Origin of the sequence: Microbacterium sp. HA-8 (assembly GCF_046111165.1) — a bacterium.
Classification (GTDB): domain Bacteria; phylum Actinomycetota; class Actinomycetes; order Actinomycetales; family Microbacteriaceae; genus Microbacterium.
In genome coordinates, this window is sequence record NZ_CP162025.1 from 1,769,950 (window position 1) to 1,882,604 (window position 112,655).

Here is a 112,655-nt window from a genome sequence, read left to right on the forward strand (position 1 = left end):
CGGCGACCGGGACGGGCGCGTTCTTCACCATCCATTCCAGGGCGCCGTGCACGTGCACGTAGGCGTTGTTGCGGATCGTGCGCAGCATCGTCCACCCCGCGACCGGGTCGGTGCCGGTCAGGGTGCGCAGGAACTCGCCTTTGAGGGAGTGGCCGCAGTGCGCGACGGTGTCCAGCTCCAGGAACCCCGGGACGGTCAGCGGGGCGTCCATGCTGGTGCGCGTCGGGATCGAAGAGCGCAGGATGTGGGACGGCTTCGTGCCCGAGACCGCGACCGGGAGGCGGCGTCCTTGTGCGGTTTCAGGTACCGGTCGATCGTCGCGGCGCTCATCGATCGCAACTCGTCCAGCACCTCCGGTGTGACCCGCTGCTCGACCTTGCCGAGCTCACGGAAGCGGACGAGGCGTTCGAGGGTGTCGTCCATGATCGCCGCGAAGTACTTTCCCGACGGCTGCCCGGACAGCCGCCAGACTTCTTGCAGCACCACGAGCGCATCGTAGGAGTACTTCCGCTCACGCGGCTTACGCTGCTGATCGCGCGCGGCACCTTTGCGTGCGTTCGCGGCACGGATCGCGCGGCGCGCGTGATCACGCGTCCAGCCTGTCGCGTGCACAAGCTCGTCCAGCAGCCGGCCCTTCTCTTCCTTGCCTGCTTTCGCATACTCGCGGGCGAACTTCTTCGTGATCTCACGGCGCGCCGCCATCGACAACTCCCTGCTCATCACCCCAGGGAACTACGCGGACATTCCTACGTGAGGCACGCGCAGCCCTTCCCGGACCTTTTAGCTGAGTCTCGTCGAGGCCTAGCCTAGTTACCAGCGCCACAGCTAGACTTGGGACGCATTCTTCAGACACCCCCGGGGGGACCGATGCCACTCTCCGAACAGGAGCAGCGCCTTCTCGATGAGATGGAGCGCCATCTTCTGCGCAACGACGCCGATGTCGTCAGCTCAGACCGCGAAGGCCGCTCGATCAACTATCGCAACGTCACGATCGGCGCGATCCTCGTGCTCGCGGGGATCGGCGGTCTTGTCGCCGGTGTCGCCACGCAGCTCATCGTCGTCGGAATCGTCGGCTTCGCCGCGATGCTGGGCGGCGTGATCCTGGCCGCGACGCCGACCAAGGCTGATCCCTCGCGGATGACCGGTGCGTCGCGAGTGAACCCGCCGCGTCGGGCCAGTGCCGCGTCGTCGTCGAGCTTCATGGATCGAATGAACGACCGGTGGGACCGCCGGCAGGACGGCCACTAGCCGCCGCCCTCCACTTCCCTCCGCTTTCAGGGGTCGACCTTCGGGTCGGCCCCTTTTTTCTGCCCGTTTGCGGGGCGGGCCCCCGCCCCGCCCCCCCCGCCGGCCCGTCCGCCCCGCCGCCCCGCGCCCGCCGCCGGCCCGCCCCGCGCCCGCCCGCCTCGCCGCGCCGAGCCCACATTTTTGCAGCGAGCCACCACGCGTCGGATGTTGGCTCGCTGCAGAAATGTGGGTTCGCCGTGCGAGGGGACGTGTGGGACCGGCGCGGGCGGCGGCCGGGCCGGCCCCGCGCCGGGCGGGGCCGCGGCACCGGGCCCGTGCGTCGCCTACCGCTCCACATCCCTCCACCGCGCGAAAGCCCGGAATATCGGGGGAGAAGCACGCGAGCGCACCGAATCCGAGCGCGCCGATCACGTCTTGCCTCACGTCAAGATGTCCGGGAGTGAGTGATGCTTGCCTCACGTGAAATGTCCGCGTAGCTCAGGCGGCGGGGCGGGTGCCCTGGGTGCGGGCGGCGGCGAGTTCGATGAGTTGTTGCTGGATCTGGTTGATCCGTCGGGTGATCCGTGCCGGGTTCAGCTTCGCATGCTCGCGCTCCAGTCGGGCGCGGGTCTTCTCGTCGAGCACACCGGCGTCGAGCAACCGCTGGTAGGGGGTACGTGGCTTGTCGTAGACGCGCTTCTTCCGGCCGGCTGCGGTGTGGGTCCAGTCGATCGCTTTCACGCAGGGCAGCAGATGGTTCTTGCGGGCCATCACGAAATCCCAGAGCTCGTTGAGCAGGGTCATCTCCGCCTCGGTCTCGTAGCGGTAGCGGAACGCGTGTTTGCGGACCCAGTCGCCGTTGCGTTGCTCGACGTGCGCGTTGTCGTTGTGCTTGTAGGGACGCCCCCGGGTGACGGGGATCTCCTTCTTGTCCGCCCAGGCGATCACGCCCCAGTTCATGAACTCGGATCCGTTGTCGAAGTCGAGCCCGGCGACCGGGACGGGCGCGTTCTTCACCATCCATTCCAGGGCGCCGTGCACGTGCACGTAGGCGTTGTTGCGGATCGTGCGCAGCATCGTCCACCCCGCGACCGGGTCGGTGCCGGTCAGGGTGCGCAGGAACTCGCCTTTGAGGGAGTGGCCGCAGTGCGCGACGGTGTCCAGCTCCAGGAACCCCGGGACGGTCAGCGGGGCGTCCATGCTGGTGCGCGTCGGGATCGAAGAGCGCAGGATGTGGGACGGCTTCGTGCCCGAGACCGCGACCGGGTAGGCGGCGTCCTTGTGCGGTTTCAGGTACCGGTCGATCGTCGCGGCGCTCATCGATCGCAACTCGTCCAGCACCTCCGGTGTGACCCGCTGCTCGACCTTGCCGAGCTCACGGAAGCGGACGAGGCGTTCGAGGGTGTCGTCCATGATCGCCGCGAAGTACTTTCCCGACGGCTGCCCGGACAGCCGCCAGACTTCTTGCAGCACCACGAGCGCATCGTAGGAGTACTTCCGCTCACGCGGCTTACGCTGCTGATCGCGCGCGGCACCTTTGCGTGCGTTCGCGGCACGGATCGCGCGGCGCGCGTGATCACGCGTCCAGCCTGTCGCGTGCACAAGCTCGTCCAGCAGCCGGCCCTTCTCTTCCTTGCCTGCTTTCGCATACTCGCGGGCGAACTTCTTCGTGATCTCACGGCGCGCCGCCATCGACAACTCCCTGCTCATCACCCCAGGGAACTACGCGGACATTCCTACGTGAGGCACGCGCAGCCCTTCCCGGACCTTTTAGCTGAGTCTCGTCGGATCATAGACCGGTGGAGTGAAGTGGAGTAAAGTGGGGCACACCTGAGGTCGGCCGGACGAAAGGGGGGTGATCGCGGATGCTCCTGGGCACCTACACCCCCAAGCTCGACGACAAGGGGCGCGTGATCCTGCCGGCCAAGTTCCGCGAAGACCTCGCCGGCGGCATCGTGGTCACGCGCGGTCAGGAGCGCTGCCTCTACGTGTTCAGCACCGCCGAGTTCCAGCGCGTGACCGAGCGCATCCGCGAGGCACCGCTGAGCAACAAGCAGGCGCGCGACTTCATGCGCATGTTCCTCTCCGGCGCGAGTGACGAGATGCCGGATTCGCAGAACCGCATCACCGTGCCGCAGTCGCTGCGCGCCTACGCGGGCCTCACCAAAGAGCTCGTCGTCACCGGCGTCGGCGCCCACGCCGAGATCTGGAACGCCGACGCCTGGAACGCGTACGCCGAGGCGAACGAAGACAGCTACTCCGAGATGGAGCAGGAGGTGATCCCGGGCCTGTTCTGATCCCTCGCCCCTGGCCCTGATTCCCAGCCGCCACGCCCTGACACACTTCCCCGGTGCCAGGTCGGTGCGGATGGGGATCAGGACCCGGGGACCGGACCAGGAAACTCCGAGACCATGGACGCCAGAGACCTGCACACCCCGGTCATGCTCGAACGCTGCGTCGAGCTGCTCGCCCCCGCGCTCGAACGCCCCGACGCGGTACTCGTCGATGCCACGCTCGGCATGGGCGGCCACTCCGAGGCCTTCCTCGAGCGTTTCGAGCATCTGCACCTGATCGGGCTCGACCGCGACACCGACGCCCTTCGCCTCGCAGGCGCACGCCTCGCCCGCTTCGGTGAGCGCGTCACGCTGGTGCACACCGTCTACGACGGCATCGCGGATGCTGTCGCCCAGGCCGCGCCCGGGGGCGTCGACGCCGTGCTGTTCGATCTCGGCGTCTCGTCCCTGCAGCTGGATGAGGCTGAGCGCGGCTTCGCCTACGCGAAGGATGCGCCGCTGGACATGCGCATGGACCAGACGCACGGCACGACCGCCGCGGATGTGATCGCGACGTATCCCGAGGGCGGGCTGCGCCGCATCTTCGAACGGTACGGCGAGGAGAAGCTCGCCGGGAGGTACGCGCGGTTCATCGTCGAAGCCCGCACCCGCGCGCCGATCGAGCGGTCCGGGCAGCTCGTGGAGATCCTCGTCGCTGCGACGCCGGCCGCGGCGCAGCGGGCGGGCCATCCCGCCAAGCGTGTGTTCCAGGCGCTGCGCATCGAGGTCAACGCCGAGCTCAGCGTGCTCGAGCGCGCGATTCCCGCCGCGCTCGATGCCCTGCGCGTGGGCGGGCGGATCGTCGTGATGTCCTACCAGTCGCTCGAGGACCGCATCGTCAAGCGGGTGCTCGCGGACGCCGTCGCCTCGACCGCACCCGCAGGGCTTCCGGTCGAGCTTCCCGAGCACGCCCCCCGCTTCCGTCTCCTCGTCAAGGGCGCCGAGCTCGCGACCGACGAAGAGCGGGCCCTGAACCCCCGAGCCACCCCTGTTCGGCTGCGCGCCGCCGAGAGAGTGAGGGCCGCATGAGCCTCGCGTCCATCGCCCCCTCCCGCCCGCTCGGCCGGCCGGCCGGCCGAGAGAGCGCACCCGAGCGTCGCCTCCGGGCTCTCGAGAGCTCCGCGCGTCGCCGTCGTCCGCGCATGCTCTATGCGATCATCGCCGTGGGTGGGGCGCTGGCCATCGCGGCGGCGCAGATGGGACTGTCGATCGCCATGACGCAGGGTGTGTACCAGGAGCAGGCGCTGGATCGCCAGGTGCGCGACCTGACCTGGGAGAAGCAGTCGCTCACCGAACAGCTCGCCGGGCTCAGCTCGCCGCAGTACCTCGCCGCCAACGCCTCGGCACTGGGGATGGTCGTCAACGAGGCGCCCTCCTATCTCCGCCTCTCGGACGGCGCGGTGCTCGGCGCCGGCATCGCCGCGAGCGGCAGCTCCTCCGTCGACGCCATCGGGCGCGGCAGCGTGCCCAACGCGCTCGTCACCGACGCGCCGCTGGTCACCGCTCCCGACGCGACCATCCAGGGTGTTCCGCCCGCACCCGTCGAAACCGACGACGCGGCCACGGCCCCGGCATCCGAACCCCCTGCGCTCTCCGACGGACTGCCTTCGCCGGTGACCCGCTGACATGTCGACCCGCGCCACCCGGTCCCCGCGCCGTCGCACGGTCATCGCCCTCGCGGTGGTGCTCGCCGTGCTGGCGGCGTTCGTCGTGCGCCTGGTCGACATCCAGGTCGTCAATGCCGACGACCTGCGCGCCGATTCGCTCGGCGTGGGCCTGGGCGCCTCCAACACGCTCTACGGCGCCCGCGGAACCATCACCGACGAGACCGGTGCGCTGCTGGCCGGCAACGTGATGCGCTACGACGCCCAGGTCGACCCGCAGAACGTCATCGGACAGGTCTTCGACGACGGGCGCACCGTCGACGAGGTCTGGCCGCAGCAGGCGGCTCAGATCGCGGCCATCACGGGTCAGACGCCCGACGAGGTGCAGCAGATCGTCGCGGACGTGCTGGCCGAGAATCCCGATTCGCAGTGGGCGCAGATCAAGACGGGCCTGAGCACCGATCAGTTCCAGGCGCTGCGGGCGCTCGAGCTGCCCTTCCTCTACATGACCGAGCATCCCGCGCGCACCTACCCGGACGGTGCGGTCGCCGGCAACCTGATCGGATTCGTCGGGGCCGACGGCGATGCCCTCGCCGGGCTCGAGGTGGCGCAGGACGACTGCCTGTCGGCGACGAACGGCGAGGAGAGCTACGCCCGCGGCAAGGACGGCGTGATCATTCCCGGCACCCACGTCGAGGACCCTGCCGTCGACGGCGGAACCCTGGAGCTGACGATCAACCGCGATCTGCAGTGGTACCTGCAGCAGATGATCGCCGAAGAGGTGCAGAACCAGGAGGCCAACTACGGCACCGTCTTCGTCGTCGAGGTCGAGACCGGCAAGGTGCGCGCCGCCGCCGAGTACCCCTCGGTCGACCCCAACGATCCGACCGCGACGCCCGCCGAGAACCGCGGCAGCCGCATCTTCTCCTACACCTTCGAGCCCGGGTCGACCTTCAAGCCGGTGACGGCGGCGACGATCATCGAAGAGGGGGCGGCGACCCCGACCTCGCCGATCATCTCGGCGTCGGGACGCGAGACGTTCCCCAACGGGGTCACGATCAACGACATCTTCTCCCACGAGGCGTACCCCTACACGCTGACCGGCGCCCTCGTGGACTCCTCCAACGTCGCCCTGTCGAAGTTCGGCGAGCTCGTCTCCGACGACGTGCGCCACGACTATCTCGAGCGCTTCGGCGTGGGCTCGGGCACCGCCATCGGGTTCCCCGGCGAGGAGAACGGCCTGCTGCACGACACCCCGTGGGATGCCGCCTCGCACTACACGACGACGTTCGGCCAGTACTACACCGTCACGGTGCCCCAGGTCGCGAGCGTCTACCAGACGATCGCCAACGGAGGCCTGCAGATGCCGCTGAGTCTCGTCGAGTCGTGCACGTCGTCATCCGGCGAGGTGCTCACCCCCGAACTCCCCGAGCCGACCCGCGTGATCAGCGAGAGCACCGCCGACCAGGTCACGCTCATGCTGGAGAACGTCTTCCAGCAGGTGACCAACCACTCGGTGATCGAGGTCGACGGGTACCGGATGGCGTCGAAGTCCGGCACGGCGCAGAAGCCCGACGGGCAGGGCGGGTACAAGCAAGGTATCTTCTATACGACCCTCGCGGGCTTCGCTCCTGCGGATGATCCGGAGTACGTCGTGATCCTGACGCTCGACGAACCGAAGAAGAACCGGGCGTCCGCGGCCAACGCGCCGGGCTTCCAGAAGGCGATGACCCAGGTGCTGAAGACGTTCCGTGTGCTCCCCTCGGAGGGGGAGCCCGAGATCCTCCCGAAGTACCAGTGAGCGGGTCCACGCAGCGGCTGCGACCGCGCGTGCCGCCGAAGGAAGGACGCCGATGATCGCGCTGACGCTCGCCGAGATCGCCCGGGTGACGGGCGGTGAGCTGCAGGCCGCAGGCCCGCACACGCCCGAGACGATCGTGGACGGCACCGTCGACACCGATTCGCGGGGGATCACCCCCGGCGGCATCTTCGCCGCCAAGCCCGGCGCCGAGACCGACGGCCACCTCTTCGTCGACGCGGCGGTCGAGGGCGGGGCGGTCCTGGCGATCGTCGAGCGTCCGGTGGCGGCATCCATCTCGCAGGTGATCGTGCCGAGCGTCGTGGCGGCCCTGGCAGACCTCGCCCGCCACGTCGTCGCCCGCGTGCGCGATGCGGGCTCGCTCACCGTCGTCGGAGTCACGGGCTCCAACGGCAAGACGACGACCAAGAACATGCTCGCGCGCATCCTCGTCGACGAGGGTGAGACGGTGTGGCCGGTCGCCTCGTTCAACAACGAGGTCGGCGCGCCGCTGACCATGCTGCGGGTGACGCCCACGACGCGATATCTCGTGTGCGAGTTCGGTGCGAGCGCGCCCGGAGAGATCGCGCGCCTCGCGGGCCTGGTGACCCCCGACATCGGCATCGTGCTGATGGTGGGAATGGCCCACGCGGGCGGCTTCGGCGGCATCGAGGCCACGGTGGCGGCGAAGTCCGAGCTCGTCTCCGCGGTGCGGCCGGGCGGTACGGCCGTGCTCAACGCCGACGATCCGCGGGTTGCGGGTATGGCCGGGATCGCGCGAGATCGCGGGCTCGAGGTGGTCTGGTTCGGGCGCGGCGCGAGCGCGCAGGTGCGCGCCGACGACGTGCGGGTGGATGCCGCCGGCACATCGTGCACGGTGCACGCGATCGGGTCGAGCGCGCCGCTGCGCCTGCGGGTGCTCGGCGAGCATCACGTCATGAACGCGCTCGCGGCCATCGCCGCCGCCACCCGCATCGGCGTCACGCTCGCCGAGTGCGTCGCCCGCCTCGAGACGCTCGAGATCGCCGAGCGCTGGCGCATGCAGCCGCTCGGATCCGACAGCATCCGCATCATCAACGACGCGTACAACGCCAGCCCCGACTCGATGGCTGCGGCGCTGCGCACCCTCGCGCAGATCACCGAGCCCGGACAGCGCATGGTCGCCGTCCTCGGCGCGATGAGCGAGCTGGGGGAGTTCGCCGAGGATGAGCACGACCGGGTCGGCCTTCTGGCCGTGCGCCTCGGGGTGCAGCGCATCGTCATCGTCGGCGCCGACGCGCGGCGGATGTTCCTCGAGGCGATCGCACAGGGATCGTGGGACGGCGAGGCCGTGTTCTTCGCCGACGCCGACGCCGCCTACGACTACCTCGTCGGCGAACTCCGCGACGGCGACCGCGTGCTCGTGAAGTCGTCGAACGCGGCGGGGCTTCGGCACCTCGGCGATCGTCTGGGAGAATCGGTCTCGTGAGGTCTCTGCTGACGGCGGCCGCGATTTCGCTGGCCTTCACCCTCTTCCTCACCCCCGTCTTCATCCGGCTGTTCCGGACCTGGGGGTGGGGTCAGGTCATCCGCACCCCCGAGGCGATCGAGAATCCGAGCCACGGCGAGAAGCGCGGGACGCCCACGATGGGCGGCACGATCTTCATCGTCGGCACGATCGTCGGGTACCTCATCGGCGGGTACACCGGCAACAACCCGCCCACGATCTCGGGCTGGCTCGTGATCTGGATGATGGTCGGCTTCGGCGCGGTCGGGTTCATCGACGACTACATGAAGGTGAGGCGCCAGCGCAGTCTCGGCCTGACGGGGTGGCCCAAGGTGGTCGGCCAGATCATCGTCACCGTGCCTTTCGGCGTCGTCGCCCTGCACCCCGCGTTCGAGAACGTGTGGGGGCAGACCCCCGCGAGTGCCTACGTGTCGCTGTTCCGCGACCTGCCCGTGCTCTCGTTCATGGCCCTCGGCCCGATCCTCGGCTGGCTGCTCTACCTCGCCTGGCTCTCGCTGATCGGCGTGGCCTCCTCCAACAGCGTCAACGTCACCGACGGGCTCGACGGACTCGCGGCCGGCGCGGGTGTGTTCGTCGTCGGCGCGTACAGCCTCATCGCGTTCTGGCAGTTCAACCAGGTCTGCACCGGCGCGGGGCTCGCGCCCGCGCTCCAACCCGCGTGCTACGACACGCGAGACCCGTTCGACCTCGCGATCGTCTCCGCCGCGTTCGTCGGCGCCCTCGTCGGGTTCCTGTGGTGGAACGCGCCCAAAGCCAAGCTCTTCATGGGCGATGTCGGATCGATGGCGATCGGCGGCGTCGTGGCCGCGATGGCGATCCTCACCCGCACCGAGCTGCTGATGATCCTCGTCGCCGGCGTCTACGTCATCGCCTCGGGATCGGTGATCCTGCAGCGGCTGTACTTCAAGATCACGCGCGGCAAACGCCTGTTCCTGATGAGTCCGCTGCACCACCATCTCGAGATGCGGGGCTGGGCCGAGGTCACGATCGTCGTACGCATGTGGATCATCGCGGGGATGCTGGCGGTCACCGGCATCGGTCTCTTCTACGTCGAGTGGCTTACGCGCGCATGAGCGACAGCATCCATCGCCTCATCAGCTGGCACGCGGACTGGACGGGCCTGCGCGTCGCCGTGCTGGGGCTTGCCCAGACCGGCTTCTCGGTCGCCGACACGCTCACCGAGCTGGGCGCCGAGGTGCTCGTGGTGACCGAGCGTGCCGACGAGGAGTACGAGCGCCTGCTGCCGGTCATCGGCGCGCGGCTGCACACCGGGTCGCTCCACGAGGTTCCGGCCGCGCTCCGTGACTTCGCGCCCGAGGTGATCGTCGCCTCGCCGGGCTTCGCCCCGCACCACCCGCTCATCGCGTGGGCGCGGGAGTCGGGCATTCCGCTGTGGGGCGACATCGAGCTCGCCTGGCGCGTGCGCGACAAGGTCGTGCGGCCCGATGGCACGCCCGCCGAATGGCTGCTCGTCACGGGCACGAACGGCAAGACGACGACGACCCGCCTCGCGGCATCGATGCTCGTCGCGGGCGGCCTGCGCGCCGCGCCGTGCGGCAACATCGGTGTGCCGGTGCTCGACGCCGTGCGTGATCCCGCCGGATTCGACGCGCTCGTCGTGGAGCTCTCGAGCCACCAGCTCTGGTACCTCTCGCTCGCAGCAGCCGAGGGACAGCCGGTGCCGGCGGCCGCGGTGTGCCTCAATCTCGCCGACGACCACCTCGAATGGCACGGCTCGTTCGCCGCGTATCGCGACGCGAAGGCGGTGGTGTACCGCAACACCCGCATCGCGTGCGTGTACAACAAGGCCGACGTCGCTACCCGGGAGATGGTGGAGGATGCCGAGGTCGTCGAGGGCGCCCGCGCCATCGGCTTCGACCTCGGCGTGCCGGGACCGAGCGATCTCGGGGTCGTGGACGGCATCCTCGTCGACCGGGCGTTCCTCGACGAGCGGCGCACGAGCGCGCTCGAGCTGACAACGCTCGATGATCTGCACCGCCAGGATCTCGCGGCCCCCCACGTCGTCGCCAACATCCTCGCCGCCGCGGCCCTCGCCCGCGCGCTCGGGGTGCCCCCCGCCGGGGTGCGCGATGCGCTCACGACGTTCCGGCTCGACCCGCACCGCATCGAAGTGATCGCGCGGCACGCCGGCATCACGTGGGTCGATGACTCCAAGGCCACCAACCCGCACGCGGCGGCATCCTCGCTGGGGGCCTTCCCCGGGGCGATCTGGGTCATCGGTGGGCAGCTGAAAGGCGTCGACATCGCCCCCCTCGTCCAGCAGCGCGGACCCGCCGCGAAGGCCGCGATCGTCATCGGCGAGGTGCGCGGCGAGGTCGTCGCGGCATTCGGCCGACACGCGCCCGCGGTGCCGGTGATCGAGGTGGACGCCGGTGAGACTGAACACGTCATGAGGCGCGTCGTCGAACTGGCGGCGGGCATCGCGGCAGCGGGAGATGTGGTGCTGCTCGCTCCGGCCGCGGCGTCCTTCGATCAGTTCAGCGGCTACGCCGAACGGGGCACTCGGTTCGCCGAGGCCGTGCGGGAGCACATCATCCAGACCGGCACGACACCCGAGAACGGAACAGGGGGAGCGGATGGCGATCACGACGCCGACCAGGCCCCGTCCGGGAGCTGACGACGAGGGCGCGGGACGCGGGCTCTCCGCCCGGGTCTCGCTCGGCAAGGTCTTCGCGCCGGTGCCCAACGAGTTCCTCCTCATCGCCTCCACGGCCATCCTGCTCACGGGATTCGGCCTGGTCATGGTGCTCTCCGCGACGTCGGCGACGGCCACGGCGTCGGGGGAGAGCCCCTTCGATGCACTGCTGCGACAGGGCGTGTTCGCCGTGCTCGGCATCCCCCTGATGTTCGTCGCCTCGCGCTTTCCGATCCGGTTCTGGAAGAAGATCGCGTGGCCCCTGCTGGGCCTCGCCGTCGCGTTCCAGCTGCTCGTGTTCACCCCGCTCGGCATCGAGGTGTACGGAAACCGCAACTGGCTCGACCTCGGCGCCTTCACGGCGCAGCCGTCCGAGTTCCTCAAGCTCGCCCTCGCGCTGTGGCTGGGCTACGTGCTGTATCGCAAGCAGACCCTGCTCGGCCTCTGGCGGCACGTGTTCATCCCGCTCGTGCCGGTATCGATCGCGGTGATCGCGACGGTCATGGCCGGTCACGACCTCGGCACCGCGATGATCCTCGTGCTGATCGTGCTGGGCGGCCTGTTCTTCTCCGGCGTCAAGCTGCGCATCTTCATCCTGCCGCTCATCGCCGCCGCGGGGGTCGTGGCCTACCTCGCGGTGACGAGCCCCAACCGCATGAGCCGCATCCTGAGCTTCATGGACCCGGACTGCGACTACTTCAACGAGTGCTATCAGCCGCTGCACGGCGTGTACGGGCTGGCGGGTGGGGGCGTCTTCGGCCTGGGACTCGGCAATTCGCGCGAGAAGTACGACTGGCTGCCCGCGGCCGCGAACGACTACATCTTCGCGATCGTCGGCGAGGAGCTGGGGCTCATCGGCTGCATCGTCGTGCTGTTCCTGTTCACCCTGTTCGCGGTCGGCGCGTTCCATGTCATCCGCAAGACCGACGACCCGTTCGTGCGCATCGTCTCGGGCGCCATCACGGTGTGGATCGTCGGCCAGGCGCTGATCAACATCGGCGTCGTCCTGCGGGTGTTCCCCGTGCTCGGCGTGCCGCTGCCGTTCATGTCCCAGGGCGGCACCGCCCTGCTCTCCGTGCTGCTGGCGTGCGGTGTGCTCCTGTCCTTCGCGCGGTCGCTGCCCGTGCGGGCGCCGGTCGCGACACCGGGACGCGCGAGACGAGGACTTTCGCGCGACACGAGGACCGGCTGAGCGGTCCGCCCCTCGTGCGGCGCGATTGTCCTCGTCTCGGGTGGGCCCGGTAGCCTCTCGAGGTGACGACCTACCTCCTCGCCGGCGGCGGCACCGCCGGTCACGTCAATCCGCTCCTGGCCGTCGCCGACGGGCTGCGCCGCCGTGATCCCGACGCCGGGATCCTCGTGCTCGGCACGAAAGAGGGACTCGAGGCGCGCCTCGTGCCTCTGCGCGGCTACGAGCTGCTCACGATCGAGCGCCTGCCCTTTCCGCGCCGGCTCGACCGGGCGGCGGCATCCTTCCCCGCGCGTTTCCGCCGCGCGGTCGTGCACACCCGGCGCCTGCTCGTCGACCACGGCGTCGATGTCGTCGTCGGGTTCGGGGGCTATGCGGCAGCCCCCGCGTACGTCGCCGCCCGACGTACGCGGGTGCCCTTCGTCGTGCACGAGGCCAACGCCAAACCGGGCCTTGCGAACGTGCTCGGCGCACGCACCGCCGCGGGCGTGGGCGTCGCGTTCGCCGGCACGCCGCTGCGCGGCTCGCGGGTGGTCGGCATGCCCCTGCGCCCCGAGATCGTGGGGCTCGACCGTGCGGCCCTGCGAGCCGAGGCGGCCGCCCACTACGGGTTGGATGCTGCAGCCCCCACACTGCTCGTCTTCGGGGGCTCGCTCGGGGCGCTGCGGCTGAACGAGGCCTTCGCGGGATCGTATGCGGACGTCCTCGCCGCGGGGTACCAGCTGGTGCACATCACGGGGGATCGCTCGGACTGGAAAGATCCGGGCGCGCCGGGATACGTCGTGAAGTCCTACGAGGACCGGATGGACCTCGCCTTCGCGATCGCCGACGTCATCGTCTCGCGCGCGGGTGCGGCGACGGTGAGCGAGATCAGCGCCCTCGGCATCCCCGCCGTGTACGTGCCGTACGCGGTCGGCAACGGCGAGCAGCGTCTGAACGCGCGCTCAGCCGTGGCCGCCGGCGCGGCGATCCTCATCGACGACGGCGGATTCACCCCCGATCGCGTGCGTGCCGACGTCCTTCCGCTTCTGGGTGATGCCGACCGGCTCGAGGGCATGCGGCGGGCCGCAGCATCCGTCGGCACCCGTACCGGCACCGAGAACGTCATCGCCATGATCGACGAGGTCCTCGCCCGCTGACCCCGCGCGGCTGCGCCGGGGCGGGCACAGCTGCGGACCGGACCCGCGACACGCCGGGGGAGGGCGCCGGTCGGCGGCGTGTCGCGCGATGTCGTCCGCAGCTGTGCACCGGCGTGCGCCGATGGGCGGGCCCACGGCGCCCGGCGGGCGCGCCGGGACGGGCCCGGCCGCATGCCCGACCTACACTTGTCAGGTCATGATCAAGCCCGACCTGAGTCTTCCCATCCCCGAGCGCATCGAGGCCGCGCACTTCATCGGCATCGGCGGCTCCGGCATGTCGGGCCTCGCGCGCATGTTCCTCGCGCGCGGCATCCGCGTCTCCGGCTCTGACCGCGCCGACAGCCAGGCGCTGCGCGATCTCGCGGCCCTGGGTGCGCGCGTGCACGTCGGCCACGACGCCGCGAACCTCGGCGACGCCGACACAGTGATCCACACCGGCGCGATCTGGCCCGAGAATCCCGAGTTCGTCCTCGCGAAGGAGCGGGGGATGCCGGTGATCCATCGTTCGCAGGCGCTGCACTGGCTCATCGGCGGGCGCCGCCTCGTCTCGGTGGCGGGCGCGCACGGCAAGACCACCTCGACCGGCATGATCGTGACCGCGCTCCAGGCTGCGGGTGCCGATCCGAGCTTCGTCAACGGAGGAGTGATCGCCCAGCTCGGCGTCTCGAGCGGTGTGGGTGCCGATGAGCTCTTCGTCGTCGAGGCCGACGAGTCCGACGGCACGTTCCTGCTCTACGACACCTCGATCGCGCTCGTGACCAATGTGGACCCCGACCATCTCGACCACTACGGCACGAACGAGGCGGTCGAGGACGCGTTCGTGCGCTTCGCCGACGCCGCGCGCGAGGCCGTCGTGATCTCCTCCGACGATCCGGGTGCGCAGCGGGTGGCCGCACGGCTCTCCCACCCGCATGTCGTGACTTTCGGAGAGGCCGCCGACGCGGACGTGCGCGTCCTCGACATCACCACCCGGGGGGCGGTCGCCTTCACCGTTGCGCACCGGGGCGAGAGCGTGCGGGTGCAGCTCCAGGTGCCCGGCGCGCACAATGCGATCAACGCCGGAGGTGCCATCGCGGTGATGCTCTCTCTCGGGTACGCGCTCGAGTCGGCCGCGTCGTCGGTGGAGGGATTCACCGGCACCGTGCGGCGCTTCGAGCTGCACGGGGTGTCGCGGGGCGTCAGCGTGTTCGACGACTACGCCCACCACCCGACCGAGGTCGCTGCCGCGCTGTCCGCCGCGCGCACGGTCATCGGCGAGGGTCGGATCATCGCCGTGCATCAGCCGCACACCTACTCCCGCACGATGGCCATGCACCGCGAGTTCGCCGAGGTGCTCGAGAGCCATGCCGACCTCACCGTCGTGCTCGATGTGTACGGCGCGCGCGAGGATCCGGTGCCCGGCGTGACGGGCGAGCTCGTGAGCGCCGACTTCGCGGACGCGGACAAGGTGCACTTCGTCGCGGACTGGCAGCAGGCCGCCGACTACACCGCGGGCGTCGCCCGCGAGGGCGACTACGTCATCACGCTCGGCTGCGGCAACGTCTACCTGATCATTCCGCAGGTGCTCGAAGCACTCTCGCGCACCGCGCCGGTCGGCGCCGCGGGCTGACCCATGCGCCGGCCCGCCCCGCTGCCCGCGCGTGCACCCGACGACCGCGCCGCCACCGCCGACGTCGATGAGGCGTGGGAAGAGCAGGAACGGGATGCCGTCGCACCGGCGCCGCGCGACCCACCGGCGCCGCGCGACGCACCGGCGGCCGCGGGCGAGGCCGAGGCGGCGCACGATGAGCGCGCGGGCGGGCCGGAGGACCCGGCATCCCCCGTTCCCACTCGCTTGCGCGACGTGTGGCGTGCGGCCCGCGCCCGTCGCCGCGCGCTGCGTCGCGAGGTGCGGCGCTTCACGGTGCGATCGCGACGGCGGCGACTGCTGTGGACCGTGGGGGCGGCTGCGGTCGTGCTGCTCGTCGTCGGCAGCGTCGGTGCGGCCTACAGCCCCCTGTTCGCCGTGCAGCGGGTGACGGTCGTGGGTACCTCGACCCTGCCGGCCGCACAGGTCGAGGACGCCCTGTGGCAGCAGATCGGTACCCCGCTGCCGCTGATCGACGCGAGCGCGATCAAGGCGGCGCTCGTGGCGTTCCCGCTGGTGGAGTCCTACACGCTCGAGGCGCGTCCGCCGCACGAGCTCGTGGTGCGGATCGTCGAGCGCACGCCGATCGGCGTCATCGACACCGCGGCCGGGTGGACGCTCGTGGATGCGGCGGGTGTCGTCCTCGAGACGACCCCGACGGCGCCGGAGGGCCCCCCGGTGCTCGAGATCGACGGCGGGACGGATTCGGATGCGTTCGAATCGGCGGGTCTGGTGCTGCGGGCGCTGCCCGACGCGATCCGCGCGCAGGTGACACGCGTGTCGGCGTCGACTCGCGACGACGTCACGCTCACCCTCGGCGCCACGGGCACGCAGGTGGTATGGGGATCGGTCGACGGCACGCCGCAGAAGGCGCTCGTACTGGAGCGCGCGATGCAGACGCGGCCGCCGGAGACGGCCAGCCTCTACGACGTCTCGTCGCCCGCCGCGATCGTCATCCGCTGACCCGGCGCCGATCTGCGCGCGGATGGCGCGACACGCCCACGCGCTTGCGGGTCGTGGCGCGGGCGCGACCTACCTTGTGAATACGGAAATGCATACCGGGCATTTCTTTATACCTCTACTTGAGGTTGAAGGTTTAGACCAGGGTAAAACCAGGTTCGGGGACACGGAGGCCGGCATGAGCCAGAACCAGAACTACCTCGCCGTCATCAAGGTGGTCGGCGTGGGCGGCGGCGGCGTCAACGCCGTCAACCGCATGATCGAGCTCGGCCTGCGCGGGGTCGAGTTCATCGCGATCAACACCGATGCGCAGGCGCTGCTGATGAGCGACGCCGACGTCAAGCTCGACGTCGGCCGAGAGATCACGCGGGGTCTCGGCGCGGGCGCCGACCCCGAGGTGGGCCGACGCGCGGCGGAGGACCACGCCGAGGAGATCGAGGAGGCCCTGCGCGGCGCCGACATGGTCTTCGTCACGGCGGGCGAGGGCGGTGGCACCGGCACCGGCGGTGCACCCGTCGTCGCGAAGATCGCCAAGTCGATCGGCGCGCTGACGATCGGTGTGGTCACCAAGCCCTTCTCGTTCGAGGGTCGTCGACGCCAGACGCAGGCCGAGACCGGCGTCGGACGCCTCAAAGAAGAGGTCGACACCCTCATCGTGGTGCCGAACGACCGCCTGCTCGAGATCAGCGACCGCGGCATCTCGATGATCGAGGCGTTCGCGACGGCCGACCAGGTCCTGCTCGCCGGTGTTCAGGGCATCACCGACCTGATCACGACGCCCGGCCTGATCAACCTCGACTTCGCCGACGTCAAGTCGGTCATGCAGGGCGCGGGCTCGGCCCTCATGGGGATCGGGTCGGCCCGCGGCGCCGACCGGGCGATCAAGGCGGCCGAGCTGGCCGTCGAATCGCCTCTGCTCGAGGCCTCGATCGAGGGTGCGCACGGCGTGCTGCTGTCGATCCAGGGCGGATCGAACCTCGGCATCTTCGAGATCAACGACGCCGCGCAGCTGGTGAAGGAGGCCGCGCACCCCGAGGCCAACATCATCTTCGGCACGGTCATCGATGACACCCTCGGTGACGAGGTGCGTGTCACGGTCATCGCCGCGGGATTCGACGGCGGCGAGCCGACGCCCAAGATCGAGCCGGTCGTGGCGCAGCGTCAGGCGCCCGCCCTGCCCTCGATCGATGCGCCCGCCGCGGAGGCCACCCGGGCACCCGAGCCCAAGGCACCCGTGCGCGAGTCGGTCGCCGTCGGCTCGGCGAGCGGCCCGATCGTGCCCGAGTCGACCGGTTTCGAGTCGGCCTTCGGCGATGACGACCTCGACATCCCGGACTTCCTCAAGTAGTCCGAGACATACCCTGCGGACGGGCTCGGCGACACGCGCGCCGGGCCCGTCCGTGCGAGATTCCACCCCCGAGGAGCGCGACAGGTGACCACGCCTCCGCTCGCCGAGCGTCTGTCGGCGATCGATCTGCGCATCGCCGATGCGGCCCGCCGCGCCGGTCGAGACCCCGCCGCGATCACGCGCATCGTCGTGACCAAGTTCCATCCCGCCTCCCTCGTCCGCGAGCTGCACGGACTGGGCGTGCGCGATGTCGGCGAGAACAGGCAGCAGGAGCTCACCGCCAAACGTGCGGAACTCGACGGGCGCGAGTTTGCCGCCCTGCGCTGGCATTTCATCGGACAGGCGCAGACCAACAAGGCGCGGCCCATCCGGCAGGCGGCCGACGTGGTCCATTCCGTCGACCGGGCTCGCCTGGCCGACGCTCTGGATGCGGCGGAGGCCGAGGGGGAGCCGCCGCTGGACGTCCTGCTCCAGATCGGTCTGAGCGAGGCCGAGGGGCGCGGTGGAGTACCCGCGGCCGAGGCCGAGGCTCTCGCCGAGCACGTGAGGGGATGCCGCGGCCTGCGCCTGCGCGGCGTCATGGCCGTGGCGCCGCTCGACGAAGAGCCCGCACGCGCCTTCGAACGCCTGGCCGGCGTCGCCGAGAGCGTGCGCCGGATCGCCCCCGATGCCACCTGGATCTCAGCCGGAATGACCGGCGATTTCGAGGCGGCGATCGAGATGGGCGCGACACACCTGCGGATCGGTTCCGCAATCACCGGCATCCGCCCCACCCGCGGATAGCCTCGAATAAGACGAGCAACACGGAGGATGCGATGTCGAACCCGCTCAAGAAGACCATGGTGTACCTCGGCCTCGCCGACGAAGAAGACGTCGTCGACGAACCGCAGGCGCAGCCGCAGCGTCAGCGCGTGCAGCCGGTCGAGGCGACCGCGACGGTCACCCCGATCCGCAAGCCCGCTGCCGTGCGCCAGCCCGCCGTGGGCGGCCTCACCGAGATTCTCACGGTGCACCCCAAGCAGTACCGCGACGCCCAGGTGATCGCCGAGAACTTCCGCGAGGGCGTGCCGGTCATCATCAATCTGTCGCAGATGTCGGACGCCGATGCGCGTCGGCTCATCGACTTCGCCAGCGGACTCTCGCTGGGCCTGTTCGGACGCATCGAGCGGGTGACGAGCAAGGTCTTCCTGCTCTCTCCCGAGCACGTGGCGGTCTCGGGCGACGGCGCGATCGCGCACGCCGATCCGGAAGCCGCGCCCTTCTCGCAGCCGTAGTCTGTAAGAGTGCAACTGCTGGGCCTGATCGCGTCGATCCTCAACGCCCTCCTCCTCCTTTACGTCTTCGTCCTGCTCGCGCGGCTCGTACTCGAGTACATCCCCATGTTCAATCGCGAGTGGCGGCCGAAGGGCGCGGGGCTGGTGGCGGCCGAGGTCGTCTACACCGTCACCGATCCGCCGATCCGATTCTTCCGGCGACTCATTCCGCCGCTGAGGATCGGGCCGGTCGCGATCGATCTCGCTTTCACGATCACGATGATCCTGTGCTTCGTCCTGCTCGGGATCACGCGCTCGATCGCCGCGACGGCGTGATCCGGGCCGCGGCACCGGGCGGAGCCCCGGCGCCTCGCCTGGCGAAAACCCCTGGACTATGCTGATGTAGTTCGCGCCCCACCGGGCGCCCGATGGACCACGAGAGATGAAGAGGACGGATCCCATGGCTCTGACCCCCGATGACGTCGTCACGAAGCAGTTCCAGCACGTCCGCTTCAAAGAGGGCTTCGACCCCGAAGAAGTGGACGACTTCCTCGACGAGATCGTCGTCGAGTGGCGCAAGACGATCGCCGAGAACGAGGAGCTGAAGGCCAAGCTCGCCGCGTACGAGTCTGGTGAGAAGCCCGAGGCCGCGGCCCCGGCGCCCGTCGCCGAGGCTCCCGCCCCGGTCGAGGAGGCTCCGGCCCCCGCCGCCTCCGGCGGTGCTCCCGCCGCCACGAGCGCCGGCATCATCGAGCTGGCTCAGCGCCTGCACGACGAGCACGTCGCCGAGGGCATCTCGCAGCGCGACAAGCTCGTCTCCGAGGCTCAGGCCACCGCTTCGCGCATCGTCGCCGAGGCCGAGGCCAAGCAGCGTGAAGAGACGGCGCGCCTCGAGAAGGAGCGTCAGGTGCTCGAGGGCCGCATCACCGAGCTGCGCACGTTCGAGCGCGACTATCGGGCGCAGCTGCGCAGCTACATCGAGGGTCAGCTGCGCGATCTCGAGGCGAGCGGTTCGAACTCGGGTGCCACGCCCGTGTCGGCCATCGGTCTCTAGGCTTTGGCCTCCCGCAGCCCCGCACCCGAGCGGATCGCAGGGCGGCGACCTCCTCTGCATCGGTCGGCGGCCGGCGCCCTCATCGCGATCCTCGCGGTGGGGGTGCTGGCCGCCGATCAGTTGACCAAGCAGCTCGCCCTGGCGCACCTCGAGCCGGGCGAGCCCGTGCAGATCCTCGGCGACGTGCTGATCTTCGTGCTGGTGTTCAACCCCGGCGCGGCCTTCTCGCTCGGCGAGGAGGTCACCTGGATCTTCACCATCGCCCTCGCGGCCGTCGCCCTGGCGATCATCTGGCTCATGTTCACGCGCGTGCGTTCGCGCCTGTGGGCGCTGACGCTCGGTCTGCTGCTCGGCGGCGTTCTCGGTAATCTTGCGGACCGGCTCTTCCGTGATCCCGGATTTCCCGTGGGGCATGTCGTCGACTTCCTCTCGACACCCTGGATGATGCCCGCGATCTACAACATCGCCGACATCTTCATCGTGCTCGACATGATCGCGATCGCGCTGCTGGTCCTGCTCGGCATCCATATGGACGGCACCCGCGACCGACGCGCCTCCGACGGCGAGAGCGTGGATGCGGCGACCGGCACCGCCCCCGCGCCGGATTCCCGCGAGGTCTGAGAGTGCCCTCACGACGGCTGCCCGTACCGGACGGGCTCGACGGCGAGCGTATGGACGCCGCGCTCGCCAAGATGCTGGGATTCTCGCGGACCTTCGCGGCCGAGGTCGTCGCGAGCGGCGGCGTCACGCTCGATGGACGGGCGGTGGGCAAGTCCGACCGCGTCGGTGCCGGCTCGTGGCTCGACGTCGACTGGCAGGCCAAGGAGGAGCCGCGCATCGTTCCGGTCGCGGTGCCGGAGCTGGGCATCGTGTACGACGATGACGAGATCGTCGTCGTCGACAAACCGGCAGGCGTCGCCGCGCATCCCTCCGTGGGCTGGGAAGGACCGACGGTCCTGGGTGCCCTGGCCGCCGCCGGCTTCCGCATCGCGACGACCGGCGCGCCCGAGCGGCAGGGCGTCGTCCATCGCCTGGATGTCGGCACGAGCGGCCTGATGGCGGTCGCCAAGACCGAGGGCGCCTACACCGCGCTCAAGCGAGCCTTCAAGGAGCGCGAGGTCGAGAAGATCTATCACGCGGTCGTGCAGGGGCACCCCGACCCGCTCTCGGGGACGATCGATGCCCCCATCGGGCGGCACCCCACGCACTCCTGGAAGTTCGCGGTCACGCCCACGGGCAAGGATTCGGTCACCCACTACGAGACCATCGAGGCGTTCCCCGGCGCCTCCCTGCTCGAGATCCATCTCGAGACCGGGCGCACTCATCAGATCCGTGTGCATATGGCCGCGCACCGGCATCCCTGCGTCGGCGACCCCCTCTACGGGGCGGACCCGACGATCTCGACGCGTCTGGGGCTCACCCGCCAGTGGCTGCACGCGAAGGTGCTGGCCTTCGCGCATCCCGCCACGGGACAGTGGTCCGTGTTCGGGAGCGAGTACCCCGCCGATCTCGCCCGTGCGCTGGAGATTCTGCGGGGCGATTGACGCTCAGCCGGCCGTGTCGAAGACGGTCGGCGCGGGTGCGGCGGCGGCGAGGCGGATCGCGCGTCGTTTGCCCTCGGATGCTGTCGCCACAGCCTCGGTGACGGGCATCCATCGCAGGGCCGTCAGCTCGCCGTCCGCGGGCCAGGCCTCGCCCGACACCCACCGGCACGCGAACGCGATGTCGAGGTAGTCGACCTGGTCGCCGTTGACATGGGTGATCCGCGGCACCTGATGCACTGACAGCATCCGCTCGACCACGACCTCGACACCGGCCTCTTCGAGGGACTCGCGACGGGCGGTGTCGGCGGGCTCCTCGCCGGGATCGACGATGCCCGAGATCGGGGCCCAGGCTCCGGTGTCGCTGCGCCGACCCATCAGCACCTCGACGCCGTCCTCCGCGGCGCCGGCTGCCCGCAGGATGACGGCGGTGACACCCACCAGCGGGATCGGCGTGTGTCCGATGTGTCGACGCAGCTCGAGGACGAAGTCGGGAGTCGGCATGCGGCAACCCTAGCTTCGACGCGTGATCGGCCGACGCGAACCCCCGCGACCCGCGGGCACGATGTCGGCGGCCCCACGTAGTCTTTATCCGTGGCCGCCGACTCCTTCGTTCATCTGCATGTCCACAGCGAGTACTCGATGCTCGACGGCGCCGCGCGCATCGGCCCGCTCGTCCAGGAGGCGGCCCGTCAGGGCATGCCGGCGATCGCCGTCACCGACCACGGCAACACGTTCGGCGCGTTCGAGTTCTACAAGGCGGCCAAGGACGCGGGCATCAAGCCGATCGTCGGCATCGAGGCGTACGTCACGCCCGGCACGCACCGCAGCGACAAGGCCCGCGTGCGCTGGGGCGGCCCCGACCAGAGCGACGACGACGTGTCGGGCTCGGGCGCCTACACACACATGACCCTGCTGTCGCAGTCGACCGAGGGCATGCACAATCTCTTCCGGCTGTCCTCGCGCTCCAGCCTCGAGGGCTACTACTTCAAGCCGCGCATGGACCGCGAGCTGCTGCAGACCTACTCCAAGGGTCTGATCGCGACGACGGGTTGCCCGTCGGGCGAGGTGCAGACGCGCCTGCGCCTCGGCCAGTACGACGCGGCCCGCGCCGCCGCGGCCGAGTTCCAGGACCTGTTCGGCAAAGAGAACTACTTCGCCGAGATCATGGATCATGGGCTCAGCATCGAGCGCCGCGTGATGAGCGACCTGCTGCGCATCTCGAAAGACCTCAGCATCCCGCTGCTGGCCACGAACGATCTGCACTACACACATCAGCACGACTCGACCAGCCACGCCGCCCTGCTCTGCGTCCAGTCCGGCTCGACCCTCGACGATCCGAAGCGGTTCAAGTTCGACGGCGACGGCTACTACGTCAAGACGCCGGCCGAGATGCGTCAGATCTTCCGCGATCACCCCGAGGCCTGCGACAACACGCTGCTCGTCGCCGAGCGGTGCGAGGTCGAGTTCAACACGAGCGCCAACTTCATGCCGCGCTATCCGGTGCCGGACGGCGAGACCGAGCAGTCCTGGTTCGTCAAAGAGGTCGAGAAGGGGCTGCAGTACCGCTATCCCGGCGGCATCCCCGCCGAGGTGCGCGCACAGGCCGAGTACGAGACCGACGTCATCGTGCAGATGGGCTTTCCCGGATACTTCCTCGTCGTGGCGGACTTCATCAACTGGGCGAAGAACAACGGCATCCGCGTGGGCCCGGGGCGCGGCTCGGGCGCGGGCTCGATGGCGGCGTACGCGATGCGCATCACCGATCTCGACCCCCTTCAGCACGGCCTCATCTTCGAGCGCTTCCTCAACCCCGACCGCGTCTCGATGCCCGACTTCGACGTCGACTTCGACGACCGGCGCCGCGGCGAGGTCATCCAGTACGTCACCGAGAAGTACGGCGACGACCGTGTGGCGCAGATCGTCACCTACGGCACCATCAAGGCCAAGCAGGCGCTGAAGGACGCCAGCCGCGTGCTCGGATTCCCCTTCGGCATGGGTGAGAAGCTCACCAAGGCGATGCCGCCGGCCGTCATGGGCAAGGACATGCCGCTGGACGGCATGTTCAACCCCCAGCATCCCCGGTACAAGGAGGCGTCCGAGTTCCGCACGCTCATCGAGACCGACCCCGAGTCGAAGACGGTTTTCGATACGGCGATCGGGCTCGAGAACCTCAAGCGGCAGTGGGGTGTGCACGCCGCCGGCGTGATCATGTCGAGCGAGCCCCTGCTCGACATCATCCCGATCATGAAGCGCGAGCAGGACGGCCAGATCGTCACGCAGTTCGATTACCCCTCCTGCGAGGCGCTCGGACTCATCAAGATGGACTTCCTGGGGTTGCGAAACCTCACGATCATCGACGACGCCCTCGACAACATCAGGGCGAACCGCGGTGAGGACGTCGTCCTCGAAGACCTCACCCTCGACGATCCCGCGGCGTACGAACTGCTCACCCGCGGAGACACGCTCGGCGTCTTCCAGCTCGATGGCGGGCCCATGCGCAGCCTCCTGCGGCTGCTCAAGCCCGACAACTTCGAAGACATCTCGGCCGTCATCGCGCTCTACCGACCGGGGCCCATGGGTGCCAACTCGCACACCAACTACGCTCTGCGCAAGAACGGCCTGCAAGAGATCACGCCGATCCATCCCGAGCTCGAGGAGCCGCTCGCCGAGATCCTCAGCACCAGCTACGGCCTGATCATCTATCAGGAGCAGGTCATGGCGATCGCGCAGAAAGTCGCCGGCTTCAGCCTCGGACAGGCCGACATCCTGCGCCGCGCAATGGGCAAGAAGAAGAAGTCCGAGCTCGACAAGCAGTACGAGGGCTTCCAGGCGGGCATGCACGCGAACGGCTATTCGGATGCTGCCGTGCAGATGCTGTGGGACATCCTGCTGCCCTTCTCGGACTACGCCTTCAACAAGGCCCACTCCGCCGCCTACGGGCTCGTGTCGTATTGGACCGCGTACCTCAAGGCGCACTATCCCGCCGAGTACATGGCGGCTCTGCTGACGAGCGTGGGCGATTCCAAGGACAAGCTCGCGGTCTACCTCAACGAGTGCCGACGCATGGGGATCCGCGTGCTGCCGCCCGATGTCAGCGAGTCGATCCGCTACTTCGCGGCCGTCGAGGACGACATCCGCTTCGGACTCGGCGCGATCCGAAACGTCGGTGCGAACGTCGTCGACGCCATCGTCCAGGTGCGCGGCGAGGGCGGGTTCGACTCCTTCCACGGCTTCCTCGAGAAGGTGCCGATGCAGGTGGCCAACAAGCGCACGATCGAGTCGCTGATCAAGGCCGGCGCCTTCGACTCGACCGGGTCGACACGGCGCGCCCTGCTGGAGATCCACGAGAACGCGATCGATCAGGTCGTCGACGTCAAACGCAACGAGGCGAACGGGCAGTACGGCTTCGACTTCGACAGCCTCCTGGAGGAGTCCGAGAAGGCCGTGGCCAAGGTGCCCGACCGCCCCGAGTGGACCAAGAAGGACAAGCTCGCGTTCGAGCGCGAGATGCTCGGGCTCTACGTGTCCGATCATCCGCTCGCAGGGCTCGAGGTTCCGCTGGCCAAACACGCCTCCACGTCCATCCACGACCTGCTCTCCTCCGACGACCTCAACGACGGCGACCAGGTCACGGTCGCGGGGCTGCTCACGAGCGTCCAGCACCGCGTCGCCAAATCCAGCGGGAATCCCTACGGCATGATCACCGTCGAGGATTTCAACGGCGAGGTGACCGTGATGTTCATGGGCAAGACGTATCAGGAGTTCCAGCCGCTCCTGCAGCCCGATGCGATCCTCGCCGTGCGTGGTCGTGTCTCGCGCCGCGATGACGGCATGAACCTGCACGCGGTGTCCGCGATGGTGCCCGATCTGGGTTCGGTCGATGCATCGGGCGGACTCGACCTGATCGTTCCCGAGCGTCGTGCCACCGAAGCGGTCATCTCGGAGCTCGCCGACGTGCTCAGCCGCCACCGTGGTCCGTCCGAAGTGCGGCTGAAGCTGACGAAGGGCCAGGTCGCGAAGGTTTTCGAGGTGCCGTACCCGGTCACGGTCTCGGCTGATCTGTATGGCGAACTGAAGTCGCTGCTCGGGCCCGGCTGCCTCGGCTGAGGCTCCCGACGGCGGTAAGGTAGCAGGGCGCTCCGGCGCCGATCAGAAGGAGACGACTGTGACCGACGAGAAGCTGCACGAAGAGCCCGCCGACGGTGCGGAATCGCTCGACGAGACGGTGATCCGCGACTCGGAGAAGCGGCCGGACGACGACAGCCAGTACGGCGTCGGCGGATTCACTGTGCGCGAGCTCGCGATCCTCGGAGCCTGGGTGATCGCCTTCGTCGTGTCGTTCTTCTCCTACCTCGATCGGCCGTTCCAGTCCGTGTGGATGGCGGGAATCGACTGGGTGCTCACCATCGGCGTGCCCACGGTCGCGGTGTTCCTCATCGTCCTGCGCCGTTTCTCTCCCGACGGCATCCGCCGTGTCGGATCCCTCGGCATCGACCAGTTCGCGTCCGTCGCCTTCTCGGTGGCCACGGTCGTCTGGCTCACCTACATCTGGAACACCGTCGCGACGGTCGCCGACGGCGGCCCCTGGTACACCTCATGGGTCGTCTGGGTCGAGTTCTTCGCGATGCTGGCGCTGGTGTTCTTCACCGTCGCCGCGCCCTACATCGCCCCCTTCGACGAGGACTTCCGCGGTCGCCCCGAGGCGCCCGCGCACCGCAACGCCCGAGCCGTGCGCCGGGTGGTGGCCCGCCCGCGCCCCGAGCCGGTCGCGCCCGCCGAGCCCGAGACCGCGGCGTACGACGCCGCTCCGCACGAAGATCAGGGCTCCAACCCTTACGCCGCCACGGGGGCGTTCTCGATCAGCGGCGACGGCCGCGTCGAGCCCGCGGATCGGACCGACACCGGAGCGCAGCCCGACTTCGCCGACTCGGATCAGTGGGCGCCGACGCCCGCTTACGCGCGCAGCGGATACGACACCGGGGCGCAGCCGGTGGCCGAGCCGGAGCCCGCTCCCGCGCCCGCCGTCTCGCACCAGCCGTTCTGGGCTCTCGTGCCCGAGCCCCGCGACGTCGTCGACGAACGCACCGGTCAGCCGCTGTTCCGCATCGACGCCACGGCCTGGGCGCTCGTCGTCGTCGACCGCGGATCGAGCTTCCTCGTCCGGCACGAGGACGGCCGGGTCGGCGTGCTCTACGACGTCTCCGGCGTCACGCGCGGCTGACGCCCCGACGTATCCTGGAACGATGCGCACGATCGACCTCCGCGGCACGTCCGCGCGCGATGCCGCCGCCCTGGTTCCGCGGGCGACCGCGGCCCGCGAGAACGCCCTGCGCGTCGCCGGCGACATCGTCACGGACGTGCGCGAGCGCGGCGAGGCGGCGCTGCGCGAGCAGGCCGAGCGCTTCGACGGCGTGAGCGGTCACCCCCTCCGGGTGCCCCGTGCACAGATCGACGCGGCGGTCGCGGATCTCGATCCGGACGTGCGCGCGGCTCTCGAAGAGGCCATCGTGCGTGTCCGTCGCGCCTCCGCGGCGCAGGTCCCCCCGCCCTCGGTCACCGAGCTCGCTCCCGGCGCACGGGTCACCCAGCGCTGGCAGCCCGTCCGTCGCGCGGGGGTATATGTGCCCGGCGGCAAGGCCGTGTACCCCTCGAGCGTCGTCATGAACGTCGTGCCCGCCCAGGTCGCCGGTGTCGAGGGTGTCGCCCTCGCCTCGCCGCCGCAGCGACCGGACGGCGGCGTGCACCCCACGATCCTCGCCGCGGCGGGTCTGCTCGGCGTCGACGAGGTCTACGCGATCGGGGGAGCGGGGGCGATCGCCGCCCTCGCCTACGGGGTGCCCGAGATCGCCCTCGAAGCAGTGGATGTCGTCACCGGCCCGGGCAACAACTTCGTCGCGGCGGCCAAGCGGCATGTCGCGGGCGTCGTCGGCACGGACTCAGAGGCGGGGGCGACCGAGATTCTCGTCATCGCCGATGCCGACGCCGATCCGCGCCTGGTCGCCGCCGATCTCGTCAGTCAGGCCGAGCACGACGAACAGGCGGGTGCGGTGCTCGTCACCGATTCGCCCGACCTCGCCCGCGCCGTCGAGGTCACGGTAGGCGAGCTCGCCGCCCGGACCCGTCATGCCGACCGCGTGCGGCAGGCGCTCTCGGGCACGCAGTCCGCGATCGTGCTCGTCGACGACCTCGCGTCGGCGGCGGCGTTCAGCAACGCGTACGCTCCGGAGCACCTCGAGGTGCTCACCGCCGAACCGGAGGCGCTTCTGCCCGCCCTGACCAACGCGGGCGCCATCTTCGTCGGCGAGAACTCCCCGGTGAGCCTCGGCGACTACCTGGCGGGCAGCAACCACGTGCTGCCCACCGGCGGACAGGCGCGGTACGCGGCCGGCCTCGGGGCCCACACCTTCGTCCGGCCACAGCAGGTCATCTCCTACGACCGCGCCGCGCTGTCGGCGGTCGCCGACGCGATCGTCGCCCTCGCGGAGGCGGAGGCCCTGCCCGCCCACGGCGAGGCGGTGACCGCCCGGTTCACCGCGGCGCCCGCATCCGCCCGCCCGGTGGCTACGGCAGCATCCGCCGACTGACACCGACCCGCCGAGAGAGCCATGCACTGCCCGTTCTGCCGCCACGCCGATTCACGCGTCATCGACTCGCGCACGAGTGACGACGGTCTCTCGATCCGTCGCCGACGGCAGTGCCCCGAGTGCGGTGGACGTTTCTCCACGATCGAGACGGCGAGCCTCAACGTGATCAAGCGTTCGGGCGTCATCGAGCCGTTCAGCCGCGAGAAGGTCATGTCGGGAGTGCGCAAGGCCTGTCAGGGGCGGCCCGTCACCGAGGCCGATCTGGCGATGCTCGCGCAGAGCGTCGAGGAGGCCGTTCGTCAGACCGGGTCCTCCCAGATCGACGCCAACGACATAGGCCTGGCAATCCTCGGCCCGCTGCGCGAACTCGACGAGATCGCCTATCTGCGGTTCGCGAGCGTCTATCAGGCCTTCGAGACCCTCGACGACTTCGAGTCCGCGATCGGCGAGCTGCGCGCCGATCACGAGCGCCCGCGCCGACCGGCATCGGAGTGACGCGCCGGGGCCGGGGCGCCCCGACCCGGTAATCTGGGCGAGCCATGTATCGCGCCCTCTTCACGCACGTCCTCTCGCGTCTCGATCCCGAAACCGCCCACCATCTCGCGATGGGTGTGATCCGCGTCCTGGGCGAGCGGCCGTTCGCGTGGGCCGCGCGCGCCGTCACCAGGCCCGCACCCGGCACGGGTGTGCAGGCCCTCGGGCTCGACTTCCCGACGCCGTTCGGCGTCGCCGCCGGATTCGACAAGGACGCGGTCGGTGCGCTCGGCCTCGGGGCGCTCGGATTCGGGCACGTCGAGGTGGGGACCGTCACGGCGCTGCCGCAGCTCGGCAATCCGCGCCCCCGGCTGTTCCGGCTCATCCCCGATCGCGCCGTCGTCAACCGGATGGGTTTCAACAACCGGGGGGCGGATGCTGCGGCCCGCCGCCTGCGGCGCCTGCGGCGTCGCGGCGACCGGCCGATCATCGGCGTCAACATCGGCAAGAGCCGGGTGGCCGAGGTCGAGCAGGCGGCCGAGGACTACGTGCGCAGCGCGACGCTGCTCGCCCCGCTGGCGGATTACCTCGCCGTCAACGTCTCGTCGCCGAACACCCCCGGGCTGCGCACCCTTCAGGCGGTCGAGACCCTCGCTCCGCTGCTCACGGCGGTGAAGGTCGCGGCCGGATCGACGCCACTGCTTGTGAAGATCGCCCCCGACCTGCCGGATGAGGAGGTCGAGGCGATCGCGCGGCTGGCCGTGGACCTCGGGCTTGCGGGGATCATCGCGACGAACACGACGATCTCCCGCGGCGGCCTCCTGACCGATGCCGCGCTCGTCGAGGCGGCGGGAGTCGGGGGACTGTCCGGGGCGCCCCTGCGCGCACGGTCGCTGGCGGTCCTGCGCCTCATCCGCGGTGTTGTTCCGGCCGATTTCTGCGTGATCTCCGTCGGCGGTGTCGAGACGGCGACCGACGTGCGTGAGCGCCTCGCCGCGGGCGCGACGCTCGTCCAGGGGTACACGGCGTTCCTGTACCGGGGGCCGCTGTGGGCCCGTCAGATCAATCGGGGACTGGCGCTCGCCCGCTGATCAGCGCTCAGACGACCTTCGTGCCCCGACGCACCTGCGGCTTGGGCAGGCGCAGGAACCGCATCTGCATCGAGCGCATGGCGGCGTACCACCCCGTCCCTCGCTCGAGCTTGCTCTCGCCGAACTTGCGGCGCACGGCGCGCTTGGCGCGCACGGATGTGAGCACCATGTCGAGGATCACGAGCAGGATGAAGCCCCACAGGGCGACGAACGAGTAGAACTGCACGACGGGGATGTTGATGAAGGTGAGCAGGATCACCACGATCATCGCAGGCATGACGAACTCGGCAAGATGCCAGCCGCCGTCGACGTAGTCACGCACGAAGCGGCGCTGCGGGCCCTTGTCCCGCACGGGCAGGTACTTCTCATCTCCCTGTGCCATGCCGGCGCGCGCCTGCTCGCGTTTGGCCTGCAGCTCTGCGCGGGCGCGCTGTTTGGCCTCCTTCGTGTCGGGCACGAGCGGGCGACGTCGCACCGCCTCCTGCTCGGCACGGGTGGGCGTGGGGCGGCCTTTGCCCGATCCCGCCGGGCTGGCCTGCTCGTCGCTGGGCAGCGGTGCTGCGGGTGTCTTGGCCACGATGAGTCCTTGTGATGTCGGAGGGAGGGTCGTCTTAAGATTACCCGCATGACTTCTGCGGTGCCCCTGCCCTCCTCGAACATCCGCGCACTCGTCGAAGACGGCATCCCCACCGCCCTCGCCGACCTCGGCGCCCTCGTGCGCATTCCCGGCATCGCGTGGCCGGCCTTCGATCAGTCGCAGCTCGAGCGCAGCGCCGACGCGGTCGCCGCCCTTGCCGAGGGCACGGGCGTCTTCGATGAGGTGCGCGTGCTCCGTGCGGCGGTGCCCGGCACCGACGAACTCGGCCAGCCGGCGGTGCTCGCCACGCGCGCTGCCCGGCCGGGCAGGCCCACGGTGCTTCTCTACGCCCACCACGACGTGCAGCCGCCCGGCGCCGACGAGCTCTGGGATTCGCCGCCCTTCGAGCCGACGGTGCGCGGGGGCCGCCTGTACGGCCGCGGGGCCGCGGACGACAAGGCGGGGATCATGACGCACATCGCGGCGATCCGGGCGCTGCGCGCGGACGCCGACGCCGCGGGGGAGGACCTCGGTCTCGGGCTCGTCCTCTTCGTCGAGGGGGAGGAGGAGTACGGCTCACGCTCGTTCGCGCAGTTCCTCTCCGACAACCGCGACGCGCTGCGCGCCGACGCGATCGTCGTCGCCGACTCCGGCAACTGGGATTCCGACACTCCCGCGCTCACGGTGTCGCTGCGCGGCAACGCCCGCTTCACGCTGAGGGTGCGTACGTTGGCGCACGCCTCCCACTCCGGGATGTTCGGCGGCGCCGTCCCCGATGCCGTCACGGCTCTCGTGAAGCTGCTCGCGACGCTCTGGGACCACGAGGGCGCCGTGGCGGTGGAGGGGATGCGCTCACGCGACGCCGCGACGCCGCCCTACACCGAGCAGACCCTGCGCGAGGAGGCGGGCCTGCTGCCGGGTGTCTCGCCCATCGGCCGCGGAGAGATCCTCTCCCGCATCTGGAACCAGCCCTCGATCACCGTGACCGGCATCGACCACACCACGGTCGCCGCCGCCTCGAACACCCTCGCACCCGAGGTGTCCGTCGTGGTCAGCGCGCGCGTGGCGCCGGGTCAGCCCGCAGCAGAGGCTTTCGCGGCGCTCGAGGCGCACCTGCGTGCCCGCGCTCCCTTCGGGGCCGAGCTGACCTTCACGGATATCGACCTCGGCGACGGGTTCCTCGTCGACACCTCGGGATGGGCGGTGGGCGCGGTGCGCGCGGCCTTCGCCGAGGGGTACGGCGTCGACCCCGTCGATGTGGGCGTGGGGGGCAGCATCCCCTTCATCGCCGACCTGGTGCGCGAGTTCCCCGACGCGCAGATCCTCGTGACGGGGGTCGAGGATCCGCACTCCCGCGCGCACAGTCCCAACGAGTCGTTGCACCTCGACACGTTCCGGCACGCCATCCTCAGCGAGGCGCTGCTGCTTCGGGCCGCGAACGACCGTGAAGCGCAGGCGCCGTCGGCGTGACGCGCGGGTAGACTCTCGGCAAGGAGGACTGCCATGACCGACACCACGATCATTCCCACCGAGGCTCCCGCCCACGGCGTCAAGCTCACGACGGAGGCCGCGACCAAGGTCAAGAGCCTGCTCGCGCAGGAGGGACGTGACGATCTTCGTCTCCGCGTCGCCGTCCAGCCCGGCGGCTGCTCGGGCCTGATCTACCAGCTCTACTTCGACGAGCGCCAGCTCGACGGCGACGAGACGGTCGACTTCGACGGCGTCGAGGTCATCGTCGACAACATGAGCGTGCCGTATCTCGACGGCGCGTCGATCGACTTCAAGGACACGATCTCGGAGCAGGGGTTCACCATCGACAACCCCAATGCCGCCGGCAGCTGCGCCTGCGGCGACAGCTTCCACTGAGCCCTTCAGAGCGCTCAGCAGACGCCCAGTCCGACGCGTGTCGGGCTGGGCGTCTGGCCTGAGTCGGGTGTGAATTGCCCTAGACTGACGAGAGTCACAACCGCGACCCGGAAAGGTGCACCGTGCGCTCCAAACGCCGCCTTCGCTGGGCCGCTATCCCCGTCGGGATCGCGGCAGCCGGCATCCTCGCAGGATGCACGCAGACGGAGCTCAACGGGTTCCTTCCCGGCTTCGAGGGTGAAGACACACCCGCCACGAACCACACCGAGATGATCTCCGGTCTGTGGGTCAACTCGTGGATCGTGCTTCTCGCCGTGGGTGTGGTGACCTGGGGTCTGATGCTGTGGGCGATGATCGTCTACCGCCGCCGCAAGGGCCAGAGCGGGCTGCCCGTGCAGCTGCGCTACAACATGCCGATCGAGATCTTCTACACGCTCGTGCCGCTGATCCTCGTCGGCGGATTCTTCGCCTTCACTGCGCGCGACCAGGCGATCCTCGAGACGCAGTACGAAGACCCGGACGTGTCGATCGTCGCGATCGGCAAGCAGTGGGCGTGGGACTTCCAGTACAACGGCGATGACGAGGACGGCTCCGACGCCGTCTGGACGATGGGCGTCCAGGCCGTTCCCGCCGCCAACGGCGACGTCGATCAGGCCGCTTTGCCCACCCTCGTGCTCCCGGTCGATCAGACCGTCCAGATCGAACTGCAGTCGCGCGATGTCATCCACTCGTTCTGGGTCATCGACTTCCTCTACAAGAAGGACATGTACCCCGGCCGCGACAACTTCTGGTCGTTCACGCCGACCCGTGAGGGCACCTTCGCGGGCAAGTGCGCGGAGCTGTGTGGCGAATACCACTCGGCGATGCTCTTCAACGTCGAGGTCGTGAGCGCCGACGAGTACGAGGACTACCTCGACTCTCTCCGCGACGCGGGTCAGGTCGGCGACATCACCGACGACTACGACCGCAACACCAACCTGCCCGGTACCGGGGCGGCGTCCGAGGAAGGCTGACACAGATGGCCACGACACTTCCCCTCCAGGAGCACTCGCCCTCGCGTGCCACCACGATCCCGCCGCGTCAGGCGGCCCTGCTCAGTCGCTCCCGCGTCGAGCAGAAGGGCAACATCGTCGTCAAGTGGATCACCTCCACCGACCACAAGACGATCGGGTACATGTACCTGATCGCCTCGGTGCTGTTCTTCCTCCTCGGTGGCGTGATGGCCCTCATCATCCGCGCCGAGCTCTTCGCGCCGGGCATGCAGGTCATCCCGACGAAGGAGCAGTACAACCAGCTGTTCACGATGCACGGCACGATCATGCTGCTCATGTTCGCGACGCCCCTCTTCGCGGGCTTCGCCAACGTCATGATGCCGCTGCAGATCGGCGCCCCCGATGTGGCCTTCCCACGTCTGAACGCCTTCGCGTTCTGGCTGTTCCTGTTCGGATCGACCATCGCGGTCTCCGGCTTCCTCACCCCGCAGGGCGCGGCATCCTTCGGCTGGTTCGCGTATCAACCGCTCGCGAACGCCTCGTTCTCGCCGGGAGCCGGCGGCAATCTATGGATGCTGGGCCTCGGTATGAGCGGTTTCGGCACCATCCTCGGTGCGGTCAACTTCATCACGACGATCATCACGATGCGCGCTCCCGGCATGACGATGTGGCGCATGCCCATCTTCACCTGGAACACCCTCGTGACGAGCCTGCTCATCCTGATGGCATTCCCCGTCCTCGCGGCCGCGATCTTCGCCGCCGCCGCGGACCGCGTGCTCGGTGCGCACATCTACGATCCCGCGAACGGCGGCGTGCTGCTCTGGCAGCACCTGTTCTGGTTCTTCGGTCACCCCGAGGTGTACATCATCGCCCTGCCGTTCTTCGGCATCGTGTCCGAGATCTTCCCGGTCTTCAGCCGCAAGCCGATCTTCGGCTACAAGACGCTCGTGTACGCGACCATCGCGATCGCGGCGCTGTCCGTCGCGGTCTGGGCGCACCACATGTACGTCACCGGTGCGGTTCTGCTTCCCTTCTTCGCACTCATGACGATGCTGATCGCGGTTCCGACGGGTGTGAAGATCTTCAACTGGATCGGCACGCTCTGGCGAGGATCCGTGACGTTCGAGACCCCGATGGTGTTTGCGCTCGGGTTCCTCATCTCGTTCGTCTTCGGAGGGCTCACGGGCGTCATCCTCGCGTCGCCGCCGCTGGACTTCGCGCTGTCCGACTCCTATTTCGTCGTGGCGCACTTCCACTACGTGGTCTTCGGAACCGTGGTGTTCGCGATGTTCGCGGGCTTCTACTTCTGGTGGCCCAAGTGGACCGGTCGCATGCTCAACGAGCGCCTCGGCTACGTGCACTTCTGGCTGCTGTTCATCGGCTTCCACATGACCTTCCTCATCCAGCACTGGCTGGGCGTCGACGGCATGGTCCGGCGCTACGCGGACTACGCCGAGGCCGACGGCTGGACCTGGCAGAATCAGTTCTCCACGATCGGATCGATGGTGCTCGCCGCGTCGATGCTGCCCTTCCTCCTGAACGTGTGGATCACCGCGCGCAAGGCGCCGAAGGTCACGGTCAACGACCCGTGGGGGTACGGAGCTTCGCTGGAGTGGGCCACCTCGTGCCCGCCGCCGCGACACAACTTCACCTCGATCCCGCGGATCCGCAGTGAGCGTCCCGCGTTCGATCTCAATCACCCCGAGGCAGGCCTGCCCGTCGGCGTGGGTCCCGCGAAGGACGCACCCGATGCCCCGGTTGTCGACCTTGCCCAGGGAGGGGTGAAGTAAGTGCGCTCCAACGTCGTCCTCTGGTGGATCCTGGCCGCGTTCTTCGGTCTCGTCGCCGTGGTCTACACGGCCTGGAACATCGTCGCGCACCCCAACGTGGCGTGGTACAACGGCATCGAGTGGGTCGGTTCCGTGGCCCTGCTGTTCGTCACCATCATGGCCGCGTTCATCGCGTGGTATCTCGATCGGGTGCACAAAGCTCAGGGCGGCGAACTGCCCGAGGATGTGCTAACGGCCGACATCGATGACGGAGACCCCGAGCTCGGCCACTTCAGCCCGTGGTCGTGGTGGCCGATCGTGCTTGCTTTCGCGGCCGGCGTTGCGCTGGTCGGACTGGCGGTGGGTACCTGGATGGTGCCGATAGGCTTCGCGATCTTCCTCGTCGCGATCGTCGGCTGGGTTTACGAGTACTACCGCGGGTATTTCGCGCACTGAGTGCGCACTCGCGACGTTCGAATGCGGCGCCTCCCGTGTGGGAGGCGCCGCACTTCACGTGAGCAGGCCGATCAGGAGCGGACGACCATCACCTGCGGGTCGAAGGTGCGGGGAAGGGGACCCTCGTCGTTCTCCGTCGGTTGCCCTTCGCGCACCCAGTATTCGTAGCCGCCGATCATCTCGCGTACGGGCAGCCCGAGGCGGGCGAACGCGAGGGCACCCTTCGCGCCGGCGTTGCAACCGGGGCTCCAGCAGTAGACCACGATGGGCACGTCGGGATCGAACTCGGCCACACGCGCGGGGATGTCACGATAGGGCACGTGCACGGCGCCGCTGATGCGGCCCTGGCGCCACGCCTCGTCGCTGCGCACATCCACCAGCACGAAGGCGTCTCCGGCCTTCTGTGCGGCGTATACGTCGGAGGCGTCGGTCTCGTGCTGGAGTTTTGCGGCGAAGTAGGACACGGCGTCGATCATGATCCGAGCCTAGAAGCGCGCGGAACGACGGCCGAGACCAAAGACCGCCACCTTTCGGCGTGTTCCTGCCGAATGGCCAGCTGGTCAAGGCTGCGGCGGCCCGGTAGGGCGGGGGTGCGCGCGTCGCCCATGACAAAGGCCCCGCGCGAACCGGAGTTCGCACGGGGCCCTGTGAAGCGGCGCTCAGTCGTTGTCGGACGGACGCTTCTTCGGAGTCTTCTTCTCTTCGACCTCCGGCGCGACGACCGTGGTGGGTCGCACGGCGGTCTCGTGCAGGCGCTGGGTCTGGTCGGCCACGAGCGGAGCGTCGGGAGCCCCGGCGCGGTCGTGCGCGCCCTGGATCTCGGCGGTCTCTTCTTCGGCGATGTGGTCGAGGGCGTGGTGCTGGTGCGCCAGCGCCGCATCGACCTCGGACTGCGTGACGGGCGTTAGGCGGTCCTCGAACAACCAGCGGGAGAGCGACGCGCGCACGTTCTGGTGCCAGGGGATCCGTCCCTGCGCGTTCGGACGAACGACCAACGGTTCGTTCGTCTCGTAGGAGACGAGCTTCCAGCGCTCGTACTCGTCGACGGGCTGGTGAACCTCGATGAACTCACCACCGGGCAGACGCACGATCCGCCCCGACTCGTACCCGTGCAGGGCTATCTCGCGGTCCTTCTTCTGCAGCGCGATGCAGATGCGCTTGGTGATGACGTACGCCAGGATCGGCCCGACGATGAGCGAGGCCTGCAGCGTGTGGATCACTCCCTCCATCGTCAGCCAGAAGTGCGTGGCGATGATGTCGGACGAGGCGGCGGCCCACAGTACCGCGTAGAAGGTGACACCGGCGGCGCCGATGGCGGTGCGGGTGGCGGCGTTGCGGGGGCGCTGCGCGATGTGGTGCTCGCGCTTGTCGCCCGTGATCCACGCCTCGATGAAGGGGTAGATCGTGACGAGCACGATGAACAGACCCAGCACCGCGAGCGGGATGATGATGTTCCACGACCAGGTGCGGTCGAGGAAGACCGTCTCGAGGTGCGGGGGCACGAGTCGCAGCGCGCCATCGGCGAAGCCGATGTACCAGTCGGGCTGGGTGCCGGCGGAGACGGGGGAGGGGTCGTAGGGGCCGTAGTTCCAGATCGGGTTGATCTGGAACAGCGATGCGACCAGGACGATGACGCCGAAGGTGATGAAGAAGAAGCCACCCATCTTGGACATGTAGACCGGCATCATCGGGTAGCCGACCACGTTGTCGTTCGTGCGGCCGGGGCCCGCGAACTGGGTGTGCTTGTTGACGATCATCAGGAGCAGGTGGACGGCGATCAGCGCGACGACGAGGGCCGGGAGGATCAGGATGTGCAGCACGTACAGGCGGCCGACGATCTCCGTGCCGGGGAACTCTCCACCGAACAGCAGGAACGAGGTCCACGTGCCGATCAGGGGGATCCCCTTGATCATGCCGTCGATGATGCGCAGGCCGTTGCCCGAGAGCAGGTCGTCGGGAAGCGAGTAACCGGTGAAGCCCTCGGCCATCGCCAGGACGAATAGGACGAAGCCGATCACCCAGTTCAGCTCGCGGGGCTTGCGGAAGGCTCCCGTGAAGAAGACGCGCAGCATATGCACGCCGATGCCGGCCACGAAGATCAGTGCGGCCCAGTGGTGGATCTGACGGACGAGAAGCCCGCCGCGCAGATCGAACGAGATGTGGAGCGTTGACTCCATGGCCGCCGACATCGGGATGCCGCGCATCGGCGCCCAGGAGCCGTTGTAGTGGGTCTCGACCATCGACGCCTGGAAGAAGAACGTGAGGAACGTTCCGGAGATCAGGACGACGACGAAGCTCCACAGGGCGATCTCGCCGAGCATGAACGACCAGTGGTCGGGGAAGATCTTGCGACCGAGCTCTTTGACCAGCCCGGAGATGCTGGTGCGCTCATCGATGTAGTTCGCTGTGGCGCCGACGAAGCGACCGCCCAGGGGCGGCTGCTTCGGTTCGCTCTTCGCGGTTGCGGTGCTCAATGACGCTCCCAGAAACTCGGACCGACGGGTTCGGTGAAGTCGCTCTGCGCGATGAGGTATCCCTCGTCGTCGACGGCGATGGGCAGCTGCGGCAGCGCACGGGCGGCGGGGCCGAAGATGACCGCAGCGCCACGCGACACGTCGAACTGCGACTGATGGCAGGGGCAGAGCAGGTGATGGGTCTGCTGCTCGTAGAGCGCGACGGGGCATCCGACGTGCGTGCACACCTTGGAGTACGCGACGATGCCGTCATACGACCAGGACGCGCGCTCCTCGGTCTCGACGAGCTGCTCGGGCAGCAGACGCATGAGCAGGACGATCGCCTTCGCCTTCTCCTCGAGGTACCCCTCGTCGTGCCCGAGCTCCGCGAGGGGTTCGGGGATGACGTGGAATGCCGAGCCCAGCGTGACATCGGCCGCGCGGATCGGGGTTCCCGTGGGATCGAGGGCGAGGCGCATGCCCGGCTCCCACATCGTGTGGCTGAGCAGCTCGACGGGGTTCTCGCCCTGCGGCGCGAGTCCGCGGAAGAGGACGATGCCGGGGGCGACGGAGGCGACCAGCGCGGCGATGAGCGAGTTGCGGATCATCGCTCGGCGTCCGAACCCGGACTCGTCATTGGCGGCCGAGAAGGCGGCGACGGCGCCCGCACGCGTCGACTCGCGCCCACGCGTGGGGTGCCGCGCCTCGATGTGCTCGGTGTCGGCCATGACTGCTTTGGACCAGTGGATGGCGCCGACACCGATGGCCAGCAGCGCCAGGGCGATGCCCAGGCCGATGAAGAGGTTGTTGTCGCGGATCGATGCGACCTCGCCGTCCTCGATCGGGAACAGGAAGTACGCGGCGATCGCCCAGATGCTGCCTGCCACCGAGAGATAGAACAGGCCGTACACGGTGCGCACGGCGAGGCGCATCTTGTTCGGGTCCTGATCGGTGACGCGCGTCCGGTGGGGCGGCAGGCCCGGGTTGCGCACGGGATCGCTCACGGCAACGGCGAGGCCCGATGAGGGAGCGGGTCCCCGATCGTGCTCCGGTGCCTCGATCTCGTTAGCCATGGTGCTCCTCGTACTCAGAAGTTCTCGATGCGACGGGGTCAGTTGGACTTGGCCGTGATCCACACGGTGAACGCGACCAGCGCGCCGATTCCGAAGATCCAGATGAACAGGCCCTCGGACACGGGACCGAGCGAGCCGAGCGTGAAGCCGCCCGCGCCGGAGTTGCGTTCCATCCACAGCAGCGACGAGATGATGTCGCGCTTGTCTTCGGGGGAGAGGTTCAGGTCGTTGAAGACCGGCATGTTCTGCGGACCGGTGACCATCGCCGCGTAGATGTGGCGGGGGTCGACACCCACGAGCGAGGGGGCGTACTTGCCCTCGGTGAGGGCGCCGCCGGCTGCGGCGACGTTGTGGCACATCGCGCAGTTGATGCGGAAGAGCTCGGCTCCGTGGGCGACGTCGCCTTCGCCGTCGAGAACCTCGCCGCTGGCGATCTCGGGGCCCGGGGCGATGGACTGCACGTAGGCCGCCATCGCCGCGATCTGCTCGTCGGTGAACTGCACCGGCTTCTGCGGCGCCTGCGGTCCCTGCATCTGCAGGGGCATACGGCCAGTGGCGACCTGGAAGTCGACGGCCATGGCGCCGACACCGTACAGGCTGGGTCCGTTCTCGGTGCCCTGCAGGTCGAGACCGTGACAGGTGGCACAGTTGGCCTGGAAGAGCTTCTCGCCGTCGTCGACGGTGAGCGTCTGCGTGGCGACCTCGGGCGTCGAGGCCATCGCGGCGGACGCCCCGGCGTAGAGGCCACCCGTCAGCAGCAGACCGATTCCGATCAGGCCGGCGGCGGCGAGGGGGCTGCGCCGACCGCTGCGGCGTTTCTTCTCACGAGGCATGGCGAGGGGGTTCCGCTTTCTATTTCAGGAAGTAGATGACGGCGAACAGGGCGATCCAGACCACGTCGACGAAGTGCCAGTAGTACGACACGACGATGGCGCTGGTGGCCTCCTTGTGGCCGAAGTTGCGCACGGCGTAGGCGCGACCGATGACGAGCAGGAACGCGACGAGTCCGCCGGTGACGTGCAGGGCGTGGAAGCCCGTCGTCAGGTAGAACGCCGACGCGTAAGAGTCCGCCTCGATGGGCATGCCCTCCGTGATGAGCGTGGCGTACTCCCACACCTGACCGGAGACGAAGATCGCGCCCAGGATGAAGGTGAGGAAGAACCACTCGACCATTCCCCAGCCGAACAGCCCGCGCTTCTTCGCGGAGTACGGCTGGAAGCGCTCCGCGGCGAAGACGCCCATCTGGCATGTCACCGACGACAGCACCAGGATGATCGTGTTCACGAGCGCGAACGGAACGTTCAGCAGCTCGGTGCGCTCGGCCCACAGATCGGGGGAGGTGTTGCGCAGAGTGAAGTAGATGGCGAAGAGCCCGGCGAAGAACATGACTTCGCTGCCGAGCCACACGATGGTGCCGACGGCCACCGGATCAGGCCGTTTGATGGTCCTCGCCGCCGGGGCATAGGTCGCTGAGGTGGTCGTCACGTTCACCATTATGGCCGATGCTCGGGCTGCGAGATCGCATGGGCGGGTATCGATTTGGCCGCGTTGAAACTTAGGATCACCTAAGAACGCGCGTGGAATCACCCCCGCATTCCCCCTGCGTACGCCTCGTTAGGATCGCCTGTATGAGTGACGCCCCGACCTGGCCGGACCTGATAGCGAACCTTCTCGAGGGGCGCGATCTCCCCGTGTCGGAGGCGACGTGGGCCATGGCGCAGGTGATGACGGGCGAGACGACGCCGTCGCAGCTGGCGGGGTTCCTCATTGCCCTGCGCGCCAAGGGTGAGACCGTGGACGAGATCGTCGGATTCCGTGACGCCATCCTGGATGCCGCGCTGCCGCTCGATGTCTCCGCCGACGCCCTCGACATCGTGGGCACCGGCGGGGACCGCTTCGGGACGGTGAACGTCTCGACGATGGCATCTGTCGTGGCGGCAGCATCCGGGGTCCCCGTCATCAAGCACGGCAACAGGGCCGCCAGCAGCGCCTCGGGCTCGTCCGACGTGCTGGGAGCGCTCGGTGTGCCGATCTCGCTCACGCCGCAGGCGGTGGCCGAGACGCTCCGCCGCACGGGGATCACCTTCGTGTTCGCGGGCGGTTTCCATCCCGGGTTCGCGCACGCCGCGGCGACGCGCCGCGAGCTGGGCGTGCCCACCGTCTTCAACTTCCTGGGTCCCCTGTGCAACCCCGCGCGGGCGGAGGCGAACGCCGTGGGCGTCGCCCACCTCGACCGCGTACCCCTCATCACCGGCGTGTTCCGCACGCGGGGCGCGACGGCGCTGGTCTTCCGAGGGGACGACGGATTGGATGAGTTGACCACGACGGGGCACTCCCACATCTGGGAGGTCTCCCGCGGTGACATCCACGAGCACGACCTGGATCCGCGCGACCTGGGAATCCCCCGCGCGCGCATGGATCAGCTGCGCGGGGGCGACCCCGCGCACAACGCCGAGGTGGTGAGAGGGGTGCTCGGGGGCGAGACCGGCGCTGTGCGCGACATCGTGCTGCTGAACGCCGCGGCGGGTCTCGTGGCCTACCGGCTCTCGCACGACGCCGCCCAGGCTCAGCGCCCCATCGTCGAGCGCCTCGCCGAGGAGCGCGACCGCGCCGCGGCCGCGATCGATTCGGGTGCGGCCGCCGCCAAACTCACCCAGTGGATCGAGGTCTCGCGAGAGCTCGGCTGACGCCCGCGCCCGCCCTGCGCGGGGTGCTGCGCCCGGCGTAGGGTGGCCGCGTGGATCCCGCAGACGCCCTCGCCGAGATCGCGACGCTGCTCGAGCGGGAGCGTGCTTCGCGATACCGATCCAAGGCCTTCCGTGCGGCTGCGGCGGCCATCGCCGGCCTCGACGCGGCGGTCCTGCACGATCCCGCGCGACTGCGGCGCGTGGCGGGCGTCGGCGATTCCTCGTTCGCGGTCATCACCCAGGCGCTGGCGGGTCGCGTGCCGGACTACCTGCTCGAGCTGCGGGAGCGCTACGACGTCCCTGCGGCCGGGTCGGCCCTGCGCGTGCTGCTGCGCGGCGATCTGCACACGCACAGCGAGTGGTCCGACGGGCTCGCACCGATCGAGCTGATGGTGGGCGAGGCTCGACGGCTCGGTCACGAGTACACGGCACTCACCGACCACTCGCCGCGACTGCGCGTGGCGAACGGTCTGAGCGCCGAGCGCCTGCGCGCGCAGCTCGAGATCCTGCCTCGGTTCTCGGACGACGGCTTCACGCTGCTGTCGGGGATCGAGGTCGACATCCTCGACGACGGGACGCTCGACCAGACCGAGGAGCTGCTCGGCGAGCTCGACGTCGTCGTCGCCTCGGTGCATTCGAAGCTGCGCATGGATGCCGACGCCATGACGCGCCGCATGGTCGCGGCGGTTCGGAACCCGCGTGTGAACGTGCTGGGGCACGTGACCGGTCGCCTCGTCGAGGGTGCACGCGGAACGCGTCCGCCGTCGGAGTTCGACGCGCGCGCCGTGTTCGAGGCGTGCGCGGCCCACGACACGGCGGTCGAGATCAACTCGCGTCCCGAGCGCCAGGATCCACCCGATGACCTGCTCGCGCTGGCGGTGGAGGTGGGCTGCCTGTTCGCGATCGACTCGGATGCGCACGCACCGGGTCAGCTCTCCCTGCTCGACTACGGCGCTGCGCGCGCGGAGGCCGCCGGTGTGCCCGCCGATCGGATCGTGACGACATGGCCGCGGGCACGCCTACAGGCATGGGCGCGGCCCGGCGGCTGACCCGCGTTTCGCCGGGCTCAGTGCGGGCTCGACGGGCGCAGCGCGGGCTCGACGGGCTCAGTGCGGGCTCGACGGGCTCAGCGGGCGTTGCGCGTCGGCGCGCTCCGTAGACTGAGTCGGTGACGACCGCCCCCGCCTCCGCCGCGGGGCGAGCGGTTCCGTGGCTCGTCGTCGCGGGTGTGCTGGTCGCGGCCCTCAGCCTGCGCGGGCCGATCGTCGCGCCGACCCCGGTGCTCATCGACATCCAGGAGGATCTGGGCATCGGCACGGCGTCGGCCGGACTCCTGACCTCGGTGCCCGTCCTGATGTTCGCGGCGCTCACGCCCGTCGCGGCGCTCGTGATCCGGCGCGCGGGTCCGGAGGTCGCGCTGCTGCTGTCGCTGCTCGGGGTGCTCGCGGGGACGTTCGTGCGCGCGCTGCCCGGGTTCGGCTGGATGCTGGCGGGTTCGCTCGTGATCGGAGCCGCCATCACGATCGGCAACGTCGTGATCCCCGTGGTGATCCGGCGAGATGTGCCGCCGGCGCGGGTGGCGACCGTCACGGCCGGCTACGCGGCAACGCTCAACGCCGGCTCCCTCATCACGTCCCTCGGCACGGCGCCTCTGGCCGCGGTCATCGGCTGGACGTGGGCGCTCGTCGCGTGGGCGTCCATCACGCTCGCCGGAGTGATTCTCTGGATGCTGCACATGCGGCGTTCGCGCGCGGCGGCCGACCGGTTCTCGGGCCTCGGCCCCCGCGGCGACGCCGGCGCACCGGGCGCACCCGACACGGGGACCGCGGACGGGCACGAACCGCCGGCATCCACGGGGCAGATCCCGCTGCGGCGCGATCCGTCGCGCGACGCGGAGTCGCTCACCGGCCCGTTGCCCGTCGTGCCCGCCCGCGGCGTCGAGCGCACCATGCTGAGACGACCATCACCTGGCTGCTCATGCTGACCTTCTCGGGGCAGACGACGGCGTACTACGCCCTCACGACGTGGCTGCCCACGATCCTCGGCGACCAGCTGCAGGTCGACCGCACGAGCGCCGGCGCCCTCGCCTCGATCTTCCAGGGCGTGGGCATCCTCGGGGCGTTCCTCGTGCCCGTGCTCACACGCTATTTTCCGACGATCGTGCCGGCGGTCGTGATCTGCGTGTGCTGGCTCGTGCTCACAGGCGGGATGCTGGTGGCCCCCGCGGGTTTCGTCGTGTGGGCGAGCTTCGGGGCGATCGCACACGCGGGCGGTTTCGTCGTCATCTTCACGGCCCTCGTGGCGGTCGCGCGCTCCGACGCCGAAGCCGCCGGGATGTCGGCGTTCGTACAGGGCGGCGGGTACGCGATCGGGGCGCTCGGTGCCCCCGTGATGGGGTATCTGCACGAGGCGACGGGCGACTGGTCGGTGCCGCTCGCGCTCGTGCTCGGCATCTCGATCGTGTACTGCGTCCTGTTGCTGAGCTCCGTCGCCGGCGTCCGCCGCGCCCGCGCCTGACGGCGCGTCGCCGTCGTCGTCGACGACGACCGGGCAGTCAGGAGGTCGTCAGCGCGGCGAGCGCGCGCTGCATCGATGCGCCGAGCGCCCAGCGCTCCGCGACGGCGGCGGCGAGGCCGGCGTCGGGCGCCCGCGGTGCCGGTGCATCCGCGAGGTCCAGGTCACGGACGACGCTCACCACGCGCGGAGCGACCTCGAGGTAGGGGAGGGCGGCGAGCACCTTCGCCTGCAGGCCCGCCGACATGCCCTCGCCGGCGGTGGCCGCGGCGATGATCCCGGCGAGGTCTCCGTGCGCGGCGAGCAGCGTGGCCGCGGTCTTCTCGCCGATCCCGGGCACGCCGGGCAGGCCGTCGGAGGCATCGCCGCGCAGCGTCGCGAAATCGGCGTACTGCCCGGGCAGGATCCGGTACTTGGCGACGACCGTCGCATCGGTCATGACCTCGAGGTTGCTCATGCCCCGCGCGGTGTAGATCACTCGCGCGCCGCGGGTGTCGTCGACGAGCTGGAAGAGGTCGCGGTCGCCCGTCACGATGTCGACGGGGCCGTTCGCCTGCGCGGCGAAGGATCCGATGACGTCGTCGGCCTCATGGTGCGCGCGTCCCACGATCGGGATGCCGAGGGCTTCGAGCTCCTCTCGGATGACCGGAAGCTGCGCCTCGAGCGGATCAGGGACCTCCTCGACGTCGGGACCTGACGATGCGACCTCGGCGACGCGGTGCGCCTTGTAGCTCGGAATGAGATCGACGCGCCACTGCGGGCGCCAATCGTCGTCCCAGCACGCCACGATGCCCGAAGGGGAGTAGGTGGTCGCGAGCTTCGCGATCATGTCGAGCAGTCCGCGCGCGGCGTTGACCGGGGTGCCATCGGGAGCGCGCACGGTGTCGGGCATCCCATAGTAGGCGCGGAAGTACAGCGAGGCTGTGTCGAGCAACATGACCCGTTCTTGCACGGCGTTCTCCTTCGTGGGGTGCCCGCGGCAACGCGAACTGAGTGAGGTCAGAGTGGAGTCAGGCCTGAGCCCAAGGGGTCGAGCTCGACGCGGAAGGTGTTGCCCACCTCGTCTTGCAGTGCGGCCTGCAGTCGTCGACCTTCCGCGAGGTGATCGGCCCGAGCCTTCTCCGACCGCCACCCGGTCTCATCGTCGAACTCACGATTGAAGTCCTTCGCCCACTCCATGATCTGTTCGATCAGTCCCGGCTCAAGGAAGGTGAGACCGAATTCGTAGTCTCCATCGGAACGGACGGGCCAACCCGCGTACGGGATGCCGAGCTCGACTAAACGGGTGGTCATGTTGTCGATTCTGTCCTGCGGCTCGAGCCTCGTGTCGGTCAATTCAGTGTGAACTGCGGACGACGTGTGTTGAGAACAGGTCTTCGGTCGAGTACAGCGACGCGGTATCGAGGAGCATGAGGCGGTCGGTCACGGGCCCATCCTCGCATCCGCTCCGGCTCAGGTGTCGTGCTCGAGGGGTGCGGCATCCTCGCGGTGATCGTCCAGGCCGCCGGGCGGGAACGACGTGCGCTCGGCATGCGATCGGAGGAACAGTGTGCTCGCCACCAGGCCGCCCCACACCAGCAGGATCGACAGGAGGAGGAAGACGATCGCGAGGGCGGTCATGATCGGGTCTCCTCACCTGTCGTGGCGGCGGCATCCACCTGTCTCTGTGGCGGGTAGGGCGGCCACGCCGTGAAGTCGTCCGGCGGACTCTTCCATCGGATGCCCGTGAGCACGGCGGCCGAAACGACGAGGAACAGGATCGTGCCCCACCCGACGATCCCGAGGTACCACGGCGGCATGCCGCCGTACCCCTCCACCAGGAGCGTGATGACGCGTGCAATGAGCATGTAGCCGAGCACGAGCGGCGCGAGGATGCCGACCAGGGCGATCCAGATGCGGCCGAGGGGGAAGGTCGAGACCGCATTGAGGTGGTAGCGCAGCTCGGGGCCCAGTCGCAGAACCCAGATCACGAGGATCGTGGACGCGACGGCAGAGGCGACGATGCCGATGTTGTTGGCCCACTGGTCGGCGACGTCCAGCGCGAGCAGACCGGTCGTGGTCGAGAAGAGCAGGATCGACAGCACCGCTGACACGGTGCCCAGGCGCAGCGCCGCCTGACGCGGGGTCAGCGCGAACTTCTCCTGCAGCGCGGCCGAGACCACCTGCAGCACGGAGATGAGCGACGTGAAACCGGCGAGGGCGAGCGAGCCGAAGAACAGCGCGCCGAAGATCGGCCCACCGGGCATCTGCGACACGATGGCGGGGAAGGTGATGAACGAGAGCCCCACGCCCGTGAGTCCCTCGAGCTCGGCGACCTCGACGCCCTGCTGGAAGGCCAGGAAACCGAGGGTGGCGAACACGCCGATGCCCGCGAGGATCTCGAACGAAGAGTTCGCGAAGGCCACGACCAGGCCGGGTGCGGTGAGGTTGGCGCGCCGCTTGCGGTAGGAGGCGTAGGTGATCATGATGCCGAACGCGATCGAGAGTGAGAAGAAGATCTGGCTGTACGCGGCGATCCACACGTCGGGGTCGGCGAGGGCCGCCCAGTTCGGAGTGAAGAGGGCGTTCAGGCCGTCGGCGGCGCCGTCGAGGAAGAGTGCCCGGACGACGAGCACCGAGAACGCGACGATCAGCACGGGCAGGAAGATGACGTTGACGCGCTGGAGGCCCTTCGCGACCCCGAGGGTGAGGACGACGATCGCGGCGATCCAGATCAGCGCCAGGGGGATGAGCACGCCGGGCACGAACTCGAGGCTGAAGCCGGGGTCGCCGGTGCGCAGGTACTCGCCCGTGAGGAATCCCGCGGGGTCATCGCCCCAGCGCAGGTCGAAGGAGAACACGAAGTACGACACCGCCCAGGCGATGACGGCGGTGTAGTAGAGACCGATGACGAACGCGATCGAGACCTGGAACCATCCGACGGACTCGAGCAGCCCCTTCGCTCGCCCTGCGGCGCGACGGAAGGCGGTCGGGGCGGCGCCGCGGAAACGGTGACCGAGCGCGTAGTCGAGGAAGAGGATCGGGATGCCGGCCGTGACGAGGGCGATCAGATAGGGGATGAGGAAGGCCCCGCCACCGTTCTCGTACGCGACGCCGGGAAAGCGCCAGATGTTGCCCAGTCCGACGGCCGATCCGATCGCGGAGAGGATGAACCCGAGCTGGCCGCTCCACTGCTCCCGCGGCTTCGCGTCGCCGTCCGGGGTGGGGCCTGTCTGCACATTCGTCACGCGTGCTCCCTGCTGCTGGCTGCGGCATGGGTCGCGTCGTCGTCGGCACGACCTGCCCGCACGCTACCAGCGCCGGTCATCGGAGCGACAGCATCCGCCCGTCGTGTCGTCGGCCCGCGCTCTCGCCCGCGCGACCGCGCCCCTCGGCGAACCCACATTTTTGCAGCGAGACACCACACGACACGTGGTGGCTCGCTGCAAAAATGTGGGTTCGCGGGTTCGCGGGTTCGCGGGTTCGCGGGTTCGCGGGTTCGCGGGTTCGCGGGTTCGCGGGTTCGCGGGTTCGCGGGTCGGCGGGGTCGGCGGGGTCGGCAGGTCGGCGGGTCGGCGGGTCGGGTCGGCAGGGCGGGAGGGGCGGCAGCGCCCGGCCATCAGCCGCCCGAGGTCACGATGCCGACGATGCCCGAGATGAGGAAGTAGAGGCCGACGGCGCCGACGACAACCCAGATCGTGATGCGGGTCGTGCTCGGGCCCGTGGGCTTGTCATCGCCGAAGTTGGTCACCCCTGAAGGGTAGTTCCCGGCCGCGGAGATCGCCCGGTGCCTCGCGGACGGGCTTAGCGTTGGTGCCATGAGACGCCCCGCGCCCGATCCCGTCGCCCCCGGCCAGGAGTCCGTGTGGGATTACCCGCGCCCGCCGCGTGTCGAGCGCGTCGACCGGCGCGTCAGTATCGACCTCGGCGGCGAGCGCATCGTCGACACCGATGATGTCGTCCGGGTTCTCGAGACCAGCCACCCGCCCGTCTACTACCTGCCGATCGACGCTTTCGCCCCGGGGGCGCTGGTCCCCGCCGCCGGGTCGTCCTTCTGCGAGTTCAAGGGCGCCGCACGGTACTTCGACGTGCACGGCGGCGGCCGCACCGCGCCCCGCGCCGCGTGGACGTATCCCGCCCCCGCACCGGGGTTCGAGGCACTGGCCGGGCGCGTGGCCGTCTACCCCGCGCCGATGGACACCTGCACCGTCGGGGGCGAGGTGGTCACGCCGCAGCCCGGCGGGTTCTATGGCGGATGGGTCACCGCGGACCTCGCCGGGCCCTTCAAGGGCGGGCCGGGGTCGCAGGGGTGGTGACAAGACCGTGCCCGTGCGGCACGGGCCTCGCGTACGACGGATGCTGCGGTCCGCTGCACGCGGGCGCGCCCGCGTCCACGGCGCTCGCTCTCATGCGCTCGCGATACAGCGCATTCGCCCGCGCCGATGCCGCGTACCTCGCGGCGACGTGGCACCCCGGGACGGTGCCCGACGCCGTCGACGTGGACGCCGGAGTGCGATGGACCGGCCTCGAGATCCTCGACGTCGTCGCCGGCGGACCGGGCGAGCGCCGGGGCACGGTCGAGTTCGTCGCCCGCTACCGCGAGGACGGCGTCGCACACGAGCTGCACGAGCGCAGCCGCTTCGTGCGGCAGAGCGATCGCTGGTGGTACCTGGACGGGCGGGGCTGACACTCGGCATCCCGAGGCGCCGTCGTGTCTCAGGCCAGCAGGCGCCCGCTCGCGCCGAGCGCGACCCGCCGGGGCACGATTCCGGCGAGTGTCGCGGCGACCGCGTTGGCCGCGCCGGAGACGACGCTCGGGGGAGTGCGGCGGCGGTCGAGGGCCCGGAGCGCGGTCTCGACGACCTGCGCGGGCGACTGCATGCCGCGTCCGGCGATCTCTTCTGCGCCGGCGATCTCGAAGAACTCGGTCGCGGTCGAGCCGGGGCTCAGCGCAAGGACGCGCAGGCCCGTGTCGCGCGTCTCGTACGCGATCGCCTCGGTGAAGCTCAGGACGAACGCCTTCGTCGCCCCGTAGACGGCCATGTGCGGGGTGGGCTGGTAGGCCACGACGCTGGCGATGTTGACCAGCGCCCCGCGTCCCGAGGCGACGAGGTCGGGGAGGAACTCGCGCGTGATCGCGGTCAGCGCCGCGACGTTGAGCTGGATCATCGCGTCGAGCCGTGCGGGGTCGGCCTCGGCGAACGCCCCGCGCGCGCCGAATCCCGCGTTGCCGATGAGGGTGTCGACGCGGATGTCCCGCGCATCGAGCTCCGCGCGCAGTGTTGCGGCGGCCCCGGGGGCGGCGAGGTCGTGCGCCAGCGGCGTCGCGGTGACCCCGTACCGCGACTCGAGCTCGGTGGCGAGGGCGCGCAGCCGATCCTCGCGCCGCGCGACGAGGACGACATCGGCGCCGCGCTCGGCGAACCGGGCCGCGAACTCCTCGCCGATACCCGAGCTCGCGCCCGTGATCAGCGCGGTCGTGCCGAGATAGGTCATGCCGCCGGCGTCGCTCGTGTCCACCCGTCCAGGCTATGCGCGCTCGAGGCGGGTACGGGCCGCGGCCCCGGCGACGGGTGAGCGGGGTTAGCGTGGAGGGATGTCGCGCATCCTCGTCTTCGGCGGCCACGGCAAGGTGGCCCTTCTGCTCGCTCCTGTGCTGGTCGAGCGCGGTCATCTCGTCACCGCCGTCATCCGCAACCCCGCACACACCGCCGAGGTCGAGGCGACGGGCGCGACCGCCCGTGTCGCCGACGTCGAGCGTCTCGACACCGCGCAGCTCGCCGAGCTCATCGCCGGCCACGACGCGGTCGTCTGGTCGGCCGGCGCCGGGGGAGGCGACCCCGAGCGCACCCGCGCGGTCGACCGCGACGCGGCGGTGCGGTCGATGGATGCCGCGGCCGCTGCCGGGGTCACCCGCTACGTCATGGTGTCGTACTTCGGCGCGGGTCCCGACCACGGTGTTCCCGAGGGCGACTCCTTCTATGCATATGCCGAGGCCAAGTCCGCCGCCGACGAGCACTTGCGTGCCTCCGCACTGGAGTACACGATCCTCGCCCCCGGCGCCCTCACCCTCGACGAGGCCACCGGGCGCATCGATGTCGCGGCGACCGAGTCTGCCTCCGTCGCGCGTGCGGATGTGGCGGCCGTGATCGCCGCGGCCCTGGCAGAACCGGCGACGATCGGGCGCAGCATCCGCTTCAACACCGGCACCGTGCCGATCCCCGAGGCGCTGCGCGGCTGACGCCGCACCCATCGTTCACCCGGGCTTCGCGCGCGCGACACCGAAAGGCCCCGAACCGGTTCACCCTCGCCTCGCACGGTGGAGGGACGGCGGAGTCACCGCCGTCTGAGGGTGAACCGGGGGTGACGTGGCTCACGACGTCGTCGCATGGGTGGAATCGCCGCTGCAGCTGATCGGGGCCGCCGAGTGGGCCCACGCTCATCGCACGAGCGCAGCGATCGCCGGGCGCCTGACCGCGCAGATGCCCGAGACCGCCGATGAGCTGTTGGCCCGAGGCGCGACGTTCGGCGCGATGGCTCCCTACCTCGGCATCCCCTGGGGTGTGCTGGCACGCCACCGGCACTGGCTCGTCGGCGACGGGTACTCCGGCCAGTTCCGGCTCGCGGCGTCGGTGCTGCGGCCCCGGCGCATCACCTTCCTCGACGACGGAGCCAACGCGGTCGCCTTCGCCGACACGCTGACCGGTCGACGGGGTTACAGCCGGCCGGGCGTCGCCGAGCGGGGCCTGACCACCCGCATCGCGCCCGTCGCCCTCGACCTGCTCCACACCCGTGCCCTCGCGGGTCGCGTCGACGTCTTCACGGCCTTCGCGCTCGGCGACGAGAGGGTGCGCGCCCTCGCCGAGCTCGGCATCCCGGTGCGCTTCCACCGCTTCGAGTGGACGCGGGCGAGCGCGCCCCGTGCCACGGCCGATGCCCGACCGACCACACGGCGCGTGCTCCTGGGCAGCGCCCGTCCGGTGGACGGACACCTGGATGCCGATCTCTACCTCGACTGGATCGCCGCCGAAGCAGCGTCCTCCCCGCTCACCTATCTTCCGCATCGGCGCGAGACGCCGGCACAGCTGGCTGCGGTCGCCGCGATCCCCGGGGTGCGGATCGCGCAGGGCCATCTGCCGGCCGAGCTCGTCCTGGCCGGAGCCGAGGGTCTCGACGTCCTGACCCTGGCCTCGAGCACGACCACGACCCTTCCGCTCGTGCTGGATGGCACCGGCAGCCGCATCCGCGAGCGCGTGCCCGGCCAGCGTCACCGACGCAGGGCGCTGCGATGACGGCCTCGGCGCGCGCCACGGGCGAGGTCGTCGCCGTCATTCCCGCGCGAGGCGGCTCCAAGGGCGTGCCGCGCAAGAACCTGCGTCGGGTCGCGGGGGTTCCCCTCGTCGGACGCGCCGTCGCCGCCGCGCTCGCCGCGTCCCGTATCGACCGTGTGATCGTCTCGACCGACGACGACGAGATCGCGTCGGTCGCGCGCGAGTGGGGCGCCCAGATCCTGCGTCGTCCGGCGGAGATCTCCGGCGACACCGCGAGCTCCGAGAGCGCGCTGCGGCACGCCCTCGACGCGCTCGCCGAGGGTGGAGTGGATGTCGGGGTCCTCGCCTTCCTCCAGGCGACGTCGCCGTTCATCGATCCCCACGCGCTCGACGACGCGATCGCGCTCGTGCGCCGCGGATCGTTCGAGAGCGTGTTCTCGGCGGTCGAGACCTACGGATTCCTCTGGGAACGGAGCGCGGAGGGCGCGCGCGGCGTCAACCACGACGCCGCCGTTCGTCCCCGCCGACAGGACCGCGAGCCGCACTGGCTCGAGAGCGGCGCGTTCTACGTCATGGACGCGCCGGGCTTCCGCGCGGCGGGGCACCGATTCTTCGGCCGTACCGGAATCGTCGCGGTCCCTGAGCGCACCGCGATCGAGATCGACTCCGAGGAGCAGCTGCAGCTCGCGCGCGCCATCGCACCCCTCATCCGTTCGCGGCTCGCCGGTGCCGAGGCGATCGACGTCGACGCCGTCGTGACGGACTTCGACGGCGTGCACACCGACGACACCGTGCTCGTCGGATCCGACGGCGCAGAGCTCGTTCAGGTCTCCCGCTCGGACGGAATGGGCGTGTCGCGGCTGCGGGCCGCCGGCATCCCGATGCTCATCCTCTCGACCGAGACGAACCCGGTCGTGGGCGCCCGGGCGCGCAAGCTGCGCGTCGACGTGCGGCAGGCCGTCGACGACAAGGCGGCGGCGCTGCGGGCGTGGGCCGCCGAGCGCGACCTCCCGCTTCATCGCATCGCCTACCTCGGCAACGACGTCAACGACCTCGGCTGCCTCGAGATCGTCGGCTGGCCGGTCGCGGTGCCCGACGCGCACCCCCTCGTGCTGGCGGCGGCGCGCGTCGTGCTCGCCCGCGATGGGGGAGCGGGCGCCGTGCGCGACCTCGTCGAGCGGGTGCTGCGGGCCCGCGACACGGCAGCCGACGGCCCGTCGGCGCCCGTCACGACCCCTCCGCACGCGGAGACCTCCAGAAAGGCTCAGCCATGACCGTCACCATCGGATCCCGCGTCGTGGGGGGTGGGCGCCCCGCGTACGTCATCGCGGAGATCGGCCTGAACCACAACGGCGAGGTCGACCTCGCCAAGCGCCTCATCGACGTCGCCGCGGATGCGGGCGCCGATGCGGTGAAGTTCCAGAAGCGCACGCCCGAGCTGGCGACGCCGGAGCACATGCGCGATGTTCCGCGGGAGACGCCGTGGGGCACGATGAGCTATCTCGACTACCGCCGCCGTGTGGAGTTCGGGCGCGAGGAGTACGTCGAGATCGGCGATCACGCGCTGCTGCGCGGGCTCGATTGGTTCGCATCGCCGTGGGACGTGCCGAGTGTGGCCTTTCTCGAAGACCTCGGCGTCGTCGCGCACAAGGTGGCATCCGCCTCCGTCACCGACCTCGAGCTGCTGAGTGCCCTGCGCGAGACGGGCAAGCCCGTCATCCTCTCCACGGGCATGTCGACGATCGGCCAGATCGACGCCGCCATCGAGGTGCTCGGCACCGATCGGCTCGTGCTCATGCACGCGACCTCCACCTACCCGATGGAGCCCGACGAGGCGAACCTGCGCGTCATCCCGGTGCTGCGCGACCGGTACCCCGGCGTTCCCGTGGGGTACTCCGGCCACGAGCGCGGGCTGCAGATCTCCCTCGCCGCCATGGCGCTCGGCGCGGTGGCGATCGAGCGGCACATCACTCTCGATCGCACGATGTGGGGCTCCGACCACGCCGCCTCGCTCGAGCCGACCGGTTTCGCCCACCTCGTGCGCGACATCCGCATCATCGAGTCGGCGCTCGGCGACGGCGTCAAACGGGTGTTCCCCGGGGAGCTGGCGCCGATGGCGAAGCTGCGCCGCGTGCCCGCGTGAGACCCGGCGCGAATCCTGCCCGGCTGCGGGTGGTCGCGCTCGCCGACACGGATTCGTACGTCAAATGGGCGGCGGCGTTGCTCGGGTCGCGGGCGGATGCCGTCACCCCGTCACTCCTCGTCGTGCAGACACCGCTCGTGGTCAGCGACGCGCAACTGTCTGCCGCGCTCGCCGGAAGCGGCCTCGAAGACCATGCCGTGCGCCGCATGGACTACGCCGGTCTTCTCACGGCACTGCGAGCGGCTCAGCCCGACGCCGTGCTGATCGCGGCACGGGGACCGCTCGTGCGGGTGCTCGCGCGACTGGTGGCCACGCTCGAGCCGCGTCCCGTGATCGTGACGGGCCTGCCGGGCATCTCGATCCCCGCCACGCGCAAGGCCGTGTTCTACCGCACGCAGTGCGACCTCTTCGTGCTGCACTCCCTGCGCGAGGTGCGCGATTTCACGGCGCTCGCCGCCCGCCTGGGCGTGAGTGCGCGGTTCGCGCTGTCGCGTCTGCCCTTCGCCCAGGTCGGGGCGGCGGCTCGCGTGCAGCATCCCGTGCCCGGTGGCACGGACCTGGTCTTCGCCGCCCAAGCGATCGTCCCGCGCGAGCGTCGTGAACGCGAACGTGTCGTGCGGATGCTGCGGGACGCCGCCCGCGCGGACCCCACGCGTCGTGTCGTGGTCAAGGTGCGGGCGATGGCGGGCGAGCGCCAGACGCACCACGAGCGCGACGACTACGCCGGTCTCATCGCCGCGCTCGGAGAGACGCCACCCAACCTCGTGCTCTCGAGCGCGCCGATGGCACGCGCGCTGGAGTGCGCCGAGGGCCTCGTGACGGTGAGCTCGACGGCCGCGATCGAAGCGGTCGCGCGGGGGATCCCCGTGATCGCCCTCGACACGTTCGGCGTCGACGAAGCCCTCATCAACACGGTGTTCGAGGGGAGCGGTCTGTTCGGCGGTGAGGACCGGGCGATCGCGCGGGACTTCCGGCACCCCCGGCCGGAGTGGCTGTGCGAGAACTACTTCCACGCGGCGTCGGAGGACGACTGGGTGGAGCGGCTGGGAGCGCTCACCGCCCTACGCCGCCGCGGCCATCTTCCCGGCCGCGAGCCCCTCGCGCGGCGCGGCGGAGCGCTGCGCGACGCCTTCGAGCGCAAGCAGGTCCTGGGCCGCGAAGATCGCACGCTCTCGGGCGCGCTCGCCTTCGCGGTCGGAGCGCCGGCGCGGGCGGTGCTCCTGGTGCTGCGGGGCATGCGCAGGCCGGTCCACGCCGCGCACCCGTAGTCTGGCGCGCATGGACGTCGACCCGACCGAAGGGATCGAGCCGGACTTCGCGGGCTTCATCGCGGACCGACGAGCCGCCCTCCACGAGCGGATCGGGATGCTCGAGCGTCAGCTGGAGGGCATCCGGCGGGCCCGTGAGGAGTGGACGGACGACGAGCACGACCCCGAGGGCTCGACGCTGATCACCGAGTGGTCGCGCGCCGAGGGGCTGCGCGCGGAGCACCTCGCCGAGCTCGCCGAGCTCGATCGGGCGCAGGAGCGGTTGGACGCCGGCAGGTACGGCGTGTGTGAGCGGTGCGGCACGCCGCTGCTGCCGGGACGGCTGCGCCTGCGTCCCGCGGCGACCCTGTGCGTGCCGTGTGTGGACGCGACCCGTGGCGGGCGCTGATCCCACGGGCGCCGCCGATCGGCGCGTCGCGCCGCGGATTCGACGGGCGCGGCATCCCCTCCTGCCATACTGTCCGGCGTGAACAGCACCCGGATCTTCGGCGCCTCCGTCGCCATCGCCGCCGCCCTCGCCCTGTCCGCCTGCGCCGGAGAGTCGACCCCGTCGACCTCGCCCTCCGCCTCGACCTCAGAGAGCCCCGCCACTCCCGTGATCGCTCCCGTCACCGTGGATTCGAACGACCTTCAGGCCGCCACCGTCGAGCTCGTCGTCGGACAGGTCCTCAACATCAACACCGGGGACCTCGCCGTCGACAGCTACTCGGCCGAGGTCTCCGACGACGCCGTCGCCGAGTTCGTCCAGGGCCGCGAGGAGGGCGGAGCCGTCTTCAACCCCGGCTTCGAGGCGATCGCCGAGGGGTCCACCGAGGTGACGATGACGAATGCGGACGGCGGCATCCAGCCCCTCGAGTTCACCATCGAGGTCACCGCGCGCTGACCCTCCCGCTCGATCCGCCGGTCGGCCGGCTCGACGCGGCGACCGCCGGTGCGCCCGACACGCGATGCGAAGCCCCGGGTCGCTCTGTTACCCTGGAGCGTCACTCGTGTGGCTCTTCAGCCGTGCGTGCGCGACAATCGAACGACAATCCGCTTCGCCTGATCCGGTTTCGCCTGTCCTCCCGACGGATGCCGCCGCCAGGCCCTGAACAACAACCCCAACAAGGACAACCCACTACATGACTACCGCAACGACCGCCACGGCCACCAAGCAGGTCGCGATCAACGACATCGGATCTGCCGAGGACTTCCTGGCCGCGGTCGAGAAGACCCTCAAGTTCTTCAACGACGGAGACCTCATCGAGGGCACCGTGGTGAAGATCGACCGCGACGAGGTCCTCCTCGACGTCGGGTATAAGACCGAGGGCGTCATCCCCTCGCGCGAGCTCTCCATCAAGCACGATGTGGACCCCAACGAGGTCGTCCAGATCGGTGACGCCGTCGAGGCCCTCGTCCTCCAGAAGGAGGACAAAGAAGGCCGCCTGATCCTGTCGAAGAAGCGTGCGCAGTACGAGCGCGCGTGGGGCGACGTGGAGAAGATCAAGGAGAACGACGGCGTCGTCACCGGACAGGTGATCGAGGTCGTCAAGGGCGGTCTCATCGTCGACATCGGGCTCCGTGGCTTCCTCCCCGCCTCGCTCATCGACCTGCGTCGCGTGCGCGACCTCACGCCGTTCCTGGGCCAGGAGATCGAGGCCAAGATCCTCGAGCTCGACAAGAACCGCAACAACGTCGTGCTCTCGCGTCGCGCGCTGCTGGAGCAGACGCAGTCGGAGTCGCGCTCGAACTTCCTCAACGCCCTGCACAAGGGCCAGGTCCGCAAGGGCGTCGTCTCGTCGATCGTCAACTTCGGTGCGTTCGTCGACCTCGGCGGCGTGGACGGCCTCGTGCATGTCTCCGAGCTGTCGTGGAAGCACATCGAGCACGCCAGCGAGGTCGTCGAGGTCGGCCAGGAGGTCACCGTCGAGATCCTCGAGGTCGACCTCGACCGCGAGCGCGTGTCGCTCTCGCTCAAGGCGACGCAGGAGGACCCGTGGCAGGTCTTCGCCCGCACGCACGCCATCGGGCAGGTTGCGCCGGGCAAGGTCACCAAGCTCGTCCCCTTCGGTGCGTTCGTGCGTGTGGCGGACGGCATCGAGGGCCTCGTGCACATCTCGGAGCTCTCGGGCAAGCACGTCGAGCTCGCCGAGCAGGTCGTCTCCGTCGGCGAAGAGGTGTTCGTCAAGGTCATCGACATCGACCTCGAGCGTCGCCGCATCTCGCTCTCGCTGAAGCAGGCGAACGACTCGGTCGACCCGTTCGGCACCGAGTTCGACCCCGCGCTCTACGGCATGGTCACGGAGTACGACGAGAACGGCGAGTACAAGTACCCCGAGGGCTTCGACTCCGTCTCCGGCGTCTGGCTCGAGGGCTTCGACGCCCAGCGCGAGAAGTGGGAGCAGGAGTACGCTGCGGCCCAGGCTCGCTGGGAGGCGCACAAGGCTCAGGTCGCCAAGACGCTCGAGGCCGAGGCCACCGCCGCGGCCGACTTCGGCGGTTCGGCGTTCACGAGCGAGCAGGCCGGCTCCGGCACGCTCGCCGACGACGAGGCGCTCGCCGCTCTGCGCGAGAAGCTCTCGGGTCGCTGATCCGCGGCTGAGAAACGCACCGACAGGGGCCGGGACCGAAAGGTCCCGGCCCCTGTTGCATGTCCGACGTGCGATGTCGGGACCGGCCGCATGTCGCCGCTAGGGTGACAACCATGCCCGACGCCCCCCGCCGCGCCCCGCTCGTCCTCACGGCGCTCACGCTCGCGGCGCTCGTCTGCAACATCAATCTCGCGGCGGCCAACATCGCCCTGCCCGACATCGGCGACGCGTTCGGCGCCACCCAGACCCAGCTCAATCTGGTCGCGCTCGGCTGTTCGCTGGGGCTGGCGATGTCGGTGCTGTACCTGGGCGCCGTGGCCGACCGCTACGGGCGCAAGCAGCTGCTGATGCTGGGCCTCACGCTCACAGTCCTCGCCAGCTTCGTCTCCGCCTTCTCCGTGTCGATCGAGATGCTCATCGCGGCGCGGGTGTTCACCGGAATCGCCGCGGGCATGGCCTATCCCACCACCCTGTCGCTGATCACGGCGCTCTGGGCCAGCGGCCCGCGACGCACCGGTGCCATCGCGCTGTGGTCGAGCGTGAGCGCCATGGCGACCGTGATCGGCTCGGTGCTCGCGGGCCTGCTGCTGATCGAGTGGTGGTGGGGGTCGGCCTTCCTCCTCGCCGCACCGATCGCCGCCGTCGCGCTCGTGCTCGTCGCCGCGCTCGTGCCCGCGCACGTCAACGAGTCCACCGAACCGATCGACCACGCCGGGGGAGTGCTGGCCACGTTCGCCGTCGCCACGCTGGTGCTCGGTGTCAGCATGGTGTTCGCACCCGGTCAGCTCGCGCTCGGAGCCGTCCTTCTGGTCGCCGCCGTCGTGCTGCTGGGGGCTTTCGGGTGGCGCCAGCGTGCGGCACAGCATCCCCTCTACGACCTGCGGATCGCCCGCCGCAGGCTCTTCTGGGTGCCTGCGGCCGCCGGCACCATCGTCTTCGGCTCGCTGATGGGGGCGATGTTCGTCGGACAGCAGTTCCTCCAGAACATCCTCGGCTACGACACACTCGAGGCGGGACTTGCGGTCGTGCCCGCCGCGATCGGTCTTCTGCTGGTCGCCCCCCTCTCCGCCCGCCTCGTCACGGCGCGCGGGTCACGCGTGACGATGCTCACGGGTTACGTGCTCGTTTTCGCGGGGTTCGTGACGATGCTCTTCTGGGGTGAGCGCACTCCGTACCCGCTCATCGCGATCGGATTCTTCGTGATCGGCGCGGGAGCGGCGTTCGCGATGACCCCCGCCTCGCGATCGCTCACGCAGAGCACACCCGTGCGGCGCGTGGGCATGGCCTCGGCCACCTCGGACCTGCAGCGAGACCTCGGTGGGTCGATCATGCAGGCGCTGCTGGGTGCGATCCTCGCGTCGGGCTTCGCGGCCGCATTCGGCCGGCAGATCGCCGCCAGCAGCGAGGCGTCGACCATCTCCGACAGCGTCACGGCAGCGTTGCAGGCGTCCTACGCGTCCGCTCTTCACGTGGCCGACCAGTACCCCGCCTCTCGCGACGAGATCCTCGCCGCGGCCGCGCAGAGCCTCGTCACCGGCGCCCTCGCCGCGTACCTCGTCGGTGCGATCGCGATCCTCCTGGGCGCCGCCCTCGTGCTTTTCTGCCTGCCCGCCCACGCGCGTGAGCACGAGCTCCTCGCCGAGTACGAGGCCCAGGATGCCGCGCGCCCGGCCCCCGCCGTCGGGGACGCGCCGGCGTCCGGGCCGCGCCTGCCGGGTGGTCGGGCCCGGGTCCGATAACGTCGACGCATGGCCTCGGAGGTGGCGGGCGCGAGGCGCGCCCGTGTAGACGACACCGCGCGAGAGCGCACCGTCCTCCTGAACCAGTCGCTCCTGGCGGGCGTCGCTCTCCTCGCCGTCGTACTCATCCTCATGTTCGGTCAGGTGCGCGCCGTCACGCCGCTCGTGATCGGCTGCGCGCTCGTCTTCGTCGCCACGGGCGCGGCGATGATCGTGCCGTGGAACCGGCTGCCGCACATCTGGGGCGCGCTCATCCCCGTCGCCGACATCATCGCGATCGCCTTCCTGCGCGACGCGTCGCCGACGGCCGGCCTCGGCATCCTCTGGGCCTTCCCTGTGATGTGGATCGCCTGGCTGTACGGGGTGGCGGGCGTCGTGCTCTCGGTCGTCGGCGTCAGCACCCTGTTCTGGCTGCTCGTCGCCGCCGACCCCACGCAGTCCCTCAGCACCTCGACCCTCCTGCTGCCCGTCACCATCGCTGCGGTCGCGACGATCGCCTATCTCGCCTCGCGGCGAGCCCTGGCCCAGAGGTACCTGCTCGACAAGCAGTCACGGCACCTCCAGCAGTCCGTCGATCGGGCGCGCCGTCAGGAGGACATCGTGATGGATGTCCTCGACGCCGTCGACTTCGGGGTGATCCGCATCGCCCCCGACGGCACGCTCGCCGTGACCAACGAGGCCCACGCGCGGCTGCAGGGCTCCCGCGACCACAAGGGCGAGACCGTCGCCTACGGCTCCGACGGCGTCACCCGTCTCACCGCCGAAGAGCTGCCGCTCGTCCGCGCGCGCCGGGGTGATGTCTTCGAGAACGAGCTGGTCTGGTACGGCGACCCCGGCGACGATCGGCGGGCACTGAGCATCACGGCCCGGCAGATCAGCGATCTCGACGGGTCGTTCGCCGGAACGATCGTCGTCTCTCGCGATGTCACGACAGAGGAGCTCGCCCTGCGTGCGCGAGAAGACCTCGTGGCCTCAGTCTCCCACGAGCTGCGCACGCCACTCACCTCGATCATGGGCTACCTCGACCTCGTCCTCGACGACGACGAACTCTCGCCCGCCGCGCGCCGCAACCTCGAGGTCGCCGAGCGCAACGCGGGGCGGCTGCTCGAGCTGGTCGCCGACATCCTGACGGTCTCGGCCGTCTCCCGAAAGGGCATCGACCTGAGCATCGACGCGGAGGTCACGGATCTGTCCGACGTCGTGCGCGAAGCGGTCGAGAGCCAGGCGCCGCGGGCCGCCGAACGCCGCATCACGATCGACGATTCGGGTATCGAAGAGACGATCGCCTATGCCGATGCGCACCGCATCCGTCAGGTGATCGACAACCTCGTATCCAACGCCATCAAGTACAACAACGACGGCGGTCATGTCGAGGTGGGCGCGACATCCGACGGCCTGCACGCGTGGATCGTGGTGCGCGATGACGGACCGGGCATCTCCGAGCAGGAGCTGCCTCGACTGTTCGAACGGTTCTTCCGCTCGGATTCGGTGCGCAAGTCGACGACGCACGGCAGCGGGCTGGGGCTTGCGATCAGCCGCGACATCGTGCGCGCGCACGGCGGCGAGATCACGGTGCAGACCCGCCCGGGCGAAGGGTGCACGTTCATCGTGCGGCTGCCGACCGCAGATCCGAAGGGAGAGGCCTGATGGTCTTCGATCTGTTCACCACCTCGATGCTCGCGGCGGTCGTGGTGGTCGTCTCGGGAGTTCTGTTCATCGTCGAGAGCGTCGTGCGCAAGGACGCCGGGGCCGGGCGCGTGTGGTCGCTCGCTTTCCTCGGCGCGATCCTGTCGACCCTCTGCTACCTCGCCTGGGCGGCGGGCATCGATCCCTGGATCGCGGTCGCCGTCGGGAACGCCGCGTTCGTCGCGGGCACGGGATCGATGTGGCTCGGATGCCGGAGCTTCAACGGCCGGATCCTGCGCGTGCCCGCGATCATCGTGTCGGCAGCATCCGTCGCCGCGCTCGTCGCGGTCCTCATCGAGGGACCCGACGGCGGGGACTGGGCCGGGGCCGTGGTGATGTTCGTCGCGCTGGCGACGTTCGCGATCCTCGGCTCCATCGAGAGCCGGCGCGGCGCGATGGGGCGGCACGCCACGGCGATCGGGCTCACCGTGGTGCTCGCCTTCCAGGGCCTGTTCTACACCGCCCGCACGCTCGTCTTCCTCGCTGCAGGACCGGAAAGCGCGATCTTCCAGACGTGGTTCGGCTCGATCACCGTGAGCTTCCTGACCGTGATCCTGACGATCGTCGCCGTCGTGACGATCTCGGTTCTGCGTGGAACACCGGCCACGCGGACGATGGGCGATGCCGCAACGCTCGCGCTCAGCCCGGACGGCGTACTGCTGCCGGGTTCGTTCGAGCGGGTGCTCGGCCCCGTTCTCGACCGCGCGCGACAGTCCGGCGAACGGATCGCGGTGATCGCCCTGCGCATCGACGACCTCCCCCACATCGCGACCGCGTTCGGGCCGCTGGAGGCAGAGGACATCACGCGGGAGTGGCGGGCAGGCGTCCGCCGGTACGCGCCCACGACGGCGATGATCGGCGAGACCGACACAGCCGGTCTCGTGGTCGGATTCCCGCCCTCCTCCATCGGCGACGCGCGACGCATCGCCAGCCGTATCCACCGCCGGGTGCTCGATGACTTCGCCACGATGGGGACGGCGGTCGTGCCGGTCGTCGGGGTGGGTATCGCCCTCACGGACAGCATCGGCTACGACGCCGACCAGATGGTGCGGGCGGCATCCGAGGCGGCGACGCGTTCGGCATCGAGTCCCGACGCGTCTGTCATCATCGCCGGCATGGTCTGACCCGGTACCCGGATCGTCCGGCTGACCCGGGTGCGGTCGTCCCGGCCGGGTTCAGGCGGCGGTGAGCCGGTAGCCCACGCCGCGGATCGTCTCGATCCAGCGCGGCTGGGCGGCGGACTCGCCGAGCTTCCGGCGCAGGTTCGCCACGTGCACCTCGATGGCACGGGCGTCGTGCTCGCTGACGTAGTCGCTGCCGCCCACGTAGCGGTCGCCGCGCAGCATCAGGGCGAGGTCGTTCTTGCTGACCACGCGACGACCCGCGCTGAGCAGATCGAAGAGGATGTCGAACTCGCTGCGGGTGAGCTCGACGTCGTCGTCTTCGACCGTCACGACGCGCATGTCGGGGTGCAGTCGCAGTCCCTTGTGCGAAAGCCAGCCCTCGTCTTCGGGAGCCGCCGTCGCGACCGGAGACGGCGCGGTGGCGACGGCGACCGCGCCCGTGCTGGGCGCATCGCCCGCGACGGTGCCGCGCGGGCGCCGCATCATGGCCTCGACACGAGCGCGCAGCTCTCGAGGGCGGAAGGGCTTGGTGACATAGTCATCGGCGCCGGACTGCAGCCCCAGCAACGTGTCGATCTCGTCGGCGCGCGCCGTGAGCATCACGATGTACGTGTCGCTGAAGGCCCGGATGCGCTTGGCCGTCTCGTATCCGTCCATGCCCGGCATCGACACGTCGAGAGTCGTCACGACCGGGTCGTGGGCGCGGACGAGTTCGATGCCGTCGAGGCCCGCCGAGGCCGAGAAAACAGAGAAACCGGCCTGCTCGAGAACCGACGAGATCAGTGAGCGGATGTCCGCGTCGTCCTCGACGACGACAGCAACACGCGACTCCTGCACGGACACCCCTCCTGTGCGTCTCCGCACCCCTGGGGTGGGTTCGGCGACATCCAGGATGATATCCCAGAACACGCGCGTGAATGCTTCCCCCGGCATCCGCCTCGTCCTAATCGCTCGGAGGGGACGACAAAAAAGCACCCGTCACGGCGGTCGTCCCCACGACCACCGTGACGGGTCCCGCCACGTGCGAGCACGTGGCGGAGGAGAAGGCGCGGGGCGTGTGGATCACGCCCGCGCCCCCACCGGGAGAGGCGGCGGCGCCGCGGAAACTCCCCAGTCCCGCGCCGGCCGCCTCCTCTCGCCGAGAGGTCTGAAACTGCGGTGGCCCCCGACCGCCGCAACGCTCGACGCCTCACCCAGGCGTCTCGACATGCTCGCGTTCGGGTTCGCGAGCGAGCCCGCCGAGGGCGGGTGCGTGAGCGTTGTCGGCGGTCGGAGACCCCGTCTGTCGGGGGCGTGCACGGCGAGGACCCCCCAGACCTCGCGATGCCGCCCTGCGGTGCATGACACGGCGTTCCCCCCGCATGCGCCATGCGCCTGCACCCGCGCGCCGCGTCCCCCGAGGCGGTCGCGCAGGATGTCTGCAGCCACCGGGACCCACGCCGCGCCCGCGGCCCCAGAGTGCGCGATGGTGTCCATCTGCGCTCCTTCCGCTGGGCGACGATGTCGGTGTCCGGTGGTGTCTCGGGATCCTCCTGGCCGGCTGACCGGTCGTTCGCATCCCGTATGAAGAAGCTATGGCGCGCCCCTCAGGCGATCCTCAAGCCCGGCTCAGCGTCGACTTCAGGTTTCGGGAGCACCCCTCGCCCGGTCCTCAGGACACGGCATGGCATGCTCGAGGCATGCCTCTGATCGCGCTCACCGGCGGCATCGCGTCGGGCAAATCGACCATCGCGCGGCGTCTCGCCGGTCACGGCGCCGTCATCGTCGACGCGGATGCGCTCGTGCGCGAGGTCCAGAGCCCGGGCTCGCCGGTGCTCGAGCGCCTCGCCGCAGAATTCGGTGACGACATCCTGGAGCGCGACGGCTCGCTCGCCCGCCCGCGACTCGGCGCGCGGGTGTTCGGGCGCCCTGACGCGCTCGCACGCCTGAACGCGATCGTCCATCCTGCCGTCCGCGCGCTCTCCGCGGCGAGATTCGCTGCGGCACTGGCCGCCGATCCCGACGCCGTCGTCGTGTACGACGTGCCCCTGCTGGTGGAGGCACGCGGGGACGACCCCTGGGATCTGGTGGTGGTGGCACACGCGCCGGCGGCCATCCGGGCGGGTCGTCTCGTGACCGAGCGCGGACTATCGCGTGCGGATGCCGACGCGCGCATCGCCTCGCAGGTCTCGGACGACACGCGGCTCGCCGTGGCGGACGTCGTCATCGACACCGCCGGTTCGCTCGCGCACACGGAGGCGCAGGCGGACGCCCTCTGGGAGCGCCTGCGCACGCCCAGCGCGAACACCGGGACCGATGTCGGGGGCCCGTCCTAGGCTCGGAGCATGCAGACCACCCGCAGCGTCCGGCCGTTCGAGGTCGTCAGCGAGTACCAGCCCTCGGGCGACCAGCCGCAGGCGATCGCCGCGCTGGCGCAGCGCATCAACGCCGGCGAGACCGACGTCGTGCTGCTCGGGGCGACGGGCACCGGAAAGTCCGCGACGACCGCGTGGCTCATCGAGCAGGTGCAGCGTCCGACGCTCGTGCTCGCCCATAACAAGACCCTCGCGGCGCAGCTGGCCAACGAGTTCCGCGAACTGATGCCGCACAACGCCGTCGAATACTTCGTCTCGTACTACGACTACTACCAGCCCGAGGCCTACGTGCCGCAGACGGACACCTTCATCGAGAAGGACAGCTCGATCAACGCCGAGGTCGAGCGCCTGCGTCATTCGACGACCAATTCGCTGCTGTCCCGTCGCGATGTCGTCGTGGTGTCCACTGTCTCGTGCATCTACGGGCTGGGTGCGCCCGAGGAGTACCTGCGCGCGATGGTTGCCTTGCAGACGGGCGAGCGTTACGACCGCGACGCACTCATCCGCAAGTTCATCTCCATGCAGTACAACCGCAACGACGTCGACTTCTCGCGCGGCAACTTCCGTGTGCGCGGCGACACGATCGAGATCATCCCCGTCTACGAGGAGTATGCGATCCGCATCGAGCTCTTCGGCGACGAGATCGAGGCGCTCTACCGGCTGCATCCCCTCACCGGCGACGTGCTCGAGCGACTCGACTCCGTGCCGATCTTCCCGGCATCCCACTACGTCGCCGGCACCGACGTCATGCAGCGCGCCATCGGCACGATCGAGGTCGAGCTCGAAGAGAGGCTGAAACAGCTCGAGGGACAGGGCAAGCTGCTCGAAGCGCAGCGACTGCGCATGCGCACGACGTTCGACCTCGAGATGATGCAGCAGCTGGGATTCTGCTCCGGCATCGAGAACTACTCGCGACACATCGACGCGCGTGCCCCCGGCGAGGCGCCCCACTGCCTGCTCGACTTCTTCCCCGACGACTTCCTCATCGTCATCGACGAGTCCCACGTCACGGTGCCGCAGATCGGTGCGATGTACGAGGGCGACGCGTCGCGCAAGCGCACGCTCGTCGACCACGGGTTCCGGCTTCCGAGCGCGATGGACAACCGTCCGCTGCGCTGGGACGAGTTCAAACAGCGCGTCGGACAGACGGTCTACCTCTCGGCCACCCCCGGTCGGTACGAGATGGGCATCGCCGACGGCGTGGTCGAGCAGATCATCCGCCCGACGGGGCTCATCGACCCGCAGATCGTCGTCAAGTCCGCCAAGGGCCAGATCGATGATCTGCTGGAGCAGATCCGTGTGCGCGTCGGGCGCGACGAGCGCGTGCTCGTGACGACGCTCACCAAGAAGATGGCGGAGGAGCTCACCGACTTTCTCGGGGAGCACGGCGTGCGCGTGCGCTACCTGCACTCCGACGTCGACACGCTGCGCCGTGTCGAATTGCTCACCGAGCTGCGGGCGGGCGTCTACGACGTGCTGGTCGGCATCAACCTCCTGCGCGAGGGACTCGACCTGCCCGAGGTGTCTCTCGTGGCGATCCTCGATGCCGACAAGGAGGGGTTCCTGCGCAGCGGCACCTCCCTCATCCAGACGATCGGCCGCGCGGCGCGAAACGTCTCGGGCGAGGTGCACATGTACGCCGAGACGATGACGGATTCGATGCGCAAGGCCATCGACGAGACCAATCGCCGCCGAGACAAGCAGATCGCCTACAACCTCGAGCACGGCATCGATCCGCAGCCCCTGCGCAAGCGCATCGCCGACATCACCGAGGTGCTCGCGCGCGAGGGCGCCGACACCGCGGCCATGCTGTCGAAGCGGGATGCCGGCGGCAGAGCCGGCAAGGGCAAATCGCCCACGCCGCGGCTGCGGCGCGAGGGGATCGCCGCGGAGGGCGCGGGCCAGCTCGAGGCGACGATCGCGGATCTGAGCGACCAGATGCTCGCGGCTGCCGCCGAGCTCAAATTCGAGCTCGCGGCGCGCCTGCGCGACGAGGTCCAGGACATGAAGAAGGAGCTGCGGGCCATGGAGCGCGCCGGGCACGCGTGAGGTCAGGACCGCGCCGCGTCACGCGGTCGGCGGGGCTCCGGCATCCGCTCGCGGCGAACCTCGAGCCGATGTCGGAGGCCGCTCCTACACTTGACGAGTGCCTATCGTCCCCGTCGCCACCCCCGCCAAGCTCAGTGTTCGCGGTGCCCGCGTGCACAACCTGCAGAACGTCGACCTCGACATCCCGCGCGATGCGCTCGTCGTCTTCACGGGCCTCTCGGGATCGGGCAAGTCGAGTCTCGCCTTCGACACGATCTTCGCGGAGGGTCAGCGCCGGTATGTCGAGTCCCTGAGCGCGTACGCGCGGCAGTTCCTCGGCCAGGTCGACCGCCCCGACGTCGACTTCATCGAGGGTCTCAGCCCCGCGGTCTCGATCGACCAGAAGTCCACCAACCGCAACCCGCGGTCCACGGTGGGCACCATCACCGAGATCTACGACTACATGCGCCTGCTGTGGGCGCGCATCGGAGTGCCGCACTGTCCCGAGTGCGGAGAGGTCATCCAGCGTCAGACGGTGCAGCAGATCGCCGATCAGCTGATGGAGCTGCCCGAGCGCACGCGATATCAGATCGTCGCGCCCGTGGTGTCGCAGAAGAAGGGCGAGTTCGTCGACCTCTTCCGGGAGCTCGGGGCCAAGGGCTACGCCCGCGCCATCGTCGACGGCGAGCTGATCCAGCTTGCCGAGCCGCCGACGCTGAAGAAGAGCTACAAGCACGACATCGCCGTGGTCGTCGATCGCCTGGTCGCGAGCCCCGACATCCTCGGCCGCGTCACCGACTCCGTCGAGACGGCGCTCGGGCTGGCGGGCGGCATCCTGCAGATCAATTTCGTCGACGAAGAGGGCGACGACGCGTGGCAGGACTTCTCCGAGAAGCTCGCCTGCCCCAACGGACACCCCCTGCAGCTCACCGAGATCGAGCCGCGAACCTTCTCGTTCAACGCTCCCTTCGGCGCCTGCCCGACCTGCTCGGGCCTGGGCACCCGCATGGCGGTGGATGTCGAGCTGCTGCTCGGCGATGACGAGCTGTCGATCCGCGAGGGCGTCATCGTCCCGTGGACCACGCAGGGCAAGGGGCTGTTCCAGTACTACGAGAGGTTGCTCGAAGGGCTCTCGCGAGACCTCGACTTCTCCCTCGACACCCCGTGGCGCGAGCTTCCCTCCGACGTGCGGGAGGCGGTGCTGCGTGGTGAGAACTACAAGGTCACGGTCAAATGGAAGAACCGATACGGGCGCGAAATGCGCTATGCGTCGGGGTTCGAGGGTGTCGTGCCGTACATCGAGCGCCAGTGGCTGCAGGCCGAGACCGACACGCAGCGGGTTCGCTGGGCCGAGTTCCTGCGCGAGGTGCCCTGCCCCGTGTGCGACGGCGACCGGCTCAAGCCCGAGGTCCTCTCCGTGCTCGTCCACGGCCACTCCATCGCCGAGGCGTCGCGCCTGAGCCTCGGTCAGGCGCGCGACTACTTCGCGCAGCTGACCCTCACCGATCGCGAGGCCGCGATCGCCGCCCAGGTCCTGCGTGAGATCCGCGTACGCCTCGACTTCCTCATCCAGGTGGGGCTCAACTATCTCAGCCTCAGTCGCGCCGCGGCATCCCTGTCGGGCGGCGAGGCGCAGCGCATCCGGCTCGCGACGCAGATCGGCTCGGGGTTGACCGGGGTGCTCTACGTGCTCGACGAGCCCTCGATCGGGCTGCACCAGCGAGACAACCGACGGCTCATCCAGACCCTCGTCGCGCTGCGCGATCTCGGCAACACGCTGATCGTCGTCGAGCACGACGAGGAGACGATCGAGTCCGCCGACTGGGTGGTCGACATCGGCCCGCGCGCCGGCGTCAACGGCGGCACCGTCGTGCACTCCGGGCCGTACGCTGCGTTGCTTTCGGATGAGGACTCGCTCACGGGAGACTACCTGGCCGGCCGGCGCGGGATCCCGACTCCCGCGACACGGCGCAAGGTCGACAAGTCGCGACGGATCACCGTCGTCGGCGCCCGCGAGAACAACCTCCAGAACGTGACGGTGGACTTCCCGCTCGGGCTGCTGACCGCCGTCACCGGCGTCAGCGGGTCGGGCAAATCGTCGCTCGTGAACGGCATCCTCTACGAGGTGCTCGCCTCCCGCCTCAACGGTGCGCGGCGGGTTCCCGGCAAGCACACCCGTGTCACGGGTCTCGACAACCTCGACAAGGTGGTGCACGTCGATCAGAACCCGATCGGCCGCACACCGCGCTCCAATCCCGCGACGTACACGGGGGTCTTCGACCGGATTCGCACTCTGTTCAGCGAGACGCCCGAGGCCAAGGTGCGCGGATACCAGCCCGGTCGTTTCAGCTTCAACGTCAAGGGCGGTCGATGCGAGGCGTGCTCGGGCGATGGCACCATCAAGATCGAGATGAACTTCCTGCCCGACGTCTACGTCGATTGCGAGGTCTGCCACGGCAAGCGTTACAACCGCGACACCCTGGCCGTGCACTACAAGGGCAAGAACATTGCCGAGGTCCTCGAGATGCCGATCGAGGAGGCGGCGGTCTTCTTCGAGCCGATCCAGGCGATCCACCGTTTCCTCAAGACGCTCGTCGACGTCGGGCTGGGGTATGTGCGGCTGGGGCAGTCCGCCACGACGCTCTCGGGCGGCGAGGCCCAGCGTGTCAAGCTCGCCACCGAACTCCAGCGCCGCAGCAACGGCCGCAGCGTCTATGTCCTCGACGAGCCGACGACGGGTCTGCACTTCGAAGACGTCCGGCGCCTGCTCGACGTGCTGGGCGAGCTCGTCGAGAAGGGCAATACGGTCATCGTCATCGAGCACAACCTCGACGTCATCAAATCCGCGGACTGGATCATCGACATGGGCCCCGAGGGCGGCTCCGGCGGAGGCCAGGTCGTCGCGACGGGCACACCCGAGCAGGTCGCGCGCGCCGAGGGCAGCCACACGGGGGAGTTTCTCGCCGAGGTGCTCCGACTGCACGAGCAGCGTCGCTCCATCGAGCGGCGCAAGGCGGGCTGAGGTGGCCGCCGCGCGGGCGACGCGTCCGCAGCTGTCCTATCGCCCCAAGCCCGGCGAGATTCCGACCAATCCCGGCGTCTACCGCTTCCGCGATGCCGGCGGGCGGGTGCTCTACGTCGGCAAGGCCAAAAACCTGCGCGCGCGCTTGAGCAACTACTTCGCGCCCCTGCACACACTGCACGAGCGCACGCGGCGCATGGTCACGACGGCAGCGTCGGTCGAGTGGACGGTCGTCGGCAGCGATGTCGAGGCGCTGCAGTTGGAATACATGTGGATCAAGGAGTTCGATCCGCCGTTCAATGTCCGGTATCGCGACGACAAGTCCTACCCGTTCATGGCGATCACCCTCGCCGATGAGGCGCCGCGGGTGATCGTCACCCGCAATCGCCGCATCCCGGGTGCGAAGTACTTCGGCCCATACCCCAAGGTGTGGGCCGTGCACGACACGATCGACCAGATGATCAAGGTGTTCCCGATCCGCACGTGCAGCGACGCCAGCTACAAGAAGGCGATGCAGACGGGGCGGCCGTGCTTTCCGGGGCAGATCGGCAAGTGCGGCGGCCCATGCTCGATGAAGGTCGGCATCGACGAGCACCGTGCGATCGTCGACGACTTCGTGGCCTTCATGGCCGGCGGCGACAAGAGATTCACGACGATGCTCACGGCGCGGATGCGCGAGGCGTCGGCGGCGATGGACTACGAGTCGGCGGCCTCCTACCGAGACAAGCTGGGAGCGATCGACGCCGTGCTCTCGCGGTCCGCGCTCGTACTGGGCGAGGATGTCGACGCCGATCTGTTCGGTGTCGCCGAAGACGAGCTCGCCGCCACGGTCCAGCACTTCACCGTGCGCGGCGGGCGCGTCCGCGGCGTCCGGGCCTCCACCATCGAGAAGGAGCTCGACATCGAGGGCGGCGACCTCATCGACCAGGTGCTCCAGCGGGCGTACGGGGACGCAGCGGCCGCCGACATCCCCCGCCGCGTGCTCGTGCCGACGTTGCCCCCCGACGCTCAGGAGCTCGAGCAGTGGCTGCGGGAGAAGCGCGACGGCCGGCCCGTCACGATCCAGGTCGCCCAGCGCGGGCGCAAGGCCGAACTGCTCAAGACCGCGACCCTCAACGCGCAGCAGGCTCTCATGCTGCATAAGACCCGCCGCACGAGCGACTACGTCGCGCGCACGCAGGCGCTGACCGATCTGCAGGAGGCGCTCGGGCTCGCCGAGGCCCCGCTTCGGATCGAGTGCTTCGACGTGTCGCACCTGGGCGGCACCAACGTCGTCGCGTCGATGGTGGTGTTCGAGGACGGCCTGCCGCGCAAAGATCAGTACCGATCGTTCTCGATCGCCGAGACGACCGACGACACCGACTCCATCCACCAGGTGCTCACCCGCCGGCTCGCCCACCTCGACCGACCCGAGGAGAACGAGCCCGAGGACCCTTCGACGCCGCGGCGCAGGCCGCGCTTCGCGTATCCGCCGCAGCTGCTCCTGGTAGACGGCGGGCGACCCCAGGTCGAGGCCGCCGCGCGAGCCCTCGCCGACGCAGGCCACGAGGAGATCGCCCTCTGCGGCATCGCCAAGCGCCTCGAGGAGGTCTGGCTGCCCGGAGAGGAGTATCCGGTGATCCTCCCGCGCACGAGCGAGGCGCTCTATCTGCTGCAGCGGTTGCGCGATGAGGCCCATCGCTTCGCGATCACCCATCAGCGCAAACGGCGCGGGCGCGACATCCAGAGCGTGCTCGCCGAGGTGCCGGGGCTGGGGGCCGAGCGCATCCGTGTGCTGCTGCGCCACTTCGGATCCGTCGCCGCCCTGCGCCGCGCCAGCGCCGTCGAGATCACCGAGGTCAAGGGCATCGGTCCCAAACTCGCGCAGAACATCCACGCGCGGCTCGTGGCAGGTGAGGTCGCATCCGCCGTAGCGCCGGGGGAGGGGGATGCTGCCCCGGCCGATGCCGAACGGTCCCGTGCCGTCGAGTCAGTAGGGTAGACGCGAACATCGGACCGCAACCGGATGGGGCGAGGGTGGAAACGGACGGCGGCGCGGGCGAGGTCCTGATCGTCACGGGGATGTCGGGCGCCGGGCGCTCGACGGTGGCGAACGCGCTCGAAGACCTCGACTGGTACGTCGTCGACAACCTGCCGCCTCAGATGCTGCGCCCGCTGCTCGACCTGTCGGGGATGGTCGGCGGCGCGCTGCCGCGGGTCGCCGCCGTCGTCGACGTCCGCGGGCGCGGTCTCTTCGAGCGATTGCCCGAGGCGATGGGCGCGCTGCGCGAGGGGCGCAAGGTGCGGGTGGTCTTCCTCGACGCCTCCGACGAGGTGCTCGTGCGCCGGTTCGAGGCGGTCCGGCGTCCACACCCGCTGCAGGGTGATGGCACGATCCTCGACGGCATCGCGGTCGAGCGCCGGCGACTGGCCCCGATCCGCGAGAGCGCCGACCTCATCATCGATACGAGCTCGTTCAACATCCATCAGCTCGCCACCACCGTCGGCGAGCTCTTCTCCGAAGAGGGATCGGCCCGTCACACCGTCACGATCCTGAGCTTCGGGTTCAAGTACGGTCTGCCGCCCGACGCCGATCTGGTCGCCGATATGCGCTTTCTGCCGAATCCGTTCTGGGAATCGGATCTGCGCCAGCTCACCGGTCAGGACCCGCAGGTGCGCGACTACGTGCTGGCGCAGGCCGGGGCGAGCGAGTTCCTCGATGCGTATGCGGCATCGCTCTCGCCCGTTCTCGCCGGCTACCAGCGCGAGAACAAGAGGCACTCGACCGTCGCGATCGGCTGCACGGGAGGAAAGCACCGCTCCGTCGCCATGGCCGGCCAGCTCGCCGAGCGCCTGCGGGAGATCCCGGGTATCGCCGTCCGCGTGAAGCATCGAGATCTGGGTCGCGAGTAAGCTAGGGAGGTTCCCCACCCGTCTTCCCGATCCGAGGAGAGCCGTGCCACTCACCGCCGACGTCAAGGCCGAGCTCATGTCGATCCGCGACGCGCGACCCTCGTCCCGCGTCGCCGAGGTCACCGCCCTGCTGCGATTCTCCGGCGGTCTGCACTCGATCGCCGGGCGCATGGCGATCGAAGCCGAACTGGACTCCGAGGCGCTTGCGCGTCGCGCGGCGCGCGACATCATCGAGATCTACGGCGTGCGTCCCGAGCTCGGACACGTCCAGGCCTCCTCGTCGCGTCAGGAGGGGCACTTCGTCGTGCGCGTGCGCGAAGGCGGCGAGACGCTCGCCCGCCAGACGGGCCTTCTCGATCAGCGGCGCCGGCCCGTGCGGGGCCTGCCGAACAAGCTCACGACGGGTTCGCGAGACGATCTCGCGGCCGTCTGGCGCGGAGCATTCCTCGCCGGTGGCACCCTGACCGACCCGGGACGCTCCGCGGCGCTCGAGGTGACCTGCCCCTCGTCGGAGGCCGCCATGGCGCTCGTGGGAGCCGCACATCGCCTCGGGGTGGCGGCGAAGGCCCGAGAGGTGCGCGGCGTGCACCGCGTGGTCGTCCGCGATGGCGAGGCGATCCGCGCCGTCCTTCACCTCATGGGCGCGCAACGCGCGGCGGGGGAGTGGGAGCAGCTGCGCCAGCGCCGGGAGGTGCGCGCCGGGGTCAACCGCCTGGTCAACTTCGACGATGCCAACCTGCGCCGATCCGCGCAGGCCGCCGTCGCCGCCTGCGCCCGCGTCGAGAGGGCACTCGAGATCCTCGGTCCCGGCATCCCCGATCATCTCCGCGAGGCCGGCGAACTGCGCCTGGCGCACCGCGAGGCGAGCCTCGACGAGCTCGGTCATCACGCCGACCCGCCGCTGACGAAGGATGCCGTCGCGGGCCGCATCCGCCGCCTCCTGGCCATGGCCGACAAACGCGCCGAAGAAGAGGGCCTGCCGGGTACCGACGCGGGCATCCCCGCCGACATAGACGCCGGCTGATCCGGCCGCGCAGGGAAGTCAAGGGCCCGTCCGCCGCGTTACCCGTCACTAGGATGAAAACGTCATCCTCGCCGTGCGAAGGCGCGGCACCGACAGGAAGAAAGCGAATATGGCGACCTACACACTGCCCGATCTGCCCTACGACTACGCGGCACTCGAGCCGCACATCAGCGCGACGATCATGCAGCTGCACCACGACAAGCACCACCAGGCGTACGTCACCGGCGCGAACACGGCGCTGGAGCAGCTGGCCGAGGCCCGCGACAAGGGGGACTTCGCCAACATCAACAAGCTGGAGAAGGACCTCGCCTTCAACCTGGGCGGCCACACCAACCACTCCATTTTCTGGACCAACCTCTCGCCCGAGGGCGGCGACAAGCCGACCGGTGAGCTCGAGTCGGCCATCACCGACAACTTCGGCTCGTTCGACAAGTTCACGGCCCACTTCAGTGCGGCCGCGCTGGGTGTGCAGGGTTCCGGCTGGGCCGGCCTGTTCTGGGACTCCATCGGCCAGAACCTGATCATCCAGCAGTTCTTCGACCAGCAGGCGCAGTTCGCCGCCGGCACCGTCCCGCTGCTGCTGCTCGATGTCTGGGAGCACGCGTACTACCTCGACTACAAGAACGTCCGGGCGGACTACGTCAAGGCGTTCTGGAACATCGCGAACTGGGCGGACGTGCAGTCGCGCTTCGAGATCGCCCGTGAGAAGACGACGGGTCTGCTGGTAGGGTCTTGACGAGGTGAGGATGCCTCGGGGCCCTCGCTTCGGTGAGGGCTCCGGCATCCTCTTCTCCATGAAATAGCGCGGCGTCCCCGCGCGATGAATACCGCGCTACGGCGCGAAGAGAATCGGGAGACATCGTGTCTGTCAAGATCGGCATCAACGGCTTCGGCCGCATCGGACGCAACTACCTCCGCGCGGCGCTCGCGCAGGGCGCGGACCTCGAGATCGTGGCGGTGAACGACCTCACCGACAACAAGACCCTCGCCCACCTGCTCACCTACGACTCCGTGGGTGGCCCGCTCTCGGTCGACGTCACCTACGACGAGGACTCGATCACCGTCGACGGCCACACCATCAAGGTCTTCGCGGAGCGTGACCCCGCCAACCTCCCCTGGGGCGAACTGGGCGTCGACATCGTCATCGAGTCGACCGGTCGCTTCACCAAGGCCGAGGACGCCAAGAAGCACATCGCGGGCGGCGCAAAGAAGGTGCTCGTCTCCGCTCCGGCCACCGGCGACGACGCGACCATCGTGATGGGCGTGAACGAAGAGACCTACGACCCCGCGTCGGACGTCATCATCTCGAACGCCTCGTGCACGACCAACTGCCTCGCCCCCCTCGCGAAGGTCTTCAACGACGCCTTCGGCATCGAGCGCGGCTTCATGATGACGGCGCACGCGTACACCGCCGACCAGAACCTGCAGGACGGCCCGCACAGCGACCTGCGTCGTGCCCGCGGCGCCGCGATCAACATCGTCCCCGCCTCGACCGGCGCGGCCAAGGCCATCGGCCGCGTCCTGCCCGAGCTCAACGGCAAGCTCAGCGGATCGTCGTACCGTGTGCCGGTCCCCACCGGCTCGATCGTCGACCTCACGATCGTGACGCCCACCGAGGGCCTCACCGTCGAGCAGATCAACGCCGTGTACAAGACCGCTGCGGCCGAGGGTCGCCTCGCGGGCATCCTCGAGTACACCGAGGACCCCATCGTCTCGAGCGACATCCAGCTCAACCCGCACTCGTCGATCTTCGACGCGGAGCTGACCAACGTCAGCGGCAACCTCGTCAAGGTGTCGAGCTGGTACGACAACGAGTGGGGCTACTCCAACCGCCTCGTCGACCTGACCGAGTACGTCGCCGAGCGCCTGTAAACCGCGTCATGGCTCTGCGCACCCTCGAATCCCTGGGTTCGCTCGCAGGCAAGCGCGTCATCGTCCGTTGTGACCTGAACGTCCCGTTGAAGGACGGCGTCATCACGGACGATGGCCGCGTGCGCGCGTCGCTCCCCACGCTCAACGCCCTCATCCAGCAGGGCGCGCGTCTTGTGGTCTGCTCCCACCTCGGGCGGCCCGACGGCGCACCCGACCCGGCCTACAGTCTCGCCCCCGTCGCGCAGCGCCTGTCCGAGCTGCTCGGCAAGCCCGTGGCGTTCGCGCGGGACACGGTCGGCGAGTCCGCCCACGAGGCGGTCGCCGCGCTCGAGAACGGCGACGTCGCGGTGATCGAGAATCTCCGCTTCAGCCCGGGCGAGACCTCGAAGGACGACGCCGTGCGCACCGCCTTCGCCGGTGAGCTCGCGCAGCTCGGCGACGCACTGGTTTCGGACGGCTTCGGTGTTGTGCACCGCAAGCAGGCGAGCGTCTTCGACCTGGCGCAGATCTTGCCCTCGTCGGCCGGTCTGCTGATCGCCGCCGAGCTCCAGGTGCTCGACCGCCTGACCGAGACACCCGAGCGTCCCTACACGGTCGTCCTCGGCGGCTCCAAGGTCAGCGACAAACTCGGCGTCATCTCGCACCTGCTTCCGCGGGTCGACCGCCTGCTCGTCGGCGGCGGCATGATGTTCACCTTCCTTGCGGCACAGGGCCACAGGGTGGGCGCAAGCCTGCTCGAGGTCGACCAGCTCGACGTGGTGCGCGGCTACATCGAGGCGGCGAAGGAGCGCGGCGTGGAGCTCGTGCTCCCCACCGACGCGGTCGTGGCCTCGCGGTTCGCCGCCGATGCCGAGCACGTGATCGCGCCGGCGGACGCTCTCGAAGACACCGCCTTCGGTGCCTCCGGCCTCGGGCTCGACATCGGGCCGCAGACGGCCGCGGCGTTCGCCGAGGCGATCCGCGGCAGCCGTACGGTGTTCTGGAACGGCCCGATGGGCGTGTTCGAGATGCCGGCGTTCGCCGCAGGCACCAAGGCGGTCGCGCAGGCGCTCACCGACGTCGACGGGCTCTCCGTCGTCGGCGGCGGCGACTCGGCGGCCGCGGTACGACAGCTCGGCTTCTCGGACGATCGATTCGGCCACATCTCGACGGGTGGAGGCGCAAGCCTCGAATTCCTCGAGGGCAAGAAGCTCCCCGGACTGGAGGTCCTCGGATGGCAGCAGTGACCAGAACACCGCTCATCGCCGGCAACTGGAAGATGAACCTCGATCACCAGCAGGCGATCGCGCTCGTCCAGAAGCTCGACTGGGCGCTCAAGGACGCCAAGCATGAAAACGGCTCCGTCGAGGTGGCGCTCTTCCCGCCCTTCACCGATCTGCGCAGCGTGCAGACGCTCATCGCGGCAGACAAGATCTCGTTCGCGCTCGGAGCCCAGGACCTCTCGGTCCACGACTCCGGCGCATACACGGGTGAGATCTCGGGGCAGTTCCTCGCGAAGCTCGACTGCCGATACGTCATCATCGGCCATTCCGAGCGTCGTCAGTACCACGACGAGACGGATGCTGTCGTGGCCGCCAAGACGAAGGCTGCGCTGCGTCACGGGCTCGTCCCCGTGATCTGCGTCGGCGAGACGGCCGAGGACCTCGAGAAGCACGGCGCGAGCGCCGTTCCCGTCGCGCAGCTCGAGGCGGCGCTCGAGGGTGTGGCGCCGGGCGCCGACATCGTCGTGGCGTACGAGCCCGTCTGGGCTATCGGCTCGGGCCAGGCGGCGACGCCCGAGCAGGCGCAGCAGGTGTGTGCCCCGCTCCGTGCCGTCGTCGCCGACAAGCTCGGCGCCGATGCGGCTGCGGCCACGCGAGTGCTCTACGGCGGATCGGTCGGTGCGTCCAACATCGCCGGTTTCATGCGCGAGCCCGACGTCGACGGAGCGCTCGTCGGTGGGGCGAGCCTGAAGGTCGACGACTTCGCCGCGATCATCCGCTTCCAGAAGCACATCGGAGTCTAGGCCCCCGCCTATACTGGAGGACTGTGCGCCCGAGGCCCGGGCGCTGTGAAAGGCATCTCACTGTGCAGATCATCGAATTCGTGCTGCAGGTGATCCTCGGGATCACGAGTCTGCTGCTGACCCTGCTGATCCTTCTGCACAAGGGACGCGGCGGAGGGCTCTCCGACATGTTCGGCGGCGGAATGACCTCGTCGCTGGGTTCTTCGGGTCTGGCAGAGCGCAACCTCAACCGGTTCACCATCGTCCTCGCACTGACGTGGTTCTCCTCCATCGTGGCCCTCGGGCTCATCACCAAATTCCAGGGACTGTAAGAACATGGCGACAGGCGGCAACGCGATCCGCGGCACCCGAGTCGGTGCCGGACCGATGGGCGAACAGGACCACGGGTACCACGCAGAGCGTGTCGCCGTGTCGTACTGGGATGCGCTGGGCAACGAGACGGTGCGATACTTCGCGGCGGGAATCCCCGAGGAGGAGATCCCCGACACGATTGACAGCCCGCACTCCGGTCTCCCCGCGGGGCGCGACAAGGAGAACCCGCCGGCCCTCGCCAAGACCGAGCCGTACAAGACCCACCTGGCATACGTGAAGGAACGACGTACCGACGAAGAGGCGGCGCAGCTCCTCGATGACGCCCTGCGTCAGCTCCGCGAGCGTCGCGGCCAGTAACCGACCACCGCGAACAAAACGGAAAGACCCCGGCTGACCTCGGTCAGTCGGGGTCGATCAGTTCTTCGGGAACCTCGGCGGCAGCATCCACGTCGACGAAGAACAGGGTGCTTCGGCGACCTTTGGCGCCGGCCGCGGGAACGCTGAGATAGCTCGCGCCAGCGAGTGCCAGACCCAGCGCGGACGCCTTCTCGGCGCCGGTGAGCACCATCCACACCCGCTGCGACGCATTGATCACGGGACGGGTCAGTGTCACTCGCGTGGGCGGAGGCTTGGGGGAGTCGTGGACGGCCACCGCGGCCTCGTCGACGACGCGGATCTCGGGGCGATCCGGAAAGAGGGATGCGATGTGTGCGTCGGGGCCGACCCCGAGCAGGCAGATGTCGAAGCTTGGCCACGGCACGGTCGCGCCGGATTCGTCCTCGGAAGGGAAGCGTGCCAGTTCGGAACCGTAGGCGGCCGCCGCTTCTTCGACGCTCATTCCGCCGTCGGTCGAGGCGACGGCGTGCACGTTCTCGGGGGGCACCGGGATGTGGTCGAGAAGCGCCGCTCGCGCCTGACCGTCGTTGCGTTCCGCGTCGGCGGCGGGTACGTAGCGCTCATCGCTCCACCAGAAGTGGACACGCGACCAGTCGATGGCGGGCGTGCGCGGGTCGGCGGTGACGGCTTCGAGCACGCCGATGCCGGCTCCGCCGCCCGTGAGCGAGATGTGCACCTCACCCTCGGAGCTGAGGCGTGCGATCTTGTCGACGAGGCGGCGCGAGACGACGGCGACGACAGCGGCTCGGTCGGCGCTGACGACGACGCGACGGTCGGTTGTCCACTCAGGCGACATTCGGCTCCTGGCTGTGCGGCGGGTTCAGAAGAGCCCACCCATCGGTGATGACTCGACCATACAGGAGGTCGGGATCCAGGCGACGCAGCTCCTCCGCGAGGCACTCGCGCAGGGTGCGACGCGGAAGGACAAGGTCGTGCTTGGGCTGCCCGGGCTGGGTGAGACACGCCACGCCGGCGTCGGGGCGCTCGAGCAGGATGTCTCCGGACGCGCGCGTGAGGCGCACGGACTTTATGCCCTCGGACCATTCCGCGGGCGGCATGTACTGCCAGCGGACATCGACGTCGAGCTTGAGCCGCAGCCAGGCGGCCAGCAGCGCCGTGGACGGAGAGGAGCTCGCACCCCTCACCTCGACCGCGGTCACCTCGTCGAACGGCGGCTGATCGAGGACGGCCGCCAGCTGCTCGCGCCAGTGCGTCAGCCGCGTCCATGCGAGGTCGGTGTCGCCGGGCGAGTACACCTGGCCGAGGCGACGCAGACGATCCGTCGTGTAGGGCTTGGTCGAGGCGTCCGTGATGCGGCGCTGCGCGATGCGTCCCAGCGGTGAGTCGGCGGGAACGGCGGGAGGCTCGTCGGGCCACCACACCACCACGGGCGCGTCGGGCAGGAGAAGGCCCGTGACCAGAGCCTCCTCGTTCGACGCGGCGTCGCCGAAGGCGCGCAGGATGACGACCTCACTCGCGCCGGCATCGCCGCCGACGCGGATCTGAGCATCCAGGCGGGGGTCGCCCGCGGGGTCGGTCATCACGACGATGACCCGCATGGGATGCTCTCGCGAGGCGTCGTTGGCCGCCTCGATCGCGTCCTCCTCGAGACCGTGACGTGTGGCGATGACGAGCGTCAGCACGCGGCCGAGGGCGACGGCGCCGCCCTCCTCGCGCGTCGATACGAGCGAGCGGGCGATCTTGCTGACGGTGGTGTCGGGAAGATCGATGATCACGGGCGCCTCCAGACACGGCCGTCGCGGGCGAGAAGGGCATCGGCGGATGCCGGGCCCCAAGATCCGGGGCTGTACTGCTCGAGCGGTCCGCCCTGCTGGGCCCAGTACTCCTCGACCGGGTCGAGGATCCGCCAGGAGAGCTCGACCTCTTCATGCCGGGGGAACAGCGGGGGCTCGCCCAGGAGGACATCGAGGATCAGGCGTTCGTACGCCTCGGGACTGGCTTCGGTGAAGGCATGGCCGTAACCGAAGTCCATCGTCACATCGCGCACCTGAGTGCCGGCGCCCGGCACCTTGGACCCGAAGCGGATCGTCACGCCCTCGTCGGGCTGGATGCGGATCACCAGGGCGTTCTGCCCCAGTTCCGGAGTCTGACCGCGGTCGAACAGGTGCTGCGGCGCGCGCTTGAACACGACGGCGACCTCGGTGACACGGCGCCCCAGCCGCTTGCCCGTGCGCAGGTAGAAGGGAACACCGGCCCAGCGGCGGGTGGCGATCTCGAGCTTGATGGCGGCGAACGTCTCCGTGGTGGACTGCGGATTCATGCCGTCTTCGTCGAGGAATCCGTGGACCTTCTCGCCGCCCTGCCACCCGCCCGCGTACTGGCCGCGAGCCGTGGCGGTGGAGAGGTCGTCGGGCAGCTCGACCGCTGCGAGCACCTTCTCCTTCTCGGCGCGCAGATCCTTGGCATCGAGCGAGATCGGCTCCTCCATCGCGGTGAGCGCGAGAAGCTGGAGAAGGTGGTTCTGGATGACGTCGCGCGCCGCGCCGATGCCGTCGTAGTAGCCGGCGCGTCCGCCCACGCCGATGTCTTCGGCCATCGTGATCTGCACGTGGTCGACGTAGTTGCGATTCCAGATCGGTTCGTACAGCTCGTTCGCGAAGCGCAGCGCGAGGATGTTCTGCACCGTCTCCTTGCCGAGGTAGTGATCGATGCGGAAGATCGAGTCGGCGGGGAAGGCGACTTCGAGGGCCTCATTCAGCGCACGCGCGGAGGCGAGATCGTGGCCGAAGGGCTTCTCGATGACCACGCGGCGCCACGCGTCGTCACCGTTCGAGTCCTCGCCGACGAGTCCGGAGTCGCGCAGCTGCTTGGCGACGACGGGGAAGTCCTTGGGTGGGATCGAGAGGTAGTACGCGTGGTTGCCCATCGTGCCGCGTTCGACGTCGAGCTTCTCGACCGTCTCGCGCAGGCGCCGGAAGGAATCCGGGTTGTCGAACTCGCCCTGCACGAAGCGGATGCCCTGCAGGAGCTGTCGCCAGGTCTCCTCACGGAAAGGCGTGCGGGCGTGCTGCTTGACGGCGTCGTACACGACCGCGGCGAAGTCCTGGTCTTCCCAGTCTCGCCGGGCGAAACCCACCAGCGCGAACCCGGGCGGAAGCAGACCACGGTTGGCGAGGTCGTAGACCGCTGGCATCAGCTTCTTGCGAGACAAATCGCCGGTCACGCCGAAGATCACGAGGGCACTGGGACCCGCGATGCGGTTGAGGCGTCGGTCGTCCGGATCGCGCAGCGGGTTGTGCCCGCGCGCTATGTCGATGGGGGGCATGAAAGGGTGTTCTCGGTCCTTGCGTGGGGCGGCGTGCGCGCTACTGCGCGGCTTCGAAGAGTGCGAGCACCTCGATCGCCGGGTCGGTGAGGGTCAGGGTGACGACGGGTCGTCCGTGCTCGGCGAGGACCGAGGCATCTCCTGCGGCCTGAGCTTCGATGAGCTGGCCGAAGGTGAACGGCAGACCGGGGATCTCGAGATCGACGTCGGTGCGCTCCGCGATCTGCAGGAACACGCCGGTCTCGGGTCCGCCCTTGTGGTACTGCCCGGTGGAGTGCAGGAATCGCGGGCCCCAGCCGAATGTCGCGGGGCGACCGGCGTCGGCGGCGACGAGCTCGCGCAGACCCATGAGCTGCGGGATCTGGAGACGATCGACATAGGCCTGCACGGAGACGTACCCGTCTTTCCCGAGGCGGTCCCAGAGGGCGTCGAGGACGCCGGAGATCGTTCCGGATACGGCCAGCGTCGGATCCGACACCCGAACCTCGACACCCTCGACCGTGAACGCGGGCGCGGAAGGGGCGGGGCGCTTCTCCAGCAGACCGCGCGTGGCGATCTTGGCGGATTCGACGTCGGGCTGATCGAACGGGTTGATGCCGAGCAGGCGGCCGGCGATGGCGGTGGCGTACTCCCACACGACCATCTGCGCCCCGAGGGACCCGCTGACCAGCACCTCGCCCGGGTGGCGCTCGAGCATACGGAAATGCTCGGCATCGCCGACGAGGCGCACGATCTGCAGGTCGTGCAGGTCGGCATCGAACTCGGGCGAGACGGGGAGCAGGACGACGGGCAGGATGCCGGTGCCCTCCTTGCCCGTCGATTCGGCGATGAGCTGCTCGATCCAGTCCGGCAGGCCCTCGATGTGCGTGCCGTCGGCGACGAGGCCGACCTTGTCTCGGCGGGTTCCGCCGGGCCCCTCACTCGCGGCGATCGCCGCCGCGAGGGTCAGAGCCGGGTTGTCGGGGCTGTCGACGGCCACTTCGAGCAGGGTCGCGTCGGCCTCGTCGAGCAGCTCGCCGATGTCGGCACCGGCGAGGCCGGCCGGCACGAGCCCGAACGCGGTGAGGGCGGAGTATCGGCCGCCGACCGTCGGGTCGGCGTTGAAGACGCGGTAGCCGGCCTCGCGGGCGGCATGATCGAGCGGGGAGCCGGGGTCGGTGACCACGACGATCCGCTCCGCGGGGTCGATGCCGAGATCGCGGAACGCCGCCTCGAACGCACGCTTGGCCGAGTCGGTCTCGACCGTCGACCCGGACTTGGACGAGACGATCAGGGCGGTGCGCTCCAGCCCGCCGGTCTCGCTGTCGCCATCCAGGGCCGCGAGCACCTGACCGGGCGCCGTCGAGTCGAGGATCACCAGGGGCACACCGGCGGTCTGCGTGATGACCTCGGGAGCGAGGGATGAGCCGCCCATGCCTGCGAGGACGAAGCGATCCACGCCGCGGCCGGCGAAGTCGGCGCGCAGCGCCACGATCTCGGCGACGAGCGGCCGCGAGACGGAGACGGCGTCGACCCAGCCGAGCCGCTTGGCCGCTTCTTCTTCGGCAGCGGCGCCCCAGAGCGTCGGGTCCGCGGCGGTGATGCCGGATGCGACGAGATCCGCCACGAGCTGCGGCACGACCTTCTCGGCAGCGACCTTCGGCGCTCCCGAGACGTGGATCTCGAAGCTCATCGCGTCGACTCCGGCGCCTTCTCGAGAGCGGCCGTCACCGTGTCCTGCAGTTCGCGCCACGAGACCACGAACTTCTCCACGCCCTCGTCCTCGAGCACCTGGGTCACGTCGTCGAAGTCCACGCCCACGGCGGCCAGGGCCTCGAAGACGCCGTGGGCGTCCGCGTAGGCACCGGTGACGGTGTCGCCGGTGATCTCGGCGTGGTCGAAGGTCGCCTCGAGCGTCTTCTCGGGCATCGTGTTGACGGTGCCGGGCGCGACGAGCTCGGTGACGTACAGGGTGTCGGGCAGGGCGGGATCCTTGACGCCGGTGGAGGCCCAGAGCGGGCGCTGCACGTTGCCGCCCGCGGCGAGCAGGCCCTTGGCGCGGGCGGACGCGAACTGCTGCTCGTAGAGCTCGTAGGCCAGGCGGGCGTTGGCGATGCCGGCTTTGCCCTTGAGCGCGGCGGCCTCGTCCGAGTCGATCTGCGCGAGGCGCTTGTCGACCTCGGTGTCCACGCGCGAGACGAAGAACGATGCGACCGATTCGATGCCCGAGATGTCGATGCCCGCGGCCTTGGCGGTCTCGAGACCGGTCAGGTAGGCATCGATGACGGCCGCGTAGCGCTCGAGGCTGAAGATCAGCGTCACATTGACGCTGATACCCGCGCCGATCACCTCGGCGATCGCCGGCAGGCCCGCCTTGGTCGCGGGGATCTTGATCAGCGCGTTGGGGCGGTCGACGGCGGCGGCGAGCTTCTTCGCCTCGGCGACGGTCGCCTCGGTGTCGTGGGCCAGGTCGGGCGAGACCTCGATCGAGACCCGGCCGTCGACGCCGTTCGTGGCGTCGAAGACGGGGCGGAAGACGTCGGAAGCGGCACGGACATCGTCGGTGGTGAGCTCGAAGATCGCCTCGTCCGTGCTCGCCCCGCGCTCGGCGAGCCGGGCGACCTGGGCCTCGTAGGACTCTCCCTTCGAGAGCGCCGCGGCGAAGATCGTCGGGTTGGTGGTCACACCCGTGACGTTGCGCGTCGCGATGAGGTCGGCGAGATTGCCGGTGAGGATGCGGTCGCGGGAGAGGTCGTCGAGCCAGATGCTGACGCCCTCCGCGGCCAGACGTGCGGTGGGGGTGCTCATGCGTTCTCCTTGATGGTGGCAAGGGCCGCCTCGACGACGGCTTCGTGGGTCAGGCCGAACTTGCTGTACAGCGTCTTGTAGTCGGCGGAGGCGCCGAAGTGCTCGATCGAGACGGAGCGCCCCTTGTCGCCGACGATGTCACGCCAGCTGAGCGCGATGCCGGCCTCGACCGAGACACGCGCGCCGACACTCGGGGGCAGGACGGCGTCGCGGTAGGCGGCATCCTGCTCGGCGAACCATTCGAGGGAGGGCGCCGAGACGACGCGCGCGTTCACGCCCTGCGCCGCGAGCGTCTCACGCGCGGCCACGGCGATCTGCACTTCGGAGCCCGTCGCGATCAGGATGACATCCGGTGCGCCGTTCGGCGCCTCGGCGAGCACGTAGGCGCCCTTCGCGACGCCGGCGGTCGAGGCGAACGTGTCGCCGGAGGCGTCACCCTCGCCGCGCTCGAACACGGGGATGTTCTGGCGGGTCAGGGCGATGCCCACGGGGCCGCCCTGGCGGCGCAGGATCTCGAGCCACGCCGCAGCGGTCTCGTTGGCGTCCGCGGGACGCACGAGCGTGAAGTTCGGGATCGCGCGGAGCGTGGCGATCTGCTCGATCGGCTGATGGGTCGGCCCGTCTTCGCCGAGTGCGATCGAGTCATGCGTCCACACGAAGATGCTGCGGATGTCCATCAGCGCCGCCAAGCGCACCGCGGGGCGCATGTAGTCGCTGAAGATCAGGAAGGTGCCGCCGAACGCGCGGGTCGGACCGTGCAGGACGATGCCGTTGAGGATCGCGCCCATGGCGTGCTCGCGGATGCCGAAGTGCAGCACACGCCCGAAGGGGTTGCCGCTCCACTCGTGCGTCGACCACTCGGCGGGGATGAACGAGGGGGCGTCGTTGATGGTGGTGAGGTTGGACTCGGCGAGGTCGGCCGACCCGCCCCACAGCTCCGGAAGCTGAGCGGCCAGAGCATTGATGACCTTGCCCGATGCGGCGCGGGTGGAGACGTCCTTGCCCGACTCGAAGATCGGCAGTGCGTCGGCGATGCCCTGGGGCAGCTCACCCGCCAGCACACGATCGAGCAGCGCCTTGCGCTCGGGGTTCGCGGCCGCCCAGGCGTCGAAGTCCTTCTGCCAGGCCGCCTTCTCGGCCTCCCCGCGCTCGAGGAGCGAGCGGGTGTGCGCGATGACGTCGTCGGCGACCGCGAAGGTCTGCTCGGGGTCGAAGCCGAGCACCGACTTCGTCGCGGCGAGCTCGTCGGCGCCCAGCGCGGAGCCGTGGATCTTGCCGGTGTTCTGCTTGCCGGGCGAGGGCCAGCCGATGACCGTCTTCAGCACGATGATCGACGGCTTGTCGGTCTCGCCCTTCGCGGCCTCGATGGCGGTGTACAGCTCGGACACGTCCTCGACGTACTCGCCGCTCTTCTTCCAGTCCACGGTCTGGACGTGCCACCCGTACGACTCGTAGCGCCCCGCGACGTCCTCGGTGAAGGCGACGTTCGTGTCGTCCTCGATCGAGATCTGGTTGGCGTCGTAGATGACGACGAGGTTGCCGAGCTTCTGGTGGCCGGCGAGCGACGAGGCCTCGGAGGTGACGCCCTCCTGCAGGTCTCCGTCGGAGGCGATGACGTAGACGAAGTGATCGAACGGCGAGGTGCCGGGTGCGGCATCCGGGTCGAACAGGCCACGCTCGAAGCGCGACGCGTAGGCGAAGCCGACCGAGGAGGCCAGCCCCTGTCCGAGAGGACCGGTGGTGATCTCGACGCCCTTGGTGTGGCGGTACTCCGGGTGCCCGGGCGTGAGGGAGCCCCACGTGCGCAGCGCCTTCAGATCGTCGAGCTCGAGGCCGAAGCCACCCAGGTAGAGCTGGATGTACTGCGTCAGCGAGGAGTGGCCCGCCGAGAGGATGAAGCGGTCGCGACCCAGCCAGCCCGTGTCGGCCGGATCGTGACGCATCACCTTCTGGTACAGCAGGTAGGCCGCCGGCGCCAGGCTCATCGCAGTGCCGGGGTGGCCGTTGCCGACCTTCTCCACCGCATCTGCAGCCAGCACGCGGACAGTGTCCACGGCGCGCTCATCGATCTCATCCCAACGCAGCTCCGTCACCGGACCGCCCTTCGTGTTGTGGGGGAGCGCCCCGCCCGTCTCGCGATCGCACGCCGCATCCGCGGCGGGCTTCGTGGGAGTGGGCGCGAGGGCGCGCGTGTTCCTTCAGCATAGCGAAGCGGCATGCCGTGACGCAGATGCGGCGACGCTGTGTGACGGCAGTGTGGCATCCGCCCGTGACAGGTGTGTATCGCGGCCCTCACGGGGCTGGGCGCGCGGTTGTGAGACCTGCGGCGACGCCGGTCACGGGGCGCCGGCGGACGGACCGCGTGTGCACGATGCCATAGACTCGACGGGTAACTGCGAGTGTCGGGCGGGGGGGGGGCGATGGACATCACGGCGACGTCCGGCACCCCGGCATCCATTGCATCGCGCCCCTTCGGTCGCACCGTGCGCGCGTACGTCGCGCTCACCAAGCCCCGTGTGCTCGAGCTGCTGCTCGTGACCACAGTGCCGGTGATGATCCTGGCGCAGAACGGGCTGCCCGACCTCTGGCTGGTGCTCGCCACCGTGATCGGCGGATCCCTCAGCGCCGGCTCGGCCGCGGCCTTCAACATGTACCTCGATCGCGACATCGACGCCCACATGCAGCGCACCGTCAACCGGCCGCTGGTGACGGGCGAGGTGTCGCCGCGCGGCGCCCTCGTGTTCGCGTGGACGCTGGCCGTCGTCTCGACGCTCTGGCTCTGGCTCACCACCAACTGGCTGGCGGCGGTCCTCTCGGCCGGCGCGATCTTCTTCTACGTCGTCATCTACACGATGATCCTCAAGCGCCGCACCGAGCAGAACATCGTGTGGGGCGGCATCGCGGGCTGCTTCCCCGTCGTGATCGGCTGGTCGGCCGTGACCGGATCGCTCTCGTGGGCGGCGCTGATCCTCTTCGCGCTCGTGTTCCTCTGGACGCCCCCGCACTACTGGCCGCTGTCGATGAAGTACAAGGCCCAGTACGACGAGGTCGACGTGCCGATGCTGGGCGCCACGCGCTCGGGTGCTCAGGTCGGGCTGCAGGTCATCCTGTACGCCTGGGCGACGGTGGCGTGCTCGCTGCTTCTGATCCCCGTCGCCGGCATGGGACTGGTCTACACGGCGTCGGCGCTCGTCTTCGGCGGGTGGTTCATCTACGAGTCGCACCGCCTGTACAACCGCGCGGTGCGCGGCACCGAGCCGGCGCCGATGCGTGTGTTCCACGCATCCATCACCTATCTGACGCTGCTGTTCGTCGCGATCGCGATCGACCCGCTGCTGCCGTTCTGAGCGCCCGACGAGGGCGGGGGATGCTGCACCCCGCCGCCCGTCGGGAACGCTCGCGGTCAGCGGGACCCGGCCTCCGCGCGGTCCCGCCCGGGGGCGCCCTGAGCGGGCTCCTCGGCGTCGAACGCCTCGTCCCGGGCCCGGTCGTACGCGGCCGTCGTGGGGTGCGCGGCGTCGACCTCGGGCTCGGGGTCGGACGTCTCGTCCTCCTCGGCATCGTCGAACGACAGCGGCTCGACGACCTCGAGGGGCCGCTGTGGCAGCAGGGATGTCGCTGCGGCGATGGCGGCCGCGAGGGCGAGGCCCACCAGACCCGCCCCCAGCACGATCGCGCCGACGATGGCCCAGACCTGACCGACGTAGACGTCGCTGTTGGTCGCCGAGCCGTCGGTCAGCCGCGCGTCGATGCCGCTGAGCGTCTCCGTGGTCAACCACCCCCCGGCAACCGCGACGGCGAGCGATCCGACGAGCAGCGACCAGAACGGGATGCTGCGGATCAGACGGGGGCGAGTGGCCATGGGGGACTCCTCAGGTTCGGGGCGGCACGGTGCCGCGGATGTCCCGACTCTGATCGCCGCGATCGTGCGGAGTCTTTCCGGCAGCTATGCGTGGGCTGTGGATCCCGCGCTCAGCGCCCGCGCATGGTGGCGGCCTCGTGCGGGTCCGCTCGCCCCGCCACGAACGCGAAATCGCGCGCTCCCGACGGCTGCTTCAGATGCAGCACGACCGCCGTCATCGCCGCGACCAGCAGCACGGCCAGCACCATGTGGATGTTGACCAGCACGATGGGCAGGCCGGTACGCGCCTGCCACAGGCCGACGGCGATCTGCACGAGTTCGGTCGCCAGCAGCATCCCCACCCAGAACCGCAGGGGCGCGCGCAGCCGCCAGCCGGTGACGAGAAGCAGGATCGTCAGGGCGAACGCCGCGTAGGCCGGCCACGAGTGCAGATGCTGCATGTACTCGGGATCCAGCCCATTTCGTGCCGCGCCCGCGTCGCCCGCGTGCGGTCCGGAGCCGGTGACGAGGATGCCGACGACGACCGTGATGAGCACGGCGGCGCTGGTGAGGTGGGCAAGTCCCGCGTACCATGCGGGCACGGCGCGCTCTCGCGGCCCCGGTCCCGTGTAGACGCGGTAGACGAAGGCCGCGGCGAGGGCGACGAGCACGACCGAGGCGAAGTAGTGCAGGCCCACGACGTACGGGTTGAGGTTGCTGAGCACGGTGATGCCGCCGATGATCGCCTGCAGCGGGACGTACAGGCCGATCGCGAGGGCGAGCCAGAACAGGTCTGGGCGCTGCCGTCGCATGCGCACGACGAAGAGGAAGGTCACGATCGCGACCGCCACAAGGACGAAGGTGAGCAGGCGATTGCCGAACTCGATGACGCCGTGGATGCCCATCTCGGGCGTGTTCACGAAGGAGTCGTCGGTGCAGCGGGGCCACGTCGGACACCCCAGGCCGGATGCCGTCAGCCGCACGAGCCCGCCCGTGCCGACGATCGCCACCTGCACGACGAAGGTCGCCCAGGCCGCCCAGACCACGCGGCGATCCACCCGGGTGGGCAGCGCGCGCCACAGGCGGGCGACGAGGGAACGGTGCGCGGCGGGAGCGGGGGAGTCGTGCATGGCGGAGCCTTCCGGCGCGTGCTCCTCGCAGGGGCGGGTCGGCGGACCGGCCCGGCGGAGGGAGCCGTACCTGTAGAATCGGGGTGTTGCGATGTGTGCGCGAACCGCGTCACGGCATCGCTCACAGTGTAGGCGCGAAGACCTGCGCTTCTGAGAGGGCCCACCAGCGGCTTGTCCGGATCGATGCGATCGAGTCGGAATGCCGGGGCGGATGACACCGTTGCGGCCCGAGAGGAGAGTACGACCATGTCTGAGGTGCTGATCGATCGCCCCGAACTCGCTGGGCTGGGAGTCTACGAGTTCGGCTGGCACGACGACGACGCCGCCGGAGCCATCGCGCAGCGAGGCCTGAGCGAGGGCGTCGTTCGGGGGATCTCGTCGCTCAAGAGCGAACCCGAATGGATGCTGAAGACCAGGCTCAAGGGCCTGCAGCTCTTCGGCCGCAAGCCGATGCCGACGTGGGGCGCCGACCTCAGCGACATCGACTTCGACAACATCAAGTACTTCGTGCGCTCGACCGAGAAGCAGGCGCAGTCGTGGGAGGACCTCCCCGAGGACATCCGCAACACGTACGAGCGCCTCGGCATCCCCGAAGCGGAGCGCCAGCGCCTCGTCTCGGGTGTCGCCGCACAGTACGAGTCCGAGGTCGTCTACCACCAGATCCGCGAGGACCTCGAGCAGCAGGGTGTCATCTTCATGGACACCGACACGGCGCTGCGCGAGCACCCCGAGTTCTTCGAGGAGTACTTCGGCGCGGTCATCCCCGCGGGCGACAACAAGTTCGCGGCGCTGAACACCGCCGTGTGGTCGGGTGGGTCCTTCGTGTACGTCCCCAAGGGCGTGCACGTCGAGATCCCGCTCCAGGCCTACTTCCGCATCAACACCGAGAACATGGGTCAGTTCGAGCGGACGCTGATCATCGCCGATGAGGGCAGCTACGTCCACTACATCGAGGGCTGCACCGCGCCGATCTACAAGAGCGACTCGCTGCACTCGGCCGTCGTCGAGATCATCGTGAAGAAGAACGCCCGCGTGCGTTACACGACGATCCAGAACTGGTCGAACAACGTCTACAACCTCGTCACGAAGCGCGCCGTGGCGCACGAGGGCGCGACGATGGAGTGGATCGACGGCAATATCGGCTCCAAGGTGACGATGAAGTACCCCTCCATCTTCCTGATGGGCGAGCGCGCCAAGGGCGAGACGCTCTCCGTGGCGTTCGCGGGTCCCGGTCAGCACCAGGACGCGGGCGCGAAGATGATCCACATGGCCCCGTACACGCACTCGTCGATCGTCTCCAAGTCGATCGCTCGCGGCGGCGGTCGCGCGGGCTACCGCGGCGAGGTCAGGGTCGACGCGAATGCGCACCACTCGGCCAACACCGTGCGCTGCGACGCACTCCTCGTCGACACGATCTCGCGCAGCGACACGTACCCCGCGATCGACATCCGTGTCGATGACGTGCAGCTCGGTCACGAGGCGACCGTGTCCAAGGTCAGTGAAGAGCAGCTGTTCTACCTGATGAGTCGCGGGCTGCCCGAAGACGAGGCGATGGCGATGATCGTGCGCGGCTTCATCGAGCCGATCGCGCGTGAGCTGCCCATGGAGTACGCGCTCGAGCTCAACAAGCTCATCGAGATGGGCATGGAAGGATCCGTCGGCTAGATGACGACCACGACCACCCCCCGCCACGTGCCCGGCAGCGAGGCACACACCGACGGAGGATGGGGGAACACCCCTGCCGCCGGCGCGCCCTCCCACGTCCCGATCCAGACGCGCTCCGAGCGTCCGCGTTCGTACGACCCGGCCGACTTCGCCGCCCCCACGGGGCGCGAGGTGAACTGGAAGCACACGCCGATCGCGGCGCTTTCGCCCCTGTTCGCCGACGAAGACGGCGACCCCGGTGCCGTGCGGGTGTCGACGACCGGTCCGGTTGCGGCATCCACCCTCGCTCACGGGGCCGCCCCGCGCGGAGAGGCCTTCACCCCCGAAGACCTGCCGAGCGCGATCGCATGGACGCGCGTGGCCGACGCGTTGCACATCGCGATCCCCGCCGACGCGGAGTACGCAGAGCCCGTCGTCGTGTCGCTCGCGGGCACGGGGGCTGAGCGACCCGGCCACGCGCACATCGTGATCGAGGCCCACCCGCACTCGCGGGCCACGGTCGTTCTGCGCCACACCGGATCCGCGCTGTTCGCCGAGAACGTCGAGATCGTCGTCCGGGACGGGGCGAATCTGAACGTCGTGTCGGTGCAGGAGTGGGATGACACCGCCGTTCACCTCGCGGCGCACCAGGCCCGGGTCGGCCGTGACGCGCGGTTGCGCCACACGATCGTGAGCTTCGGCGGGACGCTCGTGCGGGTCAACCCCTCGGTCGAACTCGCCGGCACCGGCGCGGAAGGCGAGCTGTACGGGCTCGCCTTCGCCGATGCCCCGCAGCACCTCGAGAGCCAGGTCTACTTGCACCACAAGGGCGCTCAGACGCGCGGCGACGTCCTCTACAAGGGCGCGCTGCAGGGCGAGGGCGCGCGCACCGTCTGGATCGGCGACGTCCTCATCGGGCGGGATGCTGTGGGCACCGACTCGTACGAGGCCAATCGCAACCTCGTCCTCACGGAGGGCGCGCGCGCCGACTCCATCCCCAATCTCGAGATCGAGACGGGCGACATCGCCGGCGCGGGCCATGCGAGCGCAACGGGTCGCTTCGACGACGAGCAGCTGTTCTACCTGCAGGCGCGCGGAATCCCCGAGGACGAGGCGCGACGTCTGGTCGTCCTCGGCTTCCTCGCGGAGATCGTGCAGAAGGTGGGCGTGCCCGCCCTCGAGGACGAGCTCACGGCGCTCGTCGAGACGGAGCTCGCCGACGGGGCCCGCGCATGAGCCTGCAGCGCGCCTGCGGTCTCAGTGAGCTCGAGCAGGACACCGCGAAGCGCGTCGAGCTCGACGGCAAGCCGATGGCGATCGTGCTCGATGCCGACGGTGTCGTGCACGCGATCGGCGACACCTGCACGCACGGCGACATCTCGCTCTCGGACGGCTTCGTCGAGGGCGACACGCTCGAGTGCTGGGCGCACGGCTCGGCGTTCTCGCTCCGCACGGGAAAGCCCCTCAACCTCCCCGCCTACGAGCCGGTGCCCGTCTACGTCGTCGAGATCGACGGCGACGACGTGCTCATCGATCCCGACGCTACCGTGGCCGTCTCATGACCTGCCCCGTCTCCACTTCGGCCCTCTGACCGGCCGCACCGAATCCCGGCCGGTCCCCGGCCCCACCGAAGGAACCTCCACCATGTCTGTTCTCGAAATCCGCGACCTGCACGTCACCGTCGAGACCGATGCCGGCCAGACGCCGATCCTCAACGGCGTCACGCTGACCATCAGCACCGGCCAGACCCACGCGATCATGGGCCCGAACGGCTCCGGCAAGTCCACCCTCGCCTACACGATCGCGGGACACCCCAAGTACACCGTGACCGAGGGCACGATCACGCTCGATGGCGAGGACGTCCTCGCGATGAGCGTCGACGAGCGCGCCCGTGCGGGACTCTTCCTCGCCATGCAGTACCCGGTCGAGATCCCCGGCGTGACCGTCAGCAACTTCCTCCGCACGGCCAAGACCGCCATCGACGGCGAGGCCCCCGGCATCCGCACGTGGATCAAGGACGTCAAGGGCTCGATGAAGAACCTGCGCATGGACGCCAAGTTCGCCGAGCGCAACGTCAACGAGGGATTCTCGGGCGGCGAGAAGAAGCGCCACGAGATCCTGCAGCTCGAGCTCCTCAAGCCGCGCATCGCCGTGCTCGACGAGACCGATTCTGGTCTCGACGTCGACGCGCTCAAGATCGTCTCGGAGGGTGTCAACCGCGCCAAGTCCGAGACCGACCTTGGCGTTCTGCTCATCACCCACTACACGCGCATCCTGCGCTACATCCACCCCGACTTCGTGCACGTGATGGTTGCCGGGCGCATCGTCGAGGAGGGCGGCCCCGAGCTGGCCGACCGCCTCGAGAACGAGGGCTATGACCGGTTCGCGCCGCCGGCCGAGATCGACGCGTAGGATTCCGTCATGACCGCGACCCTCACTCCCGAGAAGTTCGACGAGGTCACCGAGGCTCTCAAAGACGTGATGGACCCCGAGCTGGGCATCAACGTCGTCGACCTCGGTCTGATCTACGACCTGGCCTGGGACGACGAGAACGACGCCCTGGTCATCCACATGACCCTCACCAGCGCGGGCTGCCCGCTTACCGACGTGCTCGAGGAGCAGACCGCGCAGGCCCTGGACGAGGTCGTCGACCGGTTCCGCATCAACTGGGTGTGGATGCCGCCGTGGGGCCCGGAGCGCATCACCGACGACGGGCGCGACATGATGCGCGCGCTCGGGTTCGCCATCTGAGACAAACCGGAGACAGTCCCCTCCTGGCGCAGCCGGGGGCTCTTCTGCGCGCGACGATGGGTGGATGAAGAGATCCACCGTGCTCGTCCTCGCGTCGGCCGCAGTCCTCGTCCTGGGCGGCGCGATCCTCGGCGTCGCGGCTGCGCAGAGCGGTCCCGCGTCGGTGTCCTCGACGGTGGCGCCGACTCCGATACGGGGCACCGGCGAGCCCGCCCCTTCGTCTGCCGCTCCCGATGATCCTTCGCCGTCGTCCGAGGCCCGGGATTCCGTGCCAGCCGGCGCCTACGTGGATTACGCCGACGACGCCGTGGCGGCAGCGACGGGTACACGCATCCTCTTCTTCCATGCGGACTGGTGCCCGCAGTGCCGCGCGCTGGAGGAGGACATCCTCGCGCAGGGGGTTCCTCCCGGCGTCACCATCTTCAAAGTCGACTACGACACGAACCAGGAACTTCGACAGCGGCACGGGGTGAGGCTGCAGACGACGGTCGTGCTGCTCGATGCCGCCGAGGAATCCGCGGCATCGATGGTGCCCTACGACGATCCGACGCTGGCGAGAGTGCTCGCCGGTCTCGGGGTGGGGTGAGCCATGCTCCTCCTGACGGTGGCGTCCTTCGCCGCGGGCGTGCTCACCGTCCTCGCGCCGTGCGTGCTTCCGCTGCTGCCCGTCATCGTCGGCGGCACCGCCGCGCGCACCGCCGACGGGCCGACGCGGCGTTCGCGTCCGTTCGTCATCGCCCTCAGCCTCGCGGTGTCGGTCGTGGCCTTCACACTCCTGTTGAAGGCGAGCACCGCCCTGCTCGGCGTCCCCCTGTGGGTATGGGCACTCGTCTCGGGTGGCCTCGTCGCTGCGATCGGCGTCACCATGCTCGCACCGGCCGCATGGGATCGCATCGTCGTCGCGTCGGGCGTGCAGGCCTGGTCCGGCCGCGCCCTCGCGCGCCATCACGAGCGCCGCGGGGTCGTCGGCGATGTTGCGCTCGGCGCGGCGCTCGGCCCTGCGTTCAACAGTTGCAGCCCTACGTACGCCCTCATTGTCGCGACGGTGCTCCCGACGGGTTTCGTCGCGGGCGTGCTCTACACCGCCGCCTACGCGGCGGGCCTGGCCCTCGCGCTGCTGGCCATCGCCCTCGCGGGCACCGCGCTGGTGCGAAGGCTCGGGTGGCTGGCCGACCCGCATGGATGGTTTCGTCGGACGATGGGCGCGCTCCTCATCCTCACGGGTCTGGGCATCGTTCTCGGCCTGGACAGGATGCTGCAGTCCTTCATCCTCGATCGCGGCTGGTACGCCCCCATCGAGCAGGTCGAGCGAAGCATCCTGAGCGCAGGCGCGCTCGGTTTCGCCATCTGACGCCCCGATCGGCGACTCCTCGAAACGCTGGTTAGGCTCGTCGGGTGAGTACGATGCCGCTTCAAGCCCTGCCCGTCGATCTGCTGCGTCAGCGTTCGAGCACGAAGTGGCGCACGTACCCCGACGACGTGATCCCGCTCTTCGTCGCCGAGACCGATTTTCCGCTGGCGCCCGCGATCACCGCTCGACTCGAGCGCGCGGTCGCGCTGGGTGACACCGGCTACACACCGCCGGACCCCGGCGTGCGCTCCGCCTACGCGGGCTTCGCTGCCCGCCGTTTCGGATGGCAGGTCGATCCGTCTCACATCCGCACGACCGGCGATGTCATCATGGGCGTCGTCGAGATCCTCCGGCGCGTGATCGAGCCCGGTGACCGCGTGATCGTCACGACCCCCGTCTATCCGCCGTTCTTCGACGCGATCCCCGAGGCGGGTGGGGTGGCGCAGCGTGTGCCGCTGATCGAGACAGGCGACGGATTCGCGCTCGATCTGGCGGGCATCGAGGCGGCGCTGGCGGCCGGCGCCCGCGCGGTGCTGCTGTGCAACCCCCACAACCCGACCGGGACGGTGCACTCGCGGTCCACGCTCGCGGCTCTCGCCGAGCTCGCGGCCGCGTTCGGAGCCGTCGTCGTCAGCGACGAGATCCATGCCCCGTTGACGCAGCCCGATGCGGGCTTCACACCCTTCTTGAGCTCCTCCGACACCGCGCCCCGCGTGGGCCTCACCGTGACCAGCGCGAGCAAGGCGTTCAATCTCGCCGGTCTGAAGTGCGCGCTCATGATCGCGGGCGACGAGGACCACGCCGGCATTCTGCGGGCGATGCCGGCGGAGGTCGAGTGGCGCACCGGGCTTTTCGGTGCCCTCGCCGCGACCGCGGCGTTCGCGCCCGAGAGCGATGGCTGGCTGGATTCGCTGCTCGAGGCGCTCCGGGCCAACCACCTGCTGCTGGCCGATCTCCTGGCCGAGCACCTGCCGGCCGCGCGGTTCCGCGTGCCGGAGGCGGGATACCTCGCCTGGGTCGACCTGAGTGATCTGGAGTGGGGCGAGAACCCCGCGGTGAAGATCCTGCGCGAGGCGCGGGTGGCCCTGCACCATGGCCCCCTCTTCGGCGAGCAGGGGCGCGGGCACGTGCGCATCAACGTGGGGTGCGCGCCCGAGGTGCTCGCCGAGGCGATCACGCGCATCGGCGCCCTGGCGTGAAACGATGAACGCCCCGGGCGACCGGGGCGTTCATCATGAGCGGGATGCTGTCACTTGCGCTCGTCGAGGGCGCGCACGCCGCGCCATGCGAGGGGGATCAGCAGCGCGGCGACCGCGGCTTTGACGATGCCGCCGAGGATGAACGGCAGGACTCCGGCCGAGAGCACGGATGCGAACGTCACCTCGACGCCGACGACCGTGGCGAGGATCAGGGCCATGTAGGGCACGCCGACGAGGAACGGGATGATGCTCGCGGCGATGAAGCCGACGAAGGCGAGCGCGGGTCGGCGGTCCCACGCACGCTCGGCGAACCAGCCCGCGACGAAGGCGGCGGGGATGAAGCCGAGGATGAATCCGAACGACGGTGTCAGCACGTAGAGCGGCCCTGCGAGCGCGGTGGCGAAGACCGGAAGCCCGGCGAGGCCCGCGAGCATGTACGTCGTGAGCGCCGCCGCGCCGCGGCGTGAGCCGAGCGCCGCGCCGACGAGGATGACGCCGAGCGTCTGACCCGTGATGGGCACGGGCCACATCGGCACGGCGACCTTCGCGAGCAGGGCGACGATCGCGGCGCCCGCGATCACGAGTCCGGCGTCGACGGCGAACGCACGAGCACGCGAGGACGGGCGGGCGATCACATCGGCGAGCACCCGGTGGGGTGCGGGGGCGGCGAGGGATGACATGGGGCTCCTTCGGCGTCAGAGACGACGGCCGACCCGAGCGGGGGCCGGCTCCCGACTTATACTAGGGGGCTGGTCCCTTCGGGCCTTTGTATCCATCCCACCGACGAAACGGACATCCGCTGTGCTCGCCGTGCACGACCTCGAGATCCGCGTAGGCGCCCGCGTGCTCATGTCCGACGTGTCCTTCCGCGTCTCGCCGGGCGACAAGGTCGGCCTGGTCGGGCGCAACGGAGCGGGCAAGACGACGCTGACCAAGGTGCTCGCGGGTGACCTGCTGCCCTCCGACGGACGTGTCGACCGGTCCGGCGAGCTGGGGTACCTGCCGCAGGACCCGCGCTCGGGAGATCCCTCGATGCTCGCGCGCACGCGCATCCTCGACGCACGAGGCCTCGGCACGCTGGCGATCCAGATGCACGAGGCGGCGCTGGCGATGGGCGATGACGATGCCGCCGTCGCCGAGAAGGCGATGAAGCGGTACGGCGCGCTCACCGAGCGTTTCGAGGCGCTCGGCGGTTACACCGCCGAGGCCGAGGCGGCGACGATCTCGCACAACCTGTCGCTGCCGGATCGCCTGCTCGATCAGCCGCTGAGCACGCTGTCGGGCGGGCAGCGACGACGCATCGAGCTGGCTCGCATCCTCTTCTCGGACGCGGACTCGATGATCCTCGACGAGCCGACCAACCACCTCGACGCCGACAGCGTCGTGTGGCTACGCGAGTTCTTGAAGAACTACAAGGGCGGGCTGATCGTGATCAGTCACGACGTCGAGCTCGTGGGCGAGACGGTCAACCGTGTGTTCTACCTCGATGCCAACCGCCAGGTCATCGACGTGTACAACATGAACTGGAAGAATTACCTGCGCCAGCGCGTGGCCGACGAGGAACGCCGCAAGAAGGAGCGCGTCAACGTCGAGAAGAAGGCGACGGCCCTGCAGCTGCAGGCTGCGCGATTCGGCGCGAAGGCCTCGAAGGCCGCAGCCGCCCATCAGATGGTGGCGCGGGCCGAGAAGATGCTCTCGGGACTCGATGACGTGCGCCAGGACGAGCGCGTGGCGAAGCTGCGCTTTCCCAAGCCCGCGGCGTGCGGCAAGACCCCGCTCATGGCCACCGGATTGTCCAAGTCGTACGGGTCGCTCGAGATCTTCACGGATGTCGATCTCGCGATCGACCGGGGGTCCAAGGTCGTCATCCTGGGTTTCAACGGCGCGGGCAAGACGACGCTGCTGCGCATCCTCGCCGGGGTCGACAAGCCCGACACAGGGCAGCTCGAACCGGGCCATGGCCTCAAGATCGGCTACTACGCACAGGAGCACGAGAATCTCGACGTGAACCGCTCGGTGCTCGAGAACATGATGTCTGCGGCACCCGACATCACCGCGACCGAGGCGCGCAAGGTGCTCGGGTCGTTCCTCTTCACCGGAGACGACGTGCTCAAGCCCGCGGGTGTGCTCTCGGGTGGAGAGAAGACCCGGCTGTCGCTGGCCACGCTCGTGGTGTCATCGGCCAACATGCTGCTGCTGGACGAGCCGACGAACAACCTCGATCCGGCGTCGCGCGAAGAGATCCTCGGGGCACTTGCACACTACGAGGGTGCGGTCGTCCTCGTCTCGCACGATGAGGGCGCGGTGATGGCGCTCAACCCCGAGCGCGTACTCATCCTGCCCGACGGCGTCGAGGACATCTGGAACCGCGAGTACCAGGAGCTCATCACCCTCGCCTGACTTCTGCGCGTCGACGGCCGCAGGCAGCCCGCGGGATGCCGTGATCCGGCGGGCCGTCAGCGCGACGCGGCATCGAGGATGGCGTCCTCGTCCTCCATGTCGCTGTCGCGACGTCGCCCGCTCCTGTCGCGTCGGGGGCGGGGCGGACTCGGTGCACCGTCATCGGGGGCGGCGTCCGCGAGATCCTCGCGCCGATGCGTGATCTCGGTGCGGATCACGTAGCCGATGAAGATGAATCCCATCACGGCGAAGAGGATCCACTGGATCGCGTACGACAGATGCGGACCGGGATCCGCGGTGGGAGGATCGATCGGCTCGGGGCGAGTGGCGGGCGTTGGCTCCTCGGCGACCATGAGCGCATAGGCCCCGGTCACCGTCGTGGCCCCCGTGTCCTGGGCGATGAGGGGCAGATCGATCGTCGCCACCTGCCCGTCGGGTGCACCCCGGCCCGACGCGGGAGCGGGCTCGCCCGGCCGGAGACGCGCGGTGACGATGACGTCCCCCGCGGGGGCGGCGGGAACCGCGGCGGGATCGGCGCTGTCGGATGCCGGCGGTACCCAGCCCCGATCGACGATGACGATGCGGCCGTCATCGAGCAGGAAGGGCGTCAGCACCTCGAACGCGCTCGTTCCGCCGCGCGGACGGTTGCGCACGAGCACCTCCTCGTCCGCCAGGTAGCGTCCCTGCAGCGCGACGGGCCGCCACTCGTCGTCGGCGTCGAAGTCCGATGTTCCCGCGATGAGCGTGCTCAGCGGGACGGGGGACTGGTCGTAGTTGCGGGCGACGAGGTCGAGTTGGGCGGCGCGCTCCTCATTGCGGGTGAACTGCCAGTCGGCGAGGAACGCGCAGGCGATCGCGAAGACGACGGCCAGCGCGATGTAGATCGCCCAGCGACCCGCCGTCGGGACCCGCTGCATGCTCATCCCGCGAGAGGGGTGCGCGCTCATGCGGGGGTTTCCGTCTGCGGGGCGGTGAACGGCGCGACCTCGACGGGGAAGTCCCGCGCGGCGAGGTAGTCGCGCAGGTAGTCGACGTGGTCGCCGCACGCCAGCCAGATCTTGCGGCGTTCCGCGGAGTGGATGCGGGGGTTGCGCCAGACGACCTGCCAGCGAGCGATCTCGCGGCAGCCGGCGCGCGCGCACGGTGCGGGTTCGCTCACGGGACCTGGTCCTCGGGTTTTCGGGGGATCTCGGAGATGCGGATGACGGCGGGCGCGCTCGGCGGCATCGCGCTCGACGCAGCAGCGCGCGGCGCGGCGGCCGGGAGGGCGCGTTCGGGGTTCTCGGCGCGAGGTGCACGTGCATCCATGCCCACGTTCGCGAGGACGACGGCGACGTAGGGGAGGAAGACCGCTCCCGCCGCGAAGACCCACGTATACCACCCGTAGGGCGTCACGAACGCCATGAGCAGGAAGCACGCGATACGGACCGCCATCGTCGTCGCGTATCGCCGAAAACGCGCGGCGGCCTCGTCTCGCGGTGCCTGCGGCAGCGAGGTGGACGACGGTGGCGGGGTGGACGATCTCACGGTGCTACCAGGGTACGCCGCCGCGACCGCGCGGGACCCGCTCAGGAGGAGATGGTGGGCGGTGTCTGCACGATGGTGAAGAAGAAGGGGATGAACGCGAGCACGAGAATGATCCCGAGCACCGCCAAGGCGACGCCCACCCACCCGATGATGGTTCCGGCCAGGGCGAGTCCACGCCCGCCCTCGCCGCTGCGGCGAACCTGCGAGAGTGCCATGTGCCCCGTGATCACGGCGACGATCGACCCGATCAGGGGCACGACGAACATTCCCACGAGGGAGCTGACGAACGACACGACCGCGAGGGTGTTCGTCCGCGGCGCGGCGCCGCCGTAACCGTAGCCGGGAGCGGCGGGGTATCCCGGCGCGGCGGGGTAGCCGGGCGCGGCGGGGTAGCCCGGAGCGGAGTCGGCGGCCGGTGCGCCCTGCGGGGCTGCGTAGGGCGGCGGCGCGCTCGGCGTGCGGTTCGGATCGGTTCCGCCGGCGGGGTTGTCAGCGCTCACGGTGTCCTCCAGATCGGTGGGAGCGGGACCGTCCAGGCCCCACCCCAGCCTCCCAGGTGGGGAACGGCGGTTCAATCCGACACGGCCTCGGGGCGCTCGGCGCGAGCCGAATGGCTAGGCTGGGGCGGTTCGTCACCCGCGACCCAGGGAGCACCATGTCCACCGAACGCGTCGTCCTCGTCACCGGCGGAAACCGCGGCATCGGCCGCGCGATCGCCGAGCGCTTCGTCCGGGAGGGCTACCGCGTCGCGGTCACCGCGCGCTCGGGAGAGGGACCGGAGGGCACGCTGACGGTGCGCGCCGACGTCACCGACTCCGCTTCGCTCGACGCCGCCTTCGGCGAGGTCGAGTCGGCGCTCGGCCCCGTGGAGATCCTCGTCGCGAACGCCGGGATCACGAAGGACACCCTGCTGCTGCGCATGAGCGAGGACGACTTCGACTCGGTGATCGCGACCAATCTGGGCGGCACGTTCCGCGCCGTCAAGCGTGCCTCCAAGGGGATGCTGCGTGCCCGATGGGGTCGCGTCATCCTCATCTCGAGTGTCGTCGGGCTCTACGGTTCGGCCGGGCAGATCAACTACGCCGCCTCCAAGAGTGCGCTCGTCGGGTTCGCGCGCTCGCTCACCCGCGAGCTGGGAGGGCGGGGCATCACCGCCAACGTCGTCGCTCCCGGGTTCATCGAGACCGACATGACGGCGGAACTGCCGGCGGACACGCAGGCGGAGTACAAGCGCAGCATCCCCGCCGGGCGGTTCGCGACCCCGGACGAGGTGGCGGGCGTGGTCACGTGGCTCGCCTCGGACGACTCCGCGTACATCTCGGGCGCCGTCATCCCCGTCGACGGCGGGCTCGGGATGGGCCACTGAGCCCCGAGCTCACCCCGCCAGCACCTGCACCAGCACCTCTCCGACATCGGCCGGTCGGCTGAACTGGGGCCAGTGTCCGGTGGGCAGGTCGATGATCTCGAGATCGCGGATGCGCGTGAGCTCGAGTGCCCACTCCGCGCCGTCGCGCATGTACCCCCGCATCTCTTCGGCGGAGTGGCTCGACATGATGACCGTCGCAGGGACGTCGAAGCGCCGATCGTCGCGCAGCGAGATCGGCTGCGAGGGGACGGCGGCCGGCACGTCGCGCATGCGAGAGGCGATCGCTGCCCGGGCGTCGTCGTCGAGGCCGCGCACATCGGCATCGTCGAACGCGTCCCAGCCGGGAAAGGGCACGACACCGTCGACGACGGGGAACTCCCACACGATCCCCCCGTCCACGGGAGGAAAGGTGTCGAGGTAGATCGCCCGCGAGACGCGGTCGGGGCGTGCGTCGACCGCGCCGTGCACGACGTTGCCGCCCCCGGAGTGGCCCACGAGCGCAACGGGACCCTCGAGCCCGTCGATCGCGCGGACGACGGCCTCGATCCATTCCGTCATGCCGATCTCCGTGGGATGCCCCGCCCCGACGCCCGGCATCGTCAGCGGATGGGCCGTGTGCCGGGCGGACTGAAGGACGGGGATCACCCCTTGCCACGACGACGCGTCGAGCCACAGTCCGGGAACCAGGATGACGTCCATGCCTCGACGCTACGCCCGGGCGCGGACATCCGGAACGGTCAGCGCGGAAGGAGCGGGATCACCTCGCGCAGATCGACCGCGCCGATGACGAGGTCGGCCTGCGCCCGCACGGCGGGCTTGGCGTTGAACGCGAGGCCGAGCCCGGCGGTGCGCATCATATGCAGGTCGTTCGCCCCGTCTCCGATGGCGACGGTCCGCGCGGCCGGCACACCGTGCTCGTCGGCCCACGCGCGCAGCATCGTCGCCTTGACCGCGGCATCCACGATCTCGCCCTCGACGTCGCCCGAGAGCACGCCGTCGCGGACGGCGAGGCGGTTGGCCCGCCAGACGTCGATCTCGAGGGAAGGGGCGATCGAATCGAGGATCTCGTGGAAACCCCCCGAGACGACACCGACGATGCCGTCGCGGGCGTGGACCGCCGCGACGAGCTCCCGCACCCCCGGGGTGGGTTCGATGCGCGCGAGCACCCTCGGAAAGGCCGCGACGGGCACTCCCGCGAGGGCGGCGACGCGGGAGCGCAGACTCTCGGCGAAGTCGACCTCGCCGCGCATCGCGGCCTCGGTCGCGGCGGCGACCTCGGCGCCCCTGCCTGCTTCGTCGGCGAGCAGCTCGATGACCTCGTTGCGGATCAGGGTGGAGTCGGCATCGAGCACGACGAGAAGCCGGGGGTGGGTCGAAGGCACCCCTCGAGGCTAGCGAACGTGCGCGCGGAGACCGCGCGGGTCAGGCCTCGACGTGGATGTTCTTGCCCACGACCGTGATCCCGGTCTCGGTCACGGTGAAGCCGCGCGCGATGTCGCGTTCGCGATCGACGCCGACCGTCGCCCCGGGCGCCAGCTCGACGCCCTTGTCGAGGATCGCGCGATGGATGCGGGCACCCGCGCCGACCCGCACGTGGTCGAAGAGCACCGAGTCGGTGATCGTCGAACCGCCGCCCGCGAGAGTCCACGGGCCCACCACGCTGCGCTCGAGATGCGTGCCCGAGAGCACCGAGCCGAGCGAGACGATCGAGTCGATCGCGTTGCCGATGCGGCCGACCGAGTCGCGCACGAACTTCGCGGGCGGCGAGTTGACCGCCTGTGAATGGATCGGCCAGTCCATGTTGTAGAGGTTGAAGATCGGCAGCGTGGAGATGAGGTCCATGTGCGCGTCGAAGAAGGACTCGATCGTGCCCACATCGCGCCAGTAGGAGCGGTCGCGATCCGTCGAACCGGGGACGTCGTTGCGCTTCATGTCATACACGGCGGCCTCGCCGCGATTCACGAAGTAGGGCACGATGTCGCCGCCCATGTCGTGGTTGGAGGTCGCGACCTCGCCATCGGCCTCGACGGCCTCGCGCAGCGCTTCGGCGTCGAAGATGTAGTTGCCCATCGATGCCAGCACCTCGTGCGGGGCGTCGGCGAGGCCGACTGCGTTCTGCGGCTTCTCGAGGAACTCGCGGATGCGCGTCGGATCGTCCGGCTCGACGTCGATGACGCCGAACTGATCGGCCATGCCGATGGGCTGGCGGATGCCGGCCACCGTGGCGCGCGCGCCGGATGCGATGTGCGCGTCGAGCATCTGCTGGAAGTCCATGCGGTAGACGTGGTCGGCGCCGATCACGACCACGATGTCGGGCTTTTCGTCGTTGATCAGATTCAGGCTCTGCAGGATCGCGTCGGCAGACCCCGAGAACCAGCGCTTGCCGAGTCTCTGCTGCGCCGGCACGGAGGCCACGTACGCACCGAGCATGGGGGACATCCGCCACGTCTGCGAGATATGCCGATCGAGGCTGTGCGACTTGTACTGCGTGAGCACGACGAGCTGCCGCAGGCCCGAATTGATGAGATTCGAGATCGCGAAGTCGATGAGGCGGTACTGACCGCCGAAGGGAACCGCGGGCTTCGCGCGATCTGCCGTGAGAGGCATGAGTCGCTTGCCCTCGCCCCCCGCGAGGATGATTCCGAAGACCTTCGTCCCTGTAGGCATGCCCACAGACTATGCCCCCGCCGGGGCGGGGACTAGCGTTACTCGCATGCGCGTCGACGTCGTCACCAAGGAATATCCGCCCGAGGTCTACGGAGGCGCCGGCGTCCACGTCGCCGAGCTCGTGAAGGCGCTCCGAGAGCGCATCGATGTGCGTGTGCACGCCTTCGGCGCACCCCGCGACGAGCCCGGCACGACCTCCTACGGCGTGCCTTCCGGTCTGTCCGCCGCCAACCCCGCCGTCCAGACGCTCGGCGTCGATCTCGAGATGGTCGGCGACGTCGCCGGCGCCGACGTCGTGCACTCCCACACCTGGTACGCGAATTTCGCCGGACACACCGCGGCGTTGCTGCACGGCATCCCGCACATCGTCTCGGCGCACAGTCTCGAGCCGCTGCGTCCCTGGAAGTCCGAGCAGCTGGGCGGCGGGTACGCCGTGTCGAGCTGGATCGAGAAGACGGCCTACGAAGCCGCCGCGGCGGTCATCGCGGTCAGCGGGGGCATGCGCGACGACATCCTGCGCTGCTACCCGGCCCTGGACCCCGCCCGCGTGCGTGTGATCTACAACGGCATCGACACCGAGGAGTGGGCGCCCCTCGATGATCCCGCGCTCGCGGCGTCGCTGGGCGTCGATCCGGCGAGGCCCTCGATCGTCTTCGTCGGCCGCATCACGAGGCAGAAGGGCCTGCCCTACCTCTTGCGTGCCGCCGAACTGCTCCCGCCCGACGTGCAACTCGTGCTGTGCGCAGGCGCCCCCGACACGCCGGAGATCCTCGAGGAGGTCGCCGCCGCCGTCCTCGGTCTGCAACGGACGCGCCAGGGCGTCGTCTGGATCGATCGGATGCTGTCGCGCACGGAGTTGCGCGCGGTGCTGACCGCCGCGACCACCTTCGTATGCCCCTCCGTCTATGAACCGCTCGGCATCGTGAACCTGGAGGCCATGGCGTGCGGGGCGGCGGTCGTCGGAACGGCGACGGGAGGCATCCCCGAGGTCGTCGCGGACGGCGTGACCGGCAGGCTGGTGCCGATCGAGCAGATGCAGGACGGCACGGGCACACCGATCGACGCCGATCGGTTCGTCCGCGACCTCGCCGCGGTCCTGACGGAGGTCGTCGCCGATCCCGAGCGCGCGGCCGAGTACGGCCGTGCGGGACGCCGGCGGGCAGCCGAATCGTTCAGCTGGCGACAGATCGCCGCGCAGACCGAGGCGCTGTACGCCGAGGTCGCCGCGGCTCACGGGTAGTCGCGCAGCGAGCCGATAGGCTGGAGCATATGGGCCAGGTGCTGGAATTCCGTGATGTCGTCGTGCGCCGCGAGGGGCGCGACATCGTCGATCACCTGACCTGGGGGGTCGCCGACGACGAACGCTGGGTCATCCTCGGGCCCAACGGCGCGGGAAAGACCACGCTGCTGCAGCTGGCCGACACGCTGATCCACCCCACGGCGGGCGAGGTCCACGTCCTCGGTGAGCGGCTCGGGCGCACCGACGTCTTCGAGCTGCGTCCGCGCATCGGGTTCGCCTCCTCCGCCATGGCTCGCCGGATTCCGCGCGAGGAGAGCGTGCTCGACACCGTGCTCACCGCCGCTTTCTCGGTCACCGGGCGCTGGCGCGAGGAGTACGAGGACATCGACGAGCGGCGTGCGCTGCGCGTGCTCGCGGAATGGAAGCTCGACCACCTCGCGGACCGCACGTTCGGCACCCTGTCGGACGGCGAACAGAAGCGCGTGCAGATCGCCCGCGCGATCATGACCGATCCCGAACTGCTGCTGCTCGACGAGCCCACCGCGAGCCTCGACCTCGGCGCCCGCGAGGAGCTGCTCGCACTGCTCGGCGGCTACGCTCAGGCGCCGACGACGCCCGCGATGGTCATGGTGACCCATCACGTCGAAGAGATCCCCGTGGGCTTCACACATGTGCTGCTGATCCGCGACGGCGCGGTCGTCTCGGCCGGTCCTGTGTCGGAGGCGCTCACCGAGGCGTCGCTGACCGAGACGTTCGGCCTGCCCATCGGGCTGACCGAGCACGACGGCCGGTTCGCCGCCCGGGCCAGGGCGCGTCTTGCCTCACGTCAAGATGTCCGGGAGTGAGTGATGCTTGCCTCACGTGAAATGTCCGCGTAGCTCAGGCGGCGGGGCGGGTGCCCTGGGTGCGGGCGGCGGCGAGTTCGATGAGTTGTTGCTGGATCTGGTTGATCCGTCGGGTGATCCGTGCCGGGTTCAGCTTCGCATGCTCGCGCTCCAGTCGGGCGCGGGTCTTCTCGTCGAGCACACCGGCGTCGAGCAACCGCTGGTAGGGGGTACGTGGCTTGTCGTAGACGCGCTTCTTCCGGCCGGCTGCGGTGTGGGTCCAGTCGATCGCTTTCACGCAGGGCAGCAGATGGTTCTTGCGGGCCATCACGAAATCCCAGAGCTCGTTGAGCAGGGTCATCTCCGCCTCGGTCTCGTAGCGGTAGCGGAACGCGTGTTTGCGGACCCAGTCGCCGTTGCGTTGCTCGACGTGCGCGTTGTCGTTGTGCTTGTAGGGACGCCCCCGGGTGACGGGGATCTCCTTCTTGTCCGCCCAGGCGATCACGCCCCAGTTCATGAACTCGGATCCGTTGTCGAAGTCGAGCCCGGCGACCGGGACGGGCGCGTTCTTCACCATCCATTCCAGGGCGCCGTGCACGTGCACGTAGGCGTTGTTGCGGATCGTGCGCAGCATCGTCCACCCCGCGACCGGGTCGGTGCCGGTCAGGGTGCGCAGGAACTCGCCTTTGAGGGAGTGGCCGCAGTGCGCGACGGTGTCCAGCTCCAGGAACCCCGGGACGGTCAGCGGGGCGTCCATGCTGGTGCGCGTCGGGATCGAAGAGCGCAGGATGTGGGACGGCTTCGTGCCCGAGACCGCGACCGGGTAGGCGGCGTCCTTGTGCGGTTTCAGGTACCGGTCGATCGTCGCGGCGCTCATCGATCGCAACTCGTCCAGCACCTCCGGTGTGACCCGCTGCTCGACCTTGCCGAGCTCACGGAAGCGGACGAGGCGTTCGAGGGTGTCGTCCATGATCGCCGCGAAGTACTTTCCCGACGGCTGCCCGGACAGCCGCCAGACTTCTTGCAGCACCACGAGCGCATCGTAGGAGTACTTCCGCTCACGCGGCTTACGCTGCTGATCGCGCGCGGCACCTTTGCGTGCGTTCGCGGCACGGATCGCGCGGCGCGCGTGATCACGCGTCCAGCCTGTCGCGTGCACAAGCTCGTCCAGCAGCCGGCCCTTCTCTTCCTTGCCTGCTTTCGCATACTCGCGGGCGAACTTCTTCGTGATCTCACGGCGCGCCGCCATCGACAACTCCCTGCTCATCACCCCAGGGAACTACGCGGACATTCCTACGTGAGGCACGCGCAGCCCTTCCCGGACCTTTTAGCTGAGTCTCGTCGGGGCGTAGGACCCGCGCCCGGCATCTGTTAGAATTGGCCCTTGGTGCCTTCGCGCCACGGACTTCTCTCCCACGTAAGCAACCGCCACAAGGATTCCGCATGAAGACTGACATCCACCCCGAGTACAAGGCCGTCGTGTTCCGCGACCTCGCGTCGGGCGAGACCTTTCTGACCCGTTCGACGGTCGGCAGCGATAAGAAGATCGAGCTCGACGGCGTCGAGTACCCCGTCATCGACGTCGAGATCTCGTCGGCTTCGCACCCGTTCTACACGGGCAAGCAGCGCATCATGGACTCGGCCGGTCGCGTCGAGAAGTTCAACCAGCGCTTCAAGAACTTCGGTAAGTAAGCCGTTCGACGAAGGGCCCCGCGCGTGTCGCGGGGCCCTTCGTCATGCCTCGCGTGCGGCGGGGCGTGCAGATCACCGGATGGGCCAGGATCCGTCGAGGCTCTCGGCGGGATCGAGCCGGCCGATGCGGATGAAGTACTCCGACAGGCTCTCTGCCTGCGCACGCGCCCACGCGATCTGACGGGTGTGCAGCTCGGCTCCCGTGGCGGGCAGTCGATCGGCGAACCGAGCCGCGATCGCCTGCGCCACGCGGCCGGCGGCGATCGCATCGGCCGACGCATCGTGCGCGGCCTCGAGCAGAACCTCGTAGTGCGCCGCGACGGCGTCGAGGGTGCGCTTGCCGCGGCGATACCGGTCGAACGTCTTGTCGACGACGAGCGGGTCGATCACGGGAGCGGGGGAGAGGATCGGGGCGATGCCCAAGCGCTGTGCCTCGTACTTGAGCATCGAGAAATCGAACGGGGCGTTGTAGGCGACGACGGGGATGCCGGCGGTGAACAGATCGCGCAGGCGGTTGACGATCTCACCGACCACCTCGCGCGCAGGGCGTCCGTGCTTCCGTGCATGCGCGGTGGTGATCCCGTGCACGGCCGTCGCCCCCTCGGGGATCTCGATGCCCGGGTCGGCCAGCCATGAGGCGTGCTCGATCACGGCGCCGCCGGGCCCGACCACGCCGACGTGCGCGCTGACGATGCGATCGACCTCGACATCCACCCCGGTGGTCTCGAGGTCGAATACACCCAGCGTCCGGCACCACGCGGGGGGACCCGGGAGGAGGAACTCGTCTCCGAAGAGGGGCTCGGCCTGCACCATGTCCCCACGCTATGGGCAGGCCCCGACATCCCCGGCGAGGCGCTCCGGGAGGTGAACGTAGACTCGGGGAGTGCCTCCCGCCGATCCCTACGCTGCCGCGCTCGCACGGATCCCGGTCGTGCGACGCGACGTCGCCGTCGGCGGCGGGATGACCGCCTACTGGGAGTACGGAGACCCCGGATCCGAGGTCACGGTCATCGCCGTGCACGGATTCCGCGGCGAGCACCACGGGCTCGAGCCGGTCGTCGCACATCTGCCGGGAGTGCGCGTGATCTCGCCGGACCTCCCGGGATTCGGCGAGAGCGCCCCTCTGCCGGACACCGTCCATGATCTCGACGCCTACGCCCGCTGGCTCGGGCAGTTCGTCGCCGCCACCGCGCCCGGCGCGGTGATCCTCGGTCACTCCTTCGGGTCGATCGTCGTCGCCGCAGCGCTTGCGCGCGGTCTGGGTGCCCCGCGCGTCGTGCTCGTGAACCCGATCGGCGCGCCGGCCCTTGAGGGACCCCGCGGCATCCTCACGCGCCTTGCGATCTTCTACTACTGGGCGGGCGCGCAGCTGCCCCGACCCCTTGGCGAAGCGCTGCTGCGCAATCGTCTGATCGTGCGGATCATGAGCGTCTCGATGGCCAAGACCCGCGACCCCGAGCTGCGCTCCTTCATCCACGGTCAGCACGACGCATACTTCTCGCGCTTCGCGGATCGCGATGTGCTTCACGACGCGTTCGTCGCCTCGGTGTCACACGACGTCAGCGAGTTCGCCCACGAGATCCGTCAGCCGACCCTGCTCGTGGCCGCCGAGCGCGACGACATCACCCCGATCGCGGCGCAGCGCGCGCTCGCCGGGACGTTCGTCGATGCACGGCTGGTAGAGATCGACGGGGTCGGGCACCTCATCCATTACGAAACGCCCGCGCCGGCCGCCGAGGCGATCAGGCGCTTCCTCGCGGAGCCTGACGTGCCTGCCGGCGACGATACGCGTTGACGTTCATGCGATTGCCGCAGTTGCCGGTGTCGCAGTAGCGCTTGGAGCCGTTGCGCGAGAAGTCGATGTAGACCGCCCGGCAGTCGTCGGCGGAGCACTCGCGCACGCGGCTGTACTCGTCCGCGCGGATGACGTCGACGAACGCCATGGCCGTCTCGACGAGGATACGTGTCGCGAGAGGCTCGTCGTCGGCCGCGGCGTGGATGTGCCAGTCGTAGTCGTCGTGGATCACGAGCTGGGGGAGCGCGCCGCCCGCGCGCAGGAGCGCATTGACGAGGGGCACGGCGCCGTCGCGGTCGACGCCCCAGAGATCGAGCAGCGGCCGGCGGATGTCGCGGAGCTGCGCGAGTTCGGTCTCGTCGCGACGGACCGCGCCGGAGTAGCGGTGGGTGTCGAGGAAGTCGGCGGCGTCCTCGATCGAGGAGAGGCGATCCACGTGGTCGTCGGCGGCATCGGGATGGGTGTTCACGAGATCGGCGGCGGCGCGGAGGGCGACTTCTGTGTCATGGGCGAAGACCATATTGACTCCTGACGAGGCGGGCGCTACTGTCACCAGTGTAATTGCATGTGACTCATGACAGTGGGACCCGCCCGTGGCTCAGACCCTCGCCGCGCCGATCATCGCGCCGCACACTCCCGCCCGCTCGCTCGGCGTGCTGACCGGCCTCGCCTCGGCCCTGGCGTTCGCCTCGAGCGGACCGTTTCTGAAGGCGCTCGTCGAGTCGGGCTGGTCGACGGGTGCGGCCGCCACGATGAGGATGTCGGGCGCGGCGGTCGTGCTGCTGCCCGTGCTCATCATCGCCCTCCGTCGCGATCCGCGCCTGTTCCACCGCCACGGATGGATCATCCTCGGCTTCGCGCTCACGGGAGCGGTGGGGTGCCAGGTGTTCTATCTCTCCGCGCTGCAGCGCATGCCGGTCGCGGTCGCGCTCCTGGTGCAGTATCTGGCGCCGGTCCTGCTGGTCGTCTGGGCATGGGCCCGCACGCGGCGAGCACCGGGCGGCCGCGTGCTCGCGGGGTCGGCGGTGAGCCTGGCGGGTCTGGTGCTGGTGATCGATCTCGGCGGCGCGTCGGTGGACGCGCTCGGGATCCTCTTCGCGCTCGGCGCGGCCGTGTCGATGGGGGCGTACTTCGTGCTCTCGGAGCGGGCGGGCGACGATCTTCCCCCGCTGACGCTGGCGGCCGCGGGTCTCGCGGTGGGATCCGTGATCTCGGCACTGCTCTGCGTCGTGGGAGTGATGCCCTTCACCGCGTCCACGGCCGATGTGCAGCTCGCCGGCGCGACTGTCGCGTGGTTCGTGCCTCTGGGGTGGGTCGTGGTCATCGCGACGGCCCTCGCGTACAGCCTCGGCGTCGTCGCTGTCACCCAGGTGGGGTCGCGGGTGGCCTCTTTCGTCGGTCTGTCGGAGGTGCTCTTCGCGGTCGTGTTCGCCTGGATGATCCTCGGCGAGACGCCGACGCCGGTGCAGCTGCTGGGGGGTGCGGTGCTGGTCGCGGGTGTCGTGCTCGTGCGCGCCGGCACGCCCGCGCGGGCGCACGAGGCTCGGCTCCCGGAGATCCCCTCGACGTGAGGGAGGTCTCCCGTCCACACGAGTGTGAGCGGCGGATGTCTCGGTTGGCGAGCTAACTAGACTGGGGCCTCACGCGCCCGGCTCTCGGGGGTGCGTCCCGGCGAACAGGAGCGATGATGCGCACCGAAGAGCTCACCCTGGACGCGGCGCGTTCGATGGAGCGCCTGCGACTCGCCGAATCCCGGCTCGCGCGCCGCCGGCAGACGGAGTGCGGTCCCAGTGAGAATGCGCGTGCCGCGATGCGATTCATCCTCGAGCGTGCAGACGCGGGCGACGCGGCGACGCCGCGGGGGATCGCCGAGTACCTGGGCATCTCGTCCCCGTCGGTGTCGGCGATCCTCGACAGGCTGCACGCGGGAGGCATGATCGCTTTCGAGCCTCATCCGCAGGATCGCCGCAGCAAGCTCGTCGTGCCCTTCGACCGGTCGACCGACATCGATCGACTCGATCCGCTCACCGCCCGTATCCGGGATCTCGCAGAAGAGCTCTCGCCGGACGCGGCGGCCGAGATAGCCCGCTTCCTCGACATGATCACGGATGCCGTCGAGCGGGAGTGCGCGTAGGTCAGACCTCTGCCGGCTCGGGGCCGAGTGCGAGTCCGTGGGGCCCGCTCGCGTCGTCCATGAGTGCGTCGACCCAGTGCCGGTTGATGGTCGGCGTGCGACTGCCGAAGAAGTGCAGGGTCATCGGAACGGCCGGATGGATCCACACGCTGCGGTGTCCTGAGCCGTCGCTCGTGGGAAGATGCAGGAAAAAAGGCTCGGCCCGACGCATCTTGTTGCTCAGGACGATACGCAGGTGCGCGAGGGCTCGATCGTCGATGTCGAACGATTGCGCCATGGCGCCATAAACGAGTCTGCCCACAAAATCAGAGTACACGGCCTGCACGCCTAACCAGATCTGCTTAGGACGCCTAACTACCTGTCGGGGGCTGAGGTCGACGGCTAACGTCTCGGGCCCTCGGCCGCAACCCCATCGACCGCACAGGGGCGCCACCATACCGTGGGGTGCATGATCTTCCTCCTGGCCGGTGGTCCGCGCGACGGGCAGTTGGTCGATGAGGTGCCGGTGGGCTACGTGACCGAGAGGACGCTCGGGGGATCGATCGAGATCCTCGAGGGGCTGATGGCCGTCACGGCGCGGTGGGCAGGGCCTCGTCCTCTGCCGCGTGCGGGTGGCTCCGGGCGGCGGGCGCTGCGCTGACGCGAACCCTCAACGCCGCGACTCGACGACGTCGCGGGCCTTGATGATCGGGAACGGGTTCACCGGGTGCGTGCCCAAGACCACCTTGCCCCGCGAATGCAGGCGCTGCAGGTCGGCATAGGCGTCGGCGACCCGGCCGAGCGGGTAGAAGCCGGAGATCAGCAGGGTGAACGCTCGACGTGCGGCGAGGGCGACGGCCCGCTCGAGGAGGGCGGTGCCGTGCGCCATCGATTCGGGGTCGTCGCGCAGCAGCGCCAGCTCGACGTCGCGTCTGTCCGCGCTCGAACGGAAGCGGGATGCCGGAACACCCAGTTCCTCCGCCACCTCGCGGCCGTCCTGTCCGAAGTTGTCGATGAACGCGGTCACCCCCTGGGGCGCCGCCTTGCGAATCCGGTCGGCGATGCCCTCGCCGTATCGGATCGGGATGATCCCGAGCTGGCGCAGATAGTCGAAGTTGCGGTCGCCGCACGTGCCGATGACCCGCGCGCCGAGGTGCGCCGCGATCTGCGCCTCCACGCTTCCCACCCCACCCGCGGCGGCGGAGATCACGACGGCGTCGCCTGAGCCGATCGACAGGGAGTCGAGGGTCTCGAGAGCGGTCGCGGCGGCCAGGTACAGCCCACCCGCGACCTCCCACGGCACCGTGCGTGGGCGACGGACCAGCGCCGCCGTGCTCACCGTGAGGTTCGTCGCCTGCGCGCCCGAGCGAAGGTGACCCACCACCTCCGTGCCCGGTGCCCACCCTTTCACGCCGGACCCGCACGCCAGGACGATGCCCGCGAAATCGCTGCCGGAGCGCCGGGGGAACTCCTCGCCCCACTCCTGCTCCCGGCCCGCGCGGAGGAGGGCGTCGATGTGGCTGATGCCGGCGGTGACGACTTCGATCACGACCTCGTCGGTTCCGGGTGGCCGCAGATCCCG

At 69.6% G+C, this 112,655-nt stretch carries 113 protein-coding genes and 1 pseudogene (2 of these 114 only partly in view); 76 read left to right on the top strand and 38 right to left on the bottom strand.

Annotated features, from left to right (window positions below):
* Both AB2L57_RS08410 and AB2L57_RS08415 read right to left on the bottom strand, forming a co-directional pair.
* Positions 1-211, bottom strand: partial view of a hypothetical protein gene (locus tag AB2L57_RS08410; RefSeq protein WP_409048566.1) — the 5' portion only. It extends 491 nt beyond the left edge of the window; 211 of the gene's 702 nt are visible here — the first part of the coding sequence; it begins with the start codon at positions 209-211; the stop codon falls past the left edge of the window.
* The gene (locus AB2L57_RS08415; protein WP_409048567.1) at positions 196-720 is read right to left on the bottom strand and encodes a hypothetical protein; all 525 of its coding nucleotides are present in this window, start codon (positions 718-720) and stop codon (positions 196-198) included. The genes AB2L57_RS08410 and AB2L57_RS08415 overlap by 16 nt, the downstream gene beginning before the upstream one ends.
* Positions 721-867: 147 nt before the next feature.
* Here AB2L57_RS08415 and AB2L57_RS08420 point away from each other — a divergent pair, with 147 nt between their 5' ends.
* Positions 868-1,248 (top strand): DUF3040 domain-containing protein, encoded by a 381-nt coding sequence (locus AB2L57_RS08420; RefSeq protein WP_292811643.1) that lies wholly within the window; start codon positions 868-870, stop codon positions 1,246-1,248.
* 477 nt (positions 1,249-1,725) lie between these two features.
* Here AB2L57_RS08420 and AB2L57_RS08425 read toward each other — a convergent pair whose 3' ends face one another.
* Entirely contained in the window at positions 1,726-2,937 is a 1,212-nt protein-coding gene (locus AB2L57_RS08425; RefSeq protein ID WP_409046856.1) for an integrase, read from the bottom strand.
* A 155-nt stretch (positions 2,938-3,092) separates the two neighbouring features.
* On the opposite strand from AB2L57_RS08425, the gene mraZ reads away from it, so the two are divergent.
* The 18 genes from mraZ (at position 3,093) to AB2L57_RS08515 (ending at position 21,239) form a co-directional block, all read left to right on the top strand.
* Positions 3,093-3,524 (top strand): division/cell wall cluster transcriptional repressor MraZ, encoded by a 432-nt coding sequence (gene mraZ, locus AB2L57_RS08430; RefSeq protein WP_292811645.1) that lies wholly within the window; start codon positions 3,093-3,095, stop codon positions 3,522-3,524.
* 114 nt (positions 3,525-3,638) lie between these two features.
* A complete protein-coding gene (gene rsmH, locus AB2L57_RS08435) occupies positions 3,639-4,589 on the top strand; it encodes a 16S rRNA (cytosine(1402)-N(4))-methyltransferase RsmH (RefSeq protein WP_292811647.1) in 951 nt (316 codons plus the stop codon).
* A complete protein-coding gene (locus AB2L57_RS08440; RefSeq protein WP_292811649.1) occupies positions 4,586-5,185 on the top strand; it encodes a hypothetical protein in 600 nt (199 codons plus the stop codon). Before rsmH ends, AB2L57_RS08440 begins: the two co-directional genes overlap by 4 nt.
* 1 nt (position 5,186) lies before the next feature.
* Positions 5,187-6,965: a penicillin-binding protein 2 gene (locus AB2L57_RS08445; protein WP_292811650.1), complete on the top strand. Its 1,779-nt coding sequence runs from the start codon at positions 5,187-5,189 to the stop codon at positions 6,963-6,965.
* Positions 6,966-7,017: 52 nt separating this feature from the next.
* Positions 7,018-8,430 (top strand): UDP-N-acetylmuramoyl-tripeptide--D-alanyl-D-alanine ligase, encoded by a 1,413-nt coding sequence (murF, locus tag AB2L57_RS08450; protein ID WP_409048568.1) that lies wholly within the window; start codon positions 7,018-7,020, stop codon positions 8,428-8,430.
* Positions 8,427-9,542, top strand: coding sequence for a phospho-N-acetylmuramoyl-pentapeptide-transferase (gene mraY / locus AB2L57_RS08455; RefSeq protein WP_409048569.1), 1,116 nt, complete (start codon positions 8,427-8,429; stop codon positions 9,540-9,542). Before murF ends, mraY begins: the two co-directional genes overlap by 4 nt.
* Positions 9,539-11,107 carry a UDP-N-acetylmuramoyl-L-alanine--D-glutamate ligase gene (murD, locus tag AB2L57_RS08460; RefSeq protein WP_292813489.1) on the top strand — a complete coding sequence of 523 codons (1,569 nt, stop codon included), beginning with the start codon at positions 9,539-9,541 and terminating at the stop codon, positions 11,105-11,107. The genes mraY and murD overlap by 4 nt, the downstream gene beginning before the upstream one ends.
* Complete coding sequence (gene ftsW / locus AB2L57_RS08465; protein WP_292813486.1) at positions 11,067-12,317, top strand: putative lipid II flippase FtsW; 1,251 nt, start codon at positions 11,067-11,069, stop codon at positions 12,315-12,317. The genes murD and ftsW overlap by 41 nt, the downstream gene beginning before the upstream one ends.
* Before the next feature lie 62 nt (positions 12,318-12,379).
* Positions 12,380-13,453, top strand: a complete 1,074-nt coding sequence (locus tag AB2L57_RS08470) for a glycosyltransferase (RefSeq protein ID WP_292813484.1) — start codon at positions 12,380-12,382, stop codon at positions 13,451-13,453.
* Between the two features lie 196 nt (positions 13,454-13,649).
* Positions 13,650-15,062: a UDP-N-acetylmuramate--L-alanine ligase gene (gene murC, locus AB2L57_RS08475; protein WP_292813481.1), complete on the top strand. Its 1,413-nt coding sequence runs from the start codon at positions 13,650-13,652 to the stop codon at positions 15,060-15,062.
* A gap of 3 nt (positions 15,063-15,065) precedes the next feature.
* Positions 15,066-16,043 (top strand): FtsQ-type POTRA domain-containing protein, encoded by a 978-nt coding sequence (locus tag AB2L57_RS08480; RefSeq protein ID WP_292813478.1) that lies wholly within the window; start codon positions 15,066-15,068, stop codon positions 16,041-16,043.
* 175 nt (positions 16,044-16,218) lie between these two features.
* Positions 16,219-17,388, top strand: coding sequence for a cell division protein FtsZ (gene ftsZ / locus AB2L57_RS08485; protein WP_292813476.1), 1,170 nt, complete (start codon positions 16,219-16,221; stop codon positions 17,386-17,388).
* Between the two features lie 84 nt (positions 17,389-17,472).
* Positions 17,473-18,171, top strand: coding sequence for a YggS family pyridoxal phosphate-dependent enzyme (locus tag AB2L57_RS08490; protein WP_292813473.1), 699 nt, complete (start codon positions 17,473-17,475; stop codon positions 18,169-18,171).
* 32 nt (positions 18,172-18,203) lie between these two features.
* Positions 18,204-18,662, top strand: coding sequence for a cell division protein SepF (locus AB2L57_RS08495; protein WP_409048570.1), 459 nt, complete (start codon positions 18,204-18,206; stop codon positions 18,660-18,662).
* Between the two features lie 9 nt (positions 18,663-18,671).
* Positions 18,672-18,977 carry a YggT family protein gene (locus tag AB2L57_RS08500; RefSeq protein ID WP_409048571.1) on the top strand — a complete coding sequence of 102 codons (306 nt, stop codon included), beginning with the start codon at positions 18,672-18,674 and terminating at the stop codon, positions 18,975-18,977.
* A gap of 124 nt (positions 18,978-19,101) precedes the next feature.
* Positions 19,102-19,695, top strand: coding sequence for a DivIVA domain-containing protein (locus AB2L57_RS08505; RefSeq protein WP_292813465.1), 594 nt, complete (start codon positions 19,102-19,104; stop codon positions 19,693-19,695).
* 3 nt (positions 19,696-19,698) lie between these two features.
* Positions 19,699-20,316 (top strand): signal peptidase II, encoded by a 618-nt coding sequence (gene lspA / locus AB2L57_RS08510; RefSeq protein WP_292813463.1) that lies wholly within the window; start codon positions 19,699-19,701, stop codon positions 20,314-20,316.
* A gap of 2 nt (positions 20,317-20,318) precedes the next feature.
* A complete protein-coding gene (locus AB2L57_RS08515; protein WP_292813460.1) occupies positions 20,319-21,239 on the top strand; it encodes an RluA family pseudouridine synthase in 921 nt (306 codons plus the stop codon).
* Positions 21,240-21,242: 3 nt separating this feature from the next.
* Here AB2L57_RS08515 and AB2L57_RS08520 read toward each other — a convergent pair whose 3' ends face one another.
* Positions 21,243-21,740 (bottom strand): NUDIX domain-containing protein, encoded by a 498-nt coding sequence (locus AB2L57_RS08520; protein WP_292813458.1) that lies wholly within the window; start codon positions 21,738-21,740, stop codon positions 21,243-21,245.
* A 138-nt stretch (positions 21,741-21,878) separates the two neighbouring features.
* On the opposite strand from AB2L57_RS08520, the gene dnaE reads away from it, so the two are divergent.
* Genes dnaE through AB2L57_RS08545 form a run of 5 tightly spaced genes read left to right on the top strand, consistent with a single transcriptional unit; the run spans position 21,879 to position 29,388 of the window.
* Entirely contained in the window at positions 21,879-25,346 is a 3,468-nt protein-coding gene (gene dnaE, locus AB2L57_RS08525; protein WP_409048606.1) for a DNA polymerase III subunit alpha, read from the top strand.
* A 58-nt stretch (positions 25,347-25,404) separates the two neighbouring features.
* Positions 25,405-26,460 carry a hypothetical protein gene (locus AB2L57_RS08530; protein WP_292813759.1) on the top strand — a complete coding sequence of 352 codons (1,056 nt, stop codon included), beginning with the start codon at positions 25,405-25,407 and terminating at the stop codon, positions 26,458-26,460.
* 22 nt (positions 26,461-26,482) lie between these two features.
* Positions 26,483-27,823: a histidinol dehydrogenase gene (gene hisD / locus AB2L57_RS08535; protein WP_292813761.1), complete on the top strand. Its 1,341-nt coding sequence runs from the start codon at positions 26,483-26,485 to the stop codon at positions 27,821-27,823.
* 21 nt (positions 27,824-27,844) lie between these two features.
* The gene (nrdR, locus tag AB2L57_RS08540; protein ID WP_292813763.1) at positions 27,845-28,318 is read left to right on the top strand and encodes a transcriptional regulator NrdR; all 474 of its coding nucleotides are present in this window, start codon (positions 27,845-27,847) and stop codon (positions 28,316-28,318) included.
* 44 nt (positions 28,319-28,362) lie between these two features.
* The gene (locus AB2L57_RS08545; protein ID WP_292813765.1) at positions 28,363-29,388 is read left to right on the top strand and encodes a quinone-dependent dihydroorotate dehydrogenase; all 1,026 of its coding nucleotides are present in this window, start codon (positions 28,363-28,365) and stop codon (positions 29,386-29,388) included.
* A 7-nt stretch (positions 29,389-29,395) separates the two neighbouring features.
* Here AB2L57_RS08545 and AB2L57_RS08550 read toward each other — a convergent pair whose 3' ends face one another.
* Positions 29,396-29,965: a DUF3043 domain-containing protein gene (locus tag AB2L57_RS08550; RefSeq protein ID WP_292813767.1), complete on the bottom strand. Its 570-nt coding sequence runs from the start codon at positions 29,963-29,965 to the stop codon at positions 29,396-29,398.
* Between the two features lie 48 nt (positions 29,966-30,013).
* Between AB2L57_RS08550 and AB2L57_RS08555 the strand changes: the two genes are divergently transcribed.
* The 5 genes from AB2L57_RS08555 to AB2L57_RS08575 all read left to right on the top strand — a co-directional run bounded on the left by AB2L57_RS08555 (position 30,014) and on the right by AB2L57_RS08575 (position 35,048).
* Positions 30,014-31,435 (top strand): dipeptidase, encoded by a 1,422-nt coding sequence (locus AB2L57_RS08555; RefSeq protein WP_292813769.1) that lies wholly within the window; start codon positions 30,014-30,016, stop codon positions 31,433-31,435.
* Positions 31,436-31,468: 33 nt separating this feature from the next.
* Complete coding sequence (gene erpA / locus AB2L57_RS08560; protein WP_292813771.1) at positions 31,469-31,831, top strand: iron-sulfur cluster insertion protein ErpA; 363 nt, start codon at positions 31,469-31,471, stop codon at positions 31,829-31,831.
* Between the two features lie 122 nt (positions 31,832-31,953).
* The gene (coxB, locus tag AB2L57_RS08565) at positions 31,954-32,844 is read left to right on the top strand and encodes a cytochrome c oxidase subunit II (protein ID WP_292813773.1); all 891 of its coding nucleotides are present in this window, start codon (positions 31,954-31,956) and stop codon (positions 32,842-32,844) included.
* Between the two features lie 5 nt (positions 32,845-32,849).
* Complete coding sequence (gene ctaD, locus AB2L57_RS08570) at positions 32,850-34,613, top strand: cytochrome c oxidase subunit I (protein ID WP_292813775.1); 1,764 nt, start codon at positions 32,850-32,852, stop codon at positions 34,611-34,613.
* Positions 34,614-35,048, top strand: a complete 435-nt coding sequence (locus tag AB2L57_RS08575; protein WP_292813777.1) for a cytochrome c oxidase subunit 4 — start codon at positions 34,614-34,616, stop codon at positions 35,046-35,048.
* Between the two features lie 71 nt (positions 35,049-35,119).
* Here the strand turns inward: AB2L57_RS08575 and AB2L57_RS08580 are convergent, their stop codons facing one another.
* The 5 genes from AB2L57_RS08580 to AB2L57_RS08600 form a co-directional block, all read right to left on the bottom strand.
* Positions 35,120-35,524 carry a rhodanese-like domain-containing protein gene (locus AB2L57_RS08580; protein WP_409048572.1) on the bottom strand — a complete coding sequence of 135 codons (405 nt, stop codon included), beginning with the start codon at positions 35,522-35,524 and terminating at the stop codon, positions 35,120-35,122.
* Positions 35,525-35,707: 183 nt separating this feature from the next.
* On the bottom strand, positions 35,708-37,522 hold the full coding sequence (locus AB2L57_RS08585) for a cytochrome b (RefSeq protein ID WP_409048573.1): 1,815 nt from the start codon (positions 37,520-37,522) through the stop codon (positions 35,708-35,710).
* Positions 37,519-38,574, bottom strand: coding sequence for a ubiquinol-cytochrome c reductase iron-sulfur subunit (locus AB2L57_RS08590; protein WP_292814081.1), 1,056 nt, complete (start codon positions 38,572-38,574; stop codon positions 37,519-37,521). The genes AB2L57_RS08585 and AB2L57_RS08590 overlap by 4 nt, the downstream gene beginning before the upstream one ends.
* Before the next feature lie 38 nt (positions 38,575-38,612).
* Positions 38,613-39,407: a c-type cytochrome gene (locus AB2L57_RS08595; protein WP_292814084.1), complete on the bottom strand. Its 795-nt coding sequence runs from the start codon at positions 39,405-39,407 to the stop codon at positions 38,613-38,615.
* A 19-nt stretch (positions 39,408-39,426) separates the two neighbouring features.
* Complete coding sequence (locus tag AB2L57_RS08600; RefSeq protein WP_292814087.1) at positions 39,427-40,068, bottom strand: heme-copper oxidase subunit III; 642 nt, start codon at positions 40,066-40,068, stop codon at positions 39,427-39,429.
* Between the two features lie 134 nt (positions 40,069-40,202).
* On the opposite strand from AB2L57_RS08600, the gene trpD reads away from it, so the two are divergent.
* The 4 genes and pseudogenes from trpD to AB2L57_RS08620 all read left to right on the top strand — a co-directional run bounded on the left by trpD (position 40,203) and on the right by AB2L57_RS08620 (position 43,778).
* Positions 40,203-41,261 carry an anthranilate phosphoribosyltransferase gene (gene trpD / locus AB2L57_RS08605; protein ID WP_409048574.1) on the top strand — a complete coding sequence of 353 codons (1,059 nt, stop codon included), beginning with the start codon at positions 40,203-40,205 and terminating at the stop codon, positions 41,259-41,261.
* A gap of 50 nt (positions 41,262-41,311) precedes the next feature.
* Entirely contained in the window at positions 41,312-42,310 is a 999-nt protein-coding gene (locus tag AB2L57_RS08610) for a PHP domain-containing protein (protein ID WP_292814092.1), read from the top strand.
* Positions 42,311-42,540: 230 nt separating this feature from the next.
* A pseudogene (locus AB2L57_RS08615) lies at positions 42,541-43,029 on the top strand (MFS transporter); the annotation flags it as partial.
* Entirely contained in the window at positions 42,951-43,778 is an 828-nt protein-coding gene (locus AB2L57_RS08620; protein WP_409048575.1) for a CynX/NimT family MFS transporter, read from the top strand. The pseudogene AB2L57_RS08615 and the gene AB2L57_RS08620, both read left to right, overlap by 79 nt.
* Before the next feature lie 37 nt (positions 43,779-43,815).
* Here AB2L57_RS08620 and AB2L57_RS08625 read toward each other — a convergent pair whose 3' ends face one another.
* The 5 genes from AB2L57_RS08625 to AB2L57_RS08645 all read right to left on the bottom strand — a co-directional run bounded on the left by AB2L57_RS08625 (position 43,816) and on the right by AB2L57_RS08645 (position 47,505).
* Entirely contained in the window at positions 43,816-44,727 is a 912-nt protein-coding gene (locus tag AB2L57_RS08625; protein ID WP_292814098.1) for a 5'-3' exonuclease H3TH domain-containing protein, read from the bottom strand.
* 47 nt (positions 44,728-44,774) lie between these two features.
* A complete protein-coding gene (locus AB2L57_RS08630) occupies positions 44,775-45,068 on the bottom strand; it encodes a hypothetical protein (RefSeq protein ID WP_292814100.1) in 294 nt (97 codons plus the stop codon).
* Between the two features lie 159 nt (positions 45,069-45,227).
* A complete protein-coding gene (locus AB2L57_RS08635) occupies positions 45,228-45,395 on the bottom strand; it encodes a methionine/alanine import family NSS transporter small subunit (RefSeq protein WP_292814103.1) in 168 nt (55 codons plus the stop codon).
* A complete protein-coding gene (locus AB2L57_RS08640) occupies positions 45,392-47,002 on the bottom strand; it encodes a sodium-dependent transporter (protein ID WP_292814106.1) in 1,611 nt (536 codons plus the stop codon). The genes AB2L57_RS08635 and AB2L57_RS08640 overlap by 4 nt, the downstream gene beginning before the upstream one ends.
* 371 nt (positions 47,003-47,373) lie before the next feature.
* Positions 47,374-47,505, bottom strand: coding sequence for a hypothetical protein (locus AB2L57_RS08645; RefSeq protein WP_292814109.1), 132 nt, complete (start codon positions 47,503-47,505; stop codon positions 47,374-47,376).
* A 67-nt stretch (positions 47,506-47,572) separates the two neighbouring features.
* Between AB2L57_RS08645 and AB2L57_RS08650 the strand changes: the two genes are divergently transcribed.
* Positions 47,573-48,070, top strand: a complete 498-nt coding sequence (locus AB2L57_RS08650; RefSeq protein WP_292814112.1) for a DUF427 domain-containing protein — start codon at positions 47,573-47,575, stop codon at positions 48,068-48,070.
* The gene (locus AB2L57_RS08655; protein WP_409048576.1) at positions 48,064-48,441 is read left to right on the top strand and encodes a YchJ family protein; all 378 of its coding nucleotides are present in this window, start codon (positions 48,064-48,066) and stop codon (positions 48,439-48,441) included. The genes AB2L57_RS08650 and AB2L57_RS08655 overlap by 7 nt, the downstream gene beginning before the upstream one ends.
* Positions 48,442-48,470: 29 nt before the next feature.
* Here AB2L57_RS08655 and AB2L57_RS08660 read toward each other — a convergent pair whose 3' ends face one another.
* The gene (locus AB2L57_RS08660; protein ID WP_409048577.1) at positions 48,471-49,274 is read right to left on the bottom strand and encodes an SDR family NAD(P)-dependent oxidoreductase; all 804 of its coding nucleotides are present in this window, start codon (positions 49,272-49,274) and stop codon (positions 48,471-48,473) included.
* 76 nt (positions 49,275-49,350) lie between these two features.
* Between AB2L57_RS08660 and AB2L57_RS08665 the strand changes: the two genes are divergently transcribed.
* The 11 genes from AB2L57_RS08665 (at position 49,351) to AB2L57_RS08715 (ending at position 61,555) form a co-directional block, all read left to right on the top strand.
* Positions 49,351-49,995 (top strand): SDR family oxidoreductase, encoded by a 645-nt coding sequence (locus AB2L57_RS08665; RefSeq protein WP_409048578.1) that lies wholly within the window; start codon positions 49,351-49,353, stop codon positions 49,993-49,995.
* 127 nt (positions 49,996-50,122) lie between these two features.
* Complete coding sequence (locus AB2L57_RS08670; protein ID WP_409048579.1) at positions 50,123-51,046, top strand: hypothetical protein; 924 nt, start codon at positions 50,123-50,125, stop codon at positions 51,044-51,046.
* Positions 51,043-52,299, top strand: coding sequence for a cytidylyltransferase domain-containing protein (locus tag AB2L57_RS08675; protein WP_409048580.1), 1,257 nt, complete (start codon positions 51,043-51,045; stop codon positions 52,297-52,299). Before AB2L57_RS08670 ends, AB2L57_RS08675 begins: the two co-directional genes overlap by 4 nt.
* Positions 52,296-53,168, top strand: coding sequence for an N-acetylneuraminate synthase family protein (locus AB2L57_RS08680; protein ID WP_292814126.1), 873 nt, complete (start codon positions 52,296-52,298; stop codon positions 53,166-53,168). The genes AB2L57_RS08675 and AB2L57_RS08680 overlap by 4 nt, the downstream gene beginning before the upstream one ends.
* Positions 53,165-54,436, top strand: coding sequence for a DUF6716 putative glycosyltransferase (locus AB2L57_RS08685; protein ID WP_409048581.1), 1,272 nt, complete (start codon positions 53,165-53,167; stop codon positions 54,434-54,436). The genes AB2L57_RS08680 and AB2L57_RS08685 overlap by 4 nt, the downstream gene beginning before the upstream one ends.
* Before the next feature lie 10 nt (positions 54,437-54,446).
* Entirely contained in the window at positions 54,447-54,824 is a 378-nt protein-coding gene (locus AB2L57_RS08690; protein ID WP_292814131.1) for a TraR/DksA C4-type zinc finger protein, read from the top strand.
* Positions 54,825-54,902: 78 nt separating this feature from the next.
* Complete coding sequence (locus AB2L57_RS08695; protein WP_409048582.1) at positions 54,903-55,319, top strand: hypothetical protein; 417 nt, start codon at positions 54,903-54,905, stop codon at positions 55,317-55,319.
* 238 nt (positions 55,320-55,557) lie between these two features.
* Positions 55,558-57,006: a 30S ribosomal protein S1 gene (gene rpsA / locus AB2L57_RS08700; RefSeq protein WP_409048583.1), complete on the top strand. Its 1,449-nt coding sequence runs from the start codon at positions 55,558-55,560 to the stop codon at positions 57,004-57,006.
* Positions 57,007-57,065: 59 nt separating this feature from the next.
* Positions 57,066-58,745: an MFS transporter gene (locus AB2L57_RS08705; RefSeq protein WP_409048584.1), complete on the top strand. Its 1,680-nt coding sequence runs from the start codon at positions 57,066-57,068 to the stop codon at positions 58,743-58,745.
* Positions 58,746-58,754: 9 nt separating this feature from the next.
* On the top strand, positions 58,755-60,392 hold the full coding sequence (locus tag AB2L57_RS08710) for a cell wall metabolism sensor histidine kinase WalK (RefSeq protein WP_292813917.1): 1,638 nt from the start codon (positions 58,755-58,757) through the stop codon (positions 60,390-60,392).
* The gene (locus AB2L57_RS08715; RefSeq protein WP_292813915.1) at positions 60,392-61,555 is read left to right on the top strand and encodes a hypothetical protein; all 1,164 of its coding nucleotides are present in this window, start codon (positions 60,392-60,394) and stop codon (positions 61,553-61,555) included. The genes AB2L57_RS08710 and AB2L57_RS08715 overlap by 1 nt, the downstream gene beginning before the upstream one ends.
* Positions 61,556-61,606: 51 nt before the next feature.
* On the opposite strand, the gene AB2L57_RS08720 is transcribed toward AB2L57_RS08715, so the two are convergent.
* Entirely contained in the window at positions 61,607-62,488 is an 882-nt protein-coding gene (locus AB2L57_RS08720; protein WP_409048585.1) for a response regulator transcription factor, read from the bottom strand.
* Between the two features lie 746 nt (positions 62,489-63,234).
* Here AB2L57_RS08720 and coaE point away from each other — a divergent pair.
* The 12 genes from coaE to AB2L57_RS08780 all read left to right on the top strand — a co-directional run bounded on the left by coaE (position 63,235) and on the right by AB2L57_RS08780 (position 77,421).
* Positions 63,235-63,870, top strand: a complete 636-nt coding sequence (gene coaE / locus AB2L57_RS08725) for a dephospho-CoA kinase (RefSeq protein WP_292813912.1) — start codon at positions 63,235-63,237, stop codon at positions 63,868-63,870.
* 9 nt (positions 63,871-63,879) lie between these two features.
* Entirely contained in the window at positions 63,880-65,958 is a 2,079-nt protein-coding gene (gene uvrB / locus AB2L57_RS08730; RefSeq protein WP_292813909.1) for an excinuclease ABC subunit UvrB, read from the top strand.
* A 97-nt stretch (positions 65,959-66,055) separates the two neighbouring features.
* Positions 66,056-68,959, top strand: a complete 2,904-nt coding sequence (gene uvrA / locus AB2L57_RS08735) for an excinuclease ABC subunit UvrA (RefSeq protein ID WP_409048586.1) — start codon at positions 66,056-66,058, stop codon at positions 68,957-68,959.
* A gap of 1 nt (position 68,960) precedes the next feature.
* Positions 68,961-70,940, top strand: coding sequence for an excinuclease ABC subunit UvrC (uvrC, locus tag AB2L57_RS08740; RefSeq protein WP_409048587.1), 1,980 nt, complete (start codon positions 68,961-68,963; stop codon positions 70,938-70,940).
* Positions 70,941-70,975: 35 nt separating this feature from the next.
* A complete protein-coding gene (gene rapZ, locus AB2L57_RS08745) occupies positions 70,976-71,851 on the top strand; it encodes an RNase adapter RapZ (RefSeq protein WP_292813354.1) in 876 nt (291 codons plus the stop codon).
* A gap of 43 nt (positions 71,852-71,894) precedes the next feature.
* Complete coding sequence (gene whiA / locus AB2L57_RS08750; protein ID WP_292813357.1) at positions 71,895-72,875, top strand: DNA-binding protein WhiA; 981 nt, start codon at positions 71,895-71,897, stop codon at positions 72,873-72,875.
* Positions 72,876-72,984: 109 nt separating this feature from the next.
* Positions 72,985-73,611: a superoxide dismutase gene (locus tag AB2L57_RS08755; protein WP_292813360.1), complete on the top strand. Its 627-nt coding sequence runs from the start codon at positions 72,985-72,987 to the stop codon at positions 73,609-73,611.
* Positions 73,612-73,736: 125 nt separating this feature from the next.
* Positions 73,737-74,747 carry a type I glyceraldehyde-3-phosphate dehydrogenase gene (gap, locus tag AB2L57_RS08760; RefSeq protein WP_292813362.1) on the top strand — a complete coding sequence of 337 codons (1,011 nt, stop codon included), beginning with the start codon at positions 73,737-73,739 and terminating at the stop codon, positions 74,745-74,747.
* Between the two features lie 8 nt (positions 74,748-74,755).
* The gene (locus AB2L57_RS08765) at positions 74,756-75,973 is read left to right on the top strand and encodes a phosphoglycerate kinase (RefSeq protein ID WP_292813364.1); all 1,218 of its coding nucleotides are present in this window, start codon (positions 74,756-74,758) and stop codon (positions 75,971-75,973) included.
* Complete coding sequence (gene tpiA, locus AB2L57_RS08770) at positions 75,961-76,752, top strand: triose-phosphate isomerase (RefSeq protein WP_409048588.1); 792 nt, start codon at positions 75,961-75,963, stop codon at positions 76,750-76,752. The genes AB2L57_RS08765 and tpiA overlap by 13 nt, the downstream gene beginning before the upstream one ends.
* A gap of 62 nt (positions 76,753-76,814) precedes the next feature.
* Positions 76,815-77,063, top strand: a complete 249-nt coding sequence (gene secG / locus AB2L57_RS08775; RefSeq protein WP_409048589.1) for a preprotein translocase subunit SecG — start codon at positions 76,815-76,817, stop codon at positions 77,061-77,063.
* Between the two features lie 4 nt (positions 77,064-77,067).
* Positions 77,068-77,421 (top strand): RNA polymerase-binding protein RbpA, encoded by a 354-nt coding sequence (locus AB2L57_RS08780; protein WP_292813372.1) that lies wholly within the window; start codon positions 77,068-77,070, stop codon positions 77,419-77,421.
* 43 nt (positions 77,422-77,464) lie between these two features.
* Here the strand turns inward: AB2L57_RS08780 and pgl are convergent, their stop codons facing one another.
* The 6 genes from pgl to tkt are packed head-to-tail and all read right to left on the bottom strand — an operon-like array spanning position 77,465 to position 85,626.
* Positions 77,465-78,256, bottom strand: coding sequence for a 6-phosphogluconolactonase (pgl, locus tag AB2L57_RS08785; protein ID WP_292813375.1), 792 nt, complete (start codon positions 78,254-78,256; stop codon positions 77,465-77,467).
* Positions 78,246-79,196: a glucose-6-phosphate dehydrogenase assembly protein OpcA gene (locus AB2L57_RS08790; RefSeq protein ID WP_292813378.1), complete on the bottom strand. Its 951-nt coding sequence runs from the start codon at positions 79,194-79,196 to the stop codon at positions 78,246-78,248. Before AB2L57_RS08790 ends, pgl begins: the two co-directional genes overlap by 11 nt.
* Complete coding sequence (zwf, locus tag AB2L57_RS08795) at positions 79,193-80,746, bottom strand: glucose-6-phosphate dehydrogenase (RefSeq protein ID WP_409048590.1); 1,554 nt, start codon at positions 80,744-80,746, stop codon at positions 79,193-79,195. The genes AB2L57_RS08790 and zwf overlap by 4 nt, the downstream gene beginning before the upstream one ends.
* A 40-nt stretch (positions 80,747-80,786) precedes the next feature.
* Positions 80,787-82,418 (bottom strand): glucose-6-phosphate isomerase, encoded by a 1,632-nt coding sequence (locus tag AB2L57_RS08800; RefSeq protein ID WP_409048591.1) that lies wholly within the window; start codon positions 82,416-82,418, stop codon positions 80,787-80,789.
* Positions 82,415-83,533 (bottom strand): transaldolase, encoded by a 1,119-nt coding sequence (gene tal / locus AB2L57_RS08805; RefSeq protein WP_409048592.1) that lies wholly within the window; start codon positions 83,531-83,533, stop codon positions 82,415-82,417. The genes AB2L57_RS08800 and tal overlap by 4 nt, the downstream gene beginning before the upstream one ends.
* Positions 83,530-85,626: a transketolase gene (gene tkt / locus AB2L57_RS08810; RefSeq protein WP_409048593.1), complete on the bottom strand. Its 2,097-nt coding sequence runs from the start codon at positions 85,624-85,626 to the stop codon at positions 83,530-83,532. The genes tal and tkt overlap by 4 nt, the downstream gene beginning before the upstream one ends.
* Before the next feature lie 327 nt (positions 85,627-85,953).
* Between tkt and AB2L57_RS08815 the strand changes: the two genes are divergently transcribed.
* Entirely contained in the window at positions 85,954-86,880 is a 927-nt protein-coding gene (locus AB2L57_RS08815) for a heme o synthase (protein ID WP_292811335.1), read from the top strand.
* 56 nt (positions 86,881-86,936) lie between these two features.
* Here AB2L57_RS08815 and AB2L57_RS08820 read toward each other — a convergent pair whose 3' ends face one another.
* On the bottom strand, positions 86,937-87,395 hold the full coding sequence (locus AB2L57_RS08820) for a dinucleotide-utilizing enzyme (RefSeq protein WP_409048594.1): 459 nt from the start codon (positions 87,393-87,395) through the stop codon (positions 86,937-86,939).
* A gap of 110 nt (positions 87,396-87,505) precedes the next feature.
* Positions 87,506-88,504, bottom strand: coding sequence for a COX15/CtaA family protein (locus AB2L57_RS08825; RefSeq protein ID WP_409048595.1), 999 nt, complete (start codon positions 88,502-88,504; stop codon positions 87,506-87,508).
* 246 nt (positions 88,505-88,750) lie between these two features.
* Between AB2L57_RS08825 and sufB the strand changes: the two genes are divergently transcribed.
* The 8 genes from sufB (at position 88,751) to AB2L57_RS08865 (ending at position 95,449) form a co-directional block, all read left to right on the top strand.
* On the top strand, positions 88,751-90,169 hold the full coding sequence (sufB, locus tag AB2L57_RS08830; RefSeq protein ID WP_292811341.1) for a Fe-S cluster assembly protein SufB: 1,419 nt from the start codon (positions 88,751-88,753) through the stop codon (positions 90,167-90,169).
* On the top strand, positions 90,170-91,384 hold the full coding sequence (gene sufD, locus AB2L57_RS08835; RefSeq protein WP_292811344.1) for a Fe-S cluster assembly protein SufD: 1,215 nt from the start codon (positions 90,170-90,172) through the stop codon (positions 91,382-91,384). It abuts the gene before it with no gap.
* A complete protein-coding gene (locus AB2L57_RS08840; RefSeq protein ID WP_292811346.1) occupies positions 91,381-91,710 on the top strand; it encodes a non-heme iron oxygenase ferredoxin subunit in 330 nt (109 codons plus the stop codon). The genes sufD and AB2L57_RS08840 overlap by 4 nt, the downstream gene beginning before the upstream one ends.
* A gap of 82 nt (positions 91,711-91,792) precedes the next feature.
* A complete protein-coding gene (sufC, locus tag AB2L57_RS08845; protein WP_292811347.1) occupies positions 91,793-92,560 on the top strand; it encodes a Fe-S cluster assembly ATPase SufC in 768 nt (255 codons plus the stop codon).
* A 9-nt stretch (positions 92,561-92,569) separates the two neighbouring features.
* Entirely contained in the window at positions 92,570-92,899 is a 330-nt protein-coding gene (locus AB2L57_RS08850; RefSeq protein ID WP_292811349.1) for a metal-sulfur cluster assembly factor, read from the top strand.
* 64 nt (positions 92,900-92,963) lie between these two features.
* The gene (locus AB2L57_RS08855) at positions 92,964-93,485 is read left to right on the top strand and encodes a thioredoxin family protein (protein ID WP_409046854.1); all 522 of its coding nucleotides are present in this window, start codon (positions 92,964-92,966) and stop codon (positions 93,483-93,485) included.
* Between the two features lie 3 nt (positions 93,486-93,488).
* A complete protein-coding gene (locus AB2L57_RS08860; RefSeq protein WP_292811354.1) occupies positions 93,489-94,250 on the top strand; it encodes a cytochrome c biogenesis protein CcdA in 762 nt (253 codons plus the stop codon).
* 53 nt (positions 94,251-94,303) lie between these two features.
* On the top strand, positions 94,304-95,449 hold the full coding sequence (locus tag AB2L57_RS08865) for a MalY/PatB family protein (RefSeq protein ID WP_292811399.1): 1,146 nt from the start codon (positions 94,304-94,306) through the stop codon (positions 95,447-95,449).
* Positions 95,450-95,499: 50 nt separating this feature from the next.
* Here the strand turns inward: AB2L57_RS08865 and AB2L57_RS08870 are convergent, their stop codons facing one another.
* The gene (locus AB2L57_RS08870) at positions 95,500-96,129 is read right to left on the bottom strand and encodes a biotin transporter BioY (protein ID WP_292811356.1); all 630 of its coding nucleotides are present in this window, start codon (positions 96,127-96,129) and stop codon (positions 95,500-95,502) included.
* Between the two features lie 121 nt (positions 96,130-96,250).
* Between AB2L57_RS08870 and AB2L57_RS08875 the strand changes: the two genes are divergently transcribed.
* Complete coding sequence (locus AB2L57_RS08875) at positions 96,251-97,849, top strand: ABC-F family ATP-binding cassette domain-containing protein (RefSeq protein ID WP_292811358.1); 1,599 nt, start codon at positions 96,251-96,253, stop codon at positions 97,847-97,849.
* Positions 97,850-97,905: 56 nt separating this feature from the next.
* Here the strand turns inward: AB2L57_RS08875 and AB2L57_RS08880 are convergent, their stop codons facing one another.
* The 4 genes from AB2L57_RS08880 to AB2L57_RS08895 are packed head-to-tail and all read right to left on the bottom strand — an operon-like array spanning position 97,906 to position 99,876.
* Positions 97,906-98,766 carry an SURF1 family protein gene (locus AB2L57_RS08880; RefSeq protein ID WP_292811401.1) on the bottom strand — a complete coding sequence of 287 codons (861 nt, stop codon included), beginning with the start codon at positions 98,764-98,766 and terminating at the stop codon, positions 97,906-97,908.
* A 26-nt stretch (positions 98,767-98,792) separates the two neighbouring features.
* Positions 98,793-99,008, bottom strand: a complete 216-nt coding sequence (locus AB2L57_RS08885) for a hypothetical protein (RefSeq protein ID WP_292811360.1) — start codon at positions 99,006-99,008, stop codon at positions 98,793-98,795.
* Entirely contained in the window at positions 99,005-99,376 is a 372-nt protein-coding gene (locus AB2L57_RS08890) for a DUF3099 domain-containing protein (protein ID WP_292811362.1), read from the bottom strand. The genes AB2L57_RS08885 and AB2L57_RS08890 overlap by 4 nt, the downstream gene beginning before the upstream one ends.
* Before the next feature lie 41 nt (positions 99,377-99,417).
* Positions 99,418-99,876 carry a DUF4190 domain-containing protein gene (locus tag AB2L57_RS08895; protein WP_292811364.1) on the bottom strand — a complete coding sequence of 153 codons (459 nt, stop codon included), beginning with the start codon at positions 99,874-99,876 and terminating at the stop codon, positions 99,418-99,420.
* A gap of 155 nt (positions 99,877-100,031) precedes the next feature.
* Between AB2L57_RS08895 and AB2L57_RS08900 the strand changes: the two genes are divergently transcribed.
* On the top strand, positions 100,032-100,742 hold the full coding sequence (locus AB2L57_RS08900; RefSeq protein ID WP_292811366.1) for a beta-ketoacyl-ACP reductase: 711 nt from the start codon (positions 100,032-100,034) through the stop codon (positions 100,740-100,742).
* A 9-nt stretch (positions 100,743-100,751) separates the two neighbouring features.
* On the opposite strand, the gene AB2L57_RS08905 is transcribed toward AB2L57_RS08900, so the two are convergent.
* From AB2L57_RS08905 to AB2L57_RS08915, 3 genes are read right to left on the bottom strand one after another with little or no spacing between them, the layout of a single operon-like run.
* A complete protein-coding gene (locus AB2L57_RS08905) occupies positions 100,752-101,441 on the bottom strand; it encodes an alpha/beta fold hydrolase (protein ID WP_292811368.1) in 690 nt (229 codons plus the stop codon).
* A gap of 38 nt (positions 101,442-101,479) precedes the next feature.
* On the bottom strand, positions 101,480-102,124 hold the full coding sequence (gene serB, locus AB2L57_RS08910) for a phosphoserine phosphatase SerB (RefSeq protein WP_292811370.1): 645 nt from the start codon (positions 102,122-102,124) through the stop codon (positions 101,480-101,482).
* Between the two features lie 40 nt (positions 102,125-102,164).
* On the bottom strand, positions 102,165-103,409 hold the full coding sequence (locus AB2L57_RS08915) for a glucose-1-phosphate adenylyltransferase (protein ID WP_292811373.1): 1,245 nt from the start codon (positions 103,407-103,409) through the stop codon (positions 102,165-102,167).
* Between the two features lie 46 nt (positions 103,410-103,455).
* Between AB2L57_RS08915 and glgA the strand changes: the two genes are divergently transcribed.
* Positions 103,456-104,649 (top strand): glycogen synthase, encoded by a 1,194-nt coding sequence (gene glgA, locus AB2L57_RS08920; RefSeq protein ID WP_292811375.1) that lies wholly within the window; start codon positions 103,456-103,458, stop codon positions 104,647-104,649.
* A gap of 29 nt (positions 104,650-104,678) precedes the next feature.
* Positions 104,679-105,494, top strand: coding sequence for an ABC transporter ATP-binding protein (locus AB2L57_RS08925; RefSeq protein WP_409046855.1), 816 nt, complete (start codon positions 104,679-104,681; stop codon positions 105,492-105,494).
* 34 nt (positions 105,495-105,528) lie between these two features.
* On the opposite strand, the gene AB2L57_RS08930 is transcribed toward AB2L57_RS08925, so the two are convergent.
* Positions 105,529-106,740: an integrase gene (locus AB2L57_RS08930; RefSeq protein WP_409046856.1), complete on the bottom strand. Its 1,212-nt coding sequence runs from the start codon at positions 106,738-106,740 to the stop codon at positions 105,529-105,531.
* A 176-nt stretch (positions 106,741-106,916) separates the two neighbouring features.
* Between AB2L57_RS08930 and AB2L57_RS08935 the strand changes: the two genes are divergently transcribed.
* Positions 106,917-107,165, top strand: a complete 249-nt coding sequence (locus tag AB2L57_RS08935; RefSeq protein WP_292811379.1) for a type B 50S ribosomal protein L31 — start codon at positions 106,917-106,919, stop codon at positions 107,163-107,165.
* A gap of 72 nt (positions 107,166-107,237) precedes the next feature.
* On the opposite strand, the gene AB2L57_RS08940 is transcribed toward AB2L57_RS08935, so the two are convergent.
* Entirely contained in the window at positions 107,238-107,978 is a 741-nt protein-coding gene (locus AB2L57_RS08940) for an exonuclease domain-containing protein (RefSeq protein ID WP_292811381.1), read from the bottom strand.
* Between the two features lie 70 nt (positions 107,979-108,048).
* Between AB2L57_RS08940 and AB2L57_RS08945 the strand changes: the two genes are divergently transcribed.
* Positions 108,049-108,960, top strand: coding sequence for an alpha/beta fold hydrolase (locus AB2L57_RS08945; protein ID WP_292811383.1), 912 nt, complete (start codon positions 108,049-108,051; stop codon positions 108,958-108,960).
* Here AB2L57_RS08945 and AB2L57_RS08950 read toward each other — a convergent pair.
* The gene (locus tag AB2L57_RS08950) at positions 108,908-109,480 is read right to left on the bottom strand and encodes a CGNR zinc finger domain-containing protein (protein ID WP_292811385.1); all 573 of its coding nucleotides are present in this window, start codon (positions 109,478-109,480) and stop codon (positions 108,908-108,910) included. The genes AB2L57_RS08945 and AB2L57_RS08950 overlap by 53 nt on opposite strands.
* Before the next feature lie 73 nt (positions 109,481-109,553).
* Here AB2L57_RS08950 and AB2L57_RS08955 point away from each other — a divergent pair, with 73 nt between their 5' ends.
* The gene (locus tag AB2L57_RS08955) at positions 109,554-110,531 is read left to right on the top strand and encodes an EamA family transporter (protein ID WP_409046857.1); all 978 of its coding nucleotides are present in this window, start codon (positions 109,554-109,556) and stop codon (positions 110,529-110,531) included.
* Between the two features lie 113 nt (positions 110,532-110,644).
* The gene (locus tag AB2L57_RS08960) at positions 110,645-111,094 is read left to right on the top strand and encodes a MarR family winged helix-turn-helix transcriptional regulator (protein ID WP_292811390.1); all 450 of its coding nucleotides are present in this window, start codon (positions 110,645-110,647) and stop codon (positions 111,092-111,094) included.
* Position 111,095: 1 nt separating this feature from the next.
* Here the strand turns inward: AB2L57_RS08960 and AB2L57_RS08965 are convergent, their stop codons facing one another.
* The gene (locus AB2L57_RS08965) at positions 111,096-111,371 is read right to left on the bottom strand and encodes an ATP-dependent DNA ligase (protein ID WP_292811392.1); all 276 of its coding nucleotides are present in this window, start codon (positions 111,369-111,371) and stop codon (positions 111,096-111,098) included.
* 171 nt (positions 111,372-111,542) lie between these two features.
* Here AB2L57_RS08965 and AB2L57_RS08970 point away from each other — a divergent pair, with 171 nt between their 5' ends.
* A complete protein-coding gene (locus AB2L57_RS08970) occupies positions 111,543-111,734 on the top strand; it encodes a hypothetical protein (RefSeq protein ID WP_292811394.1) in 192 nt (63 codons plus the stop codon).
* 9 nt (positions 111,735-111,743) lie between these two features.
* Here the strand turns inward: AB2L57_RS08970 and AB2L57_RS08975 are convergent, their stop codons facing one another.
* A protein-coding gene (locus AB2L57_RS08975) for an NADP-dependent oxidoreductase (RefSeq protein ID WP_409046858.1) crosses the window boundary here: on the bottom strand, positions 111,744-112,655 show its 3' portion. The gene runs 75 nt beyond the window's last position; 912 of the gene's 987 nt are visible here — the last part of the coding sequence; its start codon lies off the right edge, out of view — the gene reads right to left on this strand; it ends in the stop codon at positions 111,744-111,746.

What these genes read in the sequence shown, in the direction of transcription:
- AB2L57_RS08765 (WP_292813364.1), top strand. Translation starts at nt 74,756, where the DNA reads ATGGCTCTGCGCACCCTCGAATCCCTGGGTTCGCTCGCAGGCAAGCGC.
- pgl (WP_292813375.1), bottom strand. Translation starts at nt 78,256, where the DNA reads ATGTCGCCTGAGTGGACAACCGACCGTCGCGTCGTCGTCAGCGCCGAC.
- AB2L57_RS08440 (WP_292811649.1), top strand. Translation starts at nt 4,586, where the DNA reads ATGAGCCTCGCGTCCATCGCCCCCTCCCGCCCGCTCGGCCGGCCGGCC.
- AB2L57_RS08635 (WP_292814103.1), bottom strand. Translation starts at nt 45,395, where the DNA reads ATGACCGCCCTCGCGATCGTCTTCCTCCTCCTGTCGATCCTGCTGGTG.
- AB2L57_RS08900 (WP_292811366.1), top strand. Translation starts at nt 100,032, where the DNA reads ATGTCCACCGAACGCGTCGTCCTCGTCACCGGCGGAAACCGCGGCATC.
- AB2L57_RS08935 (WP_292811379.1), top strand. Translation starts at nt 106,917, where the DNA reads ATGAAGACTGACATCCACCCCGAGTACAAGGCCGTCGTGTTCCGCGAC.
- AB2L57_RS08820 (WP_409048594.1), bottom strand. Translation starts at nt 87,395, where the DNA reads ATGGCCACTCGCCCCCGTCTGATCCGCAGCATCCCGTTCTGGTCGCTG.
- AB2L57_RS08780 (WP_292813372.1), top strand. Translation starts at nt 77,068, where the DNA reads ATGGCGACAGGCGGCAACGCGATCCGCGGCACCCGAGTCGGTGCCGGA.
- glgA (WP_292811375.1), top strand. Translation starts at nt 103,456, where the DNA reads ATGCGCGTCGACGTCGTCACCAAGGAATATCCGCCCGAGGTCTACGGA.
- AB2L57_RS08860 (WP_292811354.1), top strand. Translation starts at nt 93,489, where the DNA reads ATGCTCCTCCTGACGGTGGCGTCCTTCGCCGCGGGCGTGCTCACCGTC.
- AB2L57_RS08680 (WP_292814126.1), top strand. Translation starts at nt 52,296, where the DNA reads ATGACCGTCACCATCGGATCCCGCGTCGTGGGGGGTGGGCGCCCCGCG.
- ctaD (WP_292813775.1), top strand. Translation starts at nt 32,850, where the DNA reads ATGGCCACGACACTTCCCCTCCAGGAGCACTCGCCCTCGCGTGCCACC.
- dnaE (WP_409048606.1), top strand. Translation starts at nt 21,879, where the DNA reads ATGCTCGACGGCGCCGCGCGCATCGGCCCGCTCGTCCAGGAGGCGGCC.
- AB2L57_RS08715 (WP_292813915.1), top strand. Translation starts at nt 60,392, where the DNA reads ATGGTCTTCGATCTGTTCACCACCTCGATGCTCGCGGCGGTCGTGGTG.
- AB2L57_RS08755 (WP_292813360.1), top strand. Translation starts at nt 72,985, where the DNA reads ATGGCGACCTACACACTGCCCGATCTGCCCTACGACTACGCGGCACTC.
- AB2L57_RS08950 (WP_292811385.1), bottom strand. Translation starts at nt 109,480, where the DNA reads ATGGTCTTCGCCCATGACACAGAAGTCGCCCTCCGCGCCGCCGCCGAT.
- AB2L57_RS08630 (WP_292814100.1), bottom strand. Translation starts at nt 45,068, where the DNA reads ATGACCACCCGTTTAGTCGAGCTCGGCATCCCGTACGCGGGTTGGCCC.
- AB2L57_RS08495 (WP_409048570.1), top strand. Translation starts at nt 18,204, where the DNA reads ATGTCGAACCCGCTCAAGAAGACCATGGTGTACCTCGGCCTCGCCGAC.
- ftsZ (WP_292813476.1), top strand. Translation starts at nt 16,219, where the DNA reads ATGAGCCAGAACCAGAACTACCTCGCCGTCATCAAGGTGGTCGGCGTG.
- AB2L57_RS08720 (WP_409048585.1), bottom strand. Translation starts at nt 62,488, where the DNA reads ATGCCGGGGGAAGCATTCACGCGCGTGTTCTGGGATATCATCCTGGAT.
- AB2L57_RS08445 (WP_292811650.1), top strand. Translation starts at nt 5,187, where the DNA reads ATGTCGACCCGCGCCACCCGGTCCCCGCGCCGTCGCACGGTCATCGCC.
- AB2L57_RS08865 (WP_292811399.1), top strand. Translation starts at nt 94,304, where the DNA reads ATGCCGCTTCAAGCCCTGCCCGTCGATCTGCTGCGTCAGCGTTCGAGC.
- uvrB (WP_292813909.1), top strand. Translation starts at nt 63,880, where the DNA reads ATGCAGACCACCCGCAGCGTCCGGCCGTTCGAGGTCGTCAGCGAGTAC.
- AB2L57_RS08650 (WP_292814112.1), top strand. Translation starts at nt 47,573, where the DNA reads ATGAGACGCCCCGCGCCCGATCCCGTCGCCCCCGGCCAGGAGTCCGTG.
- AB2L57_RS08520 (WP_292813458.1), bottom strand. Translation starts at nt 21,740, where the DNA reads ATGCCGACTCCCGACTTCGTCCTCGAGCTGCGTCGACACATCGGACAC.
- AB2L57_RS08675 (WP_409048580.1), top strand. Translation starts at nt 51,043, where the DNA reads ATGACGGCCTCGGCGCGCGCCACGGGCGAGGTCGTCGCCGTCATTCCC.
- AB2L57_RS08850 (WP_292811349.1), top strand. Translation starts at nt 92,570, where the DNA reads ATGACCGCGACCCTCACTCCCGAGAAGTTCGACGAGGTCACCGAGGCT.
- sufD (WP_292811344.1), top strand. Translation starts at nt 90,170, where the DNA reads ATGACGACCACGACCACCCCCCGCCACGTGCCCGGCAGCGAGGCACAC.
- AB2L57_RS08870 (WP_292811356.1), bottom strand. Translation starts at nt 96,129, where the DNA reads ATGTCATCCCTCGCCGCCCCCGCACCCCACCGGGTGCTCGCCGATGTG.
- AB2L57_RS08925 (WP_409046855.1), top strand. Translation starts at nt 104,679, where the DNA reads ATGGGCCAGGTGCTGGAATTCCGTGATGTCGTCGTGCGCCGCGAGGGG.
- murD (WP_292813489.1), top strand. Translation starts at nt 9,539, where the DNA reads ATGAGCGACAGCATCCATCGCCTCATCAGCTGGCACGCGGACTGGACG.
- AB2L57_RS08800 (WP_409048591.1), bottom strand. Translation starts at nt 82,418, where the DNA reads ATGAGCTTCGAGATCCACGTCTCGGGAGCGCCGAAGGTCGCTGCCGAG.
- zwf (WP_409048590.1), bottom strand. Translation starts at nt 80,746, where the DNA reads ATGCCCCCCATCGACATAGCGCGCGGGCACAACCCGCTGCGCGATCCG.
- coaE (WP_292813912.1), top strand. Translation starts at nt 63,235, where the DNA reads ATGCCTCTGATCGCGCTCACCGGCGGCATCGCGTCGGGCAAATCGACC.
- AB2L57_RS08665 (WP_409048578.1), top strand. Translation starts at nt 49,351, where the DNA reads ATGTCGCGCATCCTCGTCTTCGGCGGCCACGGCAAGGTGGCCCTTCTG.
- erpA (WP_292813771.1), top strand. Translation starts at nt 31,469, where the DNA reads ATGACCGACACCACGATCATTCCCACCGAGGCTCCCGCCCACGGCGTC.
- AB2L57_RS08480 (WP_292813478.1), top strand. Translation starts at nt 15,066, where the DNA reads ATGCGCCGGCCCGCCCCGCTGCCCGCGCGTGCACCCGACGACCGCGCC.
- AB2L57_RS08970 (WP_292811394.1), top strand. Translation starts at nt 111,543, where the DNA reads ATGATCTTCCTCCTGGCCGGTGGTCCGCGCGACGGGCAGTTGGTCGAT.
- AB2L57_RS08595 (WP_292814084.1), bottom strand. Translation starts at nt 39,407, where the DNA reads ATGCCTCGTGAGAAGAAACGCCGCAGCGGTCGGCGCAGCCCCCTCGCC.
- hisD (WP_292813761.1), top strand. Translation starts at nt 26,483, where the DNA reads ATGCGCACGATCGACCTCCGCGGCACGTCCGCGCGCGATGCCGCCGCC.
- AB2L57_RS08880 (WP_292811401.1), bottom strand. Translation starts at nt 98,766, where the DNA reads ATGCAGCGGGTCCCGACGGCGGGTCGCTGGGCGATCTACATCGCGCTG.
- tal (WP_409048592.1), bottom strand. Translation starts at nt 83,533, where the DNA reads ATGAGCACCCCCACCGCACGTCTGGCCGCGGAGGGCGTCAGCATCTGG.
- sufB (WP_292811341.1), top strand. Translation starts at nt 88,751, where the DNA reads ATGTCTGAGGTGCTGATCGATCGCCCCGAACTCGCTGGGCTGGGAGTC.
- AB2L57_RS08930 (WP_409046856.1), bottom strand. Translation starts at nt 106,740, where the DNA reads ATGAGCAGGGAGTTGTCGATGGCGGCGCGCCGTGAGATCACGAAGAAG.
- murF (WP_409048568.1), top strand. Translation starts at nt 7,018, where the DNA reads ATGATCGCGCTGACGCTCGCCGAGATCGCCCGGGTGACGGGCGGTGAG.
- AB2L57_RS08690 (WP_292814131.1), top strand. Translation starts at nt 54,447, where the DNA reads ATGGACGTCGACCCGACCGAAGGGATCGAGCCGGACTTCGCGGGCTTC.
- AB2L57_RS08840 (WP_292811346.1), top strand. Translation starts at nt 91,381, where the DNA reads ATGAGCCTGCAGCGCGCCTGCGGTCTCAGTGAGCTCGAGCAGGACACC.
- murC (WP_292813481.1), top strand. Translation starts at nt 13,650, where the DNA reads ATGATCAAGCCCGACCTGAGTCTTCCCATCCCCGAGCGCATCGAGGCC.
- trpD (WP_409048574.1), top strand. Translation starts at nt 40,203, where the DNA reads ATGAGTGACGCCCCGACCTGGCCGGACCTGATAGCGAACCTTCTCGAG.
- AB2L57_RS08420 (WP_292811643.1), top strand. Translation starts at nt 868, where the DNA reads ATGCCACTCTCCGAACAGGAGCAGCGCCTTCTCGATGAGATGGAGCGC.
- mraZ (WP_292811645.1), top strand. Translation starts at nt 3,093, where the DNA reads ATGCTCCTGGGCACCTACACCCCCAAGCTCGACGACAAGGGGCGCGTG.
- ftsW (WP_292813486.1), top strand. Translation starts at nt 11,067, where the DNA reads ATGGCGATCACGACGCCGACCAGGCCCCGTCCGGGAGCTGACGACGAG.
- AB2L57_RS08600 (WP_292814087.1), bottom strand. Translation starts at nt 40,068, where the DNA reads ATGGTGAACGTGACGACCACCTCAGCGACCTATGCCCCGGCGGCGAGG.
- AB2L57_RS08425 (WP_409046856.1), bottom strand. Translation starts at nt 2,937, where the DNA reads ATGAGCAGGGAGTTGTCGATGGCGGCGCGCCGTGAGATCACGAAGAAG.
- tpiA (WP_409048588.1), top strand. Translation starts at nt 75,961, where the DNA reads ATGGCAGCAGTGACCAGAACACCGCTCATCGCCGGCAACTGGAAGATG.
- AB2L57_RS08965 (WP_292811392.1), bottom strand. Translation starts at nt 111,371, where the DNA reads ATGGCGCAATCGTTCGACATCGACGATCGAGCCCTCGCGCACCTGCGT.
- AB2L57_RS08505 (WP_292813465.1), top strand. Translation starts at nt 19,102, where the DNA reads ATGGCTCTGACCCCCGATGACGTCGTCACGAAGCAGTTCCAGCACGTC.
- rsmH (WP_292811647.1), top strand. Translation starts at nt 3,639, where the DNA reads ATGGACGCCAGAGACCTGCACACCCCGGTCATGCTCGAACGCTGCGTC.
- AB2L57_RS08960 (WP_292811390.1), top strand. Translation starts at nt 110,645, where the DNA reads ATGATGCGCACCGAAGAGCTCACCCTGGACGCGGCGCGTTCGATGGAG.
- AB2L57_RS08545 (WP_292813765.1), top strand. Translation starts at nt 28,363, where the DNA reads ATGTATCGCGCCCTCTTCACGCACGTCCTCTCGCGTCTCGATCCCGAA.
- AB2L57_RS08940 (WP_292811381.1), bottom strand. Translation starts at nt 107,978, where the DNA reads ATGGTGCAGGCCGAGCCCCTCTTCGGAGACGAGTTCCTCCTCCCGGGT.
- AB2L57_RS08580 (WP_409048572.1), bottom strand. Translation starts at nt 35,524, where the DNA reads ATGATCGACGCCGTGTCCTACTTCGCCGCAAAACTCCAGCACGAGACC.
- AB2L57_RS08710 (WP_292813917.1), top strand. Translation starts at nt 58,755, where the DNA reads ATGGCCTCGGAGGTGGCGGGCGCGAGGCGCGCCCGTGTAGACGACACC.
- AB2L57_RS08415 (WP_409048567.1), bottom strand. Translation starts at nt 720, where the DNA reads ATGAGCAGGGAGTTGTCGATGGCGGCGCGCCGTGAGATCACGAAGAAG.
- AB2L57_RS08915 (WP_292811373.1), bottom strand. Translation starts at nt 103,409, where the DNA reads ATGCCTACAGGGACGAAGGTCTTCGGAATCATCCTCGCGGGGGGCGAG.
- AB2L57_RS08855 (WP_409046854.1), top strand. Translation starts at nt 92,964, where the DNA reads ATGAAGAGATCCACCGTGCTCGTCCTCGCGTCGGCCGCAGTCCTCGTC.
- AB2L57_RS08705 (WP_409048584.1), top strand. Translation starts at nt 57,066, where the DNA reads ATGTCCGACGTGCGATGTCGGGACCGGCCGCATGTCGCCGCTAGGGTG.
- nrdR (WP_292813763.1), top strand. Translation starts at nt 27,845, where the DNA reads ATGCACTGCCCGTTCTGCCGCCACGCCGATTCACGCGTCATCGACTCG.
- AB2L57_RS08590 (WP_292814081.1), bottom strand. Translation starts at nt 38,574, where the DNA reads ATGGCTAACGAGATCGAGGCACCGGAGCACGATCGGGGACCCGCTCCC.
- AB2L57_RS08555 (WP_292813769.1), top strand. Translation starts at nt 30,014, where the DNA reads ATGACTTCTGCGGTGCCCCTGCCCTCCTCGAACATCCGCGCACTCGTC.
- rpsA (WP_409048583.1), top strand. Translation starts at nt 55,558, where the DNA reads ATGACTACCGCAACGACCGCCACGGCCACCAAGCAGGTCGCGATCAAC.
- sufC (WP_292811347.1), top strand. Translation starts at nt 91,793, where the DNA reads ATGTCTGTTCTCGAAATCCGCGACCTGCACGTCACCGTCGAGACCGAT.
- AB2L57_RS08815 (WP_292811335.1), top strand. Translation starts at nt 85,954, where the DNA reads ATGGACATCACGGCGACGTCCGGCACCCCGGCATCCATTGCATCGCGC.
- AB2L57_RS08905 (WP_292811368.1), bottom strand. Translation starts at nt 101,441, where the DNA reads ATGGACGTCATCCTGGTTCCCGGACTGTGGCTCGACGCGTCGTCGTGG.
- AB2L57_RS08825 (WP_409048595.1), bottom strand. Translation starts at nt 88,504, where the DNA reads ATGCACGACTCCCCCGCTCCCGCCGCGCACCGTTCCCTCGTCGCCCGC.